97 protein-coding genes, 4 tRNA genes and 1 pseudogene (1 of these 102 running past the window's edge) are annotated in these 115,343 nt (G+C 66.6%); 29 read left to right on the forward strand and 73 right to left on the reverse strand.

Annotation, left to right across the window (positions count from 1 at the left end; all coding sequences use genetic code 11):
* The 3 genes from WS46_RS14330 to gltX all read right to left on the reverse strand — a co-directional run bounded on the left by WS46_RS14330 (position 1) and on the right by gltX (position 1,829).
* Positions 1-76 (reverse strand) — tRNA-Glu (locus WS46_RS14330).
* A 140-nt stretch (positions 77-216) separates the two neighbouring features.
* Positions 217-292 (reverse strand) — tRNA-Ala (locus WS46_RS14335).
* 127 nt (positions 293-419) lie between these two features.
* Entirely contained in the window at positions 420-1,829 is a 1,410-nt protein-coding gene (gltX, locus tag WS46_RS14340; RefSeq protein ID WP_059535742.1) for a glutamate--tRNA ligase, read from the reverse strand.
* A gap of 280 nt (positions 1,830-2,109) precedes the next feature.
* On the opposite strand from gltX, the gene WS46_RS14345 reads away from it, so the two are divergent.
* On the forward strand, positions 2,110-3,036 hold the full coding sequence (locus tag WS46_RS14345) for a patatin-like phospholipase family protein (protein ID WP_059535744.1): 927 nt from the start codon (positions 2,110-2,112) through the stop codon (positions 3,034-3,036).
* Between the two features lie 128 nt (positions 3,037-3,164).
* On the opposite strand, the gene WS46_RS14350 is transcribed toward WS46_RS14345, so the two are convergent.
* The 19 genes and pseudogenes from WS46_RS14350 to cysS all read right to left on the reverse strand — a co-directional run bounded on the left by WS46_RS14350 (position 3,165) and on the right by cysS (position 25,398).
* A complete protein-coding gene (locus WS46_RS14350; RefSeq protein ID WP_059535746.1) occupies positions 3,165-3,839 on the reverse strand; it encodes a C40 family peptidase in 675 nt (224 codons plus the stop codon).
* 128 nt (positions 3,840-3,967) lie between these two features.
* A complete protein-coding gene (locus tag WS46_RS14355; protein WP_059690917.1) occupies positions 3,968-5,590 on the reverse strand; it encodes an ABC transporter ATP-binding protein in 1,623 nt (540 codons plus the stop codon).
* Positions 5,587-6,684 carry an ABC transporter permease gene (locus tag WS46_RS14360; RefSeq protein WP_059690918.1) on the reverse strand — a complete coding sequence of 366 codons (1,098 nt, stop codon included), beginning with the start codon at positions 6,682-6,684 and terminating at the stop codon, positions 5,587-5,589. The genes WS46_RS14355 and WS46_RS14360 overlap by 4 nt, the downstream gene beginning before the upstream one ends.
* 75 nt (positions 6,685-6,759) lie before the next feature.
* On the reverse strand, positions 6,760-7,803 hold the full coding sequence (locus tag WS46_RS14365) for a microcin C ABC transporter permease YejB (protein ID WP_059535752.1): 1,044 nt from the start codon (positions 7,801-7,803) through the stop codon (positions 6,760-6,762).
* 52 nt (positions 7,804-7,855) lie between these two features.
* Positions 7,856-9,739: an extracellular solute-binding protein gene (locus WS46_RS14370; protein ID WP_059690919.1), complete on the reverse strand. Its 1,884-nt coding sequence runs from the start codon at positions 9,737-9,739 to the stop codon at positions 7,856-7,858.
* 201 nt (positions 9,740-9,940) lie between these two features.
* Positions 9,941-10,303: a hypothetical protein gene (locus tag WS46_RS14375; RefSeq protein WP_059690965.1), complete on the reverse strand. Its 363-nt coding sequence runs from the start codon at positions 10,301-10,303 to the stop codon at positions 9,941-9,943.
* Positions 10,304-10,760: 457 nt separating this feature from the next.
* Positions 10,761-10,832, reverse strand: a pseudogene (locus WS46_RS36755) (DNA-binding response regulator); the annotation flags it as partial.
* A 282-nt stretch (positions 10,833-11,114) separates the two neighbouring features.
* Positions 11,115-11,447 carry a cytochrome o ubiquinol oxidase subunit IV gene (cyoD, locus tag WS46_RS14380; RefSeq protein ID WP_059535756.1) on the reverse strand — a complete coding sequence of 111 codons (333 nt, stop codon included), beginning with the start codon at positions 11,445-11,447 and terminating at the stop codon, positions 11,115-11,117.
* A complete protein-coding gene (gene cyoC / locus WS46_RS14385) occupies positions 11,448-12,056 on the reverse strand; it encodes a cytochrome o ubiquinol oxidase subunit III (RefSeq protein ID WP_059690920.1) in 609 nt (202 codons plus the stop codon).
* Positions 12,056-14,062 carry a cytochrome o ubiquinol oxidase subunit I gene (gene cyoB / locus WS46_RS14390; RefSeq protein ID WP_059690921.1) on the reverse strand — a complete coding sequence of 669 codons (2,007 nt, stop codon included), beginning with the start codon at positions 14,060-14,062 and terminating at the stop codon, positions 12,056-12,058. Before cyoB ends, cyoC begins: the two co-directional genes overlap by 1 nt.
* Positions 14,063-14,065: 3 nt before the next feature.
* On the reverse strand, positions 14,066-14,953 hold the full coding sequence (gene cyoA / locus WS46_RS14395) for a ubiquinol oxidase subunit II (RefSeq protein ID WP_059450408.1): 888 nt from the start codon (positions 14,951-14,953) through the stop codon (positions 14,066-14,068).
* 279 nt (positions 14,954-15,232) lie between these two features.
* Entirely contained in the window at positions 15,233-16,759 is a 1,527-nt protein-coding gene (locus WS46_RS14405) for an NADH-quinone oxidoreductase subunit M (RefSeq protein WP_059690922.1), read from the reverse strand.
* Positions 16,760-17,207: 448 nt separating this feature from the next.
* Complete coding sequence (locus WS46_RS14410; RefSeq protein WP_059690923.1) at positions 17,208-18,581, reverse strand: hypothetical protein; 1,374 nt, start codon at positions 18,579-18,581, stop codon at positions 17,208-17,210.
* 185 nt (positions 18,582-18,766) lie between these two features.
* Positions 18,767-18,860: transfer RNA gene (locus tag WS46_RS14415), tRNA-Ser, on the reverse strand.
* A 110-nt stretch (positions 18,861-18,970) separates the two neighbouring features.
* Positions 18,971-20,224 carry an aspartate kinase gene (locus WS46_RS14420; protein WP_040144529.1) on the reverse strand — a complete coding sequence of 418 codons (1,254 nt, stop codon included), beginning with the start codon at positions 20,222-20,224 and terminating at the stop codon, positions 18,971-18,973.
* A 342-nt stretch (positions 20,225-20,566) separates the two neighbouring features.
* Positions 20,567-21,973: a tRNA lysidine(34) synthetase TilS gene (gene tilS, locus WS46_RS14425; protein WP_059690924.1), complete on the reverse strand. Its 1,407-nt coding sequence runs from the start codon at positions 21,971-21,973 to the stop codon at positions 20,567-20,569.
* Between the two features lie 43 nt (positions 21,974-22,016).
* Positions 22,017-22,988, reverse strand: a complete 972-nt coding sequence (locus WS46_RS14430) for an acetyl-CoA carboxylase carboxyltransferase subunit alpha (RefSeq protein ID WP_006478433.1) — start codon at positions 22,986-22,988, stop codon at positions 22,017-22,019.
* A gap of 99 nt (positions 22,989-23,087) precedes the next feature.
* A complete protein-coding gene (locus WS46_RS14435) occupies positions 23,088-23,957 on the reverse strand; it encodes a DNA-3-methyladenine glycosylase (protein ID WP_059690925.1) in 870 nt (289 codons plus the stop codon).
* Positions 23,958-24,000: 43 nt separating this feature from the next.
* Complete coding sequence (cysS, locus tag WS46_RS14440) at positions 24,001-25,398, reverse strand: cysteine--tRNA ligase (RefSeq protein ID WP_059535773.1); 1,398 nt, start codon at positions 25,396-25,398, stop codon at positions 24,001-24,003.
* Between the two features lie 234 nt (positions 25,399-25,632).
* Between cysS and WS46_RS14445 the strand changes: the two genes are divergently transcribed.
* The 4 genes from WS46_RS14445 (at position 25,633) to WS46_RS14460 (ending at position 28,378) form a co-directional block, all read left to right on the forward strand.
* Positions 25,633-26,355 carry a tetratricopeptide repeat protein gene (locus WS46_RS14445; RefSeq protein WP_059535775.1) on the forward strand — a complete coding sequence of 241 codons (723 nt, stop codon included), beginning with the start codon at positions 25,633-25,635 and terminating at the stop codon, positions 26,353-26,355.
* Between the two features lie 39 nt (positions 26,356-26,394).
* Complete coding sequence (locus WS46_RS14450) at positions 26,395-26,970, forward strand: peptidylprolyl isomerase (RefSeq protein ID WP_012364186.1); 576 nt, start codon at positions 26,395-26,397, stop codon at positions 26,968-26,970.
* A gap of 88 nt (positions 26,971-27,058) precedes the next feature.
* Positions 27,059-27,550, forward strand: a complete 492-nt coding sequence (locus WS46_RS14455; RefSeq protein WP_006483987.1) for a peptidylprolyl isomerase — start codon at positions 27,059-27,061, stop codon at positions 27,548-27,550.
* 27 nt (positions 27,551-27,577) lie between these two features.
* Positions 27,578-28,378, forward strand: coding sequence for a UDP-2,3-diacylglucosamine diphosphatase (locus WS46_RS14460; RefSeq protein WP_059535778.1), 801 nt, complete (start codon positions 27,578-27,580; stop codon positions 28,376-28,378).
* Between the two features lie 39 nt (positions 28,379-28,417).
* Here the strand turns inward: WS46_RS14460 and cysE are convergent, their stop codons facing one another.
* Complete coding sequence (cysE, locus tag WS46_RS14465; RefSeq protein WP_059535780.1) at positions 28,418-29,191, reverse strand: serine O-acetyltransferase; 774 nt, start codon at positions 29,189-29,191, stop codon at positions 28,418-28,420.
* A 316-nt stretch (positions 29,192-29,507) separates the two neighbouring features.
* Positions 29,508-30,332: an RNA methyltransferase gene (locus WS46_RS14470; RefSeq protein ID WP_059535781.1), complete on the reverse strand. Its 825-nt coding sequence runs from the start codon at positions 30,330-30,332 to the stop codon at positions 29,508-29,510.
* Between the two features lie 279 nt (positions 30,333-30,611).
* On the opposite strand from WS46_RS14470, the gene WS46_RS14475 reads away from it, so the two are divergent.
* The 3 genes from WS46_RS14475 to WS46_RS14485 all read left to right on the forward strand — a co-directional run bounded on the left by WS46_RS14475 (position 30,612) and on the right by WS46_RS14485 (position 34,290).
* Positions 30,612-31,415, forward strand: coding sequence for an inositol monophosphatase family protein (locus tag WS46_RS14475; protein WP_059535783.1), 804 nt, complete (start codon positions 30,612-30,614; stop codon positions 31,413-31,415).
* A 109-nt stretch (positions 31,416-31,524) separates the two neighbouring features.
* Positions 31,525-33,147, forward strand: a complete 1,623-nt coding sequence (locus WS46_RS14480) for an NAD(P)/FAD-dependent oxidoreductase (RefSeq protein WP_059690926.1) — start codon at positions 31,525-31,527, stop codon at positions 33,145-33,147.
* Between the two features lie 237 nt (positions 33,148-33,384).
* Positions 33,385-34,290, forward strand: a complete 906-nt coding sequence (locus WS46_RS14485; protein ID WP_059690927.1) for an AraC family transcriptional regulator — start codon at positions 33,385-33,387, stop codon at positions 34,288-34,290.
* Between the two features lie 68 nt (positions 34,291-34,358).
* Here WS46_RS14485 and WS46_RS14490 read toward each other — a convergent pair whose 3' ends face one another.
* A complete protein-coding gene (locus WS46_RS14490; RefSeq protein WP_059690928.1) occupies positions 34,359-35,249 on the reverse strand; it encodes an amino acid ABC transporter substrate-binding protein in 891 nt (296 codons plus the stop codon).
* Between the two features lie 450 nt (positions 35,250-35,699).
* Here WS46_RS14490 and mutS point away from each other — a divergent pair, with 450 nt between their 5' ends.
* A complete protein-coding gene (gene mutS / locus WS46_RS14495; RefSeq protein WP_059690929.1) occupies positions 35,700-38,357 on the forward strand; it encodes a DNA mismatch repair protein MutS in 2,658 nt (885 codons plus the stop codon).
* Positions 38,338-39,609, forward strand: coding sequence for a hypothetical protein (locus WS46_RS14500; protein WP_059690930.1), 1,272 nt, complete (start codon positions 38,338-38,340; stop codon positions 39,607-39,609). The genes mutS and WS46_RS14500 overlap by 20 nt, the downstream gene beginning before the upstream one ends.
* Here the strand turns inward: WS46_RS14500 and WS46_RS14505 are convergent.
* On the reverse strand, positions 39,589-40,131 hold the full coding sequence (locus tag WS46_RS14505; protein ID WP_059535798.1) for a peptidylprolyl isomerase: 543 nt from the start codon (positions 40,129-40,131) through the stop codon (positions 39,589-39,591). The genes WS46_RS14500 and WS46_RS14505 overlap by 21 nt on opposite strands.
* A 32-nt stretch (positions 40,132-40,163) precedes the next feature.
* Here WS46_RS14505 and WS46_RS14510 point away from each other — a divergent pair, with 32 nt between their 5' ends.
* Both WS46_RS14510 and WS46_RS36760 read left to right on the forward strand, forming a co-directional pair.
* On the forward strand, positions 40,164-41,384 hold the full coding sequence (locus tag WS46_RS14510) for a cupin domain-containing protein (protein ID WP_059690931.1): 1,221 nt from the start codon (positions 40,164-40,166) through the stop codon (positions 41,382-41,384).
* Positions 41,385-41,438: 54 nt separating this feature from the next.
* Positions 41,439-41,684: a hypothetical protein gene (locus WS46_RS36760; protein WP_075122947.1), complete on the forward strand. Its 246-nt coding sequence runs from the start codon at positions 41,439-41,441 to the stop codon at positions 41,682-41,684.
* A 20-nt stretch (positions 41,685-41,704) separates the two neighbouring features.
* Here the strand turns inward: WS46_RS36760 and WS46_RS36050 are convergent, their stop codons facing one another.
* The 11 genes from WS46_RS36050 to WS46_RS14560 all read right to left on the reverse strand — a co-directional run bounded on the left by WS46_RS36050 (position 41,705) and on the right by WS46_RS14560 (position 51,092).
* Entirely contained in the window at positions 41,705-41,887 is a 183-nt protein-coding gene (locus WS46_RS36050; RefSeq protein ID WP_162499716.1) for a hypothetical protein, read from the reverse strand.
* A gap of 114 nt (positions 41,888-42,001) precedes the next feature.
* Positions 42,002-42,778, reverse strand: coding sequence for an MBL fold metallo-hydrolase (locus WS46_RS14515; protein WP_059690932.1), 777 nt, complete (start codon positions 42,776-42,778; stop codon positions 42,002-42,004).
* Positions 42,779-42,782: 4 nt separating this feature from the next.
* The gene (bamC, locus tag WS46_RS14520) at positions 42,783-43,934 is read right to left on the reverse strand and encodes an outer membrane protein assembly factor BamC (protein WP_059690933.1); all 1,152 of its coding nucleotides are present in this window, start codon (positions 43,932-43,934) and stop codon (positions 42,783-42,785) included.
* A gap of 111 nt (positions 43,935-44,045) precedes the next feature.
* Positions 44,046-44,948, reverse strand: a complete 903-nt coding sequence (gene dapA, locus WS46_RS14525; protein WP_059464169.1) for a 4-hydroxy-tetrahydrodipicolinate synthase — start codon at positions 44,946-44,948, stop codon at positions 44,046-44,048.
* 47 nt (positions 44,949-44,995) lie between these two features.
* Positions 44,996-45,598 carry a bifunctional 2-polyprenyl-6-hydroxyphenol methylase/3-demethylubiquinol 3-O-methyltransferase UbiG gene (locus WS46_RS14530; RefSeq protein ID WP_059690934.1) on the reverse strand — a complete coding sequence of 201 codons (603 nt, stop codon included), beginning with the start codon at positions 45,596-45,598 and terminating at the stop codon, positions 44,996-44,998.
* Positions 45,599-45,607: 9 nt separating this feature from the next.
* On the reverse strand, positions 45,608-46,810 hold the full coding sequence (locus WS46_RS14535) for a tryptophan--tRNA ligase (RefSeq protein WP_059690935.1): 1,203 nt from the start codon (positions 46,808-46,810) through the stop codon (positions 45,608-45,610).
* Positions 46,811-46,818: 8 nt separating this feature from the next.
* On the reverse strand, positions 46,819-47,481 hold the full coding sequence (locus WS46_RS14540; RefSeq protein ID WP_059690936.1) for a site-2 protease family protein: 663 nt from the start codon (positions 47,479-47,481) through the stop codon (positions 46,819-46,821).
* Positions 47,482-47,526: 45 nt separating this feature from the next.
* Entirely contained in the window at positions 47,527-48,159 is a 633-nt protein-coding gene (locus WS46_RS14545; protein WP_059690937.1) for an L-threonylcarbamoyladenylate synthase, read from the reverse strand.
* Positions 48,160-48,231: 72 nt separating this feature from the next.
* Positions 48,232-49,062, reverse strand: a complete 831-nt coding sequence (locus WS46_RS14550) for a 3',5'-nucleoside bisphosphate phosphatase (RefSeq protein ID WP_059690938.1) — start codon at positions 49,060-49,062, stop codon at positions 48,232-48,234.
* 82 nt (positions 49,063-49,144) lie between these two features.
* Entirely contained in the window at positions 49,145-50,035 is an 891-nt protein-coding gene (locus tag WS46_RS14555; RefSeq protein WP_059690939.1) for an alpha/beta fold hydrolase, read from the reverse strand.
* 199 nt (positions 50,036-50,234) lie between these two features.
* Positions 50,235-51,092 carry a ferritin-like domain-containing protein gene (locus WS46_RS14560; protein WP_059690940.1) on the reverse strand — a complete coding sequence of 286 codons (858 nt, stop codon included), beginning with the start codon at positions 51,090-51,092 and terminating at the stop codon, positions 50,235-50,237.
* Between the two features lie 144 nt (positions 51,093-51,236).
* Here WS46_RS14560 and WS46_RS14565 point away from each other — a divergent pair, with 144 nt between their 5' ends.
* From WS46_RS14565 to WS46_RS14575, 3 genes are all read left to right on the forward strand, one after another.
* The gene (locus tag WS46_RS14565) at positions 51,237-51,761 is read left to right on the forward strand and encodes a gamma carbonic anhydrase family protein (protein ID WP_059535820.1); all 525 of its coding nucleotides are present in this window, start codon (positions 51,237-51,239) and stop codon (positions 51,759-51,761) included.
* Between the two features lie 25 nt (positions 51,762-51,786).
* On the forward strand, positions 51,787-52,737 hold the full coding sequence (gene hslO / locus WS46_RS14570; RefSeq protein WP_059690941.1) for an Hsp33 family molecular chaperone HslO: 951 nt from the start codon (positions 51,787-51,789) through the stop codon (positions 52,735-52,737).
* A 138-nt stretch (positions 52,738-52,875) separates the two neighbouring features.
* Complete coding sequence (locus tag WS46_RS14575; RefSeq protein WP_059535824.1) at positions 52,876-53,235, forward strand: hypothetical protein; 360 nt, start codon at positions 52,876-52,878, stop codon at positions 53,233-53,235.
* 94 nt (positions 53,236-53,329) lie between these two features.
* On the opposite strand, the gene ftsB is transcribed toward WS46_RS14575, so the two are convergent.
* From ftsB to WS46_RS14620, 9 genes are all read right to left on the reverse strand, one after another.
* Positions 53,330-53,755 carry a cell division protein FtsB gene (gene ftsB / locus WS46_RS14580; RefSeq protein WP_059690942.1) on the reverse strand — a complete coding sequence of 142 codons (426 nt, stop codon included), beginning with the start codon at positions 53,753-53,755 and terminating at the stop codon, positions 53,330-53,332.
* Between the two features lie 82 nt (positions 53,756-53,837).
* Complete coding sequence (gene eno / locus WS46_RS14585) at positions 53,838-55,121, reverse strand: phosphopyruvate hydratase (protein WP_011885396.1); 1,284 nt, start codon at positions 55,119-55,121, stop codon at positions 53,838-53,840.
* A 106-nt stretch (positions 55,122-55,227) separates the two neighbouring features.
* On the reverse strand, positions 55,228-56,082 hold the full coding sequence (gene kdsA, locus WS46_RS14590) for a 3-deoxy-8-phosphooctulonate synthase (protein WP_014896643.1): 855 nt from the start codon (positions 56,080-56,082) through the stop codon (positions 55,228-55,230).
* Positions 56,079-57,737 (reverse strand): CTP synthase, encoded by a 1,659-nt coding sequence (locus tag WS46_RS14595; protein WP_059690943.1) that lies wholly within the window; start codon positions 57,735-57,737, stop codon positions 56,079-56,081. The genes kdsA and WS46_RS14595 overlap by 4 nt, the downstream gene beginning before the upstream one ends.
* A 174-nt stretch (positions 57,738-57,911) precedes the next feature.
* Positions 57,912-58,757 carry an alpha/beta fold hydrolase gene (locus WS46_RS14600; RefSeq protein ID WP_059535830.1) on the reverse strand — a complete coding sequence of 282 codons (846 nt, stop codon included), beginning with the start codon at positions 58,755-58,757 and terminating at the stop codon, positions 57,912-57,914.
* A 134-nt stretch (positions 58,758-58,891) separates the two neighbouring features.
* Positions 58,892-61,384, reverse strand: coding sequence for a DNA internalization-related competence protein ComEC/Rec2 (locus WS46_RS14605; RefSeq protein ID WP_059690944.1), 2,493 nt, complete (start codon positions 61,382-61,384; stop codon positions 58,892-58,894).
* 54 nt (positions 61,385-61,438) lie between these two features.
* Positions 61,439-62,227 carry a TatD family hydrolase gene (locus WS46_RS14610; RefSeq protein WP_059690945.1) on the reverse strand — a complete coding sequence of 263 codons (789 nt, stop codon included), beginning with the start codon at positions 62,225-62,227 and terminating at the stop codon, positions 61,439-61,441.
* A 64-nt stretch (positions 62,228-62,291) separates the two neighbouring features.
* Positions 62,292-62,987, reverse strand: a complete 696-nt coding sequence (gene lolD, locus WS46_RS14615; RefSeq protein ID WP_059450449.1) for a lipoprotein-releasing ABC transporter ATP-binding protein LolD — start codon at positions 62,985-62,987, stop codon at positions 62,292-62,294.
* A gap of 55 nt (positions 62,988-63,042) precedes the next feature.
* A complete protein-coding gene (locus WS46_RS14620) occupies positions 63,043-64,296 on the reverse strand; it encodes a lipoprotein-releasing ABC transporter permease subunit (RefSeq protein ID WP_059535838.1) in 1,254 nt (417 codons plus the stop codon).
* 152 nt (positions 64,297-64,448) lie between these two features.
* Here WS46_RS14620 and WS46_RS14625 point away from each other — a divergent pair, with 152 nt between their 5' ends.
* From WS46_RS14625 to WS46_RS14650, 5 genes are all read left to right on the forward strand, one after another.
* Positions 64,449-65,525, forward strand: coding sequence for a hypothetical protein (locus WS46_RS14625; protein ID WP_059690946.1), 1,077 nt, complete (start codon positions 64,449-64,451; stop codon positions 65,523-65,525).
* A 10-nt stretch (positions 65,526-65,535) separates the two neighbouring features.
* The gene (recJ, locus tag WS46_RS14630; RefSeq protein ID WP_059690947.1) at positions 65,536-67,233 is read left to right on the forward strand and encodes a single-stranded-DNA-specific exonuclease RecJ; all 1,698 of its coding nucleotides are present in this window, start codon (positions 65,536-65,538) and stop codon (positions 67,231-67,233) included.
* Positions 67,234-67,394: 161 nt separating this feature from the next.
* Positions 67,395-68,499 (forward strand): peptide chain release factor 2 gene (gene prfB, locus WS46_RS14640; RefSeq protein WP_107938119.1). Its coding sequence is split into 2 segments (ribosomal slippage): positions 67,395-67,475 and positions 67,477-68,499, totalling 1,104 coding nucleotides; the frame shifts between segments, so codons are not numbered across the junction.
* 75 nt (positions 68,500-68,574) lie between these two features.
* Positions 68,575-70,101 (forward strand): lysine--tRNA ligase, encoded by a 1,527-nt coding sequence (gene lysS / locus WS46_RS14645; protein WP_059535844.1) that lies wholly within the window; start codon positions 68,575-68,577, stop codon positions 70,099-70,101.
* Between the two features lie 348 nt (positions 70,102-70,449).
* A complete protein-coding gene (locus tag WS46_RS14650; RefSeq protein WP_059535846.1) occupies positions 70,450-71,193 on the forward strand; it encodes a glycine zipper 2TM domain-containing protein in 744 nt (247 codons plus the stop codon).
* A gap of 128 nt (positions 71,194-71,321) precedes the next feature.
* On the opposite strand, the gene iscX is transcribed toward WS46_RS14650, so the two are convergent.
* The 12 genes from iscX to WS46_RS14710 all read right to left on the reverse strand — a co-directional run bounded on the left by iscX (position 71,322) and on the right by WS46_RS14710 (position 80,465).
* Positions 71,322-71,531, reverse strand: coding sequence for a Fe-S cluster assembly protein IscX (gene iscX, locus WS46_RS14655; protein ID WP_040144569.1), 210 nt, complete (start codon positions 71,529-71,531; stop codon positions 71,322-71,324).
* Between the two features lie 44 nt (positions 71,532-71,575).
* Complete coding sequence (gene fdx / locus WS46_RS14660) at positions 71,576-71,917, reverse strand: ISC system 2Fe-2S type ferredoxin (RefSeq protein WP_059464189.1); 342 nt, start codon at positions 71,915-71,917, stop codon at positions 71,576-71,578.
* An 84-nt stretch (positions 71,918-72,001) separates the two neighbouring features.
* The gene (gene hscA, locus WS46_RS14665; protein WP_059690948.1) at positions 72,002-73,870 is read right to left on the reverse strand and encodes a Fe-S protein assembly chaperone HscA; all 1,869 of its coding nucleotides are present in this window, start codon (positions 73,868-73,870) and stop codon (positions 72,002-72,004) included.
* A gap of 54 nt (positions 73,871-73,924) precedes the next feature.
* The gene (hscB, locus tag WS46_RS14670; protein ID WP_034176899.1) at positions 73,925-74,452 is read right to left on the reverse strand and encodes a Fe-S protein assembly co-chaperone HscB; all 528 of its coding nucleotides are present in this window, start codon (positions 74,450-74,452) and stop codon (positions 73,925-73,927) included.
* A gap of 94 nt (positions 74,453-74,546) precedes the next feature.
* A complete protein-coding gene (gene iscA, locus WS46_RS14675; protein WP_011885413.1) occupies positions 74,547-74,870 on the reverse strand; it encodes an iron-sulfur cluster assembly protein IscA in 324 nt (107 codons plus the stop codon).
* Positions 74,871-74,934: 64 nt separating this feature from the next.
* Positions 74,935-75,342: a Fe-S cluster assembly scaffold IscU gene (gene iscU / locus WS46_RS14680; protein WP_009691729.1), complete on the reverse strand. Its 408-nt coding sequence runs from the start codon at positions 75,340-75,342 to the stop codon at positions 74,935-74,937.
* A gap of 68 nt (positions 75,343-75,410) precedes the next feature.
* Complete coding sequence (locus WS46_RS14685) at positions 75,411-76,634, reverse strand: IscS subfamily cysteine desulfurase (protein ID WP_059690949.1); 1,224 nt, start codon at positions 76,632-76,634, stop codon at positions 75,411-75,413.
* Positions 76,635-76,697: 63 nt separating this feature from the next.
* Complete coding sequence (iscR, locus tag WS46_RS14690; protein WP_009691731.1) at positions 76,698-77,237, reverse strand: Fe-S cluster assembly transcriptional regulator IscR; 540 nt, start codon at positions 77,235-77,237, stop codon at positions 76,698-76,700.
* Positions 77,238-77,356: 119 nt separating this feature from the next.
* Positions 77,357-77,839 carry a low molecular weight protein-tyrosine-phosphatase gene (locus tag WS46_RS14695; protein WP_059690950.1) on the reverse strand — a complete coding sequence of 161 codons (483 nt, stop codon included), beginning with the start codon at positions 77,837-77,839 and terminating at the stop codon, positions 77,357-77,359.
* A 101-nt stretch (positions 77,840-77,940) separates the two neighbouring features.
* A complete protein-coding gene (locus WS46_RS14700; protein WP_059535859.1) occupies positions 77,941-78,168 on the reverse strand; it encodes a hypothetical protein in 228 nt (75 codons plus the stop codon).
* Positions 78,169-78,295: 127 nt separating this feature from the next.
* On the reverse strand, positions 78,296-79,708 hold the full coding sequence (locus tag WS46_RS14705; RefSeq protein WP_059690951.1) for a lactate utilization protein B: 1,413 nt from the start codon (positions 79,706-79,708) through the stop codon (positions 78,296-78,298).
* A gap of 34 nt (positions 79,709-79,742) precedes the next feature.
* Positions 79,743-80,465: a (Fe-S)-binding protein gene (locus WS46_RS14710; protein WP_059690952.1), complete on the reverse strand. Its 723-nt coding sequence runs from the start codon at positions 80,463-80,465 to the stop codon at positions 79,743-79,745.
* Positions 80,466-80,648: 183 nt separating this feature from the next.
* Here WS46_RS14710 and WS46_RS14715 point away from each other — a divergent pair, with 183 nt between their 5' ends.
* The gene (locus WS46_RS14715; RefSeq protein WP_059535866.1) at positions 80,649-81,458 is read left to right on the forward strand and encodes an IclR family transcriptional regulator; all 810 of its coding nucleotides are present in this window, start codon (positions 80,649-80,651) and stop codon (positions 81,456-81,458) included.
* Positions 81,459-81,559: 101 nt separating this feature from the next.
* Here WS46_RS14715 and pbpG read toward each other — a convergent pair whose 3' ends face one another.
* Positions 81,560-82,711 carry a D-alanyl-D-alanine endopeptidase gene (gene pbpG / locus WS46_RS14720; RefSeq protein WP_059535869.1) on the reverse strand — a complete coding sequence of 384 codons (1,152 nt, stop codon included), beginning with the start codon at positions 82,709-82,711 and terminating at the stop codon, positions 81,560-81,562.
* Positions 82,712-83,364: 653 nt separating this feature from the next.
* Here pbpG and WS46_RS14725 point away from each other — a divergent pair.
* A complete protein-coding gene (locus WS46_RS14725) occupies positions 83,365-83,931 on the forward strand; it encodes a phasin family protein (RefSeq protein WP_059450463.1) in 567 nt (188 codons plus the stop codon).
* Positions 83,932-84,127: 196 nt separating this feature from the next.
* Here WS46_RS14725 and lpdA read toward each other — a convergent pair whose 3' ends face one another.
* From lpdA to aceE, 3 genes are all read right to left on the reverse strand, one after another.
* Positions 84,128-85,897, reverse strand: coding sequence for a dihydrolipoyl dehydrogenase (gene lpdA / locus WS46_RS14730; RefSeq protein ID WP_059690953.1), 1,770 nt, complete (start codon positions 85,895-85,897; stop codon positions 84,128-84,130).
* A 272-nt stretch (positions 85,898-86,169) separates the two neighbouring features.
* A complete protein-coding gene (gene aceF, locus WS46_RS14735; RefSeq protein ID WP_059535872.1) occupies positions 86,170-87,816 on the reverse strand; it encodes a dihydrolipoyllysine-residue acetyltransferase in 1,647 nt (548 codons plus the stop codon).
* Positions 87,817-87,886: 70 nt separating this feature from the next.
* Positions 87,887-90,583 (reverse strand): pyruvate dehydrogenase (acetyl-transferring), homodimeric type, encoded by a 2,697-nt coding sequence (aceE, locus tag WS46_RS14740; protein WP_059535874.1) that lies wholly within the window; start codon positions 90,581-90,583, stop codon positions 87,887-87,889.
* A gap of 273 nt (positions 90,584-90,856) precedes the next feature.
* On the opposite strand from aceE, the gene fixL reads away from it, so the two are divergent.
* The 4 genes from fixL to WS46_RS14760 all read left to right on the forward strand — a co-directional run bounded on the left by fixL (position 90,857) and on the right by WS46_RS14760 (position 97,452).
* Complete coding sequence (fixL, locus tag WS46_RS14745) at positions 90,857-93,373, forward strand: oxygen sensor histidine kinase FixL (RefSeq protein WP_059464201.1); 2,517 nt, start codon at positions 90,857-90,859, stop codon at positions 93,371-93,373.
* Positions 93,370-94,008: an oxygen response regulator transcription factor FixJ gene (gene fixJ, locus WS46_RS14750; RefSeq protein WP_006493245.1), complete on the forward strand. Its 639-nt coding sequence runs from the start codon at positions 93,370-93,372 to the stop codon at positions 94,006-94,008. Before fixL ends, fixJ begins: the two co-directional genes overlap by 4 nt.
* A gap of 244 nt (positions 94,009-94,252) precedes the next feature.
* Positions 94,253-95,110, forward strand: a complete 858-nt coding sequence (gene folD, locus WS46_RS14755) for a bifunctional methylenetetrahydrofolate dehydrogenase/methenyltetrahydrofolate cyclohydrolase FolD (RefSeq protein WP_059464202.1) — start codon at positions 94,253-94,255, stop codon at positions 95,108-95,110.
* Positions 95,111-95,364: 254 nt separating this feature from the next.
* Positions 95,365-97,452 carry a M3 family metallopeptidase gene (locus WS46_RS14760; RefSeq protein ID WP_059690954.1) on the forward strand — a complete coding sequence of 696 codons (2,088 nt, stop codon included), beginning with the start codon at positions 95,365-95,367 and terminating at the stop codon, positions 97,450-97,452.
* Between the two features lie 60 nt (positions 97,453-97,512).
* On the opposite strand, the gene dinB is transcribed toward WS46_RS14760, so the two are convergent.
* A complete protein-coding gene (dinB, locus tag WS46_RS14765; RefSeq protein WP_059690955.1) occupies positions 97,513-98,718 on the reverse strand; it encodes a DNA polymerase IV in 1,206 nt (401 codons plus the stop codon).
* 170 nt (positions 98,719-98,888) lie between these two features.
* Between dinB and WS46_RS14770 the strand changes: the two genes are divergently transcribed.
* A complete protein-coding gene (locus tag WS46_RS14770) occupies positions 98,889-99,581 on the forward strand; it encodes an aspartate/glutamate racemase family protein (RefSeq protein ID WP_059690956.1) in 693 nt (230 codons plus the stop codon).
* Between the two features lie 82 nt (positions 99,582-99,663).
* On the opposite strand, the gene WS46_RS14775 is transcribed toward WS46_RS14770, so the two are convergent.
* Positions 99,664-99,740, reverse strand: a tRNA-Met gene (locus WS46_RS14775).
* A 181-nt stretch (positions 99,741-99,921) separates the two neighbouring features.
* On the opposite strand from WS46_RS14775, the gene xth reads away from it, so the two are divergent.
* Complete coding sequence (xth, locus tag WS46_RS14780) at positions 99,922-100,698, forward strand: exodeoxyribonuclease III (RefSeq protein ID WP_218921273.1); 777 nt, start codon at positions 99,922-99,924, stop codon at positions 100,696-100,698.
* A 25-nt stretch (positions 100,699-100,723) separates the two neighbouring features.
* Here xth and WS46_RS14785 read toward each other — a convergent pair whose 3' ends face one another.
* From WS46_RS14785 to glnA, 4 genes are all read right to left on the reverse strand, one after another.
* Positions 100,724-102,850, reverse strand: coding sequence for a prolyl oligopeptidase family protein (locus WS46_RS14785; protein WP_059690958.1), 2,127 nt, complete (start codon positions 102,848-102,850; stop codon positions 100,724-100,726).
* 79 nt (positions 102,851-102,929) lie between these two features.
* A complete protein-coding gene (gene ntrC, locus WS46_RS14790) occupies positions 102,930-104,459 on the reverse strand; it encodes a nitrogen regulation protein NR(I) (protein ID WP_059535886.1) in 1,530 nt (509 codons plus the stop codon).
* Between the two features lie 46 nt (positions 104,460-104,505).
* Positions 104,506-105,648: a nitrogen regulation protein NR(II) gene (glnL, locus tag WS46_RS14795; protein ID WP_059535888.1), complete on the reverse strand. Its 1,143-nt coding sequence runs from the start codon at positions 105,646-105,648 to the stop codon at positions 104,506-104,508.
* A gap of 161 nt (positions 105,649-105,809) precedes the next feature.
* Positions 105,810-107,225: a type I glutamate--ammonia ligase gene (gene glnA, locus WS46_RS14800; RefSeq protein ID WP_059535891.1), complete on the reverse strand. Its 1,416-nt coding sequence runs from the start codon at positions 107,223-107,225 to the stop codon at positions 105,810-105,812.
* A gap of 406 nt (positions 107,226-107,631) precedes the next feature.
* On the opposite strand from glnA, the gene WS46_RS14805 reads away from it, so the two are divergent.
* Positions 107,632-108,096, forward strand: coding sequence for a rhodanese-like domain-containing protein (locus WS46_RS14805; protein ID WP_059535893.1), 465 nt, complete (start codon positions 107,632-107,634; stop codon positions 108,094-108,096).
* Between the two features lie 137 nt (positions 108,097-108,233).
* On the opposite strand, the gene WS46_RS14810 is transcribed toward WS46_RS14805, so the two are convergent.
* The 5 genes from WS46_RS14810 to hrpA all read right to left on the reverse strand — a co-directional run.
* Positions 108,234-109,049 carry a molybdopterin-binding protein gene (locus WS46_RS14810; RefSeq protein ID WP_059535895.1) on the reverse strand — a complete coding sequence of 272 codons (816 nt, stop codon included), beginning with the start codon at positions 109,047-109,049 and terminating at the stop codon, positions 108,234-108,236.
* Positions 109,046-109,873 (reverse strand): EI24 domain-containing protein, encoded by an 828-nt coding sequence (locus WS46_RS14815; protein WP_059535897.1) that lies wholly within the window; start codon positions 109,871-109,873, stop codon positions 109,046-109,048. Before WS46_RS14815 ends, WS46_RS14810 begins: the two co-directional genes overlap by 4 nt.
* Before the next feature lie 111 nt (positions 109,874-109,984).
* Positions 109,985-110,959: a sterol desaturase family protein gene (locus WS46_RS14820; RefSeq protein ID WP_059690959.1), complete on the reverse strand. Its 975-nt coding sequence runs from the start codon at positions 110,957-110,959 to the stop codon at positions 109,985-109,987.
* Positions 110,960-110,975: 16 nt separating this feature from the next.
* Positions 110,976-111,965, reverse strand: coding sequence for a beta-propeller fold lactonase family protein (locus tag WS46_RS14825; protein ID WP_059535900.1), 990 nt, complete (start codon positions 111,963-111,965; stop codon positions 110,976-110,978).
* A gap of 161 nt (positions 111,966-112,126) precedes the next feature.
* Positions 112,127-115,343: the 3' portion of an ATP-dependent RNA helicase HrpA gene (gene hrpA / locus WS46_RS14830; RefSeq protein ID WP_059690960.1), read on the reverse strand. The gene runs 977 nt beyond the window's last position; only the last 3,217 of its 4,194 coding nucleotides appear in the window; the start codon falls outside the window, past its right edge; its stop codon occupies positions 112,127-112,129.

Genomic DNA, 115,343 nt, shown 5'->3' on the forward strand with positions numbered 1-115,343 from the left:
TGGCGTCCCCTAGGGGATTCGAACCCCTGTACTCACCGTGAAAGGGTGATGTCCTAGGCCTCTAGACGAAGGGGACATAATCTTTTCAGATCTGTCTGACTTTCGCTATTCATTCATCATCAACAGCGAAGGCCGAAATTCTAACTGCTTTAAATCATTTTGTGAAGCATTTATTACTACCACCACTGCTTCGCAAATCAATCCATTCTGTTCTGATGGTGGAGGTAAGCGGGATCGAACCGCTGACCTCTTGCATGCCATGCAAGCGCTCTCCCAGCTGAGCTATACCCCCTTGCAGAACAGAAATGAGATTATATGGACCGAATTTGAACTTGTAAATACCCTTTTTGCGATTCGAGCGAATTTTTTTGCGAAGCCGTCGTGACCTCATGCACGGGCGGCTTCGCCCCGCCCGAACCTCAGGCCAGCGCACCCTCGATACGCGACACCACGACGTCGCGACCGAACAGCACGAGCACCGCATCGATCGACGGCGTATGCGTCGTGCCCGCCACAAGCAGGCGCACCGGCATCGCAAGCTGCGGCATCTTCAGCTTGTGCGCGCCGAGCGTCGCCTTCAATGCCGCGGACACCGCTTCCTTCGTCCAGTCGGCCGTCTTCAGCGCGGCGACGAGATCGGCCAGCGCCGGGCGCACGGCGTCGGTCACATGCTGCGCGAGCGCGTCGGCGTCGGGCGCCGGCACGCGGTAGAACATCGCGGCGCCTTCGGCGATCTCCTTGACCGTCGTCGCGCGGTCCTTCATCAGGCCGACCACCGCGTCGAGCGCCGGGCCCGTCGCGATCGCCGCGTCGTCGATGCCGAGCGCGTCGAGGAACGGTTTCGCCAGCGCGGCGAGGCGCGCGTTGTCCGCTTCCTTGATGTAATGGGCGTTCAGCCAGCTCAGCTTGCTGTGGTCGTATTGCGCGGGCGACTTGCCGAGATGCTCGAGATCGAACCATTCGACGAACTGCTCGCGCGAGAAGATTTCGGCGTCGCCGTGCGACCAGCCGAGACGCGCGAGGTAGTTGACGACGGCCTCCGGCAGGAAGCCCGCGTCGCGGTACGCCATCACGCTCATCGCGCCATGCCGCTTGCTCATCTTCTCGCCCTGCTCGTTCAGCACGGTCGGCAGGTGCGCGTAGACGGGCGGCTCGCCGCCGAGCGCGCGCAGGATGTTGATCTGGCGCGGCGTGTTGTTCACGTGGTCGTCGCCACGGATCACGTGCGTGATGTTCATGTCCATGTCGTCCACGACCACGCAGAAGTTGTAGATCGGCGTGCCGTCCGGACGCGCGATCACGAGGTCGTCGAGTTCCTCGTTCGAGATCTCGACGCGCCCCTTCACTGCGTCGTCCCACACGACCGTGCCGGTCAGCGGGTTGCGGAACCGCAGCACAGGCTTCACACCGGCCGGCGGCTCGGGCAGGACCTTGCCCGGCTCCGGACGCCACGTGCCGTCATAGCGCGGCTTGAGGCCGGCCTCGCGCTGGCGTTCGCGCAGCGCGTCGAGTTCCTCAGCCGACATGTAGCACGGGTACGCAAGCCCCTGCTCGAGCATCTGCGCGAGCACCGCGCGATAGCGGTCCATCCGCTGCATCTGGTAGATCGGGCCTTCGTCGAAATCCAGGCCGAGCCACTGCATCCCTTCCAGGATCGCGTCGACGGCTTCCTGCGACGAGCGCTCGACGTCGGTATCCTCGATACGCAGCACGAACGTGCCTTTCATCTTGCGCGCGAACGCCCACGGATAAAGCGCGGAGCGGATGTTGCCGAGGTGGATGAAGCCGGTGGGACTCGGCGCGAAGCGGGTACGGACAGGACGGGTCATAAACGGTAACTCGAACGCCTGGGGCGCATGAATGATTCGACGCGGGATCGACGGCGACAGCCCGGACAGCAATGGGGCCGGCCGCGCCCGGAACGGGAAAGAAGCCGGAATTATACTCGCGCCGGTCTTCGCGCCAAGCGCGCCGCTTGCTTTATGATGTGCGCGCCGCGGCCGCCAGCCGGCGCCGCGCCGGCCGCCCGGTTTCCGCCGCACGGCCGCTCGGAACCTATCGCCGCCGCGGGCCGTCCGGCCCGCCGCCAAGCCGCCGGAGAACCACTCGATGTCGTCCCCTCGCCTGTCGCGCCGCCACTTCACGATCGCATGCGCATCCGCCAGCCTCGCCGCCTGCACGTCGTTCGGCGACAAGTCCCGCCCCGACAACGCCGCGAATCCCGCGCAATCGCGCGAGAAGCCCGTGAAGATCGGCATCGCGCTCGGCGGCGGCGCCGCCCGCGGCTTCTCGCACATCGGCGTGCTGAAGGCGCTGGAGGCACGCGGCATCCCGGTCGAGATCGTCGCCGGCACGAGCGCGGGCTCGGTGGTCGGAGCACTGTACGCGGCGGGGATGAGCGGGCTGCAGATCAACAAGATCGCGCTCGACATGGATCAGGCGGCGATCAGCGACTGGGCGCTGCCGTTCCGCTCGCGCGGGCTGCTGCAGGGCATCGCGCTGCAGAACTTCCTGAACAAGACGCTCAACAACCGGCCGATCGAAAAGATGGCGAAGCCGCTCGGCGTCGTCGCGACCGACCTGCAGAACGGCCAGCCGATCCTGTTCCAGCAGGGCAATACGGGGCTTGCGGTACGCGCGTCGTGCAGCGTGCCGTCGGTGTTCGAGCCCGTGAAGATCGGCAACCGCGAATACGTCGACGGCGGCCTCGTGAGCCCGGTGCCCGCGTCGTTCGCGCGCAAGATGGGCGCGAACTTCGTGATCGCGGTCGACATCTCGTCGCGACCGGACGGCGCGGCGACCACCAACCCGATCGAGATGCTGCTGCAGACTTTCACGATCATGGGTCAGACGATCAAGACCTACGAGCTCGACAAATACGCGGACGTCGTGATCCGCCCGAACCTCGCGGCAATGGGCGGCAGCGACTTCAACCAGCGCAACGCGGCCATCCTCGCCGGCGAGGAAGCGGTCGCGCGCATCATGCCCGAGTTGCAGCGCAAGCTTGCCGCAGCCCGCGGGGCAGTAGCGGCATAAGCGGACGCATCGCGGGGCGCGGCGCCGACGATGGCACCGCCTCCCCGCCACTTCCGCGCGCCCCAAAGCAAAAAACCCTGCCGCCTTTCGGTGACAGGGTTTTTGATCCGGCCGATCGCCGGCGAGCGTCAGTTGCTGCCGTTCGCCGCGTCGTCGCCGAGCGTCGCGCGCACGCGCTGGCGCAGGTCGTCGGCCTTCATCGGGAAGGCCGATTCGATCCGGCGCGCACCGGTGAAACGCTTTTCCCAGTAGCCGCTGTCGAGATCGTCGACGCGGACCGTGCTGCCCGTCGACGGCGAATGCACGAACTTGTTGTCGCCGATGTAGATGCCGACGTGCGAGAACGTACGGCGCATCGTGTTGAAGAACACGAGGTCGCCCGGCTTCAGGTTGCTCATGCTGACCTTCTCGCCGACGCGGCTCATCTCTTCCGCGCGACGCGGCAGCGACATGCCGAGCGTGTCCTGGAACACGTAGCGCACGAAACCGCTGCAGTCGAGGCCGGAATCCGGCGAGTTGCCGCCCCAGCGGTAACGCACGCCGATCATGTTCAGCGCGCCGACGACCACGTCGCCTGCCTTGCCGGCCATGCCGGCGAGGAACGACTTCGCGCCGCCGCTCGACGGCTGGGCGCTGGTCTGCTGGAGGGAGGAATTCGCCCCGATTTGAGTCGAATTCGTGACATTCTGGTTAAAACTGCTGACTTCGTCGGCGAACGCGCCGGGAGCTGCTGCGAACAGGGCGCCGATGAACAGCCCGGCGAGGGTGCGCGCGCATGCCTGGGTCAGGGATCGATGCTGCATTGGTCGATGGAATGTGCTTAAAAATCAGCTGATTGGCGGAAAATTTCGGTCGATACTAGCCAGCGCGTAATCGTTTGTCAAAACAAATTAAAAAATACAATCGAGATAGTCAGACCATTGGACGCTTATCACGCTTTCCAGACCGCTTTCAACAGCTTTTGTGTGTAAGGATGTGACGGTTTCGTGAAGATATCGGCCACGTCGCCGGACTCGACGATCGCCCCGCCCTGCATCACCGCGACCCGGTGCGCCATCGCGCCGATCACCTCCAGGTCGTGGCTGATGAATACATAGCCGAGGTTGTATTTCTGTTGCAAATTCGCGAGCAGTTTCAGCACCTGCTGCTGGATCGACACGTCGAGCGCCGAAGTCGGCTCGTCGAGGATGAGGATGCGCGGCTCCAGCACGAGCGCGCGTGCGATCGCGATCCGCTGGCGCTGCCCGCCCGAGAATTCGTGCGGATAGCGATGCAGCACCGTGCGGTCGAGGCCGACTTCGCGCAGCACGGCCAGCGACTTCGCGCGACGCGCGTCCGGCGTCAGTTCCGGGCGATGCAGTTCGAGCCCCTCGCCGACGATCCGCTCGATCGTGTGACGCGGCGACAGCGAGCTGAATGGATCCTGAAAGACGACCTGCATGTTCGAGCGCAGCGCGGTCTGTTCGCGGCCGCGGTAGGTCGACAGCGCGCGCCCCTGGAATTCGATCTCGCCGTGCACCGTCCGTTGCAGCCCGAGCAGCGCCATCGCGAGCGTCGACTTCCCGGAGCCGGATTCGCCGACGATCCCGAGCGTCTCGCCCTGCCGCACCGACACGGACACATCCGCAACCGCCGTCACGGGCATCGTGCCGAACCAGCCCGCGAAGCCCGGCCGCTTGCGCGCGAACTGCACGCTGACGTGACGCGCATCGAGCACGACGGGCGCGATCGGCAGCACCGGCGCGACCGTGCGCTGCGGCCGGCTGTTCAGCAGCCGCCGGGTATACGGATGCTCCGGCTCCGCGAAGATCCGCTCGACCGGCCCGCTTTCGACCAGCTTGCCGCGCTCCATGACCGCGACCCGCTCGGCGAAGTGCCGCACGAGATTCAGGTCATGCGTGATCAGCAGGATCGCCATCCCGCGCTTTTGGGCCTCCTCGCGCTGCAGCTCGAGCAGCAGATCGACGATCTGCGCGCGGATCGTCACGTCGAGCGCGGTGGTCGGCTCGTCCGCGAGCAAGAGGCGCGGTCGGCACGCGAGCGCCATCGCGATCATCGCGCGCTGCCGCTGGCCGCCCGACAACTGATGCGGGTAACTGTCGACCCGCTTCTCCGGCTCCGCGATGCCGGTGCGCGCGAGCAGCGCGATCGCGCGCTTGCGCGCCTCCCCCGCCGTCACGCCGTCGTGCAGCACGATCGTCTCGCCGATCTGCGCGCCGATCGTGTACAGCGGGTTGAGCGCCGTCATCGGCTCCTGGAAGATCATCGCGATGTCCGAGCCGCGCAGCCCGCGCATCTCGCGCTCGCTCTTGCCGGCGAGGTCGTGCCCGGCGAAGCGGATCGTGCCGCTTACGTCGGCGTCGCGCAGCAGCCGCAGGATCGACAGCGCGGTCACGCTCTTGCCCGACCCCGACTCGCCGACGAGCGCGACGCGCTCGCCGCGGCCGATCGCGAGCGTCACGTCGTCGACGGCCACCGTGTCGCCGAAGCGCACGTGCAGATGCTCGAGCGACAGCAGCGGTTCGCCCGCGTTCGATACGACCGTGTCGCTCATCGCTGGCCTCCCGCCGCGCGCACCGAGTCGGCGATCCGCGTGTCGAGCGCGTTGCGCAGCGCGTCGCCCATGAAGGTCAGCAACAGCAGCGTCGCGACCAGCACGCCGAACGTCGACAGCGAGATCCACCATGCGTCGAGATTGCCCTTGCCCTGCGCGAGCAGCTCGCCGAGGCTCGGCGTCGGCGGCGGCACGCCGAGCCCGAGGAAGTCGAGGCTCGTGAGCGCGAGGATCGCACCGCTCATCCGGAACGGCAGAAACGTGATCACGGGCGTCATGCTGTTCGGCAGCACGTGGCGCCAGATGATCTGCCAGTTCGTGAGGCCCATCGCCCGGGCCGCGCGCACGTAGTCCTGCGTGCGGTTGCGCAGGAATTCGGCGCGCACGTAGTCGGCCAGGCCGATCCAGCCGAACAGCGACAGCAGTACGATCAGCAGCAGGAAGCTCGGCTCGAAGATCGACGCGAAGATGATCAGCAGGTACAGCTCGGGCAGCGAACTCCAGATCTCGATCAGCCGTTGCCCGACGATGTCGATGCGCCCGCCGAAGAAGCCCTGCACCGCGCCCGCGGCGATCCCGAGCAGCGTGCCGATCGCGGTCAGGATCAGCCCGAACTCGACCGACACGCGGAACCCGTACACGAGCCGCGCGAGCAGGTCGCGCCCCTGCGCGTCGGTGCCAAGCCAGTTCGCGCGGGACGGCGGCGCCGGGTTCGGCACGGTCGAAAAGTAATTCAGCGTGTCGTAGTAATAGCGGTTCGGCGGATAGATGACGAAGTTGCCCGGCGCCTCGAGCCGCTTGCGGACGTACGGATCGAGATAGTCGGCCGGCGTCGGGAAGTCGCCGCCGAAGGTCGTCTCCGGATACGCATGGAACATCGGGAAATAGGTCTGGCCGTCGTAGCGCACGACGAGCGGCTTGTCGTTCGACCATAGCGGCGCCGCGAGGCTCGCGGCGAACGCGACGACGAAGATCACGAAGCTCCAGTAGCCGAGACGCTGCTGGCGAAAGCGCTGCCAGACACGGCGCGCGGGCGACGGCGACACGCGCGCGCGCGCCGCGTCGATGCGGGACGACACGACGGCCCGGTTCATCGCGCACCTCGCCCGGCGAGCGCGGGCAGGCGGACGGGCGCGCCGGCGAGCGGCGTGCTGGCGGACGGTTTCATGTCAGCGCTCCAGATTGTCGAATTGAATGCGCGGGTCGACCCACACGTAGCAGAGGTCGGAGATCAGCTTGGTCGCGAGTCCGATCAGCGTGAACAGGTACAGCGTGCCGAGCACGACCGGATAGTCGCGCCGCACGACCGACTCGTACGACAGCAGCCCGAGGCCGTCGAGCGAAAACAGCGTCTCGATCAGCAGGCTGCCCGTGAAAAACGCGCCGATGAACGCGGCCGGAAACCCGACGATCAGCGGCAGCATCGCGTTGCGGAACACGTGCTTCCACAACACGGTGCGCTCGGCGAGCCCTTTCGCGCGCGCGGTCAGCACGTACTGCTTGCGGATTTCGTCGAGGAACGCGTTCTTCGTGAGCATCGTGATGACCGCGAAACTGCCGACGACCGATGCGGTGATCGGCAACGCGATGTGCCACAGATAGTCGAGCACCTTGCCGGCGAGCGACAGCTGGGCGAAGTTGTCCGACGTGAGCCCGCGCAGCGGGAACAACTGCCAGAACGAGCCGCCGCCGAACAGCACGAGCAGCAGCACGCCGAGCACGAAGCCCGGAATCGCGTAGCCGACCAGCACGACGAGGCTCGTCGCGACATCGAACGGCGAGCCGTTGCGCACGGCCTTCGCGATGCCGAGCGGCACGGAGATCAGATAGGTGACGAAGAACGTCCACAACCCGATGCTGATCGACACCGGCAGCTTCTGCACGATCAGCGACCACACGCTCTGGTGGCGGAAGTAGCTGTCGCCGAGATCGAAGCGCGCGAAGCGCTTCAGCATCAGCCAGTAACGCTCGAGCGGCGGCTTGTCGAAGCCGTACAGCGCCTTGAGCTGCGCGAGCTGCTGCGCGTCGACGCCGGTATGCGCGCGCATCCCGAACGGCGCCGCACCCTGCTCCGTCGCGCCCTTGCGCAGTTCCTGCACGGCCTGTTCGACCGGGCCGCCCGGCACGAACTGGATCACCGCGAACGTGAGCGTGAGCACGCCGACGAGCGTCGGGATCATCAGCAGCAGGCGTTTGAGGATGTAGCTCCACATAGGGCGTCGACTCGCGATCGATAGGCTGGGTTGAACGAAGGGCCGGCAGGCTTCAGTGATCGGGCTTGGCCCACCACGTCGACACGACCCAGCCCTCGGCCGAATAGTACAGCGGCAGCGTCTGCGGATAGCCGAGCGTGCGCTTGTATGCGATCCGGTGCGTGGTGCTGTACCACTGCGGGACCGCGTAATAGCCGTGCATCAGCACGCGATCGAGCGCATGCGTCGCGTCGAGCAGGTCGTCGCGCGTCTGCGCGGCGCCGAGCGCATGCAGCAGCGTGTCGACGGCCGGCGACTTCAATCCGATGATGTTGTCGGAGCCCGGCTCGTCGGCGAACTTGCTGGCGTAGCGCGAGAACTGCTCGGCGCCCGGCACCTGCACGCCCGGCAGACGGACCGTCGTCATGTCGTAGTCGAATGCGTCGAGCCGCTTCTGCAGCAGCGCGTAATCGGCCGTGCGAAAGCGCGCGTCGATGCCGAGCTTCGCGAGGTTGCGCTGATAGGCGGTCACGACGCCTTCCATCGCCGCGCCCGAATCGTCGAGGATCTCGAACGTGAACGGCTCGCCCTGCGCGTTGCGCAACGCGCCGTCCCGGTAGGTCCAGCCGGCCTGCGCGAGCAGCGCGCGCGCCTTCAGCAGATTCGCGCGCAGCGAGCCTGGCGGGTTCGTGTTCGGCTGCGTGACCATCGGCCCGAACACGGCCGGGTCGAGCTGCGCGCGCAACGGCTCCAGCAGTTTCAGCTCGCCCGGGCCCGGCGTGCCGGTCGCCTGCAGGTCGGTATCGGCGAAATAGCTGTCGAGGCGCGTGTACGCGCTATAGAACAGCTGGCGGTTCAGCCATTCGAAGTCGAATGCTAGATCGAGCGCCTGGCGCACGCGCACGTCGCGAAACTGCGGCCGGCGCAGGTTCATGAAGAAACCCTGCATGCCCGCGCCGTTGTGCTGGCGGAATTCGCGCTTGACGAGCTCGCCGCTGTCGAAGCGCTTGCCGACGTCGCGTCGCGTCCAGTTGCGCGCGATGTATTCGACCAGCACGTCGTACTCGCCGGCCTTGAACGCCTCGAGACGCGCGACGCCGTCGCCGTACAGCTTGTAGACGATCCGCTCGAAGTTGTCGGTGCCGATCCGCACCGGCAGATCGGCGCCCCAGTACGCGGGATTGCGCCGGTACGTAATGGTGCGGCCGTTGTCGTAGCGCTCGATCAGGTACGGACCGCTGCCGATCGGCTGCTCGAACGCGAGCTGGTCGAACGGAATCCGCGAACCGTCCGCGCGCAGCCCCCACTTGCGCGAGAACACCGGCACGCCGCCGGCGATCAGCGGCAGCTCGCGGTTCGCGCTGCGGAATTCGAAGCGCACCGTCGCAGGATCGATCACCACGGCCTTCGCGATTTCGGCGAAATACGCGCCGAACTGCGGTGCGGCCAGCTTGCTCTTCAGCGTGTCGAACGAGAACCTCACGTCCTCGGCCGTGACCGGATCGCCGTTCGAGAAGCGCGCGCGCGGGTTCAGGTGGAACGTGACCGAGCGGCGGTCCGGCGCGATCGCGATGTCGTCGGCGAGCAGCCCGTAGGCGGAGGACGGTTCGTCCATGCTGCCGGTCGCAAGGCTCTCGAACAGCAAGTCGATGCCCGGCGCAGGGTTGCCGCGCATGGTGAACGGATTGAACTTGTCGAACGATGTCAGCCGGTTCGGGTTCGCGAGCACGAGCGTGCCGCCCTTCGGCGCGTCCGGGTTCACGTAGTCGAAATGCTTGAAGCCCGGCGGATATTTCGGCTCGCCGTACTGCGCGATCGCATGCGCCGCGTGCGCGGCCGTCGCGGCGAGTACCGCCTGTATTGCCCATGCTGCCGCCGTGCGGCCGGCGGCACGTACTGCACGCGCGGCGCCGAAGCGGGTACGCGCGGCGGCGGCCCGGGGCGAACCCTTCGTCATAGAGGCCCTGTCGGTCGATTGAGGGATGGAACGTGGGTCGATTCTACCCATTCAATTCGACGTCGAGCCAGCCTGCGGCTTTTGGTGCGTGGCGCCGGCGCATCGCGAGCGCCGCGCGCGGCCCGTGCAGACAAAAGAAAACCGCCACGCGGGCGGTCTTCATCTGATGCGCGCACGCGGCACGCGTGCGTCGCATGTCGATCAACGCCAGCCGTTGTGGCGGCCGTTATCCCAATGACCGTGACCGCGATCGCCGCCCCAGCCGCGGCCATGATGGCGATACCACTCGTCGCGGCCCCAGTAGCGGCGGCCGTCCCAGTAACGATCGCCGTGCCAGCCGATCACGATCGCCGGTGCCGGCGCGTAGATGGGCGCCGGTGCATACACGGGCGCCGGCTGGTAGACGACCGGCGGAGGCGGCGGCGCATACACGGGCGCGGGCGCGACGTAGACCGGAGCCGGCACGCCGACGTTGATCCCGACATTGACTCCCGCCATTGCTGCGCCCGACACGAGCAAGGCCGTCATACCGGTCATGAGCGAGGCAACACGCAAAGTCTTCATGGATTCCTCTTCGAGTTGTTTCATGTGTGATTCGACTATAGCGACAAGCGCCGTCCCGGCATATTTCAAGTTTGTAAGAACTGATGCGCAGCATCGCAACGGGAAGCGCGCGCTAACGTCTTGTAACAATTGGCGCCCGGCCGTCGCGCCTCGCTCCCCGGCCCGCCTTGCCGCACGGACCGCGAGCCCGCTCCACCCTTCCTGAAACATCTTTCATCCTGGCCCGCGCCCGGCGTTAAGCGGCGCAACGCACACTGCGCAAGCCGATGCGGGCTCGCGCCACGCGTCGGCACCTCGCTGACAGGCCGGCGCCCCGCGCCGGCGGAGACCTCGCCGATGCTGAAACTCGTCCGACTCGCGCTCGCGCGCCCCTATACGTTCATCGTCCTTGCCCTGCTGATCCTGATCGCCGGGCCGCTCGCGGCACTGCGCACGCCGACCGACATTCTTTCCGACATCCGCGCGCGGTCAGTTCGCCAACGATCTCGTTCGCGGTCACCGCATCGTCTTCGACCGTCAGTACTCGCATGCCTGTCCTCGCAATGGATGTCACGACGCGCGCATCCGATGCGCGCGCGACTCTCGTAGACGCCCCGATCGCCATCCGGCGCTAGATGAAAATAGCTTCATCCGGCATCGGGCGAACGCGGGTGAAACATGTTTCATCCGTGCGTCGCCCGCCCGGCCCCGCGCGCCGCCTACGCTGACGTCATGCGGCATCGGGCCGCGAAAAATGAGAAAAGGCGGCACTTGCGTGCCGCCTTTTTTTGCACGAAGCGCATGGAGATCGTCCGCTGCGCCGCGATGACGTTCAGCGCGACATCATGTTCATGCTGACGTTGTGCATCACCCACAGCGTGCCGACGATCAGGATCGCCGCGGTCAGCACGGTGTAGCTGAACGCCATCACATTCCAGCGCTGGCCGGAGGAACCGTTCATGTGCAGGAAGTACACGAGGTGCACGACGATCTGCACGAATGCGAGCACGGCCAGCGCGATCAGCGATGCGTGCGGCGACAGCACGCCGCCCATCACGAGGCCGAACGACGCGGCGGTGAGCACGACCGACAGGATGAAGCCGGCGACATAGCCGCCGACGCTGCCGTGCCCTTCTTCGAGTTGAGACGAATGCGAATGAGCCATTTAGATCACGCTCGCGAGATAGACAAAGGAAAACACGCAGATCCACACAATGTCGAGGAAGTGCCAGAAGAGGCTCAGGCACGTCAGGCGCCGCAGGTCGCGATCGGTCAGGTCGCCGCCGCGCGATACGATCTGCCCGGCGAGCACGATCATCCACACCAGGCCGGCCGTCACGTGCAGCCCGTGCGTGCCGACCAGCGTGAAGAACGCCGACAGGAACGCGCTGCGCTGCGGGCCCGCGCCTTCCGCGATCAGGTGCGAGAACTCGCGCAGTTCCATCGCGAGGAACGCCGCGCCGAGCACGAACGTCACCGCGAGCCATGCGAGCAGCGCGCCGCGCCGCTGCTTATACGCGGCCAGCATCGCGAAACCGTAGGTGATGCTCGACAGCAGCAGCGCGGCCGTCTCGACCGCGACGCCCGGAATGTCGAACAGGTCCTTCGCGGTCGGACCGCCCGCGTACTGGTTGCCGAGCACCGCGAACGTCGCGAACAGCGCCGCGAAGATCACGCAGTCGGTCATCAGGTACAGCCAGAAGCCGAACACCGAGTGCGACGGCGGATGGTCGTCGTGCTCGAGCAGGGTTGCGCTCAAGGTTTTCTGCAACATCAGTTGGCCTCCAGTTCCACGTCGTCGACATGCGTGGCCACGCGTGCCGCCGGTTGCTTCTCTTCGATCCTGCGCACCTTCGACGCCGGGATGTAGTAGCCGTCGTTGTCGCGCGAGCTGTAGACCACGAGCGTCGCGACGATGCCGACCAGGCCGCCGATGGCCATCCACCAGATGTGCCACACGAGCGCGAAGCCCAGCACCAGGCTGAAGATCGCGACCACGAGACCCGCACACGTATTCGACGGCATGTGGATGTCGCGGATCGTCGCCGGGTTCGGCCGGCCGTCGCCGCGCGCCTTCATGTCGGCGTACGCGTCGAGCGTGCGCACTTGCGGGATCACCGCGAAGTTGTACTCGGCCGGCGGCGACGAGGTCGCCCATTCCAGCGTGCGGCCGCCCCACGGATCGCCCGTGGTGTCGCGGTATGCCGGCAGGTTGCGGTTGCGGATGCTGACGACCAGTTGCAGCAGCTGGCATGCGATGCCGATCGCGATCAGCACGGCGCCGAACGCGGCGACCAGCAGCCACGGATGCCACGCCGGGTTGTCGTAGTGATTCAGACGCCGCGTCATGCCCATGAAGCCGAGCACGTAGAGCGGCACGAACGCGACGTAGAAGCCGACCTGCCAGAACCAGAACGCGGCCTTGCCGAGCTTCTCGTTCAGCTTGAAGCCGAACGCCTTCGGGAACCAGTAGTTGAAGCCCGCGAGATAGCCGAACAGCACGCCGCCGATGATCACGTTGTGGAAGTGCGCGATCAGGAACAGGCTGTTGTGCAGCACGAAGTCCGCGCCCGGGATCGCCATCATCACGCCGGTCATGCCGCCGAGCGTGAACGTGACCATGAAGCCGATCGTCCACAGCACCGGCGTCGTGAATTCGATCCGGCCGCGGAACATCGTAAACAGCCAGTTGAACACCTTCACGCCGGTCGGGATCGCGATGATCATCGTCATGATCCCGAAGAACGCGTTGACGTTCGCACCGGAACCCATCGTGAAGAAGTGATGCAGCCACACGAGGAACGACAGCACCATGATCGCGCAGGTCGCGTACACCATCGTCTTGTAGCCGAACAGCGGCTTCTTCGAGAACGTCGCGATGACTTCCGAGAAGATGCCGAACGCCGGCAGGATCAGGATGTACACCTCCGGATGGCCCCACGCCCAGATCAGGTTCAGATACAGCATCGCGTTGCCGCCGGCTTCGTTCGTGAAGAAGTGCATGCCGAGGTAACGGTCGAGGCCGAGCAGCGCGAGCGTCGCGGTCAGGATCGGGAACGACGCCATGATCAGCACGTTCGTGCAGAGGGCCGTCCACGTGAACACCGGCATCTTCATCAGCGTCATGCCGGGCGCGCGCATCTTGATGATCGTCACGAAGAAGTTCACGCCGGTCAGCAGCGTGCCGACACCCGAGATCTGCAGCGCCCACAGGTAGTAGTCGACCCCTACCCCGGGACTGAACTGCAGCTCCGACAGCGGCGGATACGCGAGCCAGCCCGTCTGCGCGAACTCGCCGATCACGAGCGACACGTTGATCAGGATCGCGCTGACCGCGGTCATCCAGAACGACAGCGAGTTGATGAACGGAAACGCGACGTCGCGCGCGCCGATCTGCAGCGGCACGACGAGGTTCATCAGGCCGACCATGAACACCATCGCCATGAAGAAGATCATGATCACGCCGTGTGCCGTGAAGATCTGGTCATAGTGGTGCGGCGGCAGGTAGCCGGGCGCGTTGTACGCGAGCGCGAGCTGCATGCGCATCATGATCGCGTCGGCGAAGCCGCGCAGCAGCATGATCAGCGCGACGATGATGTACATCACGCCGAGTTTCTTGTGGTCGACCGTCGTCAGCCATTCCGTCCACAGCCACTTCCAGCGGCCGGTGATCGTCAGCGCGGCGAGGATGCCCAGCACGACCAGCCCCATGAAGGCGCCGGCCCCCATGATGATGGGCTGATCGAACGGGATCGCCGATAGTGTGAGTTTGCCGAACATGCGTTACCCCTTCGTGCCGCAGGCGGCGTCCTTCAGGTCGAGGACGTGGCCATCGTTGTATTTCGCGATGATGTTGTGGAAGAGCCGCGGATCGACCGACGAGAAGTAGCGCACGGGCGCCTTCTCGCTGGGCTGCGCGACGGTGCCGTACACGGTCGCGTCGAGCCGGTCGGGCGACGCCTTCACCTTCTGCACCCAGGCGTCGAACTGCTCGCGCGGCTCGGCGAGCGTGCGGAACTTCATGTCGGAGAAGCCGCGGCCGCTGAAGTTGGCGGACGTGCCCGCGTAGTCGCCGGCTTCGTCGGCGATCAGGTGCAGGCGCGTCTGCATGCCGGCCATCGCATACACCTGGCCGCCGAGCTGCGGAATGAAGAACGAGTTCATCACCGAATCGGATGTGATGCGGAAGTTCACCGGTGTGCCGACCGGAATCGCGAGCTGGTTCACCGACGCGATGCCGAGTTCCGGATAGATGAACAGCCACTTCCAGTCGAGCGCGACGACCTCGACGTCGATCGGCTTCACCGACGACTCGAGCGGCTTGTACGGATCGAGCTCGTGCGTGGTTTTCCACGTGAGCACGCCGAGAAACAGGATGATCAGCGTCGGCACCGTCCAGATCACGACTTCGATCGCGGTCGAGTGCGACCAGTTCGGCGCGTACGCGGCGTTGCGGTTCGATGCGCGATAACGCCACGCGAACCACAGCGTGAGCAGGATCACCGGCACGACGACGATCAGCATCGCCCATGTCGACGTCGCGATCAGCGCCTTTTCCGCCGCGCCGACGCTTCCTTTCGGATTTAGTACATCTAAATTACAGCCTGACAGGCTCAACGCCGCACCGATCGATATCAGCGCCGTCCAGCCTCTTGAAGCTTTTCTTTTCATCACACAGCCCGAGGGTCATTGAATCCGTTGCGTATGCCCGATGCGCAGTCGATCCACGAAAGTGGCCGAATCATACGTCGCGCGGGTGCGACGAAAAACCGGTGGATGCGGCAAATCATCATTGCAAAATCTGCTGTGAGACAGATTGTCGCGGGGCAATTTCACGCAGCCGGAAGGCGAGCACGAGCCGGCCGGACGCCGCCCGCGCCCGACCGGATGAATGTGCGTGCAACGACCGCGTCGTCGTGCGATGCGGCCGTTGTACGCGACGTCACGCCATCAGCCGTGCGTCGCTGCCATGTACGCCTGCGCGGGCGCGCCGCCCTCCCCGGCCGGCAGCTTCGAATGGCTGGCGTCGTCGATCAGCCGCGCGACGGTCGGGTCGATCGCGTCGGTGAACGGCTTCGGATCGACGCCGACCATCAGCACGATCAGCGCGAGCGACGCGAACATCACGATCTCGCGACGGCTGAGATCGGCGAGCTTCGCGATGCGCGCGCTCGCGACCTTGCCGAACACGACGCGCTTGACCATCCACAGCGTGTACGACGCGCTGAGGATCAGCGTGAGCGCCGCGATCGCGCCGATCCAGAAGTTGACGCGGATCGCGCCCATGATGACCATGAACTCGCCGACGAAGCCCGACGTGCCCGGCAGGCCGACGTTGGCCATCGCGAACAGCAGCGCGAACGTCGCGAAGCGCGGCATGACACCCGCCACGCCGCCGTACGCGGCGATCTCGCGCTGCTTCGTGCGATCGACCAGCACGCTCACGCACAGCAGCATCGCGCCCGCGACGAAGCCGTACGACACGAGCTGCACGATCGCGCCTTCGACGCCGATCTGGTTGAACAGGAACAGCCCGAGCGTGACGATCCCCATGTGCGCGACCGTCGAATATGCGAGCAGCTTGCCGAGATCGGTCTGCGCGAGCGCGATCAGGCTCGCGTAGACGATCGCGAACAGCGACAGCGCGATCACGGCCGGCGCGAAGAAGTGGCTCGCGTCCGGTGTGATCGGCAGCGCGAAGCGCAGGAAGCCGTAGCCGCCGAGCTTGAGCATCGCGAGCATCAGCGCCGCGCCCGTCGGGCCGTCCGTATAGACGTCGCGCAGCCACGTATGCACCGGCCACATCGGCACCTTGACCGCGAATGCGGCGAAGAAACCGAGGAACACCAGCAACTGCGGTGCGAAGCCGAGCTGCAGCGTGCGCCATGCGTTCATGTCGAACGTATGCGACTTCGCGTACAGGTACAGCATCGCCATCAACAGCAGCAGCGAACCCGCGAACGAGATGAAGAAGAACTTCACGGCCGCGTAGACGCGGTGCTCCCTGCCCCACGTGCCGATCAGCAGATACAGCGGAATCAGCGTCGCCTCGAAGAAGATGAAGAACAGCAGCCCGTCCTGCGCGACGAACACGCCGACCATCAGCCCCGACAGGATCAGGAACGACGCGTAGTACTGCGCGACGCGCACCGTCACCGACTCCCACGACGCGATCACGACGACGAGCGTCGTGAAAGCGGTCAGCACGACGAGCCACAGCGACGCGCCGTCGATCCCGACGCGCCAGCCGGCGTTGAACGCCGCCAGCCAGTTGCGGGTTTCGGCGAACTGCATCGCGGCCGAGTGCGAATCGAAGCCGGCGACGAGCGGCGCGACGGCGGCGAGCCCCGCGAACGCGCCGACGAGCGCGATCAGCCTCGTGCGCCGGAGATGACGGTCGGAACCGGCACGCAGCAGGCACGCGCCGAACAGGATCGGAACCCAGATCGCCAGGCTCAGAAAGGGGAAATCATGCATGTCAACAGGCCTTGAGAAGGTCGCGCACTGCGTTGGGAACAGGCGTGACGAAGGGAACGAAATCAAATCGACAGATAGATTTCGTGGATCGCCATTGTTGGCAAAATGTAAAGCGGAATCAGCGCAAAGGTTGACGCCGCTCAAGCGCAATCGGGTTAACCAGCATAAGGTGATTGATTATTTTTTGCATTGCAGCAAAGCTGCGTTTCACGATGCTCAGATACGTCGCTGATTTTTATGAGTAATTTTTTGTATTGCGACGCGGCGTCGGTCGCGTGAATCGGTGCGATGCCGCATTTTTGTCTGAAGCCGATGCTTCGGAGCGCAAGGAGGTGAATGCGGGGAAGGATGAACGGGACCGATTCAATCCTTACATCGACGCTTTCATTTTTACTTCAATGACCGACGATCGCCGCGATCCGGAATCCGGAAGTCGCGGCGCATTCCGTTAGCGCTGATGGCTCAGCCGGTCCCACACGCGCATCGTCACCGCGCGGTAGTGGTTGTGTTGCGCGGGGAAATGGACGAAACGGCTGTCTTGCGTCGCATAGACGGGCGACGACGCGAGCGACGTCGCATCGACGATGTAGCGCGCGTCGATCATGCCCGCCTCCAGCAGTTCGACATAGATCGCCTGCTGGTCGCCGCCGCTCGCATAGACTGACGACCGATCGTCGAAGCTCTCGATGCGCGCGCATATGCGCTCGACCAGTTCGCGCATCGGCGCGACATTGCGCACGCCGATCATGCACGAGTTGATCGCCCAGGCCGTGTGGTCGGTGCCGATCACGAAATCGCGGCCGTCGATCACGCTGTCGACCGTCTGCCGCTGGTCGATCGCGAGGATGTCGGCGTCGACCCAGAACACGAACGCGTGATCGGGCAGATGTTCGCGAATCAGGTGCAGCTTCGCCCAGTTTGCATCGACGCCGGCCGGCAGGAACGCGGGCGGTTCGCGATACGCGTGGTACGCATAGCCGTGTCGCGTGCAATAGCGAATGAAGTTCTCTTCGTGAAGATCGCCGTAACCGGCGATGTGCGACGTGTGCAGACTCACGAACGCGATGTCTGCATGCGGGTTCAGGTGCCGCACCGGCTCGCGCGTTCGTTGCTGCGCGGCGCGCCAGTCGTCCATTGCGCGCGGCTGCTCGCCTCGCTGAACGCGCGCCGCATCGTCGACGAGCGCGAGCACATAGCGAAAGTCGTAGTCGGGCGTCGGCGCCCATACGCCATCGATCTGCTGCCATTCCGGCGCGTGGTGCGCCACGAGCGGATGCGCGCCGACGACCTCGTCGATCGCAAGCCCATCGCCCCACACCGTCTGGGCCGACGCGAAATAGCCGGTCGCGAGCGGCTGATCGAACGGCAGCGGCGGGAAGTGCTCGGCAAGCAGCGTCGCCTCGCACGCATGGTGCCGCTCGGGCAGGCGCATCGCCCACTTGCCCAGCTCGACCACCAGCTTGCGCAAGCGCTCGCGCACGTCGGGCACGTTGCGAAAGATCATGCCGCTTGGGGCGGGCAGCGGCGATTTCGACGTCTGCGTCGTGACGATCGCGTCATAACCGTCGGCGACATCCGGCAGCGCATGCTGGCCGAACACCACCGAGAACGGATCGAGCACGAGCAGCAACACGCCCCGCTCCATCGCGACGAGCTGCGCGATGATCGCGTGGTACTTGTGCAGCACCTGCTGGCGCTCGCCATACACGTGCGTGCCGTCGACGATCGCGTGCCGGTAGCCGCGGCCCCGCGCGTAGCGTTCGTGATTGTCGACGAGCCCGTCGACGGGTCGATGCGAAAGGATGGTCAGTACGGAATGCATGCGTGCCGGAACTCCGGGTTGAGCCGCGCGAGGCGATACGCCTATTTAGCGCATGAGCGCCGCTCAAGTCGAGCATTGATTGGCTGTCCGGACGAAGCGTGGCGCCGGGCGGCAGGCCCGTAATCGGAGCGGCAAAAGAAAAAGCCCCGCAAGTCCGAGAACTTGCGGGGCTTTGTCACCGCTTTTGGCGGAGACGGAGGGATTCGAACCCTCGATCCAGGTTTTGGCCCAGATGCTCCCTTAGCAGGGGAGTGCCTTCGACCTCTCGGCCACGTCTCCCAAACTTTCGCTCGCACCAGGGAGGCAGTGCGACGAGAACAAGATCATATAGGGTTTGGAGCCGTTGGTCAATTTCTATGATGCATTTTCTTCAATGCATCACGAAAAATTCACGCGGCCTGATCGAGCTCGAATGCCTTGTGCAGTGCGCGGACAGCCAGCTCCATGTATTTCTCGTCGATCAGCACCGAAATCTTGATTTCGGACGTCGAGATCATCTGGATGTTGATGCCCTCTTCCGACAGCGTGCGGAACATCTTGCTCGCGACGCCCACGTGCGAACGCATGCCGACGCCGACGACCGACACCTTCGACACCTTCGGGTCGCCCTGCACGCGCTCGGCGCTCACATGGCCCTGCACCTGGTTGGTGAGGATGTCCATTGCCTTCTGGTAGTCGCCGCGGCCGACCGTGAACGTGAAGTCCGTCTTCCCTTCGACGCTCTGGTTCTGGATGATCATGTCGACGTCGACGTTCGCGTCGGCGACCGGGCCGAGAATCTGATACGCGATGCCCGGCTTGTCGGGCACGCCCATCACCGCAATGCGGGCTTCGTCGCGCTGGAACGCGATGCCGGAAATGACTGCCTTTTCCATGGTCTCGTCTTCTTCAAAAGTAATCAGGGTGCCCGAGCGCATTTCTTCGTCGAGCGCAATCAGCGGATCGGTCAGGCTCGACAGCACGCGCGTCTTCACCTGGTATTTGCCGGCGAATTCGACCGAGCGGATCTGCAGGACCTTCGAGCCGAGGCTGGCCATTTCCAGCATTTCCTCGAACGTCACGCGATCGAGGCGACGCGCCTCTTCGACCACGCGCGGGTCGGTCGTGTAGACGCCGTCGACGTCGGTGTAGATCAGGCACTCTTCGGCATCCAGCGCGGCCGCGACCGCCACCGCCGACGTGTCCGAGCCGCCACGGCCCAGCGTCGTGATGTGGCCATCCGGATCGACGCCCTGGAAGCCCGTGATGATCACGACCTTGCCGGCGTTCAGATCGGCCTTCACGCGCTCGTCGTCGATCGAGTGGATACGCGCCTTCGTGAACGCGCTGTCGGTCTTGATCGGCACTTGCCAGCCGGCATAGCTCACGGCTTCGACGCCGATTTCCTGCAGCGCGATCGACAGCAGGCCGACGCTGACCTGCTCGCCCGTCGACGCGATCATGTCGAGCTCGCGCGGGCTCGGCTGGCTCGAAATCTCTTTCGCGAGACCGAGCAGGCGGTTGGTTTCGCCGGACATCGCGGACGGCACGACCACCATCTGGTGCCCGGCCTGATGCCATTTTGCGACGCGTTTCGCGACGTTCTTGATGCGCTCGACCGAGCCCATCGAAGTGCCGCCGTATTTGTGTACGATGAGTGCCATTGTCGTTCTGAACTGAAGGAGAAGCCGCACGGGCGCGCAGGGCAGGCCGAGTTGCCGTTCGGTCACGCGGCTTGTGGCTGTGGACGGACGACGAGGGGGACGGCTGGGACGCAACACGCAAGCGTGACGGATTTTGCCCGGAAGGCCGATCAGGCCGCGCAAACCGGGTACGTCACGCGGAAAACCTGCACAAATCGCTCAAAAATCGAGCCGAGCAAACGACCGAGCGTACCCGATAGAGGCCCGCTTGACAAGCCGCCCGCCGGTTTGGCAAGCGTTCCGGCGCTGTTTACCAAATGGTGAAAACCGGCGCGCGATCGCGCGGCCGGAAGCGTGCCGCCGCTACGCGATCAGCAGGTCGGGACGCCACTCGATCCGGCGCCACCCGCCGTCGCCGGACAGCCCGTCGCCATGATTCACGCCGAGCCGCGGCACGTAGACGAGCCGGTCGCCCGCGAACAGCAGCGGCACGTCGCGCTGCCAGGCCGGCACGCCGCGCTCCTGGAACAGATTCTTCAGCGTGCGGCCCGGGCCGCCAGGTGACGTACGCAGCCGCTCGCCGCCCGCGCGGGCGCGCGCGGCAAGCTCGGCGCTTCGCAGCAGCGCCTCCGGCACCGCACCGTCGCTGCCGGCTTCGGCCGGCGCGAACACGAACGTGCCGCGCCATGCCGGCACGTGCCAGACTTCCTGGCCGTCCCACGCAAGCGAGGATTCGGGATGCGGCGTTCCGGTGCCGTCGTCGGCCGGCTCGGCGCTGTCGCCCGCCTCCCAGTACACGGTGTCGCGATAGAGCCGCAGACACTGCCCGGCATGATCGACCCGCAGCGCATGCGCGTCGTGCGCGGCGCGCAGTTGCCGCATCATGTTCGCGAGCCGCCCTGCCGATGCGCCGGGCAAGCCGAGCCGGCGCATCCAGAAACGCAGCAGGTTCGCGCCGCGCGTGTCGTCGAAGGCGACCAGCGCATCGCGCGACAGCGCGCGGCCGTCGTCACGCGCGGCGCCGGCGAAATCCAGTTCGGCGAGATCGTCGAGCAGCCGCTGCGCGGCGGCCGCATGCTGGGCCGCGCGGCCGAGCGCATCGCGAAAGCCCGGGAAATGCACGGCGAGCGACGGCAGCACGTCAAGGCGCAGCGCATTGCGCGCATAGCGCGTGTCGGCGTTCGATTCGTCGTCGATCCACGTCAGCCCGCGCTGCGCGGCGTAGCGCTCCAGTTGCGCGCGCAACAATCGCAGCAGCGGTCGCACGCGCTCGACGCTCGCACCGTCAGGGCGATAACGCGGCGCCATCGCGGCCAGGCCGGCGATGCCCGCACCGCGGAGCAGCTGCAGCAGCACGGTCTCCGCCTGGTCGTCGGCATGCTGCGCGACCCAGAGCGCGGCCACGCCATGACGTTCGCACATCACGTCGAGCGCCGCATAGCGGCGCTCGCGCGCGCTCGCCTCGATGCCGAGGCCGCTGTCGCGCGGCACGTCGACACGCTCAGATTCGAACACGACGCCGAGTCGCTCGGCCTCCTCCTGCGCATGCGCGACCCATGCGTCGGCGTTCGCGCTCAGGCCGTGATGCACGTGCAGCGCGACGCAGCGCGATGCGCCCGCCACGCGCACGGCCGCGTCGAGCAGCACGGTCGAGTCGAGGCCGCCGCTGTACGCGATCGCGATGCGCGCATCGGCCGGCAGATCGGCAAGCGCAACGCCGACCGCGTCGAGAACGACGCGGTCGGCGGAGAATTCGGTCGAGGGGATCACGAGACAGACGCGCGCCGGACGGCGCGCGATGCGAACACGCCGGTCATGCGCCGGGCGTGGTTTCCTTGAACTTGCCGTAGGCCATCAGGCGCTCGAAGCGGCGCTCGCGCAGCGCATCGATGCTCATGCCCTGGAACTGACGCAGCGAATCGGCGAGCGCACGGCGCAGCAGCGCGGCCATGCCCTTCGGATCGCGGTGCGCGCCGCCGAGCGGCTCGTTGATGATCTTGTCGATCAGGCCGAGCGCCTTCAGGCGATGCGCGGTCAGGCCCAGCGCTTCCGCTGCCTCGGGCGCCTTCGCCGCGCTCTTCCACAGGATCGACGCGCAGCCTTCCGGCGAGATCACCGAATAGGTCGAGAACTGCAGCATCATCACGGTGTCGGCCACGGCGATCGCGAGCGCGCCGCCCGAACCGCCCTCGCCGATCACGGTCGTGATGATCGGCGTCTTCAGTTCGGCCATGACGTACAGGTTGCGGCCGATCGCCTCCGACTGGCCGCGCTCTTCCGCGCCGATGCCCGGGTACGCGCCCGGCGTGTCGACGAACGTGAAGATCGGCAGCCCGAACTTCTCGGCGAGACGCATCAGGCGTTCGGCCTTGCGATAGCCTTCCGGACGCGGCATCCCGAAGTTGCGCGCCGCGCGTTCCTTCGTGTCGCGCCCCTTCTGATGGCCGATCACCATGCACGGATGGCCGCCGAAGCGCGCGAGACCGCCGACGATCGAAAGATCGTCCGCGAATGCGCGGTCGCCATGCAGTTCGTGAAAATCGGTAAACAGTTCCGCAACGTAATCGAGCGTGTACGGACGCTGCGGATGCCGCGCGATCTGCGAGACCTGCCACGGCGACAGATTCGCGTAGAGGTCCTTCGTCAGTTGCTGGCTCTTCTTCGACAGACGCTCGATTTCTTCCGAAATATCGACAGCCGAGTCGTCCTGCACGAATCGCAGCTCTTCGATCTTGGCCTCGAGTTCGGCGATCGGCTGTTCGAAATCCAGAAACGTGGTCTTCATGTGTTTGAATCCTTGGGTCTTGCGGCAGCGCGTATTCTACCCGCGCGGGCGATGTGCAAGACCGGTTCTCAACTATTGATGTTTAAAACCCGATAGCCGTCAATCGGCGTCGGCGTCCGGCGTGTCGAGGCTGCGCCACATGTACCAGGTCGCGACGGTACGCCACGGCTCCCAGTTGGCGGCCACTTCGCGCGCCTCGCTGCGCGTGACGGGCTCCCCGCTGAAGTAATTGACGCTGATCGCGCGGATCAGGCCCGGATCGTCGAGCGGCAGCACGTCCGGTCGCGACAGGTTGAAGATCAGGAACATCTCGGCCGTCCAGCGGCTGATGCCGCGGATCTGCGTGAGTTCGGCGATCACGTCCTCGTCGTCCATCGATGTCCATTTGTCGACGTGCAGCGCGCCGGACACGAAGTGTTGCGCGAGGTCGAGAATATATTCCGTCTTGCGCTTCGACAATCCGCACGCGATCAGCTTGTCCGCCCCGAGCCGGATGACCGGCTGCGGCGCGAGCTTCGGACACGCATCCTCGATGCGCGCCCACAGCGCCTGCGCGGACGGCACCGAAATCTGCTGGCCGACGACCGAACGCGCGAGCGTGACGAACGGGTCGCCGCGCTTCACGAGATGCGCGGGGCCGAACTTCGGGATCAGTTTCTTCAGGATGCGGTCGCGCTTGACGAGATCGGCGCACGCCTTGTCCCAGTATGCGGGGCGCACGACACCATCGGTGCCGTCGACTGCCGCATCGGCAGCACGCACCTTGCGGGCCGCGTCGGCGGCCGCCATCGCGACCTCCGGCTGCGCCGCGTCCGCGCCCTTCCCGCGTGCGGGCTTCGCATGACCGTTGAGCGCGCCGTTCGGCACGGCGCGCGTCGCGTCCGCCTTCGCCGCTGGCGCGCGCTTGGCCGCCGGACGCGCGGCGAGCGGAGTCGCGCGCCTGACCGGCGCTTTTCTGGCCGTTGCCATCTTGCCTCCTACCTGACGGATCGGTCAGTGGAACGCACCGCGCTCATACGCGACGCCATTCGGTCGATCCGCCCGGTTTGTCTTCAAGTGCGATGCCGGCGTCGAGCAGTTCCGCCCGAATCCGGTCCGCTTCGGCATAGTCCTTCGCTTGCTTCGCCGCGACACGCGCGGCGATCTTCGCTTCGATTTCGTCGGCTGCGAGCCCGCCTGCCTGCGCGGCACCCGTGCCCTGCTGCAGGAACGCGCGCGGTTCGCGGCCAAGCAGGCCCAGCAGGCCCGCCAGCTGTTTCAGTTGCCGCGCGAGCGATGCATCGCGCGTGCGGTTGACTTCGCCCGCCAGCTCGAACAGCGTCGCCACCGCGACCGGCGTGTTGATGTCGTCGTTCATCGCGGCCGCGAAACGCTGCGCATGCGGCTCGTTCCAGTCGAGCGCGAGCGCGTCGGGCTCGACATCCTTCAGCGCCGTATACAGGCGCGTGAGCGACGCGCGCGCATCGTCGAGATGCACGTCGCTGTAGTTGAGCGGCGACCGGTAGTGCGTGCGCACGATGAAGAAGCGCATGACCTCGGCGTCGTAGCGCTCGAGCACTTCGCGGATCGTGAAGAAGTTGCCGAGCGATTTCGACATCTTCTCGTTGTCGACCTGCACGAAGCCGTTGTGCATCCAGTAATTGACGAACGTCTGGCCGGTCGCGCCTTCGCTCTGCGCGATCTCGTTCTCGTGGTGCGGGAATTGCAGGTCCTGGCCGCCGCCGTGGATGTCGAAATGCTCGCCGAGCAGCGTGCAGCCCATCGCGGAGCACTCGATGTGCCAGCCCGGCCGGCCCATCCCGTACTTCGATGCCCACGACGCGCCTTCCGGGTCGTCCGACTTCGCGCGCTTCCACAGCACGAAATCGAGCGGATCTTCCTTCGCATCGTTCGCGGCGACGCGCTCGCCCGCACGCAGATCGTCGAGCGACTTGCCCGACAGCTTCCCGTAGTTGGCGAACTTGCGCACCGAATAATTGACGTCGCCGTCGGTCGCCTGGTACGCGTAGCCATTCGCCTCGAGCTGCTCGATCATCCCGAGCATCTGCGGAATGAACTGCGTCGCGCGCGGCTCGATGTCCGGCCGCTGGATGCCGAGCGCCGCCTCATCCTCGTGCATCGCGCCGATGAACCGGTCGGTCAACGACTTGATCGTCTCGCCGTTCTCGACCGCGCGGCGGATGATCTTGTCGTCGATGTCGGTGATGTTGCGCACGTACGTGACCCGATAGCCGATCGCACGCAGCCAGCGCTGGACGAGGTCGAACACGACCAGCATGCGCGCGTGGCCCACGTGACAATAGTCGTAGACGGTGATCCCGCATACGTACATCCGCACTTCGCCTGACTGGCGCGGCACGAAAACTTGCTTGTCACGCGCGAGCGTGTTGTAGATGCGCAGTGATTCCATAGAGATGAACCGTGAGCCGAAGGAAACCGCCCTGGCGAAGCTCGCCCAGCATGCGAAACGGACGGACCACCTGCCGCGGCACGACGCCGCGCGTCCTCGGTATCACATGGGGCGGTCAGGCTGCAAGCACAGCGGTGACGGCCACGAGAGGCAAAGAAAGACTATCTGCGGCTCGCCGGAACGCGCAGACGTTTTGTTAGAATGGGTCGGAGTATAACATTCCGATTTACGCCTATGAAACCTCATCGCGGCCGCGCGCCGAGCGCTGCGACCCTCGTTGCGACCGCCGTCATGGGCGTCGCACTGACGCTTTTCGCGGCCCCCGCGGCATACGCGCAAAAGGCCCCGGCCACCGCCGACGGCACGCCCGAAATCGACGGGTCGATCGCCGGCAAGCAGTGGAAGCAGGCGCTCGCGCAACTCGACGCGCGCATCGCGTCGAATCCGCACGACGTGCAGGCGCAGTTCAAGCGCGGCACCGTGCTCGCCCGCCTGAACCGCGACGACGACGCGATCCAGCAGTTCGTCGCGATCACGCAGGCCTACCCCGAACTGCCCGAACCGTACAACAACCTCGCGGCACTCTACGCGAAGCACGGCCGCTACGACGAGGCGCGCAGCGCGCTCGTCACCGCGACGCAATCGAACCCGAGCTACTCGCTCGCGTACGAGAACCTCGGCGACCTTTATCTGCGCCTCGCGGCCGAATCGTACAAGCGCGCGCAATCGCTCGGCCGCACGAGCGGCGCGACCGCCCAGCGCCTCGCCGACCTGCAGAAGATCGTGTCACCGCCGAAGGCGGCGGCGAACGCACGCGCCGTCACGCCTGCGACGCGCGCGTACACCGATCGCGCCGCCGCGAACGTGAGCACCACCACGCTGCCGATGTCGCCGACGTTCCAGTTCAACGGTCCGTCCGGCGCGCTGACAGCGCCGTACGTCGCGCCGTCGCAGTAAGCGGCGCAACCTTTCTTCCCTCCCAATCTGAGGATCGCAATGAAACGTCTGTTGCTGGCGCTTGGCGGCGCCGCCCTTCTCGCGACCGCGCCCGCGTTCGCGCAATCGGCCACCGCGCACCCCGTCGTGCAGCTGAAGACCTCGCAGGGCGACATCCGCGTCGAGCTCTATCCGGAGAAGGCGCCGAAGACGGTCGCCAACTTCCTCGATTACGTGAAGGCCGGCCAGTACAACGGCACGATCTTCCATCGCGTGATCAAGGGCTTCATGATCCAGGGCGGCGGCTACAAGACCAACTTCGAGGAGAAGCCGACCCGCGCGCCGATCCCGCTGGAAAGCCGCAATGGTCTGAAGAACCTGACGGGCACGATCGCGATGGCGCGTACCAGCGATCCGAATTCGGCCACCGCGCAGTTCTTCATCAACACGGTCGACAACAGCGGCCTCGACTACCCGAACCCGGACGGCAACGGCTATGCGGTGTTCGGCAAGGTCGTGTCGGGCCTCGACGTCGTGAAGAAGATCGAAGGCGTGGCGACGACCTCGCGCGGCCCGATGCAGGACGTGCCGGCCCAGCCGGTCCTGATCGAATCGGCCAGCATCGTCTCGAAATAAGCACCTGCCGGCACGTCCGGCGCCACACGCGGCCGCGTCGCACGACCGGCCGCGTGCCATTTAAACCGCCTTACCGAAGGAATTCATCATGGTTGAACTGCACACGAACCACGGCGTGATCAAGCTCGAGCTGGACGCCGCCAAGGCACCGAAGACGGTCGAGAACTTCCTCAACTACGTGAAGAAGGGTCACTATGACGGCACGGTGTTCCACCGCGTGATCAACGGCTTCATGATTCAAGGCGGCGGCTTCGAGCCGGGCCTGAAGCAGAAGCCGACCGACGCGCCGATCGACAACGAAGCGAACAACGGCCTGAAGAACGACAACTACACGATCGCGATGGCGCGCACGAACGATCCGCACTCGGCGACCGCCCAGTTCTTCATCAACGTGAACGACAACGACTTCCTGAACCACTCGTCGCCGACGCCGCAGGGCTGGGGTTACGCCGTGTTCGGCAAGGTCGTCGAAGGCCAGGACGTGGTCGACAAGATCAAAGGCGTCAAGACGGGCAACGCGGGCTTCCACCAGGACGTCCCGACCGACGACGTCGTGATCGAAAAGGCCGTGGTGGTCTGACGCATAGTCCGTTACGGAGGCACTTCGATGTTGCAGGAGAGTCCGCCGCGAAGCGTCTCCGCGGGCGTGCCGGGCGAGCGCGAATACGCGCAAGCCGCACGCCCGTTCCTGTTTCTCTCCGATCTGCACCTGAGCGAGGCGATTCCGAAGACGGTCGCCGCGTTCGAGCATTTCGTGAAATACACGGCCGACAGCGCCGACTCGGTGTTCATCCTCGGCGACCTGTTCGAATACTGGATCGGCGACGACGTGCTCGACCACGATCCGTTCGCGGCGCGCATGGCCGCGCTGATGCATACGTTCTCGGAACGCGGGATCGCGCTCTACGTGATGCACGGCAATCGCGATTTCCTGCTCGGCCGGCGCTTCATGAAGGCGGCCGGCGCGATGCTGCTGCCCGATCCGGCGCTGATCACGTCGTTCGGCCAGCGCATCGTGCTCGCCCACGGCGACGCGCAATGCACGGCCGATCGCGGCTACCAGATATTTCGGCGGTTTGCCCGCAATGGCGTCGCGCAGGCGCTGTTTCTCGCGTGGCCGTTCCGCTGGCGCCGCGCGCTCGCGCAACGGATGCGCTCGAACAGCGAAGCGGGCCGGATGCGCCCCGCCTCGCCGCTCTACGACGTCACGCGCGAAGGCATCGCCGCGCTGTTCCGGAAGAGCCGCGCGAGCGTGATCATTCACGGCCACACGCATCGCCCCGCAAGCCACGCCGAACCGGGCGGGATTCGCTGGGTATTGCCCGACTGGGATCTCGACCACGGCATGCCGCGCGGCGGCTATCTGCGCGTCGACGCCGAAGGCATCCACGCGATGCCGCTCGACTGACGCGATCGGCGCTGCCGGCGGCCGCCGGCATGCGCCGCGTTACGACTGGCGCTCGAGCGCCTTGCCTTCCAGCACCGCCGACAGCCTGCGCAGGTCGAGACGCGCCGCGTCCGCGCCCTGCAGCGTTTCCAGATGCGTACCGAGTTGCTCGAGCGCCGCGACGATCTCGTCCACGCGCCGGCTTTCCTTCGCCGCGTGGTCGATCAGGCCGTGAATCGCGAGCGACATCGGGTCGTCCGCGTTCGGCGTGATCCCGTACGCGCAGAACGCGGCGCGCTCGGGCTGCGGCTTCGATTGCGCCGGCATCACGATGCGCGCCGGATTGCCGACCGCGGTGCCGCCTGCCGGCACCGGCTTCACGACGACCGCGTTGGAACCGATCTTCGCACCCGCGCCGACCGTGAAACCGCCGAGCACCTTCGCGCCCGCGCCGACGATCACGCCGGCCTCGAGCGTCGGATGGCGCTTCGCGCCGCGCGTGAGCGACGTGCCGCCGAGCGTCACGCCCTGATAGATCGTGCAGTCGTCGCCGACGATCGCGGTTTCGCCGATCACGACACCCATCCCGTGATCGATGAACACGCGCCGGCCGATCGTCGCGCCCGGGTGAATCTCGATACCCGTCAGGAAGCGCCCGGCCTGCGACGCGAAGCGTGCGAGCCAGTAGCGCTTCGCGCGCCAGCACGCATGCGCGAAGCGATGCAGCACGAGCGCGTGCAGCCCCGGATAACAGGTCAGCACTTCCCAGGCACTGCGAGCGGCGGGATCCCGCTCGCGAATCGTCGCAACGTCTTCGCGCAGTCTAGTGAACATGATCTGGTCTGGGCTGGGGAAAAGGCCGGCGTGCCCCGCCGGCAAAGGCCGGCCGTTATCGCACCGGGTAATTTGCTTATGACGTCCGGCGATTGTAGGGCCACTCGCGCGCGGCCGCACGGCGTCGCGCGTTCACCCCGCCGGCGGCACGGGTATTCGTGCGGACCGCCCGTCGCGACGGATCGACGCGGCCTTCCGTTGGATCGGCGCGCATCAGGTCACCGACATCGAGCGGTCGATGCAATGCGGCGTTCGCGGGCGGGGACGCAGCCGTGCAGCGCGCAAGCGCCCGGCAGCAGCCGGCGTGCCGGGCCGCTTACGCGTCGCCGTCGGGCGTGCCGGATTTCAGCAGAATGTGCTTCGCGATGCCGCGCAAGATGTTGACTTCCTCGCGCTCGAGACCGGTGCGTGCGAACAGGCGCCGCAGCCGCGGCATCAGCTTCTTCGGGTTGCGCGGATCGAGAAAATCGAGCGCGATCAGCGCGTTCTCGAGGTGCGCGTACATCCGCTCGATCTCGTCGCTCTGCGCGAGCGTGCCGGCTTCGGCCTGCGCTTGATGCGACGGCCCGCTCCCCTGCTCCAGGAGCGCGACGCGCAGTTCATATGCGAGCACCTGCACGGCCTGCGCGAGGTTCAGCGAACTGTAAGCCGGATTCGCGGGGATGTGCGCGAGCGCGCTGCACTGCTCGACGTGCTCGTTCGCGAGGCCCGTGCGCTCGTTGCCGAACACGAGCGCGATGTCGCCGGTGCCGACCTGCGCGCGCGCCTGTTCGGCGGCCGCGCGCGGCGCAAGGCGCGGCGGCCCGTATTCGCGCGCGCGGGCAGTCAGCGCGATCGACCACTGGACGCCGGACAGCGCGTCGCCGAGCGTGGGCACGACATGCGCGGACGCGAGGACGTCATCCGCGCCGCTCGCCATCGCGATCGCCTCGGGATCGCTCTGCACGTGCGGCACGCGCGGCGCGACCAGTACGAGCCTGGAGAAACCCATCGTCTTCAGCGCACGGGCGGCCGCCCCGACATTGCCGGGATGGCTCGGCTCGACGAGCACGAAGCGGGTGGACGTGAAGCCGCCGGACGGCGGCGGGGACGAGGCCGCGCCCGATTCGGACGGCGCGGCAGGGTTCTGCGGGGTTTCCACTACATACGACTCGGTTCATCAGAATGGCAGTATGGTATCGCCATCGCCCCGGCAAACCCACTCGTCCGGACGGCCAGTGGGGTTTCCCCGCATTCCGGCCACCTGAAACTCTCGAAAATCGGGTAAAATCATGCGTTTACGTGTCGCATCCCGTGCGACACGGGTCGTACCCTGCTCTTTGTCAATTCGCGTCTCATCTCGCCCGGCACGTTTGCGCCGTTCCGGGCGGTGTGTTCCACTTCGTGGCGGCCCATGCCGCCGGCTACAGGATCCAGGCTCATGCATCCCATGCTCAACATCGCTGTCAAGGCTGCGCGCCGCGCCGGACAGATCATCAACCGTGCCTCGCTCGACCTCGACCTGATCGAGATCCGCAGGAAACAGCAGAACGACTTCGTCACCGAAGTGGACAAGGCCGCCGAAGAGGCGATCATCGAGACGCTGAAGACCGCCTACCCCGACCACGCGATCCTCGCGGAAGAATCGGGCGAATCCGAGAACGAATCCGAATTCAAGTGGATCATCGATCCGCTCGACGGCACGACCAACTTCATCCACGGCTTCCCGTACTACTGCGTGTCGATCGCGCTCGAGCACAAGGGTGTCGTCACGCAGGCCGTCGTCTACGATCCGAACAAGAACGACCTGTTCACGGCTACCCGCGGCCGCGGCGCGTACCTGAACGACCGCCGCATCCGCGTCGGCCGTCGCGACCGCCTGGCGGACGCGCTGGTCGGCACCGGCTTCCCGTTCCGCGAGAAGGACGGCCTCGACGCATATGCGCGCCTGTTCACCGAAATGACGCAGGCCTGCACGGGGCTGCGCCGTCCGGGCGCGGCCGCGCTCGATCTCGCGAACGTCGCGGCCGGCCGTCTCGACGCATTCTTCGAGCAGGGCATCAACGTGTGGGACATGGCGGCGGGCAGCCTGCTGATCACCGAAGCCGGCGGCCTCGTCGGCAACTACACGGGCGACGCCGACTTCCTGCATCGTCATGAGATCGTCGCGGCGAACCCGAAGATCTACGCGCAGATGATCCCGATCCTGAACCGCTACAGCCGCGTGCATCCGGCAGCGGAGTAAATCCGGGCCGCGCCCGCGCGGCGCGGCTGACGCAGCACCCTGCCGCCAGCGCGCCGCCCCGCCCGTCTCAACACCGCCACGACTTCGTGGCGACCGTATCCGAATACTCATGTTACGGCTAAGCGAACTTAAACTCCCACTCGACCACCCCGAGAGCGCCCTCGAAGCCGCGATCCGCGCGCGCCTCGCGGAGCTTGGCGTGCCGGCAGACGGGCTCCTCCGTTACACGGTGTTCCGCCGTGCGCACGATGCGCGCAAGCGCGCCGACATCAAGCTCACGTATATCGTCGACGTCGAAGTCAAGGACGAAGCGGCCGTGCTTCCGCGACTCGCCGGCACGCCGCATTGCGGCGTGACGCCCGACATGGCGTACCACTTCGTCACGAAGGCGCCCGAGCACGCCGACTTCCTGCGCCCGGTCGTCATCGGCATGGGGCCGTGCGGCCTGTTTGCCGGCCTGATCCTCGCGCAGATGGGTTTCCGCCCCATCATCCTCGAGCGCGGCAAGGCCGTGCGCGAGCGCACCAAGGACACCTTCGGCCTGTGGCGCAAGAGCGTCCTCAATCCCGAGTCCAACGTGCAGTTCGGCGAAGGCGGCGCCGGGACGTTTTCCGACGGCAAGCTTTACAGCCAGATCAAGGATCCCCATCACTACGGCCGCAAGGTGCTCGACGAATTCGTCAAGGCCGGTGCACCGGAAGACATCCTGTACCTGAGCCGGCCGCACATCGGCACGTTCCGCCTCGTGAGCATGGTGGAAAAGATGCGCGCGACCATCCACGAACTGGGCGGTGAAGTGCGCTTCGAAACCCGGGTCGAGGACATCGAAATCGACCAGGGCAAGGTGCGCTCGCTGACGCTGTCGAACGGCGAAACGCTCCGGTGCGATCACGTGGTGCTGGCCGTGGGCCACAGCGCGCGCGACACGTTCCAGATGCTGCACGATCGCGGCGTGTATGTCGAAGCGAAACCGTTCTCGCTGGGCTTCCGGATCGAACATCCGCAGGGGCTGATCGATCGCAGCCGCTTCGGCAAGTTCGCCGGTCACAAGCAACTCGGTGCGGCCGACTACAAGGTCGTCCATCACTGCAGCAACGGCCGCGCGGTCTACAGCTTCTGCATGTGCCCCGGGGGCACGGTGGTCGCGGCGACTTCCGAGCCGGGCCGCGTGGTCACCAACGGCATGAGCCAGTATTCCCGCGCCGAGCGCAACGCGAATGCGGGCATCGTCGTCGGCATCACGCCGGAAGACTATCCGGGCGGCCCGCTGGCGGGCATCGCGTTCCAGCGCAAATGGGAAGAACGCGCGTTCGAACTCGGCGGCGGCGATTACAGCGCGCCCGGGCAGCTGGTCGGTGATTTCATCGCGGGCCGGCCGTCGACGTCGCTCGGCTCCGTGGTGCCGTCGTACAAACCGGGCGTGCGCCCGACCGACCTCAGCACCGCGCTGCCCGACTACGTGATCGAAGCCATTCGTGAAGCGCTGCCGCAGATCGACAAGAAGATCGCCGGCTTCGCGATGCACGACGCGGTGCTCACCGGCGTGGAGACGCGCACGTCGTCCCCGATCCGGATCCGGCGCAAGGACGATTACCAGAGCGTGAACGTCGAAGGGCTGTATCCGGCCGGCGAAGGCGCCGGGTATGCGGGCGGCATCTATTCGGCAGCGATCGACGGTATCGAAGTCGCGCAGGCGGTGGCGCTCGATCTGATGTCGGCGCACACGTCCTGATATTGCAGGACGGACTCGGCGCACGTACGCCCGTGCGCCGAGTGAAGCCGGCATTTTCAATGCCCGCCCGGGGCGAGTTCGAATCGCCGCATCGGACCGACGGTCTCCGATCTCGATCGCCGGCCTTTGCGATGCGCCGCGGCCATTCAGAGGCCGATGTGCCGGACACGACCGGCGCCGGGCCAAATTTCGCTTTGGTATACTTCGCGGCCAAGCCCTCTACGTTTCCCCGCATCCATGGCCGCCGCACAGTCGGACAACGCGTCATCTGATTTCATGCCGGCTGACCTCAGGCAAAGCGTGGTCACGCAAACCTTGCCGCATTCCCAGGTCGGCATCAGCCGACTGAAGACATCTCGTAGAAATATTGGCCGAACTGCGCCGTATGAACTCGAAGACGCCGATCTCATCGTGCTGCAATTGCGCGCGTTCGGCGAACAGGAATTGTGGCTTGACGGACGTGTTGCGCGTTTCGTCCCCTACGACGCGGGGACCGTCACGATTCATGACCTCGATCGCAGATGGGTTTCCGATCTCAAGGGAGCGTTCGATTGCATCCATTTTCACCTCCCTCGCCGAACGCTGGAGGAGACAGTCGATGAAATCGGCGGCAGACAGCGACCACAGCTTTACTTGCCGCCGCACTTGAGTGCGACGGATCCGATCATCCATCGCCTGGGCCAGGCTCTGCTCCCCGCTTTAGCGCGGCCCGAGCATGCGTCTCAGCTCTTTATCGACCATGTCGCGCTCGCCTTCCAGGCGCATGTCGCGCGCCTGTATGGCGGCGTCAGCGAGCGCCGGGAGAAGTCGACCTGCAAACTCACGGCGTGGCAGGAGCGAATGGCGAAAGGACTTCTTCTCGAACACCTTACCGGGAACATCTCGATTGCCGACGTGGCGAGAGCATGCGGCCTGTCTCGCGGCCATTTCGTCAAAGCCTTTCATCAGACCACCGGGTTACCGCCCCATCGCTGGCTGATCAACCAGCGTATCGAGCGAGCGATGATGTACATGCGCACGTCGTCCATGCCCCTGCAAATGATCTCGGACGCATGCGGCTTCGCCGACCAGAGCCACTTCACGAGAACATTCACGCGCGTCACCGGCGTGACACCGCGTCGTTGGCGCACGGACAACGCTTGAGGATCGCATGATTCGACAAGTCCTGGTGCACGACGCTACGCCACGACCTGCGCCCGGCCGATGGCTCGTCACTGTGCAGGTCGATCGCTTCGCGTGACCAGATTTCCCTTTAGCGCCGCGCTCATCGGCATGTCGAGATTCGCGCCGCGTGGCGGAATCGGCGATTCAAACCACTTTGCGTACAGGCGAGTGAATTCGCCGCTCTTCATGAGCCGAGTGAGCGTGCCGTCGACGAGTCGCTTGAACGCCGGATCGTCTTTGCGCACCATGCATGCGTACGGCTCCACCTGCAGCGCGTCTCCCGCCACGGCCCACGCACTCGGGTCGTCCGCGTTGGCCCTGAGCCCGTAAAGCAGCACGTCATCGAGGGCGAGCGCTGCCGCTTTGTCGTCCGCGACGATTTTTAGTGCGTCGGCGTAGTCCTTTGTCAGCACGACTTCGGCATCGATGTGCTGCGCTTCGAGCTGGCGCCGCAGCGTTTTTTCGTTCGTACTCCCGCCGACTGTCGCGACGGCCTTATGCGCGAGGTCGGCATAGTCGCCAATGCCCGACGCCCGTTTGGCCATCAGCCGCGTGCCGGCATAAAAGTAATTGATCGAAAACGCGACGTCCTTGCCACGCGCCGACGTGTTGGTCGTCGACCCGCACTCCAGATCGTAGGTGCCATTGACGAGCAGCGGAATTCGATTTTGACCGGTGACCGGCACGTAAGCGACCTTCAGATCCGGTCTGCGAAGTGCCTTGCGAACGTCGTCGACGATTGCTTCCGTTACGTCCATCGAAAAACCGACGGCTTTATGCGGTGTCAGCAGATAGCTGAACGGCACGGCGGCTTCCCTGTACGAAACGACGATTTGATTGGACCGGGAGATTTTGTCCAACGTCTGCGCATTGGCAGTCATCGACACGGCGTACCCCGCGAACAACGCGGCGAGCATGGCAAATGATGGGGATCTCATGATGCCTCTTTCACGACGTTTTCTCTGCAGAAGCTCGATGTGCCGAGCCGTCTCCGTCAGTAGCGGACCGCACGTCGTATCCCTTGCCGCGCGTCCATCGATTCCGACGTGAATTCACTTTAAGCGGAGTCGATCGCCCCCGATTGATTCAGGTCAACAGCGCGGCCGTCTTGGAACGAGTGCCCGGAGAGGATTTCAGCGCGACGCTGCAAGTCGTATCGAGATCCGGTTGGCCGACAGGCCGCCTGCCCGCCTTGGCTGATTCATCAGCGTCATGCCGGCAAGACAAACACCGGCGCCATCCCTTGGGACCATCCGAGCGGCCAGGAATCGATGCCGGACACGGAGCCGTATCGCGCGATCTGCTGGCCTATCGGCCAACTTCGACCGAATTCGTCGAAGCCACTGGTAAACTCGGGGCAACTCAAGCAACAAATTCATGCCGGATCTATGACCACGCTGTCGCCCGAGGCCTTTGCAGGCCACACTCCGATGATGCAGCAGTACCTGCGCATCAAGGCCGATCACCCCGACACGCTCGTCTTTTACCGGATGGGCGACTTCTACGAGCTGTTCTTCGAGGATGCGGAGAAAGCGGCGCGTCTGCTCGATCTGACCCTGACGCAACGCGGCGCATCGGCCGGGACGCCGATCAAGATGGCCGGCGTCCCGCATCACGCGGTCGAACAGTATCTGGCGAAGCTCGTGAAGATGGGCGAATCGGTCGCGATCTGCGAGCAGATCGGCGACCCCGCGACGTCGAAGGGGCCGGTCGAACGCAAGGTCGTGCGCGTCGTCACGCCCGGCACGCTGACCGACGCGGCGCTGCTGTCCGACAAGAACGACGTCTACCTGCTCGCGATGTGCACGGGGCACAACAAGCGTGGCGTGGCGGTCAACATCGGCCTCGCGTGGCTGAACCTCGCAAGCGGCGCGCTAAGGCTCGCCGAAATCGAACCCGAGCAGCTCGGTGCCGCGCTCGAACGCATCCGGCCGGCCGAGATCCTCACGGCGGACGGCGCGACCGACGCCGTGCCCGCCGGCGCCGGCGCGATCAAGCGCGTGCCGGCATGGCACTTCGATATCGCGTCGGGCACGCAGCGCCTGTGCGACCAGCTCGACGTCGCGGGCCTCGACGGCTTCGGCGCGCATTCGCTGACGAGCGCATGCGGCGCTGCCGGCGCACTGCTGCTATACGCGGCCGCCACACAGGGTCAGCAACTGCGTCACGTGCGCAGTCTGAAGGTCGAGAACGAAACCGAATACATCGGGCTCGATCCGGCAACGCGCCGCAACCTCGAACTGACCGAAACGCTGCGCGGCACCGAATCGCCGACGCTGTACTCGCTGCTCGACACCTGCTGCACGACGATGGGCAGCCGCCTGCTGCGTCACTGGCTGCATCACCCGCCGCGCGCGTCCGTCGCCGCGCAGTCACGCCAGCAAGCAATCGGCGCGCTGCTCGAGGCGCCCGTGAACGCGAGCCTCGACGCACTGCGAACAGCCCTGCGTCAGATCGCCGACGTCGAGCGGATCACCGGGCGTCTCGCGCTGCTGTCCGCACGCCCGCGCGATCTGTCGAGCCTGCGCGACACGTTCGCGGCGCTGCCCGCGCTGCGCGAACGCATCAGCGCGATCGTCGCGAACGCGGATGCGCTCACGCGCGTCGATGCGGCGCTCGCGCCGCCCGCCGAATGTCTCGACCTGCTGACGAGCGCGATCGCCCCCGAGCCTGCCGCGATGGTGCGCGACGGCGGCGTGATCGCGCGCGGCTACGATGCGGAGCTCGACGAGCTGCGCGACATCTCCGAGAACTGCGGGCAGTTCCTGATCGATCTCGAGGCGCGCGAGCGTACCCGCACCGGCATCGCGAACCTGCGCGTCGAATACAACAAGGTGCACGGCTTCTACATCGAGGTCACGCGCGGCCAGACCGACAAGGTGCCGGACGACTATCGCCGCCGCCAGACGCTGAAGAACGCCGAGCGCTACATCACGCCCGAGCTGAAGACTTTCGAGGACAAGGCGCTGTCCGCGCAGGAACGCGCGCTGGCCCGCGAGCGCGCGCTGTACGACGGCGTGCTGCAGGCACTGCTGCCGTTCATTGCCGAGTGTCAGCGCGTCGCGTCGGCGCTCGCGGAGCTCGACGTGCTCGCCGCGTTCGCCGAGCGCGCCCGCACGCTCGACTGGGTTGCGCCCGCCTTCACCGACGAAATCGGCATCGAGATCGAACAGGGGCGTCACCCCGTCGTCGAAGCGCAGGTCGAGCAGTTCATCGCGAACGACTGCCGATTCGGCGCCGAGCGCAAACTGCTGCTGATCACCGGCCCGAACATGGGCGGTAAGTCGACCTTCATGCGGCAGACGGCGCTGATCGCGCTGATGGCGTACGTCGGCAGCTACGTGCCGGCGAAGTCGGCCTGCTTCGGCCCGATCGACCGGATCTTCACGCGGATCGGCGCGGCCGACGACCTCGCCGGCGGCCGCTCGACCTTCATGGTCGAGATGACCGAAGCGGCTGCGATCCTGAACGACGCGACACCGCAGAGCCTCGTGCTGATGGACGAAATCGGCCGCGGCACGTCGACGTTCGACGGCCTCGCGCTCGCATGGGCCATCGCGCGCCATCTGCTGGCGCAAAACGGCTGCTACACGCTGTTCGCGACGCATTACTTCGAGTTGACGCAACTGCCCGCGGAATTCCCGCAAGCGGCCAATGTCCATCTGTCAGCCGTCGAGCACGGTCACGGCATCGTATTCCTGCATGCGGTCAACGAAGGCCCGGCGAACCAGAGCTACGGGCTGCAGGTTGCGCAACTCGCGGGCGTGCCGGCACCGGTGATCCGCGCCGCGCGCAAGCATCTCGCATATCTCGAACAGCAGTCGGCCACGCAGCATACGCCGCAGCTCGACCTGTTCAGCGCGCCGCCCGCCGCGGCCGACGAACTCGAATGCGCGGATGCGCCCGCGCCGTCCGACACTTCGCATCCGGCACTCGAAAGGCTGCGCGACATCGATCCCGACGACCTCAAGCCGCGCGACGCGCTCGACCTGCTGTACGAACTGCGCACGCTCGTCCGCTCGCACGATGCCGACGGGCACGCATAAACGCACCCCGTCGGGCTGGCCGGCCCGGGCCACCGCTGCGCTGGTCGCGGCGATGCTCGCGCTGGCGCAGGCCGGCGCGCTGGCCGCGCCGCCCAAACGAGCCGCCGCCCCCTATTCGTTCGCGGTCGTGTCGGGCGTCATCGACGCACCGGCCGACGAACCTGCCGCACAGCGGCTGTTCGAATCGATCGCGCGCGAGCGCAATCTGGCCTTCGTCGTCTATGCAGGCAACATCAAGGGTGCGAAGGAAGCCTGCCGCGATTCGCTGTATACGCAGCGCGGCGCGATCCTGGATGCATCGCGCGTGCCGCTCGTGTTCATTCCCGGTCACGACGACTGGGTGACGTGCAATACGGCGGCAGGCGGCAGCTACGACCCGGTCGAACGCCTGGACTTCCTGCGTCAGACGCTACTGGCCGACGCGGCGCTGCCCGACGCCGGCGCGCTGCAGATCACGCGCGAAAGCGAAGTCGCCCGCTTCCGGCCCTATCGCGAAAACGCGCGCTGGCTGCATGACGACGTCGTCTACGTCACGCTGAACGCACCGGCGCCGAACAATCACTATCTGACGGCCGGCGGGCGCAACGGCGAATTCGAGGACCGCATCATCGCGAATGGCTTCTGGATCGACCACGCGGCCGAATATGCGAAGCGGCGCGAAGCGCGCGCGATGGTGGTGATGTTCGAAGGCGATCCGCAGTTCGATCGCTATGAGCGTGCCGAACGCTTTGCGTGGTTGCGTTTCAACCGGCCGCGCGTCCGCGACGGCTTTCGTGAACTGAAACGAACGCTGGTGAAGGCGGCAGCGACATTCCGCGGCGCGATCCTGGTGATGCACGCGAGCAGCGAGCCGCTTGCGAACGGCTTCCTGATCGATCGCCCGCTGCATGCGGACGACGGCGCGCTGGTGGGAAATGTGACGCGTGTCGCGATCGGACCGCGTCATCCGGCGAATCAGTGGGTGAAGGTCAACGTGTCGCCGGCGCGGCAGACCATCTTCAACGTGAGCGTGCAGGACGTCCCGAAGAATCTACCGATTCCGCCCGCGCTGCCGGCCGTGCCGCGCGACGAGGTCCCGCTGCCGCAGATGCCGGAGATCCCGGCCTTGCCGGCATTGCCCGACTCGTCGTCGGTCGCGCCGCCGCTGCAGGGCGACGGCACGACTCCGGGCGGCGCTTCGTGGCCCGCGCCGCCCCCTGCTTCAGGGCCGGCGCCGGGCCTGCCCGCCAGCTCAGTGCAGGGTACGCCCTGACGGCGCTTCGCCGTCCTCGTCTTCGTCCTCGTCGACGATTTCGAGGCCTTCCGCGCCATGCGCGTGCTCATGCTCGATCTCGTCCTCGGTCGCTTCGCGAACGTCCTTGACCGTCAGCGCGAAACGCAGCGCCATGCCCGCGAGCGGGTGGTTGCCGTCGAGCACGACCTTGTCCTCGGCGATGTCGGTGACCGTGTAGATCAGCGAATCCACTTCCTCGTCGCCGTCTTCCGGCGTGCCTTCGAACTGCATGCCCACTTCGATCGGCTCGGGAAAACGATCGCGCGGCTCGATCTTCACGAGTTCGGGATCGTAGTCGCCGAACGCGTCCTGCGGCTCGAGCTGAATCTGCGCCTGGTAGCCAGGCTCCTGGCCGTCGAGCTGTTCCTCGATCTTGGGGAACGTGCCATCATAGCCGCCGTGCAGATAAACCATCGGCTCGTCGCTTTCCTCGATCAGATTGCCTTGCGCATCCGACAGCTTGTAAGTGACCGACACGACGGTGTTTTTTGCGATTTTCATCCAATTCTCCCAAATACAAGTCTCATTATACGATGCGCAACCGGTCTCAAGCCGAACCGCGGGATACCGCTGCCGCCCCGCTCGGCGCGCCGCCTTCCGATCTTCCCACGCCGCTGCTCGGCGGCCTCTCGCCGGCGCAATTCATGCGCCGCTACTGGCAGAAGAAGCCGCTGCTGATCCGCCAGGCGATCCCCGGCGTGAAGCCGCCGGTCACGCGCGACGCCCTGTTCGAGCTCGCAGCCGACTATGACGCCGAATCGCGACTGATCACCCATTTTCGTAACAAGTGGCAACTGGCCCACGGTCCGTTCGAGCCGGGCGCGCTGCCTGCCGTTTCGCGCAAGTCCTGGTCCTTGCTCGTGCAGGGGCTCGACCTGCACGTCGACGCGGCACGCGCGCTGCTCGACCGCTTCCGCTTCATCCCGGACGCGCGCCTCGACGACCTGATGATTTCGTACGCGACCGACGGCGGCGGCGTCGGCCCGCACTTCGACTCGTACGACGTATTCCTGCTGCAGGTCGAGGGCCGGCGCCGCTGGCGCATCGGTGCGCAGAAGGACCTGTCGCTGCAGCCGGACGTCCCGCTGAAGATCCTCGAGCATTTCGAGCCGAGCGACGAGTGGGTGCTGGAGCCGGGCGACATGCTGTACCTGCCGCCGCACATCGCGCACGACGGCGTGGCCGAAGGCGAATGCATGACCTGCTCGATCGGCTTTCGGGCGCCGTCCGCCGGGGAGCTGGGCGCGCAATTCCTGTACTACCTCGCGGAACGCGGCGGCCTGCGCGACGAGCGTGGCGACGCGCTTTACCGCGACCCGAAGCAGCCGGCGGTCGACACCCCTGCGCAACTGCCGCCGGCGATGGTCGAGCGCGTCGCCGAGATCGTCGATGCTATCCGCTGGCGCAAGCGCGACGTCGCCGAATTCCTCGGTTGCTACCTGAGCGAACCGAAATCAAACGTCGTATTCGAGCCGCCGGCGCGTCCGCTGTCGGAGGCCGCGTTCGTCGCACAGGCGTCGCGCCGGGGCGTGTATCTCGACAGACGGGCCGCATTGATGTATAACGCGCGCTCGTACTTCATTAATGGCGAGGAAGAACCGCTCGAGCAGGCCGGCGAATGGCTGCCCGAACTGGCCAATCTGCGCCACATGGAGGCGAAACGGTTTGTAACACTATCCCGGGTTCCCTCAATGACAGCCTTGCTGCACGAGTGGTATTGTGCGGGCTGGATACGGGTCGGAAACCGGATTTAGTGAGCCTCCCCGTATGCCCGTGCAGATCAAATTCTGTATGGGAAAGACAACGTATTGACCCCGCATTTGTCGACGGTCGATAGGAAAGTGCATATAATTTCCGCCCAAGCCGTAGGGAAGATTCACGCTCTAGAAGTGCATCTCCACCAGCGGCCCAGGTCGGTGTTGGAGCACATTACCGGTATTGTTTCGCGCTGTTGCTTACCTTTAACCATAAAAGGACGTGATCATGAAGAAATCCCTCCTCGTAGCTTCCCTGTTGGCTGCTGTTGCACTGGCTGCTTGCAACAAGAGCGCTGATCAAGCTGCTTCGTCGGCTGCTAGCGACGCATCGGCTGCTGCTTCGTCGGCTGCTTCGGCAGTTGCTGGTGCTGCGAGCGACGCTTCGGCTGCTGCTTCGTCGGCGACGGCTGCTGCGAGCGACGCAGCTGCTGCTGTGGCGTCGGCTGCTTCGGCAGCGACGGCTGCTCCGGCTTCGGGCGCAAGCCAGTAAGCCTCAGCATCAGCTGAAAAAAAACCGGCCTTCGGGCCGGTTTTTTTACGTCTGTCGGTTACGTGCATCATTTCCGGCAGCCAGGCCGGCCAGGAGCCGTCCTGTACGCCCTACCTGCGCCCGCTCAGCCGAGCGTCAGCCAGTCGAAGCCCGCATCCTGCGTGGCCACGACGATTTCCTCCCCGTCCGTTCCCAGCACGCCGGCCAATGCCTGGCGGGCCAGCTCGGGCCGGTTGTTCTGCTGGCTCAGGTGCGCCGCGACCAAGTGCTGGAGGCGGCTGCGTTCGAGCGATGCGAGGATGCCCGCGGCGGCGGCGTTGCTCAGGTGGCCGTGATTGCCGCCGATCCGCGCCTTCAGCGACTGCGGATAGCGGCTCCCGGCGAGCATCTCGGTATCGTGGTTGGATTCGAGCACCAGCGCGTCACAACCGCTCAGAACGGCCGTGATATGCGGTGTGGCCATTCCGACGTCGGTCAGCACGCCGAGCCGGCTGCAACCGTCCATGAAGACGAACTGGAGCGGTTCCCGCGCGTCATGGGGCACCGTATAGGGCATCACGGCCAGATCGCGAATCGCGGCCGTCTCGTCGCCCCACAACACGTGGAGATCGACATCGGCTTCGTCCGCGCCCACCGCGCGTGCCGTGCCCCAGCTCATATAGAGCGGCAGCGACCCGCGCCGCGCGAGCGTCAGCGCGCTGCCAACGTGGTCGCTGTGTTCGTGGGTGATGAGGATCGCATCGAGATCGTCGATGGCGAGATTCAGGCGGCCGAGGCGGCGCTCGACCTCCTTCGCTGAAAAACCGCAGTCGAGCAGCACGCGGGTGGTCGTCGTGCCGCTCGAGACCTCGACGACCAGCGCGTTGCCTTCGCTGCCGCTACCGAGGCTGGCGAAGCGCACGCGATCAATTCAACTGGGCGTGCAGCAGCGAAATGATCCGCTGCGCGTCCGACGAGTTGTCGACCTTGCCGTTCGCGTCGACCACCGCGACCTGCGTGCCGCCACTGCCCTGCGCGCGCACGTTGACCAGGTATTCCTTGCCCGGCTTGGCCGCCGACGGGCCGCCGTAGAACAGCTTGCCGAACAGCCCGTCGCGCTTGAGCTCTTCCATCGTATTCGCATAACGGACCGTGTACACGCCCTTCTCGCGGTCGCGATTGTCGACCGCGAAGTTGGTACGGTCGAGCGCGAGACCGACGCGCAGCCATGCACGGTCGAACGATTCCGCCAGCTGCAGCGTCGCGGCACCGCTGCTCGTATCGCTGACCTGCGCCGGCGCCGTCGCGGGACGCGCATCGGTCAGCAGTTGCTTCGCCTGCGCGTCGCTCAGGCCGAACTTCTGCATGAGCTTCGACAGGAACACGGCCTCGAGCACCGGATTGCGCGGACGCTCTTCCCAGCGCGACGACGTGCCGCCCTGCGGGCCGACCATCATTTCCTCCATCGCGCTGTGCGTGATCGAAATGTCGGTGTTGCCGTCCGGCGTGCGGTTCACGAGCGTGCGGAAACGGTCGCGCGTGCCCGACGAGTAAGCGAAGTCGATGACCTTGCCGATCGTGCGACGGAACCAGTCGTCGGGAATGTTCGCGCGGTTCTCGGCCCAGTCGGTGGCCATGATGCCGGTCGACGGTGCGTCGGTCTTCAGCGAGAAGCCGTTCTCCTGCCAGAATTCCTTCAGGATCGGCCACAGCTGCTCGGGCGTGCGCCCGTCCACGACGAGCCAGCGGCGGTCGCCGTCGCGCTCGATATGCATGCCGAGCGGATCCTGCGCGCTCGGGACACCGTCGGTCGCATTGCCGGCGGCCGTCGTCGCCCGCGGCGGCAGCGTGCCGAGACCGGCGTTGCTCGGCGGCGCGACGAACTGCTGGGTCGTCGGCACCGGCTTCAGGTCGCTCGGCACCGCGAGCGGCGGCGCCGAACCCGTGTTCTTGTAGTTGACCCGGTCAGGAGCCAGATAGTCGTTCAGCGTATCGCAGCCGGCGAGCGCGCCCAGCGCCAGCGCCAGCGCCACCACCGAAACCTGGATGGCGCGAGAGGAAAAGGCGAAACGTTTCATGAAATCCTTCGTCTTGCTAGAACGCTCGTCAGGAGCGGCGCCGGACGGAGCCGGCCGGTGCGGGTTGATGAGGGGTCGAGCCGGCGGCCGCAGGACACGGCCGCCTGAGCATCAGAGGACGCCGGCCTCGACGAGGGCCGAACGCACGACATCGTGACAGCGCTCGTCGAGCGGCGTGAGCGGCAGGCGGATGCCGCCCTGCATCTTGCCCATTGCCTGCAGCGCCCACTTCACCGGAATCGGGTTCGCCTCGACGAACAGGTTCTTGTGCAGCGACAGCAGCTTCATGTGCAGCTCGCGCGCCGTTGCGACGTCGCCGGCCAGCGCCGCGCGGCACAGGTCGCTCATCGCGCGCGGCGCGACGTTCGCCGTCACCGAGATGTTGCCGTGGCCGCCGAGCAACATCAGCGCGATCGCGGTCGGATCGTCGCCGCTGTAGATCGCGAAATGCTTCGGAGCGGCCTTGATCAGGTGCGCGGCACGATCGATGTTGCCGGTCGCGTCCTTCACGCCGATGATGCCCGGCACCTGCGCGAGGCGCAGCGTCGTCTCGTGCGCCATGTCCGCGACCGTCCGGCCGGGCACGTTGTAGAGGATCACCGGCAGGTCGACCGCTTCGGCGATCGTCTTGAAGTGCCGGTACATCCCTTCCTGCGTGGGCTTGTTGTAGTACGGCACGACCTGCAGCGTCGCGTCGGCGCCGACGGCCTTCGCATGCTTCGTCAGTTCGATCGCCTCGGCGGTCGAATTGCCGCCCGCGCCCGCGATGATCGGGATGCGCTTCGCCGCATGCTCGACCGCCGTGCGGATCATCAGGATGTGCTCTTCGACGTTGAGCGTTGCCGACTCGCCGCTCGTGCCGACCACGACGAGTGCGTCGGTGCCTTCCGCGATGTGCCAGTCGATCAGTTTGCGAAACGCCGGCAGGTCGAGACTGCCGTCTTCGAGCATCGGGGTGACGATCGCGGGGATGCTGCCGCGGATTTGAATGCCGTCTTGGGTGCCGTTAGCCATGAAACGCGATTGATTGATGTACCGGTAAACGTTGAGATTGTAGCGGATTAGCCGGGCAGTTCGTAACGTGGAATTCCCGCTCCCGCCGTCGGGGTCGCGCCCTCGCGTACCGCGCAGACGCGCTGCACGAACGCCTCGCGCGGCGCGGCGACGAATCCGTCCTCGTACGCGACCACCCGCAGGCGGCCGCGCACCGCGTCCAGCAGCTCGCCCGGGGCGAGCAGGAACGCGGGATTGGACGGCTTGCCGACCGTTTCGTTTCCTTGCGCGAAGGTTTCGTAGATCAGCACGCCGCCCGGCGCCACCGCATCGAGCAGTTGGGGCCAGAGCGGGCGATGCAGATAATGGGTGACGATCACTGCCGCGAACGACGCGCCGGCCGGCAGCGGCCAGGGCGTGCCTTCGAGATCGGCGTCGCGCACATCGACGCCGGGAATCGCGCGCAATGCGGCCAGCGCGGCCGGATCGCGGTCGAGCGCGACGACCGGATGCCCGTGCGACGCAAACCAGCTTGCATGGCGGCCACCGCCCGCGGCGACGTCGAGCACCGCGCCGCCCGCCGGGACGAGCCGCGACCAGCAGGCGACCCAGCGCGACGGTTCGGTCTGGGCGACGTGGCCGCCCGCGGCGGCAATGACAGGTTCGCGCATGCCGTCAGGTCAGGTGTACGACAGGCCCATCGCCTCGCGCACGTCGCGCATCGTCTCGACCGCGTGCTTGCGCGCCTTGTCGCAGCCGTCCGCGACGATCGCACGCAGCAGCGACGGATCGTCCATGTACTTCTGTGCGCGCTCGAGCATCGGCTGCTGTTCGCGCAGGATCCCTTCGACGACCGGCTGCTTGCAGTCGAGGCAGCCGATGCCCGCCGAGCGGCAGCCGCTCTGCACCCACTGGTGCGTCGTTTCGTCCGTATAGACCTGATGCAACTGCCACACCGGGCACTTGTCCGGATCGCCCGGATCGGTGCGGCGCACGCGCGCCGGATCGGTCGGCATCGTGCGGACCTTCTTCGTGATCGTCTCCGCATCCTCGCGCAGGCCGATCGTATTGCCGTACGACTTCGACATCTTCTGGCCGTCGAGGCCCGGCATCCGGGACGCTTCGGTCAACATCGCCTGCGGCTCGACCAGGATGATCTTGCGCGCGCCTTCGAGATAGCCGAACAGGCGCTCGCGGTCGCTCATCGACAGGCTCTGCGATTCCTGCAGCATCGCCCGCGCCTGTTCGAGCGCCTCGTCGTCGCCTTCCTGCTGATACGCGTTGCGCAGCTCGTGATAAAGCTTCGCGCGCTTGCCGCCGAGCTTCTTCGCGGCTTCGAGCGCCTTCTCCTCGAAGCCCGGCTCGCGGCCGTACAGGTAGTTGAAGCGGCGCGCGATCTCGCGCGTCATCTCGACGTGCGGCACCTGGTCCTCGCCGACCGGCACGAGCGAGCCGCGATACAGCAGGATGTCGGCCGCCATCAGCACCGGGTAGCCGAGGAAGCCGTAGGTCGACAGGTCCTTGTCCTTCAGCTTCTCCATCTGCTCCTTGTAGGTCGGCACGCGTTCGAGCCAGCCGAGCGGCGTGCTCATGCCGAGCAGCAGCGCGAGTTCCGCATGCTCGGGCACCTTGCTCTGGATGAACAGCGTCGCCTGCGCCGGATCGATGCCGGACGCGAGCCAGTCGATCAGCACGTCCCACACGTTCTTCTCGATGACCTCGGGTGTTTCGTAGTGCGTCGTCAGCGCATGCCAGTCGACCACGCAGAAGAAGCACGGGTACTCGGACTGCAGCTTCACCCAGTTTTTCAGCACGCCGTGGTAGTGGCCGAGGTGCAGCGACCCGGTGGGTCGCATGCCGGAGAAAATACGATCTGGGAACATGATTGTCGTTAGAAAAGCGAGGCGAAGGGAGACAGGATGGCGCTCAGCACGCCGGCCGCGGCGTTCACGAGCGGACGCAGCCAGAAGTTCGTCAGCACGCCCGTCATGACCAGCACGAGGACGATGATGAAACCATACGGCTCGATGCGCGACAGCGCGATCGATTGCTTCGGCGGCAGCAGCGCCGCCAGGATGCGGCCGCCGTCGAGCGGCGGCAGCGGAAACAGGTTCAGCACGCCGAGCACCAGGTTCGCGCTGACGCCTGCGTAGGCCATCCGCGTGAAGAACGGCTCGTCGATGCCGGCAGCGGGCAGCACGATGGTCAGCACACCCCAGATCAGTGCCTGCACGAAGTTGCAGGCCGGGCCCGCCAGCGACACCCACAGGCTGCCCCAGCGCGGATCGCGCAAGTTGCCGAACGACACCGGCACCGGCTTCGCATAGCCGAACAGGAAGGCGCCGCCCGTCAGGAAATACATCGCGAGCGGGATCGCGATCGTGCCGATCGGATCGATGTGGCGCATCGGGTTGAACGACACGCGCCCCATCATGTAGGCGGTGTTGTCGCCGAGCAGGCGTGCGGCATAGCCGTGCGCGGCCTCGTGCAGCGTGATCGCGAAGATCACGGGCAGCGCGTAGACGGCGATGGTCTGTATCAGGGAAGCGTCCATATCGCGTTATTGTAACAAGCGCACTCGCGCAAAAATGAAAGGCGCTTACGCGGCCGAAAGCCCGAACGGTTCGAGCGCGCCGCGCCCCGCGCGCACGAGTTGCGGCTCGTCGCCCGTCAGGTCGATCACCGTCGACGGCTCGCGCGGACACGCGCCGCCGTCGATCACGAGATCGACCTGCTTCTCGAGCCGCGCGCGGATGTCGTCGGGATCGTTGAGCGGCTCGTCGTCAGGCGGCAGGATCAGCGTCGTGCCGAGCAGCGGCTGGCCGATCGATTCGAGCAGCGCGAGCGTGATCGCGTGGTCGGGCACGCGCAGCCCGATCGTCTTGCGCGACGGGTGCGACAGCCGGCGCGGCACTTCCTTCGTCGCCTGCAGGATGAACACGTACGGGCCCGGCGTCACCGACTTGATCAGCCGGTACTGACGGTTGTCCACCATCGCGAAGTTGGCCAGTTCCGACAGGTCGCGCACGAGCAGCGAAAGATGCTGCTTCTCGTCGAGGCCGCGGATGCGGCGCACGCGCTCGACCGCGTCCTTGTCGTCGAGGTGGCACGCGAGCGCGTAGCTCGAATCGGTCGGCATCGCGATCACGCCGCCCTTGCTGACGATGTCCGCGGCCTGCTTGATCAGGCGCGGCTGCGGATTATCCGGATGAATCCTGAAGAACTGGGACATGGGGACACGTAAAGAGGGAGAAGTCGGATGCGCGCCTGGGCGGCAGCGCCGGCGGCAAGCGGCCGCGGTACGTCAGAGCCAGCGCTCCCAGAGCGGTTTCAGGTCGGGCGGCAATGGCGGCAGGCTACCGAGCTCGATGCGGCCCTCGCCCGGCGCATGGAAATCCGAGCCGCGCGACACCTCGAAGCCGAAGCGGCGCGCGACGTCCGCGTATTCGCGGTACTGGTCGGGCGTGTGACTGCCCGTAATGACCTCGATCGCGCGGCCGCCCAGATCGATGAATTCGCCGAAAAACGCATCGAATTCGACCGGCGTGTAGCGATAGCGGCCCGGGTGCGCGACCACGGCCTCGCCGCCCGCCGCGCGAATCCATGCAACGGCGTCGGACAGCGTCGCCCAGCGGTGCGGGACGAACCCGGGCTTGCCGTCGCCGAGCAGGCGGTCGAACACATCGGAGGTCGATTCGGCATGACCGTTCTCGACCAGGAAGCGCGCGAAGTGGGTGCGGGAGATCAGGTCGGGATTCGATACGTACTTGAGTGCGCCCTCGTACGCGCCGGGAATGCCGAGCGTCTCGAGTTGCGCGGCAATCGCCCGTGCACGGGCGGCGCGGCCGTGGCGCGTGCGGTAGAGGCCGTCCACGAGCGTCGGGTTCGACGGATCGATGTGCAGCCCGACGATATGCACGGTGCGCGACGCCCACGTAACCGAAATCTCGACGCCGCTCAGGTAGCGCATCCCCAGCGCCTCCGCCTCGCTGCGCGCCGCCGCCTGGCCGCCGACTTCGTCGTGGTCGGTCAGCGCCCACAGGGTCACGCCGCCGGCATGGGCGCGGCGCGCGACGTCGGCAGGCGACAGCAACCCGTCGGAAACATTCGAATGGCAGTGGAGATCAGCGTTCATTGTCGGTATGGCAGGTGAAGCTTCATTCTACTGCAATGCGGCAATTGCGCCGCCCGCCTGCCCCGCCGCCGCTGCCGCCGGCCTACGCGCAAAACGCCTCGATCAGCGCCGCGATCTGCTCCGGCTGGTCATGATGAACCATGTGTCCGGCATCCTCGACGAGCTTTTCGCGCCAGTCGGGGAACGCGTCGAAGCGCGCCTTGAACTCCGGCAGCGGGATGTCGCCGGCGAGATACGCGAGCGTCGGCGAATTGACGGCCTCGACGTGCAGCACCTTCGCGCGCACCTGCTTCCAGACGGCCATCACCTCGTCGAGCCGGTACAGCTGCGGGCCCGCCATCTTGTGCGCGGGATCCGCCAGCAGGTGGTAGAGGCCGTCGTCGCCACGCTTCGACCAGTGCCCGGCAAGGAATGCGGCCCTGCGCGGTTCGAGCCGCGGATTGGTCTTGATCAGCCGGGCCGCCACGTCGTCGAGCGACGCGTACGGGCGCAACACCGGCGGCTCGCGCAGCTCGTCGAGCCAGCCGCGCAGCCGGCGCGGCGCCTGCTCGGCCCGCGCGGGGGCGAGCCCGAACCCTTCGAGGTCGACCACGCGCCGCACGCGCTCCGGGCGCGCGCCCGCATACAGGCACACGACGTTCGCCCCCATGCTGTGCCCGATCAAATTGACTTCGCCGGTGGGCGCATAGTGATCGACGAGCGCATCGAGGTCGCCCAGGTACTCGTGGAACCAGTAATGACCGCCACCCTGCCTCGCGACCGGCCAGTCGGACAGGCCGAAGCCGCGCGCATCCGGCGCGATCACCTGCCAGTCGCCCGCGAGTGCGTCAACGACGAACTGGAACGATGCGGCGACGTCCATCCAGCCGTGCAGCATGAACAGCGTCGGCGCATCGGGCCGGCCCCAGCGCCGCACATGCAGCTTGACGCCGCGCACCGTGACGAAATCGGAAACAGAACTCGAGGCACTCATTGCAGCCGCCAAAAAAAGAATGATCGTTCGATTATAGCGATGGCGCTTCCGTTCCGGCGCCTGGCAGTCGAGGCAGCTCTCTAGCGCCGGCGCGTGGAATCGGCATGCGGACACCGCGGACATGCCGCCGAACGATCCGCGAGGCCGGCACGGCGACAGCGTTCGCCCGCCTGTCGGCAACTCGCGGCGGCCCGCCGTGCTAACCGGCCGCCTTGCCGTCCGCCGCATCCTGCGCGGCGAGTTCGTCCAGCTCCGCCTGCTCGAACCCCGCGATGCGACGCGCGTCGAAATTGAACGGGCCGCGCAGTCGCGGCGCATGGTACTGCTCGGCGAGCTCGCGGTAGGCCGGCACCGGATCACGGCCTGCCTCGTCGCACAAGTACCGGAACCAGCGATTCCCGATTGCGACATGGCCGATCTCGTCGCGCAGGATCACGTCGAGGATCGCCGCGGACGCGTCGTCGCCCGCCTGCACGAGCCGCGCGCGGATCGGCGGCGACGCGTCGAGCCCGCGCGCCTCGAGCGTGCGCGGCACGAGCGCCATCCGCGCGAGCACATCGGCCTTGGTCCGCTCGCACATTTCCCACAGCCCGTTGTGCGCGGGAAAATCACCGTACGCATGCCCGAACCCGGCAAGCCGCTCGGAGAGCAGCGTGAAGTGATGGGCCTCCTCGGCCGCGACCTTCAGCCAGTCCGCATAGAATGCGTCGGGCATCCCGGCGAAGCGCCACACGGCATCGAGCGCGAGGTTGATCGCGTTGAATTCGATATGCGCGAGGGCGTGCAGCAGCACCGCGCGCCCCGCGGGCGAGCGCATGCTGCGGCGCTCGAGCTGGCGCGGCTCGACGAGCGGCGGGCGCGCCGGACGGCCGGGCAGGTCGGTCGGTTCGTCCAGATCGAGCGCCGGTGCGATCGCGGCCTGCCCGGCCAGCAGCGCGTCATGCAGCGCGCGGACCCGAGCGGCCTTCGCGGCCGGCTCGGACATCCGCAGCGCGTCGAGCGCGGTGCGTCGCACGCAGTGCGACGCAGCCATGAAAGTAGAAGGCTCCATGTTCATCAAGCGGGGGCACCGCCCGTGCGCATCGCGGGAGCGCATGCACGTGACGGTTTACAATATGCGTTTGTGCCGTCACGCAATGCGCCCGGCACGCCAGACGCGCCATTCTACCGGCGCCCATCACCGAAGAGACCAGGAGACTCCGTGACGATCTACAAACTGGGCGAGACGGCCCCGACGATCCACGAAAGCGTATTCGTCGCCGATACGGCGGCCATCATCGGCAAGGTCGTGCTCGAGGAAAACGCGAGCGTATGGTTCGGCGCGACGATTCGCGGCGACAACGAGACGATCACGGTCGGTGCCGGCAGCAACGTCCAGGAAGGCGCGGTCCTGCATACGGACCCCGGCTTTCCTCTGACGATTGCCGAGAACGTGACGATCGGGCACCAGGCGATGCTGCACGGATGCACGATCGGCGAAGGTTCGCTGATCGGGATTCAGGCGGTGGTCTTGAATGGTGCGGTCATCGGCCGCAACTGTCTGGTTGGTGCCGGCGCGGTGGTGACGGAAGGCAAGACGTTCCCGGACAATTCGCTGATTCTCGGCGCCCCGGCGAAGGTCGTGCGCGAGCTGTCGGCGGACGACGTCGCGCGGCTGCGCGCAAATGCGAAGACGTACGTCGAACGACGCGCGCATTTCAAGGAGCAACTCGTGCGAATCGGCTGATTCGCGCGGATTTCAAGGAAGAAGAGTGAGCGACCAGTTACAGAAATTCATGTTCAATTCGGCACCCGTGCGCGGCGAGATCGTGTCGCTGCGCAACACGTGGCAAGAGGTGCTTTCCCGCCGTGACTACCCTGCCCCGGTGCGCACGGTGCTCGGCGAGATGATGGCCGCGTGTGCGCTGCTGTCCGCGAACCTGAAATTTCACGGCACCCTGATCATGCAGATCTTCGGCGACGGGCCGGTCCAGATGCTGGTCGTCCAGTGCGGCTCGGACCTGTCGATGCGCGCCACGGCCAAGTTCGCCGGCGACGTCGCGCAGACGATCGGCGACGACACGCACTTCGCGTCGCTCGTCAACGCGAGCGGCCACGGCCGTTGCGTGATCACGCTCGACCCGGCCGAGAAGCTGCCGGGCCAGCAGCCGTATCAGGGCATCGTGCCGCTGAACAGCGTCGACGGTCCGCTCGAATCGGTGTCGCAAGTGCTCGAGCATTACATGCATCACTCGGAGCAGCTCGACACGCGGCTGTGGCTCGCGGCCGATCGCGACCGCGCGGTCGGCATGCTGCTGCAGAAGCTGCCGGGCGACGGCGGCATCGTGCCGCGCAACGCCGAGACCGACGCCGACACGTGGGAGCGCGTCTGCACGCTCGGCGGCACGCTGTCCGCGAAGGAACTGCTCGAGGTCGAACCGGAAGTCGTGTTCCGCCGGCTCTTCTGGCAGGAAAACGTGCAGCACTTCGACCCGGCCGGTACGCGCTTCCAGTGCTCGTGCTCGCGCGAGAAGGTCGGCGCGATGCTGCGCATGCTCGGCCGCGACGAAGTCGACAGCGTGATCGTCGAGCGCGGTCACGTCGAGATCCACTGCGAGTTCTGCAACCAGCGCTACGAGTTCGATCCCGTCGACGTCGCGCAGCTGTTCGCCGCGCCGGAACTCGCGACCGGCATCACGCCCGCGACCGATCAGCGTCACTGAGTGAGCGGCGCGCCCGTGCGAGCCATGCGCGCGCGGGCGCATAATGACGCACGAGCGTCGCACGCACGGCTCAGGCGCCGGAGGTCCTGCCTTCGGCGCAAACCGCTTTCCGCTGTCGGCGCGCTGCTGGAGAAATTCATGAATCGCCCATTCCGCACCCTCGTCCTGACCAGTGTCGCCGCCAGCACACTGGCCCTCGCCGGCTGCGCGGTGCAGCCGCCTTCGTCGACGATCCTGAGCCGGCTGCCCGAACCGGGCGCATCGGGCGGCCAGCCGCCCGCGCTGTCGAGCGCGGAGCGCAAACGCTACGACGAAATCGACCGGCAGGTGCTGCGCGAGCAGAACGACGCGATGGCGGCCGAGGCCGCCGCGCGCGCATGGGCGTATTACTCGCCGCCCCCCGTGACCGTCTATGGCGGCTATTACGGCGGCGGCTGGGGAAACCGGTGGGGCACCGGCATCGGTTATGGCTACGGTTACCCGGGCTGGTGGTGGTGATGCGTGATCGCGTCGACCGACTCGATTGAAGACTGACAGGAAATAAAAAAGCGCGGCATTTCCCGCGCTTTTTCAATGGTTCGGACTCCCGCGCTCAGTGATGCGCGGCCTTGCCCTTCTCGCCGCCGTGATGCCGCGACGGCTTCGCGATCGATTGCGGGTTCGGCACGACGCGCACGGGCGCCGAGGACACCGTACCGCGCGTCGACGTGCTCGAAGGCGTGTTGTTCAGCGGCGCGGCCGGCGCATTCGGCGACACGAACTGCACGAATACTTCGCCGTCCTTCACCATGCCCATCTCGTAGCGCGCGCGCTCCTCGATGGCCGCGGTACCGCCCTGCAGATCCTGCACTTCGCCCGCGATCCGTTCATTGCGCAGCTTCTCGTCCGCATTCTTCTGCAGTTGATCGCCGAGCTGCTGGCGCAATTCGTGCACCCGCAACCAGCCGCCGTGTCCCCACCATAGGGGGTACTGAATGAGCGCCAGCAAGGCAATCAGGACGACAGTGACAAGCCGCATGTAGGAGACGCAGATATAAGAAGCGCCGCTCCGCGCAACATGCACAGAGCGGCGTCGAGATGACGAACCCGATAGTAGCGCGTTAGCGCAGGTTATAGAAAGCCGATTTGCCCGGGTAGCTCGCGATATCGCCGAGGTCTTCCTCGATGCGCAGCAACTGGTTGTACTTCGAGATGCGGTCGCTGCGCGACAGCGAACCCGTCTTGATCTGACCGGCGTTCAGGCCGACCGCGATGTCCGCGATCGTCGAATCTTCCGTTTCGCCCGAGCGGTGCGAGATCACGGCCGTGTAGCCCGCGCGCTTCGCCATTTCGATTGCCGCGAACGTTTCGGTCAGCGTACCGATCTGGTTGATCTTGATGAGGATCGAGTTCGCGATGCCCTTCTCGATGCCTTCCTTCAGGATGCGCGTGTTCGTGACGAACAGGTCGTCGCCGACGAGCTGCACCTTCTTGCCGAGGCGCTCGGTCAGCAGCTTCCAGCCGTCCCAGTCGCCTTCGTGCATGCCGTCCTCGATCGACACGATCGGGAACTTGTCGGCGAGCGTCGCGAGGTAGTCGGTGAATTCGGCCGACGACAGTTGCAGGCCTTCGCCCGCGAGCTGGTACTTGCCGTCGTGGTAGAACTCGGATGCGGCGCAGTCGAGCGCGAGCAGCACGTCTTCGCCGGCACGGTAGCCGGCCTTCTCGATCGCCTGCAGGATCGTCGACAGGCACTCGTCGTTGCTGCCGAAGTTCGGCGCGAAGCCGCCTTCGTCGCCGACTGCCGTGCTCATGCCGCGGTCGCTCAGGATCTTCTTCAGCGCGTGGAACACTTCCGCGCCGCAACGCAGGGCTTCACGGAACGTCGGCTGGCTCACCGGGACGATCATGAATTCCTGGATGTCGAGGCTGTTGTTCGCGTGCGCGCCGCCGTTGACGATGTTCATCATCGGGACGGGCAGCTGCATCGCGCCCGAGCCGCCGAAGTAGCGGTACAGCGGCAGGCCGGCTTCTTCAGCCGCTGCCTTCGCGACGGCCATCGACACGGCCAGCATCGCGTTCGCGCCGAGGCGCGACTTGTTGTCGGTGCCGTCCAGCTCGAGCAGCGTCTTGTCGAGGAACGCCTGTTCCGACGCGTCGAGGCCCATGATGGCTTCGGAGATTTCGGTGTTGATGTGCTCGACGGCCTTCAGCACGCCCTTGCCGTTGTAGCGGCCGGCTTCGCCGTCGCGCAGTTCGATCGCTTCACGCGAGCCGGTGGACGCGCCCGACGGCACCGCCGCGCGGCCCATCGTGCCCGATTCGAGCAGCACGTCGCATTCGACGGTGGGGTTGCCGCGCGAATCCAGAATCTCGCGGCCGATGATATCTACGATTGCACTCATGGGTTTCCTCTGAGAATGACGATGGATTCTTCAAACTGCGATGGCACGCGCGCCGAAACCGCCTACGCTACTGACGCGCGAAGCCGCCGCAAGGTTCATTCGATCTTTAGTTGAAATCGTTTTCCAGGAACGGATTGCGCTTCACCGCCTGGTCGAGCGTGACGAGGGTCTCCAGCAGCGCGCCCATCCGGTTCAGCGGCACCGCGTTCGGGCCGTCGGACTTCGCTTCGGCCGGATTCGGGTGCGTTTCCATGAACAGGCCCGCGACGCCCGTCGCGACCGCGGCACGCGCGAGCACCGGCACGAATTCGCGCTGGCCGCCCGAGCTCGTGCCCTGCCCGCCCGGCAGCTGCACCGAGTGGGTCGCGTCGAACACGACCGGCGCGCTCGTCTCGCGCATGATCGCGAGCGAACGCATGTCGGACACGAGGTTGTTGTAGCCGAACGAGACGCCGCGCTCGCACGCCATGAAGCGGTCTTCCGACAGACCGGCTTCACGCGCCGCGTCGCGCGCCTTGTCGATCACGTTCTTCATGTCGTGCGGCGCGAGGAACTGGCCCTTCTTGATGTTGACGGGCTTGCCCGAGCGCGCGCACGCGTGGATGAAGTCGGTCTGGCGGCACAGGAACGCGGGCGTCTGCAGCACGTCGACGACCGACGCGACCTGCTCGATCTCTTCGATCGAATGCACGTCGGTCAGCACCGGCAGGCCGAGCTGGCGCTTCACCTCGCCGAGGATCCGCAGCCCCTCGTCCATTCCGAGGCCGCGAAACGACTTGCCCGAGCTGCGATTCGCCTTGTCGTAGGACGATTTGTAGATGAACGGAACGTTCAGCTTCTCGCAGATCTCCTTCAGGCGGCCCGCCGTGTCGATCGTCATTTGCTCCGATTCGACGACGCAGGTACCCGCGATCAGGAAGAAAGGCTGGTCGAGACCGACCTCGAAATCGCACAGCTTCATGCTTGCACTCCACGCGCCTGCTTGTTGGCGAGCGCGGCTTCGACGAACGACTTGAACAGGGGATGACCGTCACGCGGCGTGGACGTGAATTCCGGGTGGAACTGGACGCCGACGAACCACGGGTGCATCGAACGCGGCAGCTCCATCATTTCCGGCAGATCCTCGCTCGGGGTACGGGCGCTGATGATAAGGCCGCCGGCTTCGAGCTGGGGCACGAAGCGGTTATTGACTTCATAACGGTGGCGGTGACGCTCGTTCACGTCCTTGCCATAGATCTCTTCGGCCATCGTGCCGGGCTTGATCGGGCAACGTTGCGAGCCGAGGCGCATCGTGCCGCCGAGATCGGATTCCTCGGTGCGCGTCTCGACCTTGCCTTCGCGGTCGTACCACTCGGTGATCAGCGCGACCACGCGTTCCGGCGTGTCCGGATCGAATTCCGTGCTGTTCGCCTGCTTCATGCCGACGACGTCGCGTGCGAATTCGATCACCGCGAGCTGCATGCCGAGGCAGATGCCGAGGTACGGCACCTTCGACTCGCGCGCGTAGCGGATCGCGGCGATCTTGCCTTCCGTGCCGCGACGGCCGAAACCGCCCGGCACCAGCACGGCGTCGAGATGCTTCAGGCTGTCGACACCGTTCGTCTCGATCTCTTCCGAGTCGATGTACTCGATGTTGACCTTGGTCGACGTGTGCAGCGATGCGTGGCGCAGCGCCTCGATCAGCGACTTGTACGACTCGGTCAGGTCGACATACTTGCCGACCATGCCGATCGTGACTTCGTGCTTCGGGTTTTCCAGCTTCTCGACGAGCTCCGACCACATGCTCAGGTCGGCGTCCTTCGGCGACAGCTTCAGTTCCTCGCAGATGATCCGGTCGAGGCCCTGGTCGTGCAGCATCTGCGGAATCTTGTAGATGCTGTCGGCGTCCCACACCGAGATCACGGCGTCTTCCGGCACGTTCGAGAACATCGAGATCTTCTTCGATTCGTCGTCGGGGATGCGGCGATCCGCACGGCACAGCAGCACGTGCGGCAGGATGCCGATCTCGCGCAGCTTCTGCACGCTGTGCTGGGTCGGCTTCGTCTTCAGCTCGCCGGCCGTCGCGACGTACGGCACGAGCGTCAGGTGCACGAAGCACGCGCTGTTGCGGCCGAGGCGCAGGCTCATCTGGCGCGCGGCCTCGAGGAACGGCAGCGACTCGATGTCGCCGACCGTGCCGCCGATCTCGACGATCGCGACGTCCGGCTCGCCGCAGGTGGCCGATGCCGCCCCGCGCTCGATGAACGCCTGGATTTCGTTCGTGATGTGCGGAATCACCTGCACGGTCTTGCCGAGATAGTCGCCGCGGCGTTCCTTGCGGATCACCGATTCGTAGATCTGGCCGGTCGTGAAGTTGTTGGCCTTGCGCATCTTCGTGCTGATGAAGCGCTCATAGTGGCCGAGGTCGAGGTCGGTCTCCGCTCCGTCTTCCGTCACGAACACTTCGCCGTGCTGGAACGGGCTCATCGTGCCGGGGTCGACGTTGATGTAGGGATCGAGTTTGAGGAGGGTGACTTTCAGACCGCGCGATTCGAGGATCGCGGCGAGAGAGGCGGCGGCAATACCCTTGCCGAGGGAAGAAACTACGCCGCCGGTGACGAAAACATATTTGGTCATCGCTGGATGCTCGCGGGAAAAACGGATTATACCGTAAAGCCCGCCCTTCTCTCAGCAATTGACGCGATGATCGCGCCCTTTCGCGCTGTGCCGCGCCAGCCGTGCGCGCCGGGGCGCACCGGCCGGCCGGTCGGTGCAACCGCGCACGCCGGCCCGGTGCACCGGGCCGATGCGTCAGGCGCTTTTCGCGAGCGCCGCGCTGTCGCGCGGCACGCCGCCCTCCGCCGTTTTCAGCGAACTCAGCATCCGCTGCAATGCGCGGGCCGTCTCGATCGGCCGCTCCATCGGGAACAGGTGGCTGCCCTCGAGCCATTCGATGCGCCCGCGCGCCGCGCGACGCGTCGCATCGAGCCCGACCTGCCGCACTTCGCGCGAGCGCGTGCCGGCGAGAAAGCCGAGCGGCACCGGCGCGCCGTGCGCGAGCCGCGGACCGAGCGTATGCGGCAGTGTCCGGTAGATCAGGTATTCGACCTGCCGGTCGAACGCGAGCACGCGTTCGCCGTCGGCGCCCGCCTGTGGAATGCCGTAGTCGATGTAGTCGGACAGCATCCGCTCGTCCCAGCGCGCGAACGCGGGTTTCTCGTGAAAGTGCCGCCAGGCTTCGTCGCGACTCACCCAGCGCGTGCGCCGGTTGCGCGTCGCGGCCGCCGGCGACAGCCGTTCGTCGAGCCCGGCCCATTGGCTCGCGCGCAATGCGCCGGCGCGCCATCCCGCGATGATCGGCGAATCGATCATCACCACGCCGCGCACCCAGTGCGGCTTCTTCAGCGCGGCCATCAACGACAGGTAGCCGCCGAGCGAATGGCCGACGAGCCAGACCGGGCGCTCGTAGCGGCTGCCGATGTCGTCGAGCAGCTGCTCGACGAGATGCGGCCAGTCGCGCGTCACCGGGTAGCGGCGGTCGTGACCGATGCGCTCGATGTAGCGCAGCTCGTAATCGTCTGCCAGCTCGGCGAAGATCGTCCGGTACGTCGATGCCGGAAAACCGTTCGCATGCGAGAAATGGAGGATGTCCTTCAAACGCCGATGTCTCCTTTGTCGACCGAAGTCAGCGCGCTCGAGCTGACTCCGGTCCCATGCTTCGCGGTCGGCCGGGGCTGGCCCTTCAGCACCACCTCCGGCCTCCGCCTTCTTGACCCGCGCCGTCGAGCCGCTCACCGGTCCATCCAGTACCGCCGCTGCGCATCGCGATGACGCTCGAACGCGAAACCGCCGCTCGCCGGGGCGATGTCGAACCTCACGGCCCCGTCTCGATCGGTGCGCGGCAGCGGAATCCCGCGCGTTTCGTAGCGCGCGAGGACCGTCCGGTGCGGATGCCCGAATCGATTGCGATAGCCTACAGGAAATACCGCGACGCGCGGCCCGACCGAATCGAGGAAAGGCTCGACCGACGACGTGCGGCTGCCGTGGTGCGGCACGACGAGGATCTGCGCGGCCAGCGCGTCGCGCGCATCGTCCACCAGACGGCGCTCGGCGCGTGCCTCGATGTCGCCCGTCAGCAGCGCCGACGTGTCACCCGCGTCGATGCGCAGCACGCACGATTTCTCGTTCGAGGAACCCGCGCCGGCAACGCCCGGCGGCCACAACATCGTGAATACGACGCCGTCCCAGATCCACCGCTGTCCGGCCGCGCACGGCAGCCGATCCGCCACGCCGGCCGCATGCGCGTCGCGCCACAGCCGGTGCCGCGGCGCAATGCCGGCGAGCAGCTGGCGGACCTCGGCGGCCGCATAGACGGCCGCCGCGCCGCCCGCGTGATCGGCATCCGCATGACTCAGGACGAGCGAATCGACGGTACGGATTCCGCGGGCACGCAACGCCGGCGCGACGATCCGCGCACCGGCATGGGTCGACTCCGCCCCCGGTCCCGCGTCGAACAGCAAGGTCCGGCGCGCGGTCTCCACCAGCACCGACGCGCCCTGCCCGACGTCGAGCACGGTCAGCCGGAAGCCGCCGGGCGGCGGCGCATCGGGTGCCGGCGCGACCAGCGGCAGCCATGTCATCGGCGCCGCCCAGCGCAGCGGCCAGCCGCGCGGCATCAAGACCCACGCGACACCCACGCACGCAAGCGCCAGAACCGGCCAGTCGGGCATGCGCAGCCAGAACACGCCGGCCGGCCAGTCGGCGAGGTGCCGGAGCAGCGCCATCATCGGTTCGAGCGCCGCATGCGCGAGCCGGAACGCATACGCGTCCAACGGCGCGGGCAACCCGATCCCGGCGAGCACGATCGGCGTCACCACGGCGCTGACCCACGGGATCGCAAACGCATTGCCGAACGGGCCCGATACCGAGATTTGAGCGAACCACGCGGCCGTCAGCGGCGCAAGACCGATCGTCACCGCGTACTGCACGCGTGTCGCCTCCGCGACACGGCGCCCGGCACGCTGGCACCACGCGCGCAGGCGGTGCCAGCGGTCGACCGTGGCAGCGCCGTCCGTCCCGCGGTCGTCGCCGCCGTCGAATTCGCGCACCGCGCGCCAGCCCGCCACGGTCATCAGGATCACGGCGACCGCGCCAAAAGACAGCCAGAACCCGGCCGACACCACCGCCCACGGATCGACCAGCAGCACGCCGCCGAGCGCCGCGCACAACACCGCGGACGGCGGCACGCTGCGTCCGGCGAGATAGGCAGCCGCCCCGGCCGCGATCATCCACCACGCGCGCTGCGCCGGCACGTTGAACCCGGCGAGCGCCGCATAGCCGGCGGCGGCCGTCAGCGCCGCCACCGAAGCCGCATACGGCGCAGGCATCGCGAGCGCCGCTGCATGTCCGCGCCAGCGCAGACGCCGCCAGACCCACGATACGATCCCGCCCGCGAGCGCGCCGACGAGCCCGACGTGCAGGCCCGAAATCGCGACCAGATGACTCGTGCCGGTATTGCGCAGCACGCGCCATGCGTCGTCGCCGATGCCGGATTGATCGCCGACCGCGAGCGCGGTCACGATGCCGCGATGGCGCGCGTTGCTGCCGAGCGCGTCACCGATACCGTTGCGCAGCGCGTCGCGCAGCCGATCGATCGACGCGCGCCATCCCGATGCCCGCGCGTCGAGCAGTTCCGCCCGCTCGGGCGCGACCACATAGCCGATCGCACGAATGCCCGCGGCAAGCCACGCCGCCTCGCTGTCGCGCACGCCGGGATTCGCCTCGGCATGCGGATGCTTCAGGCGCACGACGAGACGCCAGCGCTGCGCGGCGCGCAAATCGGGCATCGCGTCGCGTGCTGCGCGCGCGCCGTACGTGCGCCACGACAACCGGATCAGCGGAGGGAAACGGGCCAGCCCCGCATCGTTCGATTCGACGGCCAGCAGCAGTCGCGCGCCGGTCTCGTCGATCACCGGCAACCCGCGGATCACGCCCGTGACGACGATGTCGCGCCCTTCCCGCTCGACCGGCAGGCTGTCACGCAACCGCCATTCGGCACGTGCGGCCGCATAGCCGAATCCGATCGCACCGGCGGCGCATGCGCACAGCATCCACCGGAGCGCGACGATCGCGCGGGTTCGACGGCGCCGCGCGCACCCTGCGAGCAGCGCGCCGCAACCGGCCAGCACGACCGCCCCGCCTACCCAGCCGCCCATGCCCGGCAACGCCGCCTGCCGCTGCAGCACGACGACGCCGAGCGCAAACGCGATCCACCACACGCGCATCGCACCTCCTCGTCGACCTGGCGCCGCCGTCGATGCGGCACCTTCCGGCAACGATTATGCGGACGAAAGTGCGAGGCGCGGCAGCGCGGCGAGCGCGTTAGCCGTTGTGGATAGGGACAGCGCGTGCGCGTCGATCCCGCGCAGTTCGGCGAGCACGCCGCCGATGCGCGGCACCTGGTCGGGCGCGTTGCGGGACTTGTACGCCCACTCGGGCGCGATGTCGGGCGCGTCCGTCTCGACGACGATCGCGTCGAGCGGCAACTGCGCGGCGAGCCGCCGGATCTGCAACGCGCGTCCGAACGTCACGTTGCCGCCGAAACCGAGATGCAGCCCCTGCGCGAGATACGCATCGGCCTGCTGGAAACTGCCGTTGAACGCATGCGCGATGCCGTGCCGCACGCCGAAGCGGCGCAGCCCGGCGAGCACGCGGTCCTGCGACTTGCGCACGTGGCACAGCACCGGCAGGTCGAATTCGCGCGCGAGCTTGAGCTGCCCCTGATAGAAGAATTGCTGGCGATCCTCGTCGAGGCCCGGCACGAAGTAGTCGAGACCGATCTCGCCGATCGCGACGAAGCGCGGATCATCGAGGCTCGCCTCGATCTCCATGCGCAGGCGGTCGAGATCCTCGTCGCGCGCGTGCGGCGTATACATCGGATGGATGCCGAGCGCGTAGACGGCACCCGGCGTGCGCTGCGCCAGTTCGCGCACCGTCGTGAAATTGTCGCGTCCGATGCTCGGAATCACGATGCGCGACACGCCGGCCGCGCGCGCCGCGTGCGCGACGGCGTCGCGGTCGGCGTCGAACTCGGCGGCATCGAGATGGCAATGCGTATCGATCCACATGGCGGCTTTCCTGCGCCCTCGCCGCCGCGCCGGGCCTCGCCCGGCGGCACGGCGGGGCGTTCGTTCACACCGGCAGCGCCGGCTCCTCGTGCAGCACGCCGTCGCGCAGGCGCATGATGCGGTCGCAGCGCGCCGCGAGCTCGGGATCGTGCGTGACGATCACGAAGCTCGTTTCGAGCGTCTCGGACAGTTCGAGCATCAGGTTGAACACCGTGTCGGCGGTCGTGCCGTCGAGGTTGCCGGTCGGCTCGTCGGCGAGTACGCACGCGGGCTTCGTCACCAGCGCACGCGCGATCGCCACGCGTTGCCGCTCGCCGCCCGACAGCTCGCCCGGCCGATGCTTCGCACGCGGCCCGAGACCGACGCGTTCGAGCATCGCCTGTGCCTGCGCGCGTGCATCCTCGGTCGTCATCCGGCGGATGCGCAGCGGCATCGCGACGTTGTCCAGCGCGGTGAATTCCGGCAGCAGGTGATGGAACTGGTAGACGAAGCCGAGCGCGCGGTTGCGCAGCTCGTTGCGCTCGCGCTCGGCGAGTTGCGTAAACGGCTTGCCGAGCAGCGACACTTCGCCCGCGCTCGGTTCGTCGAGGCCGCCCAGCACGTGCAGCAGCGTGCTCTTGCCGGAGCCCGACGCGCCGACGACCGCGAGCTTCTCGCCGCGCCGCACCGTCAGCTCGGTGTTGTTGAGCACCTGCACGTTGAAGCCGCCCTGCACGAACGCCTTCGTGATCCCGCGCGCCTGAAGCACGTATTCCTGCATACCTGCCGAATCCTGTCTGATGGGTTGTCGTGAATCCGCCAATGCGGTCGCGCGATCATTCATAGCGCAGCGCCTCCGCCGGCTTCACCTTCGCGCCGCGCCAGCTCGGATAGAGCGTCGCGACGGCCGACAGCACGAACGCGATCAGACCGATCTTGATGACGTCGCCCGCGACGAGCTCCGACGGCAGCTCGCTGATGAAGTACACCGACGGCGGCAGGAACTGCACGCCGAACAGATGCTCGATCATCGGGATCAGCCACGGAATGCTCCACGCGATCAGGCAGCCGAGCGCGACGCCCGACGCGGTGCCGACGAAGCCGATCGTCACGCCCTGCACCACGAAGATCTTCATGATCGAGCCTGGTTGCGCGCCGAGCGTGCGCAGGATCGCGATGTCGGCCTGCTTGTTGGTCACCGTCATCACGAGCGACGACACGAGGTTGAACGCGGCCACCGCGATGATCAGCGTGAGGATGATGAACATCATCCGCTTCTCGATCTGCACGGCCGAGAACCAGGTCTTGTTCTGCTGGGTCCAGTCGCGGATGTACAGGCTGCCCGACAGCGTATGCGACAGCTCGACCGCGACCTGCGGCGCCTTCTGCATGTCGGTGAGCCGCAGCCGCACGCCGGTCGGCGCGGACATCCGGAACAGCGCCTCCGCATCGCGGATGTTGATCATCGCGAGCGTGCTGTCGTATTCGTAGTGGCCCGACTCGAACACGCCGACCACCGTGAACTGCTTGAGCCGCGGCATCATCCCGGCCGGCGTGATCGTGCCTTCGGGCGCGACGAGCGTGACCTTGTCGCCGACCGTCACGCCGAGGTTGCCGGCGAGCGCGTCGCCGAGCACGATGCCGAACTGGCCGGGCACGAGCGCGGCGAGCTGGCCCGCCTTCATGTCCTTGCCGATGTCCGACACCTGCGGTTCGAGCGACGGCTCGACGCCGCGCAGCATCACGCCGCTCACCGCGTCCTGGCGCGTGAGCAGCGCCTGCGCGTCGACGTACGGCGCCGCGCCGATCACCGACGTATTGCGGCGCGCTTCCTGCGCGGTCAGTTGCCAATCGGGCATCGAGCCGGTCGGCGAGAATACCTCGACGTGCGCAAGCACCGACAGCATGCGGTCGCGCACTTCCTTCTGGAAGCCGTTCATCACGGACAGCACGACGATCAGCGCCGCGACGCCGAGCGCGATCCCGAGCATCGAAACGAGCGCGATGAAGGAAATGAAGCCGTTGCCGGTCGTGCGTTTGCCGGCGCGCGTGTAGCGCCAGCCGATCTGCCATTCGTACGGAAGTTTCAAGCGAATCCTTTCTGCTGGTTACGGCGGGGATGGCGGCCCGTGGCCGGAGCGCCGTCCGGCGGCGGCCGGCCGCCCGGGCACGGCCGAAAAAACGGTCGCCGGACGCAATCGGGCCGTCCGCCGGCCCGATCACGCGCGCAGTTTGCCATACAATGCGCACCATCATGCACGACCGACGCCTCCATTTTCTCGTTCCGTTCGCGCTGCCGTCGGCGGCCGATGCGACCTCGTCCCTGCACACGCTGGACAGCCACGCGCTCGAAAAGTTGCTCGCCCGCGCAAGCCTCGTCGAGCGCGTGGCCGGCGAGGACTTCCAGCGCACGCTGCCGCACGAACGCTGGCTGGCCCGCCAGTTCGGCGCGACCCAGGGCAACGCCGCCGACGAGGCGCCGCTCGCGCCCTACATGCTGCTGGCGGACGGCGGCGACCCGGGCACCCGGGCCTGGGCGTGCGTCGAACCCGTCCACGTCGAAATCGCTCACGACCACCTCGTGCTCGTCGACCCGGCGAGCCTCGCGCTCGACGACGGCGACGCCGCCGCCTTGCTGGCGGTCGCGCGCCCGCTGATCGAGGAGCTCGGCGTGCGGCTGGAGGCGCCGCAGCCGGCGCGCTGGTACCTGTCCAGCGAGCAGCTCGCCCGCCTCGCCGGCGCAGCGCCGCTGCGCGCGAGCGGCCGCAACATCGAGATCTGGCTGCCGCACGAAGCGCACACCGGCGAACGCTCGCGGATGTGGATGAAGCTGCAGAACGAAGTGCAGATGGCGTGGTTCCAGCATCCGGTCAACGAAGCGCGCGAAGCGCGCGGGCTGCCCGCCGTCAATTCGATCTGGTTCCACGCGCAAGGCACGCTGAAGCCGGTCGGCAAGCCGTTCGCGCGCGTGCTGTCCGCGTCGCCCGCGGCGCTCGGCCTCGCGCGCGCCGCGCAAGCCGAAGCCGGCGGCGTGCCGGCCGCACTCGACGCACTGCCCGCCGCCGCCGGCGCGACGCTCGTCGAGCTGCCCACGCTGTCCGCCCCGTACATCGAGCAGGACTGGTCACGCTGGCACGATGCGCTCGCCGCGCTCGAGCGCGACTGGTTCGCGCCGTCCCTCGCCGCGCTGCAGAACGGCGAGCTGGCCGGCGTCGATTTCACGCTGTGCGGCGACACCAGCTCCGTGACGCTGCACGCGACGCGCGGCGACCTGCGCAAGTTCTGGCGCCGCCGCGCGCTGGCATCCCTGTTCGAATAACCCGACCTGTATGACCCGGATCGTTACCCGCCCCGTCGCGCCCGCCGACGCCGAAGCGCTCGCGCGCCACGGCCTCCACCCCGTCCTCGCGCGCCTGTATGCATCGCGCGGCGTGCAGTCCCCGACCGACATCGAGACGGCCCTCGCGCGCCTCGTCCCGCCCACCGAACTGAAAGGCTGCGCGGACGCCGCGGCGCTGCTCGCCGACGCGATCGCCGACAAGCGGCGCCTGCTGGTCGTCGCCGACTACGACTGCGACGGCGCGACCGCGTGCGCGGTCGCGGTGCGCGGCCTGCGGATGTTCGGCGCGCAGATCGACTACCTGGTGCCGAACCGCTTCGAATACGGCTACGGGCTCACGCCCGAGATCGTCGAACTCGCGGCCGCGAGCAAGCCCGACCTGCTGATCACCGTCGACAACGGGATCGCGAGCGTCGCGGGCGTCGAAGCCGCGAACGCGCGCGGCATCGACGTGCTCGTCACCGATCACCACCTGCCCGGCGACGCGCTGCCGGCCGCGCGCGCGATCGTCAACCCGAACCAGCCCGGTTGCGCATTCCCGAGCAAGCACATCGCCGGCGTCGGCGTGATGTTCTACGTGCTGCTCGCGCTGCGCGCCGAGCTGCGCCGCCGCGGCGCGTTCGCGAGCAAGGAGGCCGAGCCGCGCCTCGACGGGCTGCTCGACCTCGTCGCGCTCGGCACCGTCGCCGACGTCGTGCGGCTCGACGGCAACAACCGCGTGCTCGTCGCGCAGGGGCTGCAGCGCATCCGCAACGGCCGCATGCAGCCGGGCATCGCCGCGCTGTTCCGCGCGGCCGGCCGCGAGGCGCGCACCGCATCGGGCTTCGACCTCGGCTTCGGCCTCGGCCCGCGCCTGAACGCCGCCGGGCGGCTCTCGGACATGTCGCTCGGCATCGAGTGCCTGATCACCGACGACATCGGCCGCGCGTGGGACCTCGCGCAGCAGCTCGACACGATGAACCGCGAGCGCCGCGAGATCGAGGCCGGCATGCAGCAGCAGGCGCTGGCCGATCTCGCCGACGTCGATCCGGCCGACGCGTGCACGATCACGCTGTTCAACCCGGAATGGCACCAGGGCGTGATCGGCATCGTCGCCGGGCGGCTCAAGGAGAAATTCCACCGCCCGTCGTTCACGTTCGCGCATGCGGACGAAGCCGGCACGCGGGTCAAGGGTTCGGGCCGCTCGATTCCCGGCTTCCACCTGCGTGACGCGCTCGACCTGGTATCGAAGCGCGAACCCGACCTGATCGTCGCGTTCGGCGGCCACGCGATGGCGGCCGGCCTCACGCTCGACACCGGCAACGTGCCGCGCTTCGCGGCTGCATTCGAGGCCGTCGCGCGCGAGTGGTTGTCCGACGACGCGCTGGCGCGTGTGATCGAGACCGACGGCGAACTCGAGGAAGCGTATTTCACGCCGCAGTTCGTCGGGCTGCTCGACGAAGCCGTCTGGGGTCAGGGCTTTCCGGCCCCGCTTTTCTCCGGCGAATTCGACGTCGTGTCGCAGTCGCTCGTGAAGGAAAAGCACCTGAAGCTGCAGCTGGCGCGCGGCCGCCAGCGCTTCAACGCGATCTGGTTCAACCACACCGAGCCGCTGCCGGCGAGCGCGCTGATCGCGTACCGCCTCGTGGCCGACACGTGGAACGGCGTGACGCGCGTCCAGCTGATCGTCGAACACGCGGCCGGCTGAGCGCCGCCCGCCCGGCCAACCCGCCCGCGGCACGCGCGGGCCGCATGCGCGCCGCGCCGAACGGGGCCGCGGCGCGCATGCAAGCACGTTCCGCGTCACCGGGAAACCCCGCCGATCGGCTATAATTCCGCTTTTTTACGAAGCAAGAATAGCGAACGATCATGGAAGCGGAACGTCTCAACGCGATCGAAAGCTCCCTGCTCGACCTGCGCACGCGCGCCGGCGAGCTTCGGGGGTATCTTTGACTACGACGCCAAATCTGCGCGTCTGACCGAAGTCAACAAGGAACTCGAAGACCCGAACGTCTGGAACGATTCGAAGAACGCCCAGGCACTCGGCCGCGAGAAGAAGCTGCTCGAAGGCGTCGTCACGACGCTGACGGCACTCGATAGCGACCTGCGCGATGCGCTCGACCTGTTCGAGCTGGCACGCGAGGAAGGCGACGAAGACACCCTCGTCGCATCCGAAGACGACGCGAAGAAGCTCGAAGCGCGCGTCGGCGACATCGAATTCCGCCGGATGTTCTCGAACCCGGCCGACCCGAACAACTGCTTCATCGACATCCAGGCCGGCGCCGGCGGCACCGAGGCGTGCGACTGGGCGTCGATGCTGCTGCGCCAATACCTGCGCTACTGCGAACGCAAGGGCTTCAAGGCCGAAGTGCTCGAAGAGTCCGACGGCGATGTCGCGGGCATCAAGAACGCGACGATCAAGGTGTCGGGCGAATACGCGTACGGCTTCCTGCGCACCGAAACCGGCATCCACCGCCTCGTGCGCAAGTCGCCGTTCGACTCGTCGGGCGGCCGCCACACGTCGTTCTCGTCGGTGTTCGTGTATCCGGAAATCGACGACTCGATCGAAGTCGAGGTCAACCCGGCCGACCTGCGCATCGACACGTATCGCGCATCGGGCGCGGGCGGCCAGCACATCAACAAGACCGACTCGGCCGTGCGGATCACGCACATGCCGACCGGCATCGTCGTGCAGTGCCAGAACGACCGCTCGCAGCACCGCAACCGCGCCGAAGCGATGGCCATGCTGAAGTCGCGCCTCTACGAAGCCGAAATGCGCAAGCGCCAGGCCGAGCAGGACAAGCTCGAATCGAGCAAGACCGATGTGGGCTGGGGTCACCAGATCCGCTCGTACGTCCTCGACCAGAGCCGCGTGAAGGACCTCCGTACGAACGTCGAAATGAGCAACACGAAGGCCGTGCTCGACGGCGATCTCGACGACTTCATCAGCGCGAGCCTCAAACAGGGCGTGTAAGCGCCGCGGCGCGGCCCCTGCGGTCGCGCCGCCCTTCCCGTTGCGTTGCCGCACCCACTCCGAATTCCGACCATCATGACCGAACCGACCCAAACGCAGCCCGCCGTCGCGGCGGACGAAAACCAGATCATCGCCGAGCGCCGCGAGAAGCTGCGCGCATTGCGCGAGCAAGGCGTCGCCTATCCGAACGATTTCCGGCCGACGCATCACGCCGCCGATCTCCAGGCGAAATTCGCCGACTCGGACAAGGCCGCGCTCGAGGCGAACCCGGTCGAGGTATCGGTCGCCGGCCGCATGATGCTCAAGCGCGTGATGGGCAAGGCGAGCTTCGCGACGGTGCAGGACGGTTCGGGCCAGATCCAGTTCTTCGTGACGCCGAACGACGTCGGCGCGGAAACCTACGACGCATTCAAGAAGTGGGACCTCGGCGACATCGTCGCCGCGCGCGGCGTGCTGTTCCGCACCAACAAGGGCGAGCTGTCGGTCCAGTGCAAGGAGCTGCGCCTGCTGTCGAAGGCGCTGCGTCCGCTGCCGGACAAGTTCCACGGCCTCGCCGACCAGGAAATGCGCTATCGCCAGCGCTACGTCGATCTGATCGTCACGCCGGAAACGCGTGACACGTTCCGCGCGCGCACCAAGACCATCGCGTCGATCCGCAAGTTCATGGACAACGCCGACTTCATGGAAGTCGAAACGCCGATGCTGCACCCGATCCCGGGCGGCGCCGCGGCGAAGCCGTTCGTCACGCACCACAACGCGCTCGACATGCAGATGTTCCTGCGCATCGCGCCGGAGCTGTACCTGAAGCGCCTGATCGTCGGCGGCTTCGAGCGCGTGTTCGAGATCAACCGCAACTTCCGGAATGAAGGCGTATCGCCGCGCCACAACCCGGAATTCACGATGATGGAGTTCTACGCCGCGTACACCGACTACCGCTGGCTGATGGACTTCACCGAGCAGCTGATCCGCCAGGCGGCGATCGATGCGCTCGGCACCGCGACGATCCAGTACCAGGGCCGCGAGCTCGACCTCGCGAAGCCGTTCCACCGCCTGACGATCACGCAGGCGATCCAGAAATACGCGCCGCAGTACACCGACGGCCAGCTGTCGGACGACGCGTTCCTGCGCTCCGAACTGAAGCGCCTCGGCGTGGACGTGTCGCAGCCGGCCTTCCTGAACGCCGGCATCGGCGCGCTGCAGCTCGCGCTGTTCGAGGAAACCGCCGAATCGCAGCTGTGGGAGCCGACCTACATCATCGATTACCCGGTCGAGGTGTCGCCGCTCGCACGCGCATCGGATACGGTGCCGGGCATCACCGAGCGTTTCGAGCTGTTCATGACCGGCCGCGAGATCGCGAACGGCTTCTCGGAGCTGAATGATCCGGAAGACCAGGCCGCGCGCTTCAAGAAGCAGGTCGAGCAGAAGGATGCGGGCGACGAGGAAGCGATGTTCTTCGACGCCGACTACATCCGCGCGCTCGAACACGGGATGCCGCCGACGGGCGGTTGCGGGATCGGCATCGACCGTCTCGTGATGCTGCTGACCGACAGCCCGACGATCCGCGACGTGCTGCTGTTCCCGCACCTGCGCCGCGAAGACTGACGGCCGAGCCCGCGTGTGCGCCGCGCCCTGCGGCGCGCACGCGTCAGCTTTGTAACCACGCGTAAATCCCGCCCGCCGGCGTTCGCCGGTTTTCGATCCTCCCCCGTTTTATCTCCTCGTCGCGACGGCCTTCTCCGGGTTTTCCCTGTAACGCCCGCTGCCCCCGCGCTGCAATTCGTTACACCTTGATACGGTGCGACCCTCGCCCGTGGACGACACTCCTGTTGCGTCACCACGCATGACCACGGGACCAGAACGCGGCGCCGGAACGCCGAGTCTGCTCGCTCCCGAGCGTGGGATCCGGCCGGCACCAACGTGCGAAGCCAGATCGACACCGGAGAGAACAAAATGGACAACCAGAATCAAACCACGCCGCAAAAGCAACGCCTTCACCCGCTCATCGCGACCGCGGCAGGCGCCGTGATCGTCGCGAGCCTCGCGGCCACCGCAGCGATCACGGGCATCTTCCCGAAGGCCAACAGCAACAACGCGCAGAACGGCCAGACCCAGGCCGCGCTGATCGCGTCGCAACCGGCTGTCGATACGGCCGCTGCGGCCAGCGCCGCGCTCGCCGCGCAAGCGCAGCAGCAGGCAGCCGAACAGGCCGCGCAGCAGAAGGCGGCGGCCGAGAAAGCGGCGGCAGCCCAGGCCGAACCGAAGCCCGCGCCGCGCCCTGCCGCCACGCATCGCCGCCATACGCCGGCGCCGCAACCGCCGCAATACGCGCAGCAGCCGTCCGCGCCCGCGCAGGCGGCTTATTGCCAGACCTGCGGCACCGTCGTCGCGATCACGCAGACGCGTACGCCGGGCCAGAGCTCGGGGATCGGCGCGGTCGGCGGCGCAGCGGCCGGCGGCCTGCTCGGCAACCAGTTCGGTCACGGCAACGGCCGCACGGCAATGACGATCATCGGCGCGCTCGGCGGCGGTCTCGCCGGCAATCAGGTCGAGAAGCAGGTGCGCGCGGAAACCGACTACCAGGTGCAGGTCCAGATGGAAAGCGGCGCGACGCGCACGTTCACGTACCACAACCCGCCGCCGTTCGGCCAGGGCCAGCGCGTGCGGATCGAGAACGGGACGCTGGTCGGCGCGTAACGCCTGACGTCTCGCCGGGCAGCCCTTGCGTCGCGCCGGAAATGAAAAAGGCTCGTGAAGCATCACGAGCCTTTTCTTTTTGCGGGAGCGTTGCCGGAGCCGCATGGCGCGAGGCGCCAGCGCAAATCTCAGTCTTCGTCGTCGAAGTCGGATTCATCGATCCAGTGGGCCTGGATCGCTTCGAGGATCTTTTCGCCCGAGTGCGCCGGGTCGTCGGTGAAGCCGTCCAGTTCGATGACCCATTGGCGCAGGTCGACGAAATTGATCCGCTGCGGATCGACGTCCGGATGCTTGTCTGCCAGCGCGATGGCGATTTCGCGCGAATCGGTCCATTTCATGGCCTGCTCTCCCGTGTACGCGGCGAGTCCGCCCCGCCGATCCGTCAGTGATTTTCCTTCGCGTGGTTGATCGAGTACTTCGGGATCTCGACCACTAGGTCAGAATCTTCCTTCACGATTGCCTGGCACGACAGACGCGACGTCGGCTCGAGGCCCCAGGCCTTGTCGAGCAGGTCGTCTTCGTCCTCGTCGGACGGGTCGAGATCGTTGAAGCCCTCGCGGATCACCACGTGACAGGTCGTGCATGCGCACGACTTCTCGCACGCATGCTCGATCTCGATCCCGTTGTCGAGCAGGTTGTCGCAAATACTCTTGCCGGGCGTCGCGTCGATCACTGCACCGTCCGGGCACAGTTCGACGTGAGGCAGCACCACCAGTTGAGGCATGTCCGTTCCGTCAGTCAGGGTGCGGCGACTGGCGCCGCACGGTTCAATATCGCGCAGGCCGTCGCCGGCCCGCGCGCAGTTCGTTCAGATCTCGTCGAGCCGTCGGCCCGACAGTGCGCGCTTGATGCTCTTGTCCATCCGGCGCGCCGCGAATTCGTCGGTGCCGTCGGCCAGCGTCTTGGTCGCGGTTTCGATCGCGTCCGTGTCGTCGCCCTGCGCGATCGTGCGCAGCGCCGCGACCAGCGCGTCGACCTGCGTGCGTTCGGTGTCGTCGAGCAATTCGCCGTCGGCCGCCAGCGCCGCCTGCGTCGCCTCGATCATCCGCTCGGCCTCGACCTGCGCTTCGCGCAGCGCGCGCGCCCGCATGTCGATCTCGGCGGTCTTGAAGCTGTCCTCGAGCATCTTCGCGATGTCGTCGTCGGCGAGGCCGTACGACGGCTTCACGACGACCGACGCCTCGACGCCCGAATGCTGCTCGCGCGCGAACACCGACAGCAGCCCGTCCGCATCGACCTGGTAGGTCACGCGGATGCGCGCCGCACCGGCCGTCATCGGCGGGATGCCGCGCAGCTCGAAGCGCGCGAGCGACCGGCAGTCGGCGACGAGCTCGCGCTCGCCCTGCACGACGTGGATCGCCATCGCGGTCTGGCCGTCCTTGAAGGTCGTGAATTCCTGTGCACGCGCGATCGGAATCGTCGAATTGCGCGGAATGATCTTCTCGACGAGGCCGCCCATCGTCTCGACGCCGAGCGACAGCGGGATCACGTCGAGCAGCAGCCAGTCGTCGCCGCTGCCGCGATTGCCGGCGAGCAGGTCGGCCTGGATTGCCGCGCCGAGCGCAACGACCTGGTCCGGATCGAGATTGACGAGCGGCGGCTGGCCGAAATGCTTCGCGACCGCCTCGCGGATCACCGGCATGCGCGTCGCGCCGCCGACGAGCACGACGCCCTTGATGTCGGCCGGGCTCACCTGCGCATCGCGCAATGCCTTGCGGGTCGGCGTCAGCGTACGCTGCACGAGCGGCTCGACGAGCGCGGCGAACGTGTCGTGCGAGATCGTCTGCTCGATCCGGGCACCGCTCGACAGCGTCACGTCGAGCGACGCCTGCGGCGCGGACGACAGCGCTTCCTTCAGCACGCGCACGCGATCGAGCAGCAGGCGCACGTCCTCGGGCGCGAGCGCCTTCGCATCGATGCCGGCCTGCGCGAGCACGTGGCCGAACAGCGCGTGGTCGAAATCGTCGCCGCCGAGCGCGGAATCGCCGCCCGCGGCCAGCACTTCGAACACGCCCTTGGTCAGCTTCAGGATCGACAGGTCGAACGTGCCGCCGCCGAGGTCGTACACCGCGTAGAGGCCTTCGGCCGCGTTGTCGAGACCGTAGGCGATCGCGGCCGCGGTCGGTTCGTTCAGCAGACGCAGCACGTTGAGGCCCGCAAGACGCGCGGCGTCCTTCGTCGCCTGGCGCTGCGCGTCGTCGAAGTACGCGGGCACCGTGATCACCGCGCCGACCAGTTCGTCGCCGAGCGTGTCTTCCGCGCGGTAGCGCAGCGTCGCGAGAATCTCGGCCGATACTTCGACCGGGCTCTTCACGCCGTCGATCGTGCGGATCTGCACCATGCCCGGCGCATCGACGAATTCGTAAGGCGCGTTCGCCGCGCCTTCGACTTCCGCCTTGCCACGGCCCATGAAGCGCTTGACCGACACGATCGTGTTGCGCGGATCGGTCGCGGCCTGTTCCTTCGCTTCGTGGCCGATGCGGCGGCCGCCCTGCTCCAGATAACGGACCACCGACGGCAACAGCGCGCGGCCTGCCTCGTCCGGCAGCACTTCGGGCACGCTGTTGCGCACGGCCGCGACGAGCGAGTTCGTCGTGCCGAGATCGATCCCGACAGCGAGTCGCCGCTGGTGCGGCGCCGGCGCCATGCCCGGTTCGGAAATTTGCAGTAAAGCCATCTTGGTTCGTTCGGGCGCTCGGCCCGTTTGCTGCGCGTGCCGCGAGGCACGCGGTTAAGTTTCGAGGCGCTCGATCTGCGCGCCCACTTCCGACGCGACCCGTTCGATGAACATCAGCTGGCGCACGGCTTCGGCGGCGGCCTGGTCGGCGGCGCTGTCGAGCAGCGTGCCGAGGCGCTCGAGACGCACGCGTTTTTCGTCGCGCAGTTCGGCGAGCAGCGCATCGAGCGCGTCGACGTTGCGGGCGGCCGCGGCATCCTCGATGCCTTCGCGCCACTCCATCTGCTGCATCAGGAACGCGGGCTCCATCGCGGTATTGTTTTCGGCACCGATATCGACGCCGCGCAGCGACAGCAGATAGGTCGCGCGCTTCAGCGGATCGCGCAGCGTGCGGTAGGCTTCGTTCGCACGGGTCGCCCATTGCATCGCGATGCGCTTTTGCGCGTCGCCGGCCGCCGCGAAGCGGTCCGGGTGGACCTGCGTCTGCACCGTGCGATATGCGCTGTCGAGCGCAGCCTCGTCGAGCGCGAATTGCGCCGGCAGGTGAAACAGATCGAAGTGGCTGTCTTTCAGCGAAACCATCGTCGCGTTCAATTCCGGTTCGTCGCGCGGCAAACGCCGCACATTAAAAAGGCGGCTCGTGCCGCCTCTTGCCCGCATCGCGCGGATACCCGCGTCACACGCGGAACGATTCGCCGCAACCGCACTCGTCCTTCACGTTCGGGTTGTTGAACTTGAACCCTTCGTTCAGGCCTTCGCGTGCGAAGTCGAGCTCGGTGCCGTCGATGTACGCGAGGCTCTTCGGGTCGACGACGACCTTCACGCCATGGCTCTCGAACACCTGATCCTCGGGGGCCAGCTCGTCGACATACTCGAGCTTGTACGCGAGCCCCGAGCACCCGGTCGTGCGAACGCCAAGCCGCAGGCCCACACCCTTGCCGCGACGGACGAGGTATTTCTGGACGTGCTGTGCTGCTTTTTCGGTCAGTGTAATTGCCATGATGTCCTTGCCGCGGCGCGCCACCCGGGCCCGCCGCGTTCCTTCACAAGCCGCTCGATGCCGCTCAGGCCGCTGCCTGATCGCCTTCCTTCGTGTCGTGGCGCTTCTTGTAGTCGGCCACGGCTGCCTTGATCGCGTCTTCCGCGAGAATCGAGCAGTGAATCTTCACCGGCGGCAGGGCCAGCTCTTCGGCGATCTGCGTGTTCTTGATCGACAGCGCCTCGTCGAGGGTCTTGCCCTTCACCCATTCGGTCACGAGCGAGCTCGACGCGATCGCCGAACCGCAGCCGTACGTCTTGAACTTCGCGTCTTCGATCACGCCGTCCGCGCCGACGCGGATCTGCAGCTTCATCACGTCGCCGCAGGCCGGCGCGCCGACCATGCCCGTGCCGACCGCGTCGTCGTCTTTCGCGAACGAACCGACGTTACGCGGGTTTTCGTAGTGATCCAGAACCTTGTTGCTGTATGACATGACTCAGACTCCTTGACTCGTTACGTCTGCGTGCGCAAATCCGCCCGCGAATGTATTCAATGCGGTGTTCAGTGTGCGGCCCATTCGATCGTCGACAGATCGATGCCTTCCTGGTGCATTTCCCAGAGCGGCGACAGTTCGCGCAGCTTCGCGATCTTGCTGTTCAGCAGTGCGATCACGAAGTCGACGTCCTGCTCCGTCGTGAAGCGGCCGACCGTGAAGCGGATCGAGCTGTGCGCGAGTTCGTCGTTGCGGCCGAGTGCACGCAGCACGTACGACGGCTCCAGCGACGCCGACGTGCACGCCGAGCCCGACGACACCGCGACGTCCTTGATCGCCATGATCAGCGACTCGCCTTCGACGAAGTTGAAGCTGATGTTCAGGTTGTGCGGGACACGGTGCTCCATGTCGCCGTTCACGTACGTTTCCTCGATCTGCGACAGGCCGCGCAGCAGCTTGTCGCGCAGCATGCGGATGCGCTCGTTCTCGGTCGCCATTTCTTCACGCGCGATGCGGAACGCTTCGCCCATGCCGACGATCTGGTGCGTCGCCAGCGTGCCCGAACGCATGCCGCGCTCGTGGCCGCCGCCGTGCATCTGCGCTTCGATGCGCACGCGCGGCTTGCGGCGCACGTACAGCGCGCCGATGCCCTTCGGACCGTAAGTCTTGTGCGCCGAGAACGACATCAGGTCGACCTTCAGCTTCGCGAGGTCGATCTCGACCTTGCCGGTCGACTGTGCGGCGTCGACGTGGAACACGATGCCCTTCTCGCGGCAGATCTCGCCGATCGTCTCGATGTCCTGGATCACGCCGATCTCGTTGTTCACGTGCATGACCGACACGAGGATCGTGTCCGAGCGCAGCGCGGCCTTGAACACGTCGAGGTCGATCAGGCCGTCTTCCTTCACGTCGAGATAGGTGACTTCGAAGCCGTCGCGCTCGAGCTCGCGGCAGGTGTCGAGCACGGCCTTGTGCTCGGTCTTCACCGTGACGATGTGCTTGCCCTTGCCCTTGTAGAAGTTCGCGGCGCCCTTGATGGCGAGGTTGTCCGATTCCGTCGCGCCGGACGTCCAGATGATCTCGCGCGGATCCGCGTTCACGAGCGCGGCCACCTGCTCACGCGCTTCCTCGACCGCGCGTTCCGCGTCCCAGCCGTATGCGTGGCTGCGCGACGCCGGGTTGCCGAACTGCTCGCGCAGATACGGCACCATCTTGTCGACCACGCGCGGGTCGACCGGCGTCGTCGCGCTGTAATCCATATAGATGGGCAGGTGGAGAGTCTCTTGGGTCATCTGTCGCTCCGGGAATTCTGTGCAGGGACTATGTGCGTTATGGGGTGTGCGGCGCGTTCGCGCTCACGAACTCGCGATGTTGAACACCGAATTGGGACCGAGCGGCATCGTGCGCACCGGTTCGGCCGGCGCCGCGACGGGCTCCGGCGTGCGCCGGTCGCGCAGCACCGCGGGTGCGCCCTCGCGTGCGCGCTGCTGATCGACGAGATCCTGCAGCGATACCGAATCGAGGTATTCGACCATTTTCTGGTTCAGGGTCGACCACAGCTCGTGCGTCATGCAATGGCCGTCGGGCTGCTTCGAGCCGTCGCACGTGCCTTTGCCGCCGCACTGCGTGGCGTCGAGCGGTTCATCGACCGCGATGATGATGTCGGCGACGGTGACGTCCTGCGCGCGGCGCGCGAGGTTGTAGCCGCCGCCCGGGCCGCGCACGGATTCGACGATTTCATGCCTGCGCAGCTTGCCGAACAGCTGTTCGAGATACGAGAGCGAAATCCGCTGGCGCTGGCTGATGCCTGCAAGCGTCACCGGGCCCTGCTCCTGGCGCAGTGCCAAGTCAATCATCGCCGTGACGGCGAAACGGCCTTTGGTGGTGAGTCTCATGGTGTCTAGGGGACTGCAATCTTGACGATTTTGGTCAAGTATAAATATTTGACGATTTTAGTCAAGTATCCATGTCTTCGACAGGGTATTCGCAACTCGCTGAATACACCCCGCCGCGATCAGCGTGCGGCGCCGCTCCGGAGGGTGTCCAGCAGGCCCGCGCACGCGCGCTCGACCTGGTCGAGCACCTGTTCGAAGCCCTGCGCGCCGCCGAAATAAGGATCCGCCACTTCGGTCTCGGTCGCGCCCGGCGCGAATTCCATCAGGAGGCGCACCTTGTCGCGATGCTCGGGCGGGCAGCGCCGCCGCAATTCCGCGAAATTGGCTTCATCCATCGCCAGCAGCAGATCGAACCGCTCGAAATCCACCGCGCTCACCTGCCGCGCCCGCAGCGCCGACAGGTCGTAGCCGCGGGTGCGGGCCGCCGCCTGCGCACGCGTGTCGGGCGGCTCGCCGACGTGCCAGTCGCCAGTCCCGGCCGAGTCGATCGCGATCCGGTCGGCCAGCCCGGCCGCATCGACCTGGTGGCGCATCACGCCTTCGGCCGTGGGCGAACGGCAGATGTTGCCGAGACAGACGAAACAGATCGCAACGCGGGTCATCGCACTATCGAAAAGCCGCGGCGAACCGCGCGGAAGAAGAACGCGCCATTATACAAAGGCGCCCGGAATCGCGCCGCCGCACAAAGCGACGGCGGCGTGCCTTACAGCGCCTTGGGTGCGGCGAGCACGACGTCGCCGGATACGGTCGGCAACGGCTTCGCCGCGTCGCCGACCAGCCCGAACGACACCGCGCGCGCGAGCTCGGCCGATGCCTGATGAACGGCGAGCGGGCCACGCGACGGCGCGTCGGCCATCGCGTGCAGATAAGCGACCGCGGCGAGCGGAACGACGATTGCCAGCGGCCAGTACATCGATATTGTCTTTCTCATGATGCGGCTCCTTGACCTCATGCCCCGAAACCCGATTCCGGGGACTACAGGCAGGATTCTATAGACCGCACCTATCGAGATAAATACATGAATAGCGAACGCACTGTTGTCGCTCGATGAACAGTCGTCAGCCGAGGTGGCTTTGCGATGCCGCGTACAGTTCGCGGAAGGTGCGTCCGGTCGGCGTCGGCATGTCGCGCGTGTCCATCCAGCCGCCCATCATCGGCAGGCGCCGCAGCGTGCCGCCATTGCCGCCCAGCCGCTCGAGGATGCGCACCGCGAGCTTGGTCGTGAGCGCGTACAGCATCGGCCGGCGCGCGACAAAGCCCCACGCGGCGAGCGCGGCGCGCTCGCGCCACGGCCGCAGATGCCGCTCGACCTGTTTCTCGCGCAACGTGCGCAGCAAGTGCGACAACGGGATCCCGGCCGGACACACGCTGTCGCATTCGCCGCACAGCGTCGCGGCCTGCGGCAAGTCGAGCGCTCGATCGAGCCCCACGTAGCTCGGCGTCAGCACCGAGCCCATCGGGCCCGGATAGACCCATCCGTACGCGTGCCCGCCGACCTTCTGATATACCGGGCAGTGGTTCATGCATGCGCCGCAGCGGATGCAGCGCAGCATCTCCTGGAACTGGCCGCCGATCAGTCCCGTGCGGCCGCCGTCGACGAGCACCACGTAGTTGTGCTCCGGACCGTCCTCGTCGCCGGGGCCGCGCGGCCCCGTGAGCAGCGAGAAATAGTTCGAGGTCTTCTGCCCGGTCGCCGAGCGCGGCAGCAGACGCATCGCGGTCGCCAGATCCTCGAGCGTCGGCAGCACCTTCTCGATGCCCGTCACCGCGACATGCACGCGCGGCATCACCGTGCACATCCCTTCGTTGCCTTCGTTCGTGACGACCGCGACCGACCCCGTCTCGGCGACCACGAAGTTGCCGCCCGTCACCCCCATGTCGGCCGACAGGAAATGCGGACGCAGCACCTCACGCGCCTCCCGCGTCATGTCGGGGATCTCGGTCAGCCGCTCGCGGTGGTGCGTGCGCGCGAACAGGTCCGCAATCTCGTCCTTGTCCTTGTGCACGACGGGCGCGATGATGTGGCTCGGCGGCTCGTTGTCGTTGATCTGCAGGATGTATTCGCCGAGGTCGGTCTCGATCGACTGCACGCCCATCTCGGCGAGCACCGCGTTCAGGCGCATTTCCTCGGACACCATCGACTTCGTCTTGATGACCTTCTTCACGTCGTGGCGTCGCGCGATGTCGGCGACGAGCCGCGCGGCGTCGGCGGTCGTTTCCGCGAACAGCACCGTCGTGCCGCGCCGCGTCGCCTCGCGTTCGAACGCCTCGAGCCACACGTCGAGATTCTCCAGCGCACGGTCGCGGCGCGCCTTCAGCGCGGCGCGCGTCGCCTGGAAGTCGATCGCGGTCATCGCGTCGGCGCGTGCGGACACGAACTTCGTCGACAGCTTCTTCAGGTTCTGCTGCAGGCGCTGGTCGGCCAGCTTCTGGCCGGCACGGGCCTTGAAATGCATCGATTGGACTTGCATCGCGGTATCGGGGAAAAGTGAGCGGAACCGGGCGTCAGACGTCGCCCGCCAGCACCTGCGCGACGTGCAGCACGCGCGTGTCGCGGTCGCCCGTGCGGCGCAACCGCCCTTCAATGTTCAGCATGCAGCCGAGATCGCCGAGCACGACGGCGCCCGCGCCCGATGCGCGCACGTTCGCGCATTTCTCGTCCGCGATGGCCGCCGAAATGTCTCCGTACTTGACCGCGAACGTGCCGCCGAAGCCGCAGCAGTGCTCGCAGTCCTTCATCTCGGTGACGGCCACGCCGCGCTGCGCGAGCAACGCGCGCGGCTGCGCCTTCACGCCGAGCTCGCGCAGGCCCGAGCACGAGTCGTGATAGGTGACGGGCCCCGTGAATTCGCCGGGCGCGAGCGTCACCTTCGCGACGTTCGCGAGGAAATCGGTCAGTTCATAGACTTTCTGCTGAAATCGCGCATAGCGCCCCATCAGTTCGGGATCGTCGCGGAACAGGTCGCCGTAGTGCGTGCGGATCATGCCGCCGCACGAGCCCGACGGCACGACGACGTAGTCGAACTGCTCGAACTCGCGCAGCGTCTTTTCGGCGAGATCGCGTGCGAGCGCGCGGTCGCCCGAGTTGTAGGCCGGCTGGCCGCAGCAGGTTTGCGCAGGCGGCACGAACACCTCGTAGCCGGCTTCGCGAATCAGTTTCAGCGCGGAAAAACCGATTTCCGGACGCATCAGGTCGACCAGGCAGGTCACGAACAAACCGACTCGCATATGCGCTCCTTCGAGAAAACGGCTCTCATTATCCGCCGTTTGGCCGGCAAGACCAACGCCGGCGCGCGCGCAAGCACGCACGGCCGGAAACGAGGACTTCCTCGAACAGCGTTCGCTTTTTTCACGATACGAGATACAATCGACGCAACCACCGCTTGATGCGTCAACCGATTCTCCCCCGACATGAGCCAACCCACCCCGGATTCCAAAACGTCGATCCAGGTGATCGAACGCATGATGCGGCTGCTGGACGCGCTCGCCGCGCACAGCGACCCCGTCAGCCTGAAGGAGCTTGCGCAGCGCACTGAGTTGCATCCGTCGACCGCGCACCGCATCCTCAACGATATGGTGACCTGCCGCCTCGTCGACCGCTCCGACCCCGGCACCTACCGGCTCGGCATGCGGCTGCTCGAACTCGGCAACCTCGTGAAGGCGCGCCTGTCGGTACGCGACGCCGCGCTGATGCCGATGCGCGAACTGCACCGCCTGACCGGCCAGACCGTGAACCTGTCGGTACGTCAAGGCGACGAAATCGTCTATATCGAGCGCGCGTATTCGGAGCGCTCGGGGATGCAGGTCGTCCGCGCGATCGGCGGCCGCGCGCCGCTGCACCTGACGTCGGTCGGCAAGCTGTTTCTCGCGGTCGACGAAACGTCGCGCGTGCGCGCCTACGCGACGCGCACCGGGCTGTCCGGCCATACGCAGAACAGCATTACCGACATCGCGAAGCTCGAGCGCGAACTGACGCTCGTGCGCCAGCAATCGTGCGCGCGTGACAACGAGGAACTGGAGCTGGGCGTGCGCTGTATCGCGGCCGGCATCTACGACGACTCGGGCAAGCTCGTCGCGGGCCTCTCGCTGTCGGCACCGGCCGATCGCCTGCAGGACGCGTGGCTCGGCCAGTTGAGCCGCACCGCCCTCACCATTTCGGAATCGCTCGGCTATCGGCCGGAGCCCGCGAAGGACGCCGAAGGGCTGCAACGGCACGCATGACCCGCACCGCCCGCCGCACGGCGGCTGGACGAAAAAAAGCCCCGCGATTGCGGGGCTTTTTCTTTGCGGCGACGGTACGGCGGCGAACCGCCGTGGCGCGATCAGGTGCCGCCGCTCGCCGTGTTGGCCGCCGTCAGGCGCTCGCCGCCGCCGGCGTCGAGCCAGTTGCGCAGGCGCGCCGCGTCGGCGAAACGCGAATACTTGCCGAACGAATCCAGCAGCACCATCACCATCGGCCGGCCGTGGATCGTCGCCTGCATCACGAGACATTCGCCTGCCTCGTTGATGAAGCCCGTCTTCTGCAGGCCGATGTCCCACGAGCCGTTGCCGCGGATCAGCGCGTTCGTGCTGTTGTAGACCAGATTGCGCTTGCCCGTATTGACGTCGTACGTGCGATCGGTCGAGAACTGGCGAATCATCGGGTACTGGTACGCCGCGTTGACCATCTTGACGAGGTCGCGCGCGCTCGACACGTTCGAGCTCGACAGACCCGTCGAATTCTCGAAGTGCGTGTCGTTCATGCCGAGCGACTTCGCCTTCGCGTTCATCGCGGCGATGAATGCCGGACGGCCACCCGGGTAGTAGCGCGACAGCGCGGCAGCGGCACGGTTTTCCGACGCCATCAGCGCGATGTGGAGCATGTCCTCGCGCGACAGGACCGAGCCGACCGACAGGCGCGAGCCCGTGCCCTTTTCGTAGTCGCGGTCTTCGTCGGTGACTTCGAGCTGGTCGGTCATCGGCGATTTCGCGTCGAGCACGACCATCGCCGTCATCAGCTTCGAGATCGACGCAATCGGCACGACGGCGTGCGAATTCTTGTCGAACAGCGGCTCGCCGGTGTTCTGGTCGACGACGTACGCGACGCTCGAGCGCAGCGCGAGCGCGTCCGGCGTGTCGTGCAGGCCGAATGCCTGACCGACCGTCGGGCGACGCGGCTGGAACGCGACCTTGCGCACCGCACCGCGGTGGCCGTGCACGTTCGACGCGAGCGTCGCGCGCTTGCGCGTTGCCTTCGGCGCATCGGCCGACGCGACGTTGGCGGATTTCGCGGAGGCGGCCTTCACCGTCTTCTTCTTCGCCGAAGAAGTGGAAGCGGCTTTCTTGGCGGCCTGGTGGGTCTTCGCAGTGGCGGCAAAGGCGTCAGCGGGTGCGACGGACGCAGCGGTCGCCAGCAAGGCGACGGCGACCGACACAGCCGTGCCGAGCGTCATGCTCTGCAACAATCTGCGCGGTGAAAACGATTCGGCTTTCATTGGGGTCTGGACAAAGCGGGCGGGAGTTTCCGCAAGTGTAGTTAAAGCTGAAAAAAAGAGCAATATTAGGCACTTACCGATCGTCGTTAAACCGGAATGTAAGCGTTGACCAACGACGAGTCGATCAACCCTCCCGCTCCCATCGAAAAAATTGATGAGATGCGCTGCCCGACAGCACCCGTCTCCCGATTACCACACGGTTAATTGAGATAACGTCACTTTGGCGACGAATTAAAGCGGGGAAAGTACGTACCCGGCGCTCGGTGTGCCTGCGGCACCGGTGTCGACCGCGGCGGCGGCACATCGCCACGGCACGCGCAGTGAAACGGCGCGCTTTTCGACAGGAACAGAAGCATAACGTTCCACATGCCTGTCAGGTTTACCTGTGCATGATCATGGTGCGCCGCGCCTTCCCCGGCCCGGTGCGCACCATGTGGGATCACGCCTGAAACCGATTCCGGACGGGCGTGATAACTCGTTGTTTTATCGATAATTTGTCGCGATTGTGCAACGCACAAAAAGTACTTGACAAGCGTTTTCTCTGCCCTAAAATACGACTCATTGCTGCGTTGCACAAAGCACGCGCATCCGTGGTTCCCCAGCGTAGTGCCCCTTACCCTGCGATCGACGCGATCGCTTTTCAGGAGCTTGACATGTCCTTGCTGACCCCCGAGCAAATCGCCGCCGCACAGAAAGCCAACCTCGAAAGCCTGTTCGGTCTGACGACCAAGGCGTTCGAAGGCGTCGAAAAGCTGATCGAACTCAACCTGCAGGTCGTGAAGTCGTCGCTGGCGGAAAGCCAGGAAAACGCGCAGCGCCTGCTGTCGGTAAAGGACGCGCAGGAACTGATCGCGCTGCAAGCGAGCCTGTCGCAGCCGGTCGCGGAAAAGGTGCTGTCGTACAGCCGTCACCTGTATGAAATCGCGTCGTCGACGCAAGCCGAGTTCGCGAAGGTTGCCGAAGCGCAATTCGAAGAGCAGAACAAGAAGGTCCAGGCGCTCGTCGACAACGTCGCGAAGAACGCCCCGGCCGGTTCGGAAACGGCTGTCGCCGCCCTGAAGTCGGCGCTGAACGCAGCGAACACGACGTACGAAACGGTCCAGAAGGCTGCCAAGCAAGCCGTCGAGATCGCCGAAACGAACTTCAACGCGGCTGCCGCTGTCGCGACGAAGGCTGCGAGCGCTGCTGCATCGCGCCGTTCGAGCAAGCCGGCCGCGTAAGCGTCCCCTGCTCCTGAAAAGCCGCGCACTGCGCGGCTTTTTTTCGTTTCCGGCGTCGGAACATCCGGGCATTCGGTCGTCGCCGGCGCGTTGGCGCACTGCCGTCGGCTGCGGGCAAAAGAAAACGCCGCCGTCCGGATATCCCGGGCGGCGGCGTTTTTTCGTGGCCGGCACGAGGCCGGCCATGCCGGTCGCGTTACTTCTTGCGTTGCGGCGGCAGGTCCGTGCAGACGCCTTCGTACAGCTCGGCGGCCATGCCGACCGATTCGCCGAGCGTCGGGTGCGGATGGATCGTCTTGCCGATGTCTTCCGCGTCCGCGCCCATCTCGACGGCGAGGCACACTTCGCTGATCAGGTCGCCGGCGTTCAGACCGACGATACCGCCGCCGATCACGCGATGGGTTTCCTCGTCGAAGATCAGCTTCGTGAAGCCTTCGTCGCGGCCGTTCGCGATCGCGCGGCCCGATGCGGCCCACGGGAACACGGCCTTGCCGTACTTGATGCCTTCGGCCTTGCACTGGTCTTCCGTCTTGCCGGCCCAGGCCACTTCCGGATCCGTGTACGCCACCGACGGGATCTGCAGCGCGTCGAAGTACGCCTTCTCGCCGTGTGCGGCTTCCGCTGCGACGTGGCCTTCATGCACGGCCTTGTGCGCGAGCATCGGCTGACCGACGATGTCGCCGATCGCGAAGATGTGCGGGACGTTCGTGCGCATCTGCTTGTCGACGTCGATGAAGCCGCGGTCGGTGACCGCGACGCCGGCCTTGTCGGCACCGATCTTCTTGCCGTTCGGGCTGCGGCCCACCGCGACGAGCACGAGGTCGTAGCGCTGCGCTTCCGCCGGCGCCTTCTCGCCCTCGAACTTCACGTAGATGCCGTCTTCCTTCGCTTCCGCGCCGACCGTCTTGGTCTTCAGCATCACGTTGCCGAAGCGCTTCGCGTTGTACTTTTCCCAGACCTTCACGAGATCGCGGTCCGCGCCCATCATCAGGCCGTCCATCATTTCGACGACGTCGATCTCGGTGCCGAGCGTCGAGTACACCGTCGCCATTTCGAGGCCGATGATGCCACCGCCGATCACGAGCATGCGCTTGGGCAGCTGACGCAGTTCGAGCGCGCCCGTCGAATCGACGACGCGCGGGTCTTCCGGCATGAACGGCAGCTTCACTGCCTGCGAGCCGGCGGCGATGATCGCCTGCTTGAACTTGACGACCTTCTTGCCGTTTTCGCCCTGCACTTCCATGTGATACGGATCGACGAATGCGCCGACGCCGGTGACCACTTCGACCTTGCGCGCCTTCGCCATGCCGGCGAGGCCCGTCGTCAGCTTCTTGACGACGCCGCCCTTGAAGTCGCGCAGCTTGTCGAGATCGACCTGCGGCTTGCCGAACGAGATGCCGTGCGCCGCGAGCGCTTCGGCTTCCTCGACGACGAGCGCCGTGTGCAGCAGCGCCTTCGACGGAATGCAACCGACGTTCAGGCAGACGCCGCCGAGCGTCGAGTAGCGTTCGACCAGCACCGTCTTCATGCCGAGGTCGGCTGCGCGGAACGCGGCCGAGTAGCCGCCGGGGCCGGCGCCGAGCACGAGCATGTCGCACTCGATGTCGGCGGAGCCGCTGTAGCTGCCGGCTTGCGGCGCGGGTGCCGCAGCGGCGGCGGGCGCAGCGGCCGGAGCCGGTGCTGCGGCCTTCGCGGGTTCGGCTGCTTTCGCCGCAGCGGCGGCGCCTGCCGAAGCTTCGACGATGGCGATGACCGTGCCTTGCGAGACTTTCTCGCCGGCCTTGACCTTGACTTCCTTGACCGTGCCGGCGACGTCGCTGGGCACTTCCATGGAGGCCTTGTCCGATTCGAGCGTGATGAGCGTTTGCTCTTTTTCGATCACGTCGCCGGGTTTGACGTTGACTTCGATGACATCGACGCCGCTGAAATCGCCGATATCCGGAACCTTGACTTCGATGAGACTCATTACTGTCCCCTTCTTGATTAGCTGCAGACAGAGAGGGAGCCGCTCGCGGAAGAACTACGGCCTGACAAGAGAACGCACACTTGGGCAGGACCACCTTTGCCGTCCGCCCGAGGACGCGCCTTTCTTTTGGTTACTTTTCTTTGGAAGACAAAGAAAAGTGACCGCCGCCCCGCGCAGGGGCGACGCTAGCAGACCGTCAAGAAAGCCAGTTCAACGACAGGGCGTGGATCACCGAAAGAAAACCCACGCCCCGCGAGCACGCTCCCCGCTCATCAAAGAATGATGCGACGGAAATCGGCGAGCAACGCACCGAGATACGCATTGAACCGCGCGGCTTCCGCGCCATCGATGACACGATGGTCATACGACAGCGACAGCGGCAGCGTCAGACGCGGCACGAACTGCTTGCCGTCCCACACCGGCTTCATCTGACCGCGCGACAACCCGAGGATCGCGACTTCCGGCGCGTTGATGATCGGCGTGAAGTTGGTGCCGCCGATGCCGCCGAGCGACGAGATCGAGAAGCAGCCGCCCTGCATCTGGTCCGGCTTCAGCTTGCCGTCGCGCGCGGCCTTCGACAGCTCGGCCATTTCCTTCGCGATGTCGACGAGGCCCTTCTTGTCCGCGTCGCGGATCACCGGCACGACGAGACCGTTCGGCGTGTCCGCGGCGAAACCGATGTGGTAGTACTGCTTGAACACCAGGTTGTCGCCGTCGAGGCTCGCGTTGAAGGTCGGGAATTTCTTGAGCGCGGCGACGACCGCCTTGATCACGAATGCGAGCATCGTGAACTTCACGCCGGCCTTCTCGTGCTCCTTGTTCAGCTGCACGCGCAGCGCTTCGAGCTCGGTGATGTCCGCTTCGTCGTTGTTCGTGACGTGCGGGATCATCACCCAGTTGCGATGCAGGTTCGCGCCCGAGATCTTCTTGATGCGTGACAGCGGCTTCGCCTCGAACGGGCCGAACTTCGCGAAGTCGACCTTCGGCCACGGCAGCAGGTTCAGCTCGCCGCCGCCTGCCGGCGCGGCTGCCGCGCCCGGCGCTGCGCGCTGGCCCGTCATCACGCCCTTCACGAAGCCCGTGATGTCGTCCTTCGTGATACGGCCCTTCGGACCGCTACCCTGCACGCGTGCGACTTCGACGCCGAGTTCGCGCGCGAACTTGCGCACGGACGGCGATGCGTGGCTCGCGCGATACTCGCCCGACGGTGCAGCGGCCGGCGCGGCAGCAGCCGGAGCCGGCGCGGCCTTCGCGGGGGCCGGTGCGGCGGCGGGTGCCGGCGCGGCAGCGGCCGGTGCCGGTGCGCTCGCTTGCGGCGCGGCGGCCGGCGCGGCGCCGGCGGCGTCGAGCAGCACGATCAGCGTGCCTTCCGACACCGAATCGCCCACCTTGACCTTGATTTCCTTCACGACGCCGGCGGCCGGGCTCGGCACGTCCATCGTCGCCTTGTCCGATTCGAGCGTGACGAGCGACTGCTCCTTCTCGACCGTGTCACCGACCTTCACGCCGATCTCGATCACCGGGACGTCCTTGTAGTCGCCGATGTCGGGGACCTTCACCTCGAGCGTGCCGCCCGACGCAGCGGGAGCGGCAGCCGGCGCGGCTGCGGCCGGTGCCGGAGCTGCCGCCGGAGCCGGCGCTGCTGCCGGCGCGGCCGCGCCGTTCACCTGCGCCGCGGCGCCGCCTTCGAGCAGGATGATCAGCGAGCCTTCCGATACGGAATCGCCCACCTTGATCTTCACTTCCTTGACCGTGCCGGCTGCCGGGCTCGGGACGTCCATCGTCGCCTTGTCCGACTCGAGCGTGACGAGCGACTGCTCGGGCTCGACCGTGTCGCCCACCTTCACGAGCACCTCGATGACGGGCACGTCCTTGTAATCGCCGATATCCGGCACCTTCACTTCGATCGCTTGACTCATCTTTTTGTGTCTCCATGGCCGCGCGCGCCCCTCCCGGAAGCGGCGCGCGGCATCACACGGCGCGTGTGCGTTAAACGGTCATCGGGTTGGGCTTCGACGGATCGAGGTTGTACTTGGCAATCGCGTCCGCGACCACCTTGCGCTCGATCGTGCCTTCGTCGGCCAGCGCGTTCAGCGCGGCGACGGTGACCCAGTGACGGTCGACTTCGAAGAAGTGACGCAGCTTCTCGCGGGTGTCCGAACGACCGAAGCCGTCCGTGCCCAGCACGACGAAGCGGCGATCGATCTGGCCGCGGATCTGGTCGACCAGCGCGCGCACGTAGTCGGTCGATGCGATGACCGGGCCTTGCGTGTCCTTCAGGCACTTCTGCACGTGCGACAGGCGACGCTCCTCGGTCGGATGGAGCAGATTCCAGCGCTCGATTTCGTGACCTTCACGCGCGAGTTCGGTGAAGCTCGGTACGCTCCACAGGTCGGCCGCGACGCCCCAGTCGTTCTTCAGCAGGTCGGCGGCGGCGATCACTTCGTTGAAGATCGTGCCCGCGCCGAGCAGCTGCACGCGCGGCGCCTTCTGGTCGGCGTCCGCCTTCTTGAACGCGTACATGCCCTTGATGATGTCGGCCGCCACGTGCTCGCCCTGCGGAATCGCCGGGTGCTCGTAGTTCTCGTTCATCACCGTGATGTAGTAGTACACGTCTTCCTGGTCCTGCACCATGCGGCGCAGACCGTCCTGGATGATCACCGCGAGTTCGTAGCCGAACGTCGGGTCGTAGCTCACGCAGTTCGGCACCGATGCCGCCCACAGGAGCGAGTGACCGTCTTCGTGCTGCAGGCCTTCGCCGTTCAGCGTCGTGCGGCCCGCGGTGCCGCCGAGCAGGAAGCCGCGCGAGCGCATGTCGCCCGCCGCCCATGCCAGGTCGCCGATCCGCTGGAAGCCGAACATCGAATAGAAGATGTAGAACGGCACCATGATCTCGCCGTGCGTCGAATACGACGTCGCCGCCGCGATCCAGTCGCACATGCCGCCCGCTTCGTTGATGCCTTCCTGCAGGATCTGGCCGGTTTCCGATTCCTTGTAGAACATCAGCTGGTCGGAATCTTCCGGCACGTACTTCTGGCCTTCCTGGTTCCAGATACCGATCTGGCGGAACAGGCCTTCCATGCCGAACGTACGCGATTCGTCCGGGACGATCGGCACGACGCGCTTGCCCAGCGCCTTGTCCTTCAGCAGGATGTTCAGGATCCGCACGAACGCCATCGTCGTCGAGATCTCGCGGCCTTCGCCCGTGCCCTTCAGCAGCGGCTCGAATGCGTCGAGCGCCGGCACCGGCAGCGACGTCGCCTTCTCGCGGCGATGCGGCAGGTAGCCGCCGAGGTCCATGCGCTTCTGGCGCATGTATTCGAGTTCCTTCGAACCTTCCTCGAACTTCAGGTACGGCACGTCGGCGATCTGCTCGTCGGTGATCGGCAGGCGGAACTGGTCACGGAACTTCTTCAGTTGCTCGACCGGCAGCTTCTTCTGCTGGTGCGTGATGTTCATCGCCTGGCCCGACTCGCCCATCCCGTAGCCCTTGATGGTCTTCGCGAGGATGACGGTCGGCGCGCCCTTCGTGTTGGTCGCTTCGTGGAATGCCGCGTAGATCTTGTGCGGATCGTGGCCGCCACGGTTCAGCGCCCAGATGTCGTCGTCCGACCAGTCGGCGACGAGCGCCTTCAGTTCAGGCGTGTTGAAGAAGTGCTCGCGTACGAACGCGCCCGACTCCGACTTGTACGTCTGGTATTCGCCGTCGACGACTTCCATCATGCGGCGCATCAGCGCGCCCGTCTTGTCGCGTGCGAACAGCGCATCCCAGCGGCTGCCCCAGATGACCTTGATCACGTTCCAGCCGGCGCCGCGGAATTCCGATTCCAGTTCCTGGATGATCTTGCCGTTGCCGCGCACCGGGCCGTCGAGACGCTGCAGGTTGCAGTTGATCACGAACACGAGGTTGTCGAGCTTCTCGCGGCTCGCCATGCCGATCGCGCCGAGCGATTCCGGCTCGTCCGTCTCGCCGTCGCCGAGGAACGCCCAGACCTTGCGGCCGGCGGTCTTCGCGATGCCGCGCGATTCCAGGTACTTCATGAAGCGTGCCTGGTAGATCGCCATGATCGGGCCGAGACCCATCGACACGGTCGGGAACTGCCAGAAGTCCGGCATCAGCCACGGGTGCGGGTACGACGAGATGCCCTTGCCGTCGACTTCCTGGCGGAAGCTGTCGAGCTGCTCTTCCGACAGGCGGCCGAGCAGGAACGCGCGCGAGTACACGCCCGGCGACGAGTGGCCCTGCACGAACACGAGATCGCCGCCGTGCTGGTCCGACGCCGCGTGCCAGAAGTGGTTGTAGCCGACGTCATAGAGCGTCGCGGCCGATGCGAACGACGCGATGTGGCCGCCGACGTTCGTGTCCTTGCCTGCGCGCAGCACCATCGCCAGCGCGTTCCAGCGCGTGTACGAACGGATGCGGTGCTCGACGTCCTGATCGCCCGGAATCTTCGCCTGGGCTTCGACCGGGATCGTGTTGATGTACGGGGTGTTGGCGGAGAACGGCAGGTGTTCGCCGTGCATGCGGGCGAATTCGATCTGCTTTTCGATCAGGTAGTGCGCGCGGCCGGTGCCCACGGAGGAGATCACGCCGTCGAGCGACTCGAGCCATTCAACGGTTTCTTGCGGGTCGTCGTCACGATCGGCGGCGACATATTTCATCACTTCGTTCGGTACAGCGGACATTCTCGTCTCCTGGGTCCTGGAATGTGAGGATCGCTCTCGTGCAGACGACGCGACGCGGCCGGCTGCGGGCAAGCTCCGACGGATTGTAATGATCGTGTACGGCCACGCGCAACAAAATTTTCGAATTGTGAGATCTTTTCTCGCAATGCGGAATATTGCTGCGCTGCACCCTCGTATCGGGCCTCTCCGGCACGCGCCGCGAGCACAAATCCGTTTCCGTTCAACATATCCGGTATGGGTTTTCCATGTATTGCGCTGCGCTACAATCCTGCCATGTTGACCGATCGGCTTTTCGCACGCTCGGCGCGACCGTCGGGCCCGCCGGCGGAGTCGCAGCCGTCCCGCTGGCACCACGGACCGTGGTGGTCCAACTCCTATTTGCTGACGCCGCTGCTGTCGATCCTCGTGTTCCTCGTGGTGATGAGCCTGATTCTATGGAGCCTCAATCGCCGCGAACAGCAGCAGCAGGAAGACACCCTGTTCCGTAACGTCGCGTGGGCGCAGCAGCAGATCCGCCTGTCGATGACGGGCGCGCAGGAGCAGCTGCAGGCGCTGTCGCGCGATCTCGCGTCCGGCCGCCTCGACCAGAATGCATTCCAGATGGCGGTCGCGGACGTGATGCAGACGCATCCGGAAATCCTCTATCTGAACTGGTACACCGCGCCCGGCGTGCAGCGCTGGCCGACCGTGCACCCGCCGCTGCTCGGCCAGCGGCTCGCGAAGCCCGGCGACGCGCAGATGCAGGATGCCGTGCGCGGCGCGTACGACGAGGCGCGCAGCACGCGCCGCCAGGCCTATTCGCCGCTGATCTACGACGACTTCGGCAACGGCTTCATCACGCTGCAGACGCCCGTGATGCGCGGCGACCGCGAATATCTCGGCTCGATCGCCGCGGTGTTCTCGGTCGAAGGGATCCTGAAGCACGACATCCCGCAGGAGCTGTCGTCGAAGTACAAGATCTCGATCACCGACTCGAACAACCGCGAGCTGTCGTCCACGTCGACGCGCCCGCGCCTGCCGCGCGACTCCCACTACGACCTGCCGCTCGATCCGCCCGGCCAGGGGCTGACCGTGCGCGTGTACGCATTCCCGCAGCTCACGAACCTGACCAACAACACGCTCGTGTGGCTGGTCGCCGGCCTGTCGTGCTTCGTGCTGTGGAGCCTCTGGAGCCTGTGGAAGCACACGCGCCAGCGCTTCGAGGCGCAGCAGGCGCTGTACGCGGAAGCATTCTTCCGTCGCGCGATGGAAAACTCGGTGCTGATCGGCATGCGCGTGCTCGACATGCACGGCCGCATCACGCACGTGAACCCCGCGTTCTGCCGGATGACGGGCTGGGACGAGACCGACCTCGTCGGCAAGGTCGCGCCGTTCCCGTACTGGCCGCGCGACGCCTACCCGGAAATGCAGCGCCAGCTCGACATGACGCTGCGCGGCAAGGCGCCGAGCTCGGGCTTCGAGCTGCGCGTGCGGCGCAAGAACGGCACGCTGTTTCATGCGCGCCTCTACGTGTCGCCGCTGATCGACAGCTCGGGCCGCCAGACCGGCTGGATGTCGTCGATGACCGACATCACCGAGCCGAAGCGCGCGCGAGAGGAACTCGCGGCCGCGCACGAGCGCTTCACGACGGTGCTCGAAAGCCTCGACGCCGCCGTGTCGGTGCTCGCCGCCGACGAAGCCGAGCTGCTGTTCGCGAACCGCTACTACCGCCATCTGTTCGGGATCCGCCCGGACGGCCATCTGGAGCTGTCCGGCGGCGGCTTCGACCGCGCGCAGGCGTCGTCCGACTCGATCGACATGGTCGACGCGTTCGCGGGCCTGCCGGCCGCCGCGCTGACGAGCAGCACGGCCGACGCGCAGGAGGTGTACGTCGAGAGCATCCAGAAGTGGTTCGAGGTGCGCCGTCAGTACATCCAGTGGGTGGACGGCCACCTCGCGCAGATGCAGATCGCGACCGACATCACGACCCGCAAGAAGGCGCAGGAACTCGCGCACCAGCAGGAAGAGAAGCTGCAATTCACGAGCCGATTGATGACGATGGGCGAAATGGCGTCGTCGATTGCTCACGAATTGAACCAGCCGCTCGCCGCGATCAACAACTACTGCTCGGGCACGCTCGCGCTCGTGAAGAGCGGCCGCGGCACGCCCGAGACGCTGCAGCCCGCGCTGGAAAAGACCGCGCAGCAGGCGCTGCGCGCGGGGATGATCGTCAAGCGGATCCGCGAATTCGTGAAGCGCAGCGAGCCGAAGCGCCAGCCGGCGCGGGTCGCGGACATCGTCGCCGACGCGGTCGGGCTCGCCGAAATCGAGGCCAGGAAGCGCAGGATCCGGATCGTCACGGAAATCCTCGCAAGAATGCCTATTATTTATGTCGACCCCGTGCTGATCGAGCAGGTGCTCGTTAACCTGATGAAGAACGCGGCCGAGGCGATGGCCGACGTGAAGCCGGCGTCGGCGGACGGCGTGATCCGCGTCGTCGCCGACATCGACGCGGGTTTCGTCGACATCCGCGTGATCGACCAGGGTCCGGGCGTGGACGAAGCGACCGCCGAACGCCTGTTCGAACCGTTTTACAGCACCAAGTCCGACGGCATGGGCATGGGGCTGAACATCTGCCGTTCGATCATCGAATCGCATCGGGGGCGTCTGTGGGTGGTCAACAATGTCGAACCGGACGGCCGCATTTCCGGCGCGACATTCCACTGCAGCCTGCCCATTGGGGAACCCGCTGATCTCGGCCAAGGGGGGCGCGAGGCATCGGCATCACATACCGTTACGGGAGAACTATGAATAGCCCTGTCACCACCACTCAGGAAACTGTCTTCGTCGTCGACGACGACGAGGCCGTACGGGACTCGCTGCGCTGGCTGCTGGAGGCGAACGGCTATCGCGTGCAATGCTTCTCGAGCGCCGAGCAGTTCCTCGATGCCTATCAGCCGGCGCAGCAGGCCGGCCAGATCGCCTGCCTGATCCTCGACGTGCGGATGTCGGGCATGAGCGGCCTCGAACTGCAGGAACGCCTGATCGCGGACAACGCCGCGCTGCCGATCATCTTCGTCACGGGCCACGGCGACGTGCCGATGGCGGTGTCGACGATGAAAAAGGGTGCGATGGACTTTATCGAGAAACCGTTCGACGAGGCCGAGCTGCGCAAGCTCGTCGAGCGGATGCTCGACAAGGCCCGAAGCGAAAGCAAGAGCGTCCAGGAACAGCGCGCCGCGAGCGAGCGCCTGTCGAAGCTGACCGCGCGCGAGCAGCAGGTTCTCGAGCGGATCATCGCCGGCCGCCTGAACAAGCAGATCGCCGACGATCTCGGGATCAGCATCAAGACGGTCGAAGCGCACCGCGCGAACATCATGGAAAAGCTCAACGTCAACACGGTCGCCGATCTGCTGCGCCTCGCGCTGTCGAAGAAACAGGCCTGAACGTCGCGCGCGGCCGCGGGGCACCTGCCCGGCCGGCCGCACCGTCGCCCTGCCGCGCCGCGCGATGCGGCCCACTCGCGCGGCGCGGCCCGGCGCTTCCGCCCGGCGCGCCGGCACCGCCGCCATGACGCTTTCCCGATATTCGCTGTCGGACGACGGCAGGCGACCGGTATAATTGCGTGTTTTGCTGCGGCGCTTCGCGCGCCGCACGCCCGCATTCCAACTTCCCGGCAGGACCACCACCATGACAGCCCTCCTCATCGACGGCAACGCCCTCTCGAAGACCTTGCGCGCGCAGGCCGCCGAACGCGCCGCCGCCCTGACCGCACGCGGCCACCAGCCCGGTCTCGCGGTGATCCTCGTCGGCGCCAACCCGGCGAGCGAAGTCTACGTGCGCAACAAGATCAAGGCGTGCGAGGACAACGGTTTCTTCTCGCTGAAGGATGCGTACCCGGACACGCTGTCGGAAGCCGACCTGCTGGCGCGCATCGACGAACTGAATCGCGACCCGAAGATCCACGGCATCCTGGTCCAGCTGCCGCTGCCGAAGCACATCGACAGCCACAAGGTGATCGAGGCGATCGCGCCGGAGAAGGACGTCGACGGCTTCCACGTCGCGAACGCCGGCGCGCTGATGACGGGCAAGCCGCTATTCCGCCCGTGCACGCCGTACGGCGTGATGAAGATGTTCGAAGCACATGACATCCCGCTGCAAGGCGCGAACGCCGTCGTGATCGGCCGCTCGAACATCGTCGGCAAGCCGATGGCGATGCTGCTGCTCGAGGCCGGCGCGACCGTGACGATCTGCCACAGCAAGACCCGCGACCTCGCCGCGCACACGCGTCAGGCCGACGTCGTGGTCGCCGCGGTCGGCAAGCGCAACATCCTGACGGCCGACATGGTCAAGCCCGGCGCGACGGTGATCGACGTCGGCATGAACCGCGACGACGCGGGCAAGCTGTGCGGCGACGTCGATTTCGCCGGCGTGAAGGAAGTCGCCGGTCACATCACGCCGGTGCCGGGCGGTGTCGGCCCGATGACCATCACGATGCTGCTGATCAACACGATCGAAGCCGCCGAGCGCGCCGCCGCGGCCGCCTGATCGCAACGCGATCGCCCCTGCCCGCCCAGCCGGCGCGCATTCGTGCGCCGGCGTCTGGCCGGCCGCCGTCGCGGCCGCGCCGTTGCACCACACTCCCCCGTATCCGACCCCGCACCGAGCGCAACCAATCGCGTCGTTAGAAACTAACGATTGGAAAGCGCGCGATGCGCCCCAATAATGTCGGTATCGGGCGCCGCCGTATCGCGCCTCACCCTTTTCACTCCGGTTCATCCGGCAACAGACAGGGAGTCTTAATGTCCGCCAGCGCCAACACCAATCCGCTCCTCGATTTCTCCGGCCTGCCCCGCTTCGGCGAGATTCGTCCGGAACACGTGACGCCCGCGCTCGACACGCTGCTCGATGCCGCCAACCGCGCGGTCGACACCGCGAGCGCGCCCGAGACGCCGGCGACGTGGGCCGCGATCGTCGAGACGGTCGAGCAGGCGACGGAGCCGCTCGGGCGTGCATGGGGCGTCGTCGGCCACCTGAACGCGGTCGCCGATACGCCGGAGTTGCGCGCCGCCTACGGCGAAAACCTGCCGCGCGTGACCGAGTTCTGGTCGAGCGTCGGCCAGAACCTCGCGCTGTACGAGAAGTACAAGGCGATCGCCGCGAGCGCCGAATACGCGACGCTGTCCACCGAACGCAAGAAGATCCTCGATAACGCGCTGCGCGATTTCCGCCTGTCGGGCGCCGAGTTGCCCGAGGACCGGAAGCCGCGCTTCGCGGAACTGCAGGAGCAGCAGGCCGCGCTGTCGAAGGCGTTCTCCGACCACGTGCTCGACGCGACCAACGCGTATGCGTATTTCGCGCACGATGAAGCCGAGCTGGCCGGCCTGCCGGGCGACGCGATCGAAGCGGCCCGCGAAGCCGCGCAGAAGGACGGCAAGGAAGGCTGGAAGTTCACGCTGCATTTCCCGTCCTACTTCCCGGTGCTGCAGTACGCCGAGAACCGCGCGATGCGCGAGACGCTGTACCGCGCGTATGCGACCCGCGCATCGGAACTCGGCCCGCAGTACGGCGGCGGCAAGGCCGAGTGGGACAACACGGCGATCGTCGCCGACGAACTGAAGCTGCGCCGCGAAGAAGCGCAGATGCTCGGCTACCGCAACTTCGCCGAAGTGTCGCTCGCGCCGAAGATGGCCGAATCGCCCCAGCAGGTGATCGCGTTCCTCGAGGATCTCGCGACGCGCGCGCGCCCGCACGCTGACAAGGACTGGGACGAACTGCGCGCGTTCGCCGCGAAGGAACTCGGTCTGGCCGAGCTCGCGCCGTGGGACGTCGCGTTCGCGGCCGAGCGGCTGCGCCAGCAGCGCTACGCGTTCTCGGAAAACGAGGTCAAGCAGTATTTCCCGGAACCGGCCGTGCTGAAGGGCCTGTTCACCGTCACCGAAACGCTGTTCGGCGTGCGGATCAAGCCGGACGACGCACCGGTGTGGCACAAGGACGTGCGTTTCTTCCGCGTGGAGAACCGCGACGGCTCGCTCGTCGCGCAGTTCTATCTCGATCTGTATGCGCGCGAAGGCAAGCGCGGCGGCGCGTGGATGGACGATGCGCGTGCGCGCGCGAAGCGCGGCAACGCCGTGCAGACGCCGGTTGCGTATCTGACCTGCAACTTCTCGGCACCGGTCGGCGGCAAGCCCGCATGCTTCACGCACGACGAAGTCATCACGCTGTTCCATGAATTCGGCCACGGGCTGCATCACATGCTCACGCGCGTCGACGAACTCGGCGTGTCGGGCATCAACGGCGTCGAATGGGATGCGGTCGAACTGCCGTCGCAGTTCATGGAAAACTTCTGCTGGGAATGGGACGTGCTGTCGTCGATGTCGTCGCACGTCGATACGGGCGCCACGCTGCCGCGCGAGCTGTTCGACAAGATGATCGCCGCGAAGAACTTCCAGAGCGGCCTCGGCACGCTCCGCCAGATCGTGTTCTCGATGTTCGACATGCTGCTGCACGTCGACTTCGACCCGGCCGGCACGACCGGCGTGAACGCATTCGCGCGCGAGATCAACGAGCGCTACCACGTGATCCCGCAGGCCGCGTTCTCGCGCTGGCCGAACACGTTCAGCCACATCTTCGCGGGCGGCTATGCGGCCGGCTATTACAGCTACAAGTGGGCGGAGGTGCTGTCGGCCGACGCGTATGCGGCGTTCGAGGAAGCGGCTGCCGCAAGCGGCAGCGTGCTCGACGCGGCAACCGGCACGCGCTATCGCCGCGAGATCCTCGAAGTCGGCGGCAGCCGGCCGGCGATGGATTCGTTCAAGGCGTTCCGCGGCCGCGAGCCGGAAATCGACGCGCTGCTGCGCCACAACGGAATGGCTTCCCCCGCGCACTGAGCATGCGCTGCCCAGCTCGTCCGGCAGCATCGAAAGGCACCGCTTCGGCGGTGCCTTTTTTCATGGTGCCGGCGTTTCGCCGCCGGCTTCGTCCGTGTTGTCGGTGTTGCGGTCGGCCTCGTCGTCGAACAGCGAAAACTGCCCGTGACGCTCGGCCGTATCCTCGTCGATGCGCACGCCGACGCCGAGCAGCCGCACGGCCTGCGCGCGCCGCTGCAGCCCCTTCGCGAGCAGCGTGACGGCCGTTTGCGCATTCGTCGCGTCGGCCACGCACTCGACCGTCGTGCGCTGGAAATCGGCGAAGCGGATCTTCACGTACAGCTTGCGGATCGTGCGGGCCGCGCCCGCGCGCGCGATGCGCGCGTCGAGCTGCACGACCAGGCGGCGGATCTCGTCCGCGCATTGCTCGAGCGTCGTCAGGTCGGTCACGTAGGTCGTCTCGACGCTGACCGACTTGCGCTCCTGATCGGCCTGCACCGGCCGCTCGTCGATTCCGCGCGCCAGCTGGTACAACCGCCGGCCGAACGCGCCGAATTCGCGATGCAGATCGATCAGCGACCAGTCGCGCAGCTGCGCGCAGGTCTGGATGCCGAGCCGGTCGAGCCGCGTGGCCGTCACCTGGCCGACGCCGTGCAGCTTGCGCACCGGCAACGCCGCGACGAATGCATCGACCTCATGCGGGCGCACGACGAACAGGCCGTCGGGCTTGTTCCAGTCGGACGCGATTTTCGCGATGAACTTGTTCGGCGCGACGCCCGCCGACACCGTCACGCCGACCGTGTCGTACACGCGCTGGCGAATCTCCCGCGCAATCAGCGTCGCGCTGCCCTGGCACAGTTCGGAGCCGCTGACGTCGAGGTACGCCTCGTCGAGCGACAGCGGCTCGACGTCACGCGTGTAGTCGCGATAGATCGCCATGATCTGCCGCGACGCCGCGCGGTATTTATCCATCGCGGACGGCAGGATCAGCAGGTCCGGGCACTTGCGCATCGCCAGCGCCGACGACATCGCCGAATGCACGCCGTAGCGCCGCGCCTCGTAATTGCAGGTCGCGATCACGCCGCGCTGGTCGGGCCGGCCGCCGACCGCGAGCGGCCGGTTGCGCAGCGACGGGTCGTCGCGCATCTCGACCGATGCGTAAAAGCAGTCGCAATCGCAATGGATGATCTTGCGCCCGCGCGACGGCGCGTCGCCGGGTGGCGGCACGCGCGGATCGGCAGGCGGGATGATGGTCGGATTCACGGTGCCGATACTGTACAAAAACACAGTGGCCGTTTCAACTGTCGCGTGCTGTCGCGTTCGGTCGCCTCCACGCAGTTCCGGCACGTTCCGGACGGCCGCACCGTACCGGTCCGCTTCGCGCGGATCGTACCGCCGCGCGCAAGGACCGCCCCCTATACTCGTCTGCCACGGGTTACGAAACGCACGGGTGACGGATGAAGACGATCGGACTGATCGGCGGGATGAGCTGGGAATCGTCGGCGGAGTACTACCGGATGATCAATCGCCATTCGAAAGCGCTGCACGGCGGCCATCACAATGCGAAGAGCGTGCTGGTCACGGTGGATTTCGCGGAGATCGAAGCGCTGCAGCGCGCGCAGGACTGGGCCGCGCTCGGCGAGCGGATGGCCGATGCCGCGCGCCGGCTCGAAGCGGCCGGCGCCGATCTCATCGTGCTGACGACCAACACGATGCACCGCGTGCACGGCGCGATCGAGGCCGCGGTGACGCTGCCGTTCCTGCACATCGCCGATCCGACCGGCGCCGCGCTGCGTGCAGCGGGCGTCGAGCGCGTCGCGCTGCTCGGCACGCGCTACACGATGGAACTGCCGTTCTACGCGGCGCGTCTGCGCGACAAATTCGGCCTCGACGTGCTGGTGCCGGACGAATCCGCGCGCAACGACGTGCACCGGATCATCTACGACGAGCTGTGTCATGGCGTGATCGATGCCGGGTCGCGCGCGACCTACGTGGCCATCATCGACGAACTGGCAACACGCGGCGCGCAGGCGGTGATACTCGGCTGCACGGAAATCACGCTGCTGATCGGCGCGGACGATTCGCCTCTGCCGGTGTTCGATACGACCGCGCTGCATGCGAAGGCGGCGGTCGAGTGGGCGGCGGGCTGAAAACAAAAAACCCGGCACGAGGCCGGGTTCCTGTCGACGAAGCGCGCATCGGTCACTTGCGCTGCACATCGTCTGGTGTGCTTGGTTGCGGGGGTAGGATTTGAACCTACGACCTTCGGGTTATGAGCCCGACGAGCTGCCAGACTGCTCCACCCCGCGTCAGAGAAATAAATTATAGGGTGATGAAGTACTCACGTCAACACTTTTGTCACAATTTCTTTGCAGGTCGTCGATAACGCAATGCATCGCGCCTGCGTCGCGTCGCGTGTCGCGCGCGTTCGCGCCCCTTGCTCGCGGTAAGATGGCGGCCTTCGCATCCACCCCGCACGCATTCCCGTTCATGAAAATCGCCACCTGGAACGTCAACTCGCTCAACGTCCGCAAGCAGCATGTGCTCGACTGGCTCGCGCAAAGCGGAACCGACGTGCTGTGCCTGCAGGAACTGAAGCTGCCCGACGAGAAGTATCCGCGCGCCGATCTCGAGGCTGCCGGCTACCGCAGCTGGTTCACGGGCCAGAAGACCTACAATGGCGTCGCGATCCTCGTGCGCGACACGCTCGCCGTCGACGAATCGGACGTCGTGCGCAACATCCCCGGCTTCGACGATCCGCAGCAGCGCGTGATCGCCGTGACGGTCGACGGCGTGCGCATCGTGTCCGCCTATTTCCCGAACGGCCAGGCGCCCGACTCCGACAAGTTCGTCTACAAGATGCAGTGGCTCGACGCGCTGCATGCGTGGCTGAGCACCGAGATGCAGCGCCACCCGAAGCTCGCGCTGCTCGGCGACTACAACATCGCGCCGGAAGACCGCGACGTGCACGACCCGGCGAAATGGGAAGGCCAGAACCTCGTGTCGCCGCAGGAGCGTGCGCACTTCGCGAAGCTGATCGAACTCGGCTTCGTCGATGCATTCCGCCGTTTTGAACAGCCGGAGAAGACCTTCACGTGGTGGGACTACCGGATGTTCGCGTTCCGCCGCAACGCGGGGCTGCGTATCGACCACGTCCTGCTGTCGCCGGCGCTCGCCGCCACCTGCACGTCGTGCGAAGTCGATCGCGTGCCGCGCACGTGGGACCAGCCGTCCGACCACGCGCCCGTCGTCGCGATCGTCGGCTGAGCCCCCTGCCCGCTCGCGCCCGCGCTCAATCGCGCGCGGGCGCGGGCCCGAGATGGGTCCACAGGAAGCCGAATTCCGCCGCATCGGATTCGGCGCGCTCCAGATCGTCGGCGCTGCCGTGGCCGCCGTCGGTGTTCTCCCAGTACCACACCCGTTCGTGTCCGAGCGCATGCATGCGCGCGGCCATCTTGCGCGCATGCGCGGGATGCACGCGGTCGTCGCGCGTCGACGTCGTCAGCAGCAGCGGCGGATACACGACACCGTCGCGCACGCGGTGATAGGGCGAGTAGGCGGCGAGCGCCGCGCCCTCGCGCGCATCGTCCGGATCGCCGTACTCGTCGAGCCACGCGGCGCCCGCGTGCAGCTTCGGATAGCGCCGCATGTCGAGCAGCGGCACGCGGCACAGCACCGCGCCGAACAGTTCCGGACGCTGCACCATGCAAGCGCCCACCAATAGCCCGCCGTTGCTGCCGCCCTCGATGCCAAGCTGCGCGGCCGTCGTCACGCCGGTGCGGATCAGGTCCTCGGCCACCGCGATGAAGTCGTCGAACGAGCGCTGCCGATGTTCGCGCTGCGCGTCGACGTGCCAGCCCGGCCCGAATTCGCCGCCACCCCGGATGTGTGCGAACGCCGCGACACCGCCACGTTCGAGCCACGCAATGCCGAGTGCATCGCTGTAGCCCGGCAGGTTCGGAATCGCGAAGCCGCCATAGCCTGACAGCAGACACGGGCGCGCGACGCGGGTGCGGCCGTCGGCGCGCTCCGGCGCATCGAGTGCATCGAGCGCGTCACGCGGCCCGATCAGCGTGTACGGCACCACCGTGCCGTCGCGCGAACGGGCATTCGCGCGGCGCACGACGAGCCCGGCCGCATCGAACCGCACCGGCGGCCGGTCGAGCAGCACGCGGCGCGACGGCGCATCGGCCGCGCGATCGGCCAGGTCGGCGAGCCAGCATTCGGGCGGATCGAGATAGGTATCGACGTCCACGTACACGTCGTCGTTCAGCGTCGACTCGACCGGCTCGACGTCGATCTGCGCATCGCCCGGCCAGTCGAACGGCCGCGCGTCCCACGTCCACGCGCCGTCCTCGCCCTGGCGCGGCTGCCACAGCATCGTGCGGTTGTGCACGTCGTCGAGCCAGCTCGCGATCAGCATCGTGCGCGTGTGCGTCCACGTGCAGGCGGACGTCGACGGCCGCGGCGCGAACAGCGTCGTGAGCTCGCGCGACCCGGCCAGGAACGCCTGCTCGCGGATCGCGAGCAGCGAGCCGCCCGCGTGATGCACGCCGCCGCAGTCCCAGTCGAGCCGCGGCTCCAGCACGAGCCAGCCTTCCCAGAAGCCGACCTCGACATGCGTCGGCACGTCGTAGCGCGCCCACTCGCCCGCGTCGGTCAGCCAGTACGCGTGTGCGTCGAAGAAATCCACGCTGCGCCACGCGACGTGACGGCCATCGATCGGGTCGAACCACGCGCCCGCGCTGATGTCGTCGGGTTCGCCGCGAAACACGACCGGCGCATCGGCGAGCGGCGTGCCGCGCACCCAGCGGCGCGCGTCGTACGGATAGCCGGCCGCGGTCGCATGCGCTTCGCCGCGATCCCAGCTCACGTAGACGGTATCGCGGTCGATCCAGCCGACCGTGTGATGCCCCGGCTCGTCGATCGTGAAACCGCCGTCGACGAAACGACGCTGCACGAGATCGAACTCGCGCACGACGACGGCGTCGGCCCCGCCGGGCGACAGCGACAGCAGCGCGCGGTCGCCGTCGGGGTACAGGATCGCGTCCTGCTCGAACACCCACGACTCGCCCTCTTGCGCGCCGAGCGCGTCGACGTCGAGCAGCGTTTCCCACTCGGGCCGGCCGGCGCGCCAGTCGTCCCAGCGCGCGCGGCGCCACAGTCCCTTCGGATGGAGATCGTCCTGCCACAGGTCGTACGCCCAGTCGCGCCAGCGGGTCGGAATCACCGGGCGTTCGCGCGGCAGATACGCCTGCGCGAGCCGCGCGGTGAGCGCGCGATACGCATCGTCGTCGCGCAGCGCGACACGCGTGCGCGCGTTCTGCTCGTCGACCCAGGCGCGGGCGCGCTTGCTGTCGAGCGCTTCGAGAAAGCGGAAGGGATCGGCCCCGGCGGGCCAGCGGAAGGAATCGGACATGACGGAACGCACCTGACGGCAAACCGCGATTATGTCCGATCACGGCATGCGCGACGTCCGCGCATGCCGCGACAGCGGTTTACGGCTCCAGATGCAGTTCCTGGATCTTGCGCGTGATGGTGTTGCGGCCGATGCCGAGCCGCTCCGCCGCCTCGACCTTGCGGCCGCGCGTGAAGTCGAGCGCCTCGCGAATCACGGCCGCCTCGAAGCGGCGCGCGAGCTCGTCCATCACGTCGGCCGAATTCTCGCGCAGCAGCCGCGCGACTTCCGTGCGCAGGCCGCTTTCCCACATCGGATAACCGGCTGGCGCACCGTTCGGTGCGGCCGCGACGGGCGCCGCCGTCAACGGCACGACACCGGCCGCCAGCTGCGCGCGCGCCGCGTCGCCGGCAACGCCGCCGCTCACGCCGCCGAGTGCATCCGCGCCATCGGCCGTCGCGGTCACCGGCGCGCCTGCCGGCACGAGGTCGGGCGGCAGGTCCTTGATCTCGACCGTCTGCGCGGGCGCCATCACGGTCAACCAGTTCGCGAGGTTCTCGAGCTGCCGCACATTGCCGGGAAACGGCAGCGACGTCAGATACGCGAGCGCTTCGTCCGACACGCGCTTCGGCTCGACGCCGAGATCGCGCGCGCTCTTCTGCAGGAAGTGGCGCGTGAGCAGCGCGATGTCCTCGCTGCGTTCGCGCAGCGGCGGCAGCCGCAGCCGAATCACGTTGAGGCGGTGGTAAAGGTCCTCGCGGAACAGCCCCTGCCGCACGCGCGCCTCCAGATTCTGGTGCGTCGCGGCGATCACGCGCACGTTCGCGCGCAGCGGATTGTGGCCGCCGACCCGATAGAACTGGCCGTCCGACAGCACACGCAACAGGCGCGTCTGCAGATCGAACGGCATGTCGCCGATTTCGTCGAGGAACAGCGTGCCGTTCTCGGCCTGCTCGAAGCGGCCCTGGCGCGTCGTCTGCGCGCCGGTGAACGCGCCACGCTCGTGGCCGAAGAGTTCGGATTCCAGCAGGTCCTTCGGAATCGCCGCCGTGTTCAGCGCGATGAACGGGCCGTTCGCCCGCGGGCTGTGACGGTGCAGCGCCCGTGCGACGAGCTCCTTGCCGGTGCCCGATTCGCCGGTGATCAGCACGGTCGCGGCGGAATGCGACAAGCGGCCGATCGCGCGGAACATGTCCTGCATCGCGGGCGCCTGGCCGAGCATCTCGGGCGCCTCGGCGACGCGCTCGTCCTGCGGCGCGCCGCCGCGCAGGCTCTCCTCGACCGCGCGGCGAATCAGCTCGACGGCCTTGTCGACGTCGAACGGCTTCGCGAGATATTCGAACGCGCCGCCCTGGAACGCCGCGACGGCGCTGTCGAGATCGGAGAACGCCGTCATGATGATGACGGGCAGGCCCGGCAAGCGCTCGTGCATCGCCTGCAACAGCTCGAGGCCGGAGCCGCCCGGCATCCGGATGTCGGACACGAGCACCTGCGGCGTCTCGTGGTCGAGCGCGGCCAGCGCGTCGCGCACGTTCGCGAAGCTCTTCGTCGCGAAGCTGTCCCGGGCGAGTGCCTTTTCGAGCACCCAGCGGATCGATTGGTCGTCGTCTACTATCCAGATCGGCTTCATAGGTCGGTCAGGTATGGGTGAATCCGGTGAATCGCCATGCCGTCGCTCAGTGATCGAGCGGCAGCAGGATCTGAAATTCGGTACGGCCGGGCCGGCTCTCGACCTCGATCATCCCGTCGTGCTGCTGCACGAAGGTCTGCGCGAGCGTGAGGCCGAGGCCGCTGCCGTCGTCGCGCCCGGACACGAGCGGGTAGAAGATCCGGTCGCGGATCTCCTCCGGAATGCCGGGCCCGTTGTCGACTATGTGCAAGTCCAGTGCCAGCTTGTACAGGCGCTTCGCGATCGTCACCTTGCGCGCGACGCGCGTGCGCAGCTCGATCTTCGCGTCGCCCTGCGCGATCCGTTCGCGCAGCGCCTGCGCGGCGTTGCGCACGATGTTCAGCAGCGCCTGGATCAACTGCTCCTTGTCGCCGCGCAGGTCCGGCACGCTCACGTCGTAATCGCGCTCGATGGTGAGCCCGCGCGGAAATTCCGCGAGCATCACCGCGCGCACGCGTTCGCACACTTCATGAATGTTGACGTCGCCGACGATGTGCGGATGCCGATGCGGCTCCAGCAACCGGTCGACGAGCGTCTGCAGCCGATCGGACTCCTTGATGATCACCTGCGTGTATTCGCGCAACTCGCCGCGCTCGCGCTCGCTCAGTTCGAATTCGAGCAGCTGGGCTGCGCCGCGAATGCCGCCGAGCGGGTTCTTGATTTCGTGCGCAAGGTTGCGGATCAGTTGCTTGTTGACCGCGGTCAGGTCGTGGATGCGCTCCTCGCGATCGGTGCGCGACTGCCGTTCGTTCTCGAACAGCTCGACGAGCACGAAATCGGGTGCGGTCTCGAGGAAGCCGACGATCGCATGCACGTGCAGCGGTTCGCGGCCGGGCCGGTCGAGCACGGTATCGAGATGCGTCGCGTGAAAGCGCTCCTCGCCGATCGCGGTGATCGTCGACGCGAGCTCGTTCGCGTTCGGGAAAATCTCGCCCCACGGCCGCTGCGCGAGCTGCCGGCGCGAGATGTCGAGCATCGCCTCCGCGGACGGGTTCGCGAACGCGACCCGCAGCGTCTTGCGGTCGAGCACGATCACGACCGTCGGCAGCGCTTCCAGCCCGGCAAGCAGGCCCGAGCGCGAGAGGCGCTCGTCTTCCGTCAGTCGCTCGGGCTGCCCCGTCTTCGCCTTGATCAGATTCTTCAGAGCCATCGTGCGTGTCGTCGCGCCTCAGCGGGTCGGAAAATGGAAATGCTCGGAACAAAAAAGGGACGGCTGGACGCCGTCCCCTTTCAGACTCCGCGGTCCCCGCCGCAAGCCTCGCGACGGGAACGAACCGGCATGACGGCGCTGGATCGAAGCGCCATCGCCGATTACAGCGAGTAGTACATCTCGAACTCGATCGGATGCGTCGTCATGCGGAACTTCGCCAGCTCCTGCTCCTTCAGCGCGAGGTACGCATCGATCATGCCGTCGGTGAACACGCCACCGCGCGTCAGGAACTCGCGATCCTTGTCGAGCGCTTCCAGTGCCTGGTCGAGGCCTGCGCAGACGGTCGGGATCTTTGCATCCTCTTCCGGCGGCAGGTCGTACAGGTTCTTGTCCGCGGCTTCGCCCGGGTGGATCTTGTTCTGCACGCCGTCGAGACCGGCCATCATCAGTGCCGTGAAGCACAGGTACGGGTTGGCCATCGGGTCCGGGAAGCGCGTTTCGATACGGCGGCCCTTCGGGTTCGACACGTGCGGAATGCGGATCGATGCCGAACGGTTGCGTGCCGAGTAGGCGAGCTTGACCGGTGCCTCGAAGTGCGGAACCAGACGCTTGTACGAGTTCGTCGTCGGGTTCGTGATCGCGTTCAGCGCACGGGCGTGCTTGATGATGCCGCCGATGTAGAACAGCGCGAATTCCGACAGGCCGGCGTAGCCGTTGCCCGCGAACAGGTTCTGGCCGTCCTTCCAGATCGACTGGTGAACGTGCATGCCCGAACCGTTGTCGCCGACGACCGGCTTCGGCATGAACGTCGCCGTCTTGCCGTACGAGTGCGCGACGTTATGGATGATGTACTTCGACCATTGCGTCCAGTCGGCGCGCTGCACCAGCGTCGAGAACTTCGTGCCGATTTCGTTCTGGCCCTGGCCCGCCACTTCGTGGTGGTGCACTTCGACCGGGATGCCGAGCTGTTCGAGCAGCAGGCACATTTCCGAACGCATGTCCTGGAACGTGTCGACCGGCGCGACCGGGAAGTAGCCGCCCTTCGTGCCCGGACGGTGGCCCGTGTTGCCGCCTTCGAATTCCTTGCCTGCTGACCACGGCGCTTCTTCCGAGTTGATCTTCACGAAGCAGCCCGACATGTCCGTGTTCCACTGGACCGAGTCGAAAATGAAGAATTCCGGCTCCGGACCGAAGTAGGCGGTGTCGCCCAGGCCCGTGCTCTTCAGGTACGCTTCGCCGCGCTTCGCGAGCGAACGCGGGTCGCGCTCGTAGCCCTTGCCGTCGGCCGGCTCGACCACGTCGCAGGTCAGCACCAGCGTCGATTCTTCGTAGAACGGGTCGATGAATGCGGCGGTCGGGTCCGGCATGAGCAGCATGTCCGACGCCTCGATGCCCTTCCAGCCGGCGATCGACGAGCCGTCGAATGCATGACCGCTTTCGAACTTGTCTTCGTCAAACGCCGAAACCGGCACCGACACGTGCTGTTCCTTGCCGCGCGTATCCGTGAAGCGGAAATCGACGAACTTGACGTCCTCGTCCTTCACGAGCTGCATGACGTCGGCGACGGTTTTACTCATAACCTCTTCTCCTGATTGAACAATTCCGGCGGACTGGGAACCGCCTCGTTTATCGAGCTGCCCGGAGTCTGGCTTTGGCGCAGCGCGCCCCGGGTCGACCGAATTCTATATAGCAGCAACCGTGCCAGCCATGCACAGAAGCGACATGAATCGCGCCAGACCGCGCCACGGCAGGGCCCGGCTGCGCGATTCCGGGGCCAGGCGCCGCATCGGCGATCGCATGGCCGCACCTCCATGGTGCAAATGGCGAAGCATGCCCACGTCGCAGATTCATTCTGGTGCACGCGTGCCATTCTGCACTTTTTTGGTGAATGCGTGGGCGGTGCATACCCTGCCGGGCAACCGGACATCCGCGCGGCGGTGCCGCGCTAGAATGATCGTTTGACCGATACGGAGACCTCCTGCCATGAGTACGCTCGACCAGCTTTACGCGAAGGCCGAAGAACGCCGCGCCCAGGGTGCGCTCCACTATGCCGGCGCACTGCTGCCGGTCGAGGCGTTCGAACTGCTGCAGCTCGACCCGTCGGCACGCCTCGTCGACGTGCGCACCCGCGCCGAGCTCGACTGGATCGGCCGCCCGCTCGTCGGCGACGGCCAGTACCTGCACCTCGAATGGACGCGCTATCCGGGCGGCGTGCCGAACGCCGAATTCGTCGATCAACTGAAAGCGGCCCTCCCGGCCGATACGCCCATCCTGTTCCTGTGCCGCAGCGCCGCGCGCTCGAAGCTCGCCGCGGTCGCCTCGACGCAGGCCGGCTTCACGAAGGCGTTCGACCTGCTCGAAGGCTTCGAGGGCGGCAAGGATGCCGAAGGCCATCGCAAGACGGTCGACGGCTGGTGCTTCCGGAAACTGCCGTGGATCGGCGCCTGACAGCGCATCCGCCCAGGCACGCCCGACTGCGACATCGTCGAGCCGGGCGATGACATCCCGATGACGGGCCGCATTGCGCGGCCCGCGGTTTTTGTGCGGCCCTTGCGCGGCCCGCATCGGTGATCGGTGCGCGGCCCTCAGGCGCGCGGCACGTCCGGTTCGACCACGTCGCCGCCGAGCAGGTGCACGCCTTCGCGCAGCTTCACGAACGCGGCCGCGACCGCCTCCGGCTCGCCCTTCACGCCGAGATCGATGTGCCGGCGCGCGTAGATCCCGCCGCGCTCGGCATCGCCGACGCTCGGCAGGCTGAACACGCGCACGCCCGGGAAATCGCGCTCGATCTTCTCCATCAGCGGCGTGAGCGTCGATTCCGGCAGTTCGAACACGTACAACGAGCGCTCCGCGTGCGGCGTCGCGTGATGGAGATGCTGGTACTTCGTGTCGAGCACCCATTCGATCATCGGCCACGCCATCACCGGAAAGCCCGGCACGAAATGGAGATCGCCGACCGAGAACCCGGGAATCCGGTTGTAGCCGTTCGGGATGATCGTCGCGCCGGCCGGGAACACGCCCATGTTGAAGCGGTGCTGGTTTTCCGGCGATTCGAAATCGACCGGCCGGGCCGGATCGGTGTGCGTCTCGCGGATACGCTCCGAGATCAGCGCCTTCGCTTCCGGGTGCAGCTCGAGCGGCACGCCGAGCGCGGCGGCCGCGCACTGGCGCGTGTGGTCGTCCGGCGTCGCGCCGATCCCGCCCGTGGAAAACACGATGTCGCCGGATGCGACCGCGCGCGCGATCGTCGCGGTGATCCGCGCCGGATCGTCGCCGACGTATTCGGCCCAGTCGAGCGCGAGGCCGCGCGCGCCGAGCAGCTCGATGACCTTGGCCAGGTGCTTGTCCTGCCGGCGGCCCGAAAGGATTTCGTCGCCGATGATGATGATGCCGATGCTCATGCCTGCCCCATGTCGATTGCGGTGGCGCGCGAACTCGCGCGCAGGTCGTCCAGCGCGCGCAGGCAATAGTGCCCGAACCACAGCGCCGAAAAGACGAGGATGAAAGCGTAAACCCAGATCATGGCCGCCGCCACGAACGGAAACAGCACCATCATCCAGACCGACGACACCCACACGAACGTCGGCACGGTACCGAGCAGCCCGGTCGCGACGCCGATGCCGATCAGCGGCCAGCGATGCTGCCGCACCAGCGCACGTCGCTCGTCGCGGCTCGCGTGCTGCGCGAGCGCGTCGTAGGTCATCACGCGGTAGGTCAGCCAGCCCCAGATCACGGGCGGCAGCAGCGCGAAGAACGGCGGAATCAGCCACAGCGGGATCGTGACGACGAGCAGCACGACGCCGACGACGGCCGCGCCGAGCGAATTGAACACGCTGCCGAAGAACGTGCCGCCCCGCTTCGCCTCCAGCGCGGCGAACTGCCGGTTCGACAGGTGCTTGATCACGACCGGCATCGAGATCGTCGCGATCAGCAGCAGCACGGTCAGCACGATCAGCGGAATCGCGAGCGATACGACGACGAACGGCGCGACGACCGCATGCAGCTGCGACATCCCGATCGCGTCGAACATGCGGTACAGCACCGCCGTGAGCACGAAGCCGTCGAGCGCGCCGCGCGCGGCGTCGATCAGCGTTTGCCACGAGAACCACAGCACGACGCCCCACAGCAGCGCCGAGACGACGAACGGCATCAGGGTGAGCCACAGCATGCGCGGATGCAGCGCGCTGACGAAGGCCCGGACGAAGGAGCGCAGCAAGTCGTTCATGCGAACCTGTATCGACGAAGAAAAACGGGGAAAGGATAAACCACACGGCCCGCATGCGCCAAAGCGCTTGCGGGCCGTGCAGGAGAGCCGTTCAACGGGAAAGCGGCGGGGTCAGGCCGACGCCGCGCCGCGCTTCGCGGGAACGAGGCGCCGGAAGATGCGCACGAACGCGAGGCCGTGCTGCGCCCAGAAGCCGTCGCCGTAGGACACGCCTTCGATCTGCTCGCGGATGCCGGTCGGCTCGACCGTGCGGTTCCACGACGCGGTGCCGAACATCATGTCCCACCACGGGAACAGCACGCCGAAGTTGCAGCCGTACTTGGTGCCTTCGTGGCCGTAGCCGACCGCGTGGTGGCGCCGGTGGAAGGTCGGGCTCACGAGCAGGCGCTCGCCGAGCCGGCCGAACGACAGCCGCGCATTCGTATGCTGGATGCTCTGCATGAAGTTCGTGACCGCGGTCAGCACGACGAACTGCGACGGCGTCACGCCGATCACGAGCGCGATCGACGCGAAGAAGCACGACTGGATCACGTCGTCGAGCAGGTGGTTGCGGTCGTCGCACCACAGCGACATCTGCCGCTGGCTGTGATGCACCGCGTGCAGCTCCCACCAGATGCCGAACTTGTGCTGCCAGCGGTGATACCAGTAGCCGGCGAAGTCGAGCACGACGAGGTAGATCGCGAACGCGACGATCGGCCGCGACGTCACGCCGGGCCACAGATAGTCGAGGTTGACGTTCACGACGCCGTGCAGGCGCAGCCATGCCTGGAAGCCGTCGAACACCGGCTGCAGCGCAAAGAAGAAGAACAGCGCGTAGATGCCGAGCTTCGCGATCGCCGTATAGATCACGTCGACCCGCACCGCGCGGCGGTTCTGCCAGCGCTCGACCGGCAGCAGCGCCTCGAGCGGGCGCAGCAGCACGAACATCAGCACCATCTGCAGCGCGCCGATGATCACCCAGTACAGCGCGTCGTAGGTGTCCTCGTCATAGCCCATCAGGTTGAACTTGAAGAGGAGCGGCTGCACGACGTCGACGTACAGCCAGGTCTGGATGTCCGACACGAACGCATCGATCAGGTGCAGCATCGCTCGCCTCCGCCCGTCACGCGCCGTTCGCAGCCTTCCACGGCGCGCGGTCGTAGAAGTAGATCCCGTGCGGCGAACGGCCGACGGCGATCGTCTGCACCAGCTTGCGCGATGCGAGATCGATGATACCGACCTTCTTCGCGAAGCGGAACGTCACCCACAGCGTCTTCTTGTCGGCGGACAGTTCCATGTCGTCCGGTCCCGGCAGCAGGCCGGTGATGTCGCCGACGTTGGTGAGCGTGTTCTCGTCGATGATGCTGATCGTGTTCGCGACCCGGTTCGTGACCGCGACGTGCGTGCCGTCGGCGAGCGAGCGGAAGTTGTGCGCGCCGTTGCCCGTGTGGATCTGCTTGACGATCTTCTGGTTGCGCCAGTCGACCACCGCGACGTAATCCGCGCCAGTCATCCCGACCAGCAGGAACTTGTCGTCCGGCGTGAGCCACAGGCCGGCCGGCACCTTGCCGACCTTCATCTTCCACTTGACCGTCTGAGTCGCGAGGTCGACCGCCGCGATCTCGCCGGACACCTGCAGCGACACGAGCACGGTCTTGCTGTCCTTCGTGAACGCGATATGGCTCGGCATCACCGCGAGCGGCAAGCGCTTCACGAGATGCAGGTCGCGGCCGTCGTAGCCGTAGATGTCGAGCCGGTCGAGGCGCAGCCCGGTCGACACGAACCACTTGTTGTCGGGCGAAAAGCCGAGCTGGTACGGATCCTCGATGCCTTCGACCGTGCGCTGCAGCTTGCCCGTCTTCGGATCGACGAACATCAGGCTGTTCGAGACCGAATTCGCGACGATCAGCGACGAATTGTCCGGCGTCGCCATCAGGTGGTGCGGCTCCTTGCCGGTCGGCATCGTGCCGACGACCTGGCGGGTCTGCTGGTCGATCAGGGAAAGCGTCGCTTCGGCCGAATTGAGGATGATTACGTTATTGGCGTGTGCGGCGGGCGCCAGCACGGCGGCGGCCAGCGCAAGCGTGCGGCCGAAGGAAAGGAAAGTGCGCATGAAGACTCACGTCGTGGAACAGCAGTCATTGTAAAACGCTCGGCGGGCCCCACCGGTTGACGGAAGGCGGGGTTGCGCCACTTCGACGCACGTCGCGGCCGCCGTGCGGCCGGCCGCGGCGGGGCCCGCAACCGGTGCGGGCCCCGCCGGTCGCTGATGCGCTAACGCTGCATCGACTCCCACACCTTGTGCAGACGCTTGACAGAGACAGGCATCGGCGTGCGCAGTTCCTGCGCGAACAGCGAAATTCGCAGCTCCTCCAGCAGCCAGCGGAATTCCGCGAGGCGCGAATCGGCGACGCCACCGCGCTGCGACACCGCGCGCTGATACTGCTGGACGAGCGGCAGCAGCTCGCCGGACTGCTTCGCGTCGCGCGCCGGGTCGGCCTTCAGCTTGTCGATCCGCAGCGCGATGCCCTTCAGGTAGCGCGGGAAGTGTGCAAGCTGCACGTAAGGCGTGTCGATCACGAAGCGCTTGCCGACCAGCGCGGCGAGCTGCTGCTGCAGATCCGCATGGGCCTGCGCGAACGGCTTCGCCTGCGCGAGCTTCTTCGCAAGCCCCGCATACTCGGCGAGGATCTGCCCGACCAGCCGCGCGATCTCCTGCGCGAGCAGGTTCAGGCGGCTCCTGCCCTCGTCGCGGCGCGCGTGGAAGCTCGCGTCGTCGTCGGGCAGCGGATCCTGCAGGCACGCGCGGTCGAGCGCCGTGTCGATCAGCTGGTCGCGCAGTTCGTCCTGCGTGCCGAGCGACATGTACTGCATCGCCATCTCGCGCAGCCCCGGCAGGTTCTTCTCGAGGAACTTGATCGGCTCCTTCAGCTGCAGCGCGAACAGCCGCCGCAAGCCGGCTCGGTGGATCCGCGCGGCCTCCTCCGGCGAGTCGAACACTTCGACGTCGCAATGCGTGCCGCGATCGACGAGCGCAGGATAGCCGTACAGCGTCTGGCCGCGGCGGCGGATCTCCAGCAGCTCGGGAAGCTTGCCGAAGTTCCACGTCGTCAGGTTCTCGTACAGCGCGGTCGCGCCGGCTTCCGCCGGGGCGGCCGTGTGCGGCGCCGCGCCCTTGCCCGGCTTGCCGCCCTTCGCCGTCGAACCCGCCGCCGCGGCGAGCGCCGGCGCGCCGCCCGCGTCGCCGTCGCCCGCTTCGCCGCCCGGCGCGATCGTCGACGCCGCCGCGATCTTCTGGAACTGCTGCTGCGCCTGCGCGCCGAGCTCCTGGCGCAGTTGCGCCAGATTGCGCCCCATCGCGAGCTGACGGCCGTGCTCGTCGATCACCTTGAAGTTCATGAACAGGTGCGCGGGCAACGTCTCGAGCTTGAAGTCGGCCGTCTTCATCGCGACCTGGGTCTCGCCGCGCACGTCGGCGATCAGCGCCTCGACGAGGCCGCCCGCGCCGAAGCGCTCGCGGCCCGTGCGCTCGACGAAGCCGGCCGCGTATTCGGGCAGCGGCACGCAGTGCCGGCGCAGCTTCTGCGGCAGCGACTTCAGGAGCAGCTGCACCTTTTCCTTCAGCATCCCCGGCACGAGCCATTCGCAGCGGCGCGCGTCGACCTGGTTCAGCGCGTACAGCGGCACCGCGAGCGTCACGCCGTCGCGCGGCGTGCCGGGCTCGAAATGGTACGTGAGCGCCATCTCGACACCGGCCATCGTCGCGCGCTTCGGAAACAGCTCGGTCGTCACGCCGGCCGCCTCGTGGCGCATCAGGTCGTCGCGCGACAGGTACAGCAGGCGCTGCTTCTCCTCCGCCTGACCGCCCTTCTTCGCCTCGTCGCGATACCAGCGCTCGAACGCGGCGCCGGTGTGAATGCCCTCCGGAATCGCCTGGTCGTAATACGCGTAGATCAGCTCGTCGTCGACCAGCACGTCCTGGCGGCGCGACTTGTGCTCGAGCTGCTCGATGTCGGCGAGCAGCTTGCGGTTGTGCGCGAAGAACGGCAGCTTCGTGTCGAACTCGCCCTCGACCAGCGCGCCGCGGATGAACAGCTCGCGCGCCCGCGCCGGATCCTGCTTGCCGAACGCGACGCGCCGGCGGTGGTAGATCGGCAGCCCGTACAGCGTCGCGCGCTCGAACGCGCTGACCTGCGCGGGGCGCTTTTCCCAATGCGGCTCCGACAGCGATTTCTTCAGCAGATGCGCGCCGATCTTCTCGACCCACTCCGGCTCGATCTTCGCGAGACAGCGCGCATACAGCCGGCTCGTCTCGACGAGTTCGGCCGCCATCACCCAGCGGCCGGCCTTCTTCGCGAGCGCGGAGCCCGGCCACAGGTAGAACTTGATCCCGCGTGCGCCGAGGTAGTGCGGATCGTCGTCGGCCTTCATGCCGAGGTTGCCGAGCAGGCCCGTCAACAGGGCCAGATGGACCTGCTCGTAGGTCGCCTCGACCTCGTTGAGGCGCCAGCCGTGCTCGCGCACGACCGTCAGCAGCTGCGAATGGACGTCGCGCCATTCGCGCAGCCGCAGGTGCGACAGGAAGTTCTGCCGGCACGCGTCGATCAGCTGGCGGTTCGACTTCTTGTGCGCGACGGCTTCCTCGAACCACGCCCAGATCTTCAGCCACTGCAGGAATTCGGAGCGCTCGTCGGCGAACCGGCGGTGCGCCTGGTCGGCCTGCTCCTGCGCCTCGATCGGACGGTCGCGCGGGTCCTGAACGGACAGCGCGCTCGCGATGATCAGCACCTCGCGCAGCGACTGCTGGTCGCGCGCGGCGAGAATCATCCGGCCGACGCGCGGATCGAGCGGCAGCCGCGCGAGTTCGCGGCCGAGCGGCGTCAGCGCGTTGTCGTCGTCGACCGCGCCGAGTTCGTTGAGCAGCTGGTAGCCGTCCGCGATCGCGCGGCCGGGCGGCGGCTCGAGGAACGGGAACGATTCGATCGCGGTCAGGTGCAGCGACTTCATCCGCAGGATCACCGACGCGAGCGACGAGCGCAGGATTTCCGGATCGGTGAAACGCGCGCGCGCCTGGTAGTCGCTTTCCTCGTACAAGCGGATGCAGACGCCGTCGGCCACCCGGCCGCAGCGGCCCGCGCGCTGGTTCGCGGCGGCCTGCGAGATCGACTCGACCTGCAGCTGCTCGACCTTGTTCCGGTACGAATAGCGCTTCACGCGCGCGAGCCCGGTGTCGACGACGTAGCGGATGCCCGGCACCGTCAGCGACGTTTCGGCCACGTTGGTCGCGAGCACGATGCGGCGTGCGTTCGACGCCTTGAACACCTTGTCCTGGTCGGCCGCCGACAGCCGCGCGAACAGCGGCAGGATCTCGGTATGCGGCGGATGATGCTTGCGCAGCGCCTCGGCCGCCTCGCGGATCTCGCGCTCGCCGGGCAGGAACACCAGCACGTCGCCGGGGCCTTCGCGGCACAGTTCGTCGACCGCGTCGACG

Origin of the sequence: Burkholderia sp. RF4-BP95, from assembly GCF_001521985.1 — a bacterium.
Taxonomy (GTDB): Bacteria; Pseudomonadota; Gammaproteobacteria; order Burkholderiales; family Burkholderiaceae; genus Burkholderia; species Burkholderia diffusa.

Excerpts from the sequence above, each read along its gene's own strand:
- WS46_RS14540 (WP_059690936.1), bottom strand. The coding sequence starts at position 47,481 with ATGGACGCTTCCCTGATACAGACCATCGCCGTCTACGCGCTGCCCGTG.
- fixL (WP_059464201.1), top strand. The coding sequence starts at position 90,857 with ATGTTGACCGATCGGCTTTTCGCACGCTCGGCGCGACCGTCGGGCCCG.
- pbpG (WP_059535869.1), bottom strand. The coding sequence starts at position 82,711 with ATGAAAGCCGAATCGTTTTCACCGCGCAGATTGTTGCAGAGCATGACG.
- glnL (WP_059535888.1), bottom strand. The coding sequence starts at position 105,648 with ATGGCTCTGAAGAATCTGATCAAGGCGAAGACGGGGCAGCCCGAGCGA.
- WS46_RS14475 (WP_059535783.1), top strand. The coding sequence starts at position 30,612 with ATGCATCCCATGCTCAACATCGCTGTCAAGGCTGCGCGCCGCGCCGGA.
- WS46_RS14810 (WP_059535895.1), bottom strand. The coding sequence starts at position 109,049 with ATGAGCATCGGCATCATCATCATCGGCGACGAAATCCTTTCGGGCCGC.
- iscX (WP_040144569.1), bottom strand. The coding sequence starts at position 71,531 with ATGAAATGGACCGATTCGCGCGAAATCGCCATCGCGCTGGCAGACAAG.
- WS46_RS14430 (WP_006478433.1), bottom strand. The coding sequence starts at position 22,988 with ATGAAGACCACGTTTCTGGATTTCGAACAGCCGATCGCCGAACTCGAG.
- recJ (WP_059690947.1), top strand. The coding sequence starts at position 65,536 with ATGACCCGGATCGTTACCCGCCCCGTCGCGCCCGCCGACGCCGAAGCG.
- WS46_RS14375 (WP_059690965.1), bottom strand. The coding sequence starts at position 10,303 with ATGAAGACTTTGCGTGTTGCCTCGCTCATGACCGGTATGACGGCCTTG.
- WS46_RS14770 (WP_059690956.1), top strand. The coding sequence starts at position 98,889 with ATGAAGACGATCGGACTGATCGGCGGGATGAGCTGGGAATCGTCGGCG.
- cysE (WP_059535780.1), bottom strand. The coding sequence starts at position 29,191 with ATGTTCACTAGACTGCGCGAAGACGTTGCGACGATTCGCGAGCGGGAT.
- eno (WP_011885396.1), bottom strand. The coding sequence starts at position 55,121 with ATGAGTGCAATCGTAGATATCATCGGCCGCGAGATTCTGGATTCGCGC.
- WS46_RS14560 (WP_059690940.1), bottom strand. The coding sequence starts at position 51,092 with ATGAACATGGAGCCTTCTACTTTCATGGCTGCGTCGCACTGCGTGCGA.
- WS46_RS14710 (WP_059690952.1), bottom strand. The coding sequence starts at position 80,465 with ATGCGAGTCGGTTTGTTCGTGACCTGCCTGGTCGACCTGATGCGTCCG.
- WS46_RS14445 (WP_059535775.1), top strand. The coding sequence starts at position 25,633 with ATGAAACCTCATCGCGGCCGCGCGCCGAGCGCTGCGACCCTCGTTGCG.
- folD (WP_059464202.1), top strand. The coding sequence starts at position 94,253 with ATGACAGCCCTCCTCATCGACGGCAACGCCCTCTCGAAGACCTTGCGC.
- WS46_RS14695 (WP_059690950.1), bottom strand. The coding sequence starts at position 77,839 with ATGACCCGCGTTGCGATCTGTTTCGTCTGTCTCGGCAACATCTGCCGT.
- WS46_RS14605 (WP_059690944.1), bottom strand. The coding sequence starts at position 61,384 with ATGCGCGTGTGGTGGATCGCGTTTGCGCTCGGCGTCGTCGTGCTGCAG.
- WS46_RS14785 (WP_059690958.1), bottom strand. The coding sequence starts at position 102,850 with ATGTCCGATTCCTTCCGCTGGCCCGCCGGGGCCGATCCCTTCCGCTTT.
- aceF (WP_059535872.1), bottom strand. The coding sequence starts at position 87,816 with ATGAGTCAAGCGATCGAAGTGAAGGTGCCGGATATCGGCGATTACAAG.
- mutS (WP_059690929.1), top strand. The coding sequence starts at position 35,700 with ATGACCACGCTGTCGCCCGAGGCCTTTGCAGGCCACACTCCGATGATG.
- iscA (WP_011885413.1), bottom strand. The coding sequence starts at position 74,870 with ATGGCAATTACACTGACCGAAAAAGCAGCACAGCACGTCCAGAAATAC.
- ftsB (WP_059690942.1), bottom strand. The coding sequence starts at position 53,755 with ATGCGGCTTGTCACTGTCGTCCTGATTGCCTTGCTGGCGCTCATTCAG.
- cyoA (WP_059450408.1), bottom strand. The coding sequence starts at position 14,953 with ATGAAAAGAAAAGCTTCAAGAGGCTGGACGGCGCTGATATCGATCGGT.
- WS46_RS14725 (WP_059450463.1), top strand. The coding sequence starts at position 83,365 with ATGTCCTTGCTGACCCCCGAGCAAATCGCCGCCGCACAGAAAGCCAAC.
- cyoB (WP_059690921.1), bottom strand. The coding sequence starts at position 14,062 with ATGTTCGGCAAACTCACACTATCGGCGATCCCGTTCGATCAGCCCATC.
- WS46_RS14435 (WP_059690925.1), bottom strand. The coding sequence starts at position 23,957 with ATGGCAACGGCCAGAAAAGCGCCGGTCAGGCGCGCGACTCCGCTCGCC.
- hscA (WP_059690948.1), bottom strand. The coding sequence starts at position 73,870 with ATGGCTTTACTGCAAATTTCCGAACCGGGCATGGCGCCGGCGCCGCAC.
- hscB (WP_034176899.1), bottom strand. The coding sequence starts at position 74,452 with ATGGTTTCGCTGAAAGACAGCCACTTCGATCTGTTTCACCTGCCGGCG.
- WS46_RS14455 (WP_006483987.1), top strand. The coding sequence starts at position 27,059 with ATGGTTGAACTGCACACGAACCACGGCGTGATCAAGCTCGAGCTGGAC.
- WS46_RS14625 (WP_059690946.1), top strand. The coding sequence starts at position 64,449 with ATGCGCACCATCATGCACGACCGACGCCTCCATTTTCTCGTTCCGTTC.
- iscR (WP_009691731.1), bottom strand. The coding sequence starts at position 77,237 with ATGAGACTCACCACCAAAGGCCGTTTCGCCGTCACGGCGATGATTGAC.
- WS46_RS36050 (WP_162499716.1), bottom strand. The coding sequence starts at position 41,887 with ATGCTGAGGCTTACTGGCTTGCGCCCGAAGCCGGAGCAGCCGTCGCTG.
- lpdA (WP_059690953.1), bottom strand. The coding sequence starts at position 85,897 with ATGAGTCTCATCGAAGTCAAGGTTCCGGATATCGGCGATTTCAGCGGC.
- xth (WP_218921273.1), top strand. The coding sequence starts at position 99,922 with ATGAAAATCGCCACCTGGAACGTCAACTCGCTCAACGTCCGCAAGCAG.
- lolD (WP_059450449.1), bottom strand. The coding sequence starts at position 62,987 with ATGCAGGAATACGTGCTTCAGGCGCGCGGGATCACGAAGGCGTTCGTG.
- WS46_RS14450 (WP_012364186.1), top strand. The coding sequence starts at position 26,395 with ATGAAACGTCTGTTGCTGGCGCTTGGCGGCGCCGCCCTTCTCGCGACC.
- glnA (WP_059535891.1), bottom strand. The coding sequence starts at position 107,225 with ATGAGTAAAACCGTCGCCGACGTCATGCAGCTCGTGAAGGACGAGGAC.
- WS46_RS14345 (WP_059535744.1), top strand. The coding sequence starts at position 2,110 with ATGTCGTCCCCTCGCCTGTCGCGCCGCCACTTCACGATCGCATGCGCA.
- WS46_RS14410 (WP_059690923.1), bottom strand. The coding sequence starts at position 18,581 with ATGCATTCCGTACTGACCATCCTTTCGCATCGACCCGTCGACGGGCTC.
- dapA (WP_059464169.1), bottom strand. The coding sequence starts at position 44,948 with ATGGCTAACGGCACCCAAGACGGCATTCAAATCCGCGGCAGCATCCCC.
- fixJ (WP_006493245.1), top strand. The coding sequence starts at position 93,370 with ATGAATAGCCCTGTCACCACCACTCAGGAAACTGTCTTCGTCGTCGAC.
- WS46_RS14370 (WP_059690919.1), bottom strand. The coding sequence starts at position 9,739 with ATGACGAAGGGTTCGCCCCGGGCCGCCGCCGCGCGTACCCGCTTCGGC.
- WS46_RS14480 (WP_059690926.1), top strand. The coding sequence starts at position 31,525 with ATGTTACGGCTAAGCGAACTTAAACTCCCACTCGACCACCCCGAGAGC.
- fdx (WP_059464189.1), bottom strand. The coding sequence starts at position 71,917 with ATGCCTCAACTGGTGGTGCTGCCTCACGTCGAACTGTGCCCGGACGGT.
- iscU (WP_009691729.1), bottom strand. The coding sequence starts at position 75,342 with ATGTCATACAGCAACAAGGTTCTGGATCACTACGAAAACCCGCGTAAC.
- WS46_RS14500 (WP_059690930.1), top strand. The coding sequence starts at position 38,338 with ATGCCGACGGGCACGCATAAACGCACCCCGTCGGGCTGGCCGGCCCGG.
- WS46_RS14700 (WP_059535859.1), bottom strand. The coding sequence starts at position 78,168 with ATGAGAAAGACAATATCGATGTACTGGCCGCTGGCAATCGTCGTTCCG.
- kdsA (WP_014896643.1), bottom strand. The coding sequence starts at position 56,082 with ATGAAGCTGTGCGATTTCGAGGTCGGTCTCGACCAGCCTTTCTTCCTG.
- WS46_RS14505 (WP_059535798.1), bottom strand. The coding sequence starts at position 40,131 with ATGAAAATCGCAAAAAACACCGTCGTGTCGGTCACTTACAAGCTGTCG.
- ntrC (WP_059535886.1), bottom strand. The coding sequence starts at position 104,459 with ATGAAGCCGATCTGGATAGTAGACGACGACCAATCGATCCGCTGGGTG.
- WS46_RS14760 (WP_059690954.1), top strand. The coding sequence starts at position 95,365 with ATGTCCGCCAGCGCCAACACCAATCCGCTCCTCGATTTCTCCGGCCTG.
- WS46_RS14535 (WP_059690935.1), bottom strand. The coding sequence starts at position 46,810 with ATGTTCCCAGATCGTATTTTCTCCGGCATGCGACCCACCGGGTCGCTG.
- WS46_RS14555 (WP_059690939.1), bottom strand. The coding sequence starts at position 50,035 with ATGAGTGCCTCGAGTTCTGTTTCCGATTTCGTCACGGTGCGCGGCGTC.
- cyoC (WP_059690920.1), bottom strand. The coding sequence starts at position 12,056 with ATGTTGCAGAAAACCTTGAGCGCAACCCTGCTCGAGCACGACGACCAT.
- WS46_RS14530 (WP_059690934.1), bottom strand. The coding sequence starts at position 45,598 with ATGCGCGAACCTGTCATTGCCGCCGCGGGCGGCCACGTCGCCCAGACC.
- WS46_RS14460 (WP_059535778.1), top strand. The coding sequence starts at position 27,578 with ATGTTGCAGGAGAGTCCGCCGCGAAGCGTCTCCGCGGGCGTGCCGGGC.
- WS46_RS14405 (WP_059690922.1), bottom strand. The coding sequence starts at position 16,759 with ATGCATGATTTCCCCTTTCTGAGCCTGGCGATCTGGGTTCCGATCCTG.
- WS46_RS14510 (WP_059690931.1), top strand. The coding sequence starts at position 40,164 with ATGCGCAACCGGTCTCAAGCCGAACCGCGGGATACCGCTGCCGCCCCG.
- WS46_RS14490 (WP_059690928.1), bottom strand. The coding sequence starts at position 35,249 with ATGAGATCCCCATCATTTGCCATGCTCGCCGCGTTGTTCGCGGGGTAC.
- bamC (WP_059690933.1), bottom strand. The coding sequence starts at position 43,934 with ATGAAACGTTTCGCCTTTTCCTCTCGCGCCATCCAGGTTTCGGTGGTG.
- gltX (WP_059535742.1), bottom strand. The coding sequence starts at position 1,829 with ATGACCCGTCCTGTCCGTACCCGCTTCGCGCCGAGTCCCACCGGCTTC.
- WS46_RS14825 (WP_059535900.1), bottom strand. The coding sequence starts at position 111,965 with ATGCGCACTTTCCTTTCCTTCGGCCGCACGCTTGCGCTGGCCGCCGCC.
- WS46_RS14805 (WP_059535893.1), top strand. The coding sequence starts at position 107,632 with ATGAGTACGCTCGACCAGCTTTACGCGAAGGCCGAAGAACGCCGCGCC.
- WS46_RS14650 (WP_059535846.1), top strand. The coding sequence starts at position 70,450 with ATGGACAACCAGAATCAAACCACGCCGCAAAAGCAACGCCTTCACCCG.
- WS46_RS14815 (WP_059535897.1), bottom strand. The coding sequence starts at position 109,873 with ATGAACGACTTGCTGCGCTCCTTCGTCCGGGCCTTCGTCAGCGCGCTG.
- WS46_RS14610 (WP_059690945.1), bottom strand. The coding sequence starts at position 62,227 with ATGTGGATCGATACGCATTGCCATCTCGATGCCGCCGAGTTCGACGCC.
- WS46_RS14360 (WP_059690918.1), bottom strand. The coding sequence starts at position 6,684 with ATGAACCGGGCCGTCGTGTCGTCCCGCATCGACGCGGCGCGCGCGCGC.
- WS46_RS14420 (WP_040144529.1), bottom strand. The coding sequence starts at position 20,224 with ATGGCACTCATCGTACACAAATACGGCGGCACTTCGATGGGCTCGGTC.
- WS46_RS14365 (WP_059535752.1), bottom strand. The coding sequence starts at position 7,803 with ATGTGGAGCTACATCCTCAAACGCCTGCTGCTGATGATCCCGACGCTC.
- WS46_RS14595 (WP_059690943.1), bottom strand. The coding sequence starts at position 57,737 with ATGACCAAATATGTTTTCGTCACCGGCGGCGTAGTTTCTTCCCTCGGC.
- cyoD (WP_059535756.1), bottom strand. The coding sequence starts at position 11,447 with ATGGCTCATTCGCATTCGTCTCAACTCGAAGAAGGGCACGGCAGCGTC.
- cysS (WP_059535773.1), bottom strand. The coding sequence starts at position 25,398 with ATGGAATCACTGCGCATCTACAACACGCTCGCGCGTGACAAGCAAGTT.
- aceE (WP_059535874.1), bottom strand. The coding sequence starts at position 90,583 with ATGTCCGCTGTACCGAACGAAGTGATGAAATATGTCGCCGCCGATCGT.
- WS46_RS14545 (WP_059690937.1), bottom strand. The coding sequence starts at position 48,159 with ATGTCCCAGTTCTTCAGGATTCATCCGGATAATCCGCAGCCGCGCCTG.
- WS46_RS14820 (WP_059690959.1), bottom strand. The coding sequence starts at position 110,959 with ATGCTGCACCTGATCGATGCGTTCGTGTCGGACATCCAGACCTGGCTG.
- WS46_RS14485 (WP_059690927.1), top strand. The coding sequence starts at position 33,385 with ATGGCCGCCGCACAGTCGGACAACGCGTCATCTGATTTCATGCCGGCT.
- WS46_RS14715 (WP_059535866.1), top strand. The coding sequence starts at position 80,649 with ATGAGCCAACCCACCCCGGATTCCAAAACGTCGATCCAGGTGATCGAA.
- WS46_RS14575 (WP_059535824.1), top strand. The coding sequence starts at position 52,876 with ATGAATCGCCCATTCCGCACCCTCGTCCTGACCAGTGTCGCCGCCAGC.
- WS46_RS14550 (WP_059690938.1), bottom strand. The coding sequence starts at position 49,062 with ATGAACGCTGATCTCCACTGCCATTCGAATGTTTCCGACGGGTTGCTG.
- WS46_RS14350 (WP_059535746.1), bottom strand. The coding sequence starts at position 3,839 with ATGCAGCATCGATCCCTGACCCAGGCATGCGCGCGCACCCTCGCCGGG.
- WS46_RS14355 (WP_059690917.1), bottom strand. The coding sequence starts at position 5,590 with ATGAGCGACACGGTCGTATCGAACGCGGGCGAACCGCTGCTGTCGCTC.
- WS46_RS14685 (WP_059690949.1), bottom strand. The coding sequence starts at position 76,634 with ATGACCCAAGAGACTCTCCACCTGCCCATCTATATGGATTACAGCGCG.
- lysS (WP_059535844.1), top strand. The coding sequence starts at position 68,575 with ATGACCGAACCGACCCAAACGCAGCCCGCCGTCGCGGCGGACGAAAAC.
- WS46_RS14705 (WP_059690951.1), bottom strand. The coding sequence starts at position 79,708 with ATGCAAGTCCAATCGATGCATTTCAAGGCCCGTGCCGGCCAGAAGCTG.